The 112,095-nt window shown below is 70.5% G+C and carries 110 protein-coding genes and 2 pseudogenes (2 of these 112 cut by a window edge); 57 read left to right on the forward strand and 55 right to left on the reverse strand.

Going from position 1 to position 112,095, the window contains the following annotated elements:
- Positions 1-806: the 5' portion of a CheF family chemotaxis protein gene (locus C468_RS05700; RefSeq protein WP_008847923.1), read on the reverse strand. Its footprint begins 64 nt before the window's first position; only the first 806 of its 870 coding nucleotides appear in the window; it begins with the start codon at positions 804-806; its stop codon lies off the left edge, out of view.
- Positions 807-976: 170 nt separating this feature from the next.
- Here C468_RS05700 and fer point away from each other — a divergent pair, with 170 nt between their 5' ends.
- Positions 977-1,366 carry a ferredoxin Fer gene (gene fer / locus C468_RS05705; protein ID WP_008847924.1) on the forward strand — a complete coding sequence of 130 codons (390 nt, stop codon included), beginning with the start codon at positions 977-979 and terminating at the stop codon, positions 1,364-1,366.
- Positions 1,367-1,495: 129 nt separating this feature from the next.
- On the opposite strand, the gene C468_RS05710 is transcribed toward fer, so the two are convergent.
- On the reverse strand, positions 1,496-2,146 hold the full coding sequence (locus tag C468_RS05710) for an HVO_0476 family zinc finger protein (protein ID WP_008847925.1): 651 nt from the start codon (positions 2,144-2,146) through the stop codon (positions 1,496-1,498).
- Positions 2,147-2,291: 145 nt separating this feature from the next.
- Here C468_RS05710 and prs point away from each other — a divergent pair, with 145 nt between their 5' ends.
- Complete coding sequence (gene prs / locus C468_RS05715) at positions 2,292-3,146, forward strand: ribose-phosphate diphosphokinase (protein WP_008847926.1); 855 nt, start codon at positions 2,292-2,294, stop codon at positions 3,144-3,146.
- Positions 3,147-3,434: 288 nt separating this feature from the next.
- The gene (locus C468_RS05720; protein ID WP_161609723.1) at positions 3,435-3,929 is read left to right on the forward strand and encodes a hypothetical protein; all 495 of its coding nucleotides are present in this window, start codon (positions 3,435-3,437) and stop codon (positions 3,927-3,929) included.
- A gap of 264 nt (positions 3,930-4,193) precedes the next feature.
- Here the strand turns inward: C468_RS05720 and C468_RS05725 are convergent, their stop codons facing one another.
- The 3 genes from C468_RS05725 to glmM form a co-directional block, all read right to left on the reverse strand.
- Entirely contained in the window at positions 4,194-4,751 is a 558-nt protein-coding gene (locus tag C468_RS05725) for a sugar O-acetyltransferase (protein ID WP_008847928.1), read from the reverse strand.
- Between the two features lie 63 nt (positions 4,752-4,814).
- On the reverse strand, positions 4,815-5,213 hold the full coding sequence (locus C468_RS05730) for a hypothetical protein (RefSeq protein ID WP_008847929.1): 399 nt from the start codon (positions 5,211-5,213) through the stop codon (positions 4,815-4,817).
- Between the two features lie 118 nt (positions 5,214-5,331).
- Positions 5,332-6,675 carry a phosphoglucosamine mutase gene (gene glmM, locus C468_RS05735; RefSeq protein WP_008847930.1) on the reverse strand — a complete coding sequence of 448 codons (1,344 nt, stop codon included), beginning with the start codon at positions 6,673-6,675 and terminating at the stop codon, positions 5,332-5,334.
- A 160-nt stretch (positions 6,676-6,835) separates the two neighbouring features.
- Between glmM and C468_RS05740 the strand changes: the two genes are divergently transcribed.
- Positions 6,836-8,224, forward strand: a complete 1,389-nt coding sequence (locus tag C468_RS05740) for an FG-GAP repeat domain-containing protein (RefSeq protein ID WP_008847931.1) — start codon at positions 6,836-6,838, stop codon at positions 8,222-8,224.
- A gap of 1 nt (position 8,225) precedes the next feature.
- On the forward strand, positions 8,226-9,278 hold the full coding sequence (locus tag C468_RS05745) for a glycosyltransferase family 2 protein (RefSeq protein WP_008847932.1): 1,053 nt from the start codon (positions 8,226-8,228) through the stop codon (positions 9,276-9,278).
- Between the two features lie 246 nt (positions 9,279-9,524).
- Here C468_RS05745 and C468_RS05750 read toward each other — a convergent pair whose 3' ends face one another.
- On the reverse strand, positions 9,525-9,842 hold the full coding sequence (locus C468_RS05750; protein WP_008847933.1) for a DUF7344 domain-containing protein: 318 nt from the start codon (positions 9,840-9,842) through the stop codon (positions 9,525-9,527).
- Between the two features lie 315 nt (positions 9,843-10,157).
- Between C468_RS05750 and C468_RS05755 the strand changes: the two genes are divergently transcribed.
- From C468_RS05755 to C468_RS05785, 7 genes are all read left to right on the forward strand, one after another.
- Positions 10,158-11,336 carry an alpha-D-ribose 1-methylphosphonate 5-triphosphate diphosphatase gene (locus tag C468_RS05755; RefSeq protein ID WP_008847934.1) on the forward strand — a complete coding sequence of 393 codons (1,179 nt, stop codon included), beginning with the start codon at positions 10,158-10,160 and terminating at the stop codon, positions 11,334-11,336.
- 546 nt (positions 11,337-11,882) lie between these two features.
- The gene (locus C468_RS05760; protein WP_008847935.1) at positions 11,883-12,110 is read left to right on the forward strand and encodes a HalOD1 output domain-containing protein; all 228 of its coding nucleotides are present in this window, start codon (positions 11,883-11,885) and stop codon (positions 12,108-12,110) included.
- A gap of 304 nt (positions 12,111-12,414) precedes the next feature.
- A complete protein-coding gene (locus tag C468_RS05765; protein ID WP_049912110.1) occupies positions 12,415-13,593 on the forward strand; it encodes a sugar phosphate nucleotidyltransferase in 1,179 nt (392 codons plus the stop codon).
- Positions 13,593-15,404, forward strand: coding sequence for a glutamine--fructose-6-phosphate transaminase (isomerizing) (gene glmS / locus C468_RS05770; RefSeq protein ID WP_008847937.1), 1,812 nt, complete (start codon positions 13,593-13,595; stop codon positions 15,402-15,404). The genes C468_RS05765 and glmS overlap by 1 nt, the downstream gene beginning before the upstream one ends.
- 276 nt (positions 15,405-15,680) lie before the next feature.
- A complete protein-coding gene (locus C468_RS05775; RefSeq protein WP_008847938.1) occupies positions 15,681-16,580 on the forward strand; it encodes an NAD-dependent epimerase/dehydratase family protein in 900 nt (299 codons plus the stop codon).
- 270 nt (positions 16,581-16,850) lie between these two features.
- The gene (locus C468_RS05780; RefSeq protein ID WP_008847939.1) at positions 16,851-18,065 is read left to right on the forward strand and encodes a glycosyltransferase family 4 protein; all 1,215 of its coding nucleotides are present in this window, start codon (positions 16,851-16,853) and stop codon (positions 18,063-18,065) included.
- Entirely contained in the window at positions 18,062-20,068 is a 2,007-nt protein-coding gene (locus C468_RS05785; protein WP_008847940.1) for an alginate lyase family protein, read from the forward strand. The genes C468_RS05780 and C468_RS05785 overlap by 4 nt, the downstream gene beginning before the upstream one ends.
- Positions 20,069-20,207: 139 nt before the next feature.
- Here the strand turns inward: C468_RS05785 and C468_RS05790 are convergent, their stop codons facing one another.
- Positions 20,208-20,453: a hypothetical protein gene (locus C468_RS05790; RefSeq protein WP_008847941.1), complete on the reverse strand. Its 246-nt coding sequence runs from the start codon at positions 20,451-20,453 to the stop codon at positions 20,208-20,210.
- Positions 20,454-20,652: 199 nt separating this feature from the next.
- Between C468_RS05790 and C468_RS05795 the strand changes: the two genes are divergently transcribed.
- Positions 20,653-20,922: a HalOD1 output domain-containing protein gene (locus C468_RS05795; RefSeq protein WP_008847942.1), complete on the forward strand. Its 270-nt coding sequence runs from the start codon at positions 20,653-20,655 to the stop codon at positions 20,920-20,922.
- Between the two features lie 11 nt (positions 20,923-20,933).
- Here the strand turns inward: C468_RS05795 and C468_RS05800 are convergent, their stop codons facing one another.
- The 3 genes from C468_RS05800 to C468_RS05810 form a co-directional block, all read right to left on the reverse strand.
- Positions 20,934-21,713 (reverse strand): hypothetical protein, encoded by a 780-nt coding sequence (locus C468_RS05800; protein WP_008847943.1) that lies wholly within the window; start codon positions 21,711-21,713, stop codon positions 20,934-20,936.
- 96 nt (positions 21,714-21,809) lie between these two features.
- The gene (locus tag C468_RS05805) at positions 21,810-22,994 is read right to left on the reverse strand and encodes a glycosyltransferase family 4 protein (RefSeq protein WP_008847944.1); all 1,185 of its coding nucleotides are present in this window, start codon (positions 22,992-22,994) and stop codon (positions 21,810-21,812) included.
- Complete coding sequence (locus C468_RS05810) at positions 22,991-24,172, reverse strand: glycosyltransferase (protein ID WP_008847945.1); 1,182 nt, start codon at positions 24,170-24,172, stop codon at positions 22,991-22,993. The genes C468_RS05805 and C468_RS05810 overlap by 4 nt, the downstream gene beginning before the upstream one ends.
- 200 nt (positions 24,173-24,372) lie before the next feature.
- Between C468_RS05810 and C468_RS05815 the strand changes: the two genes are divergently transcribed.
- Positions 24,373-24,954 (forward strand): low molecular weight protein-tyrosine-phosphatase, encoded by a 582-nt coding sequence (locus tag C468_RS05815; protein WP_008847946.1) that lies wholly within the window; start codon positions 24,373-24,375, stop codon positions 24,952-24,954.
- Positions 24,951-26,153, forward strand: a complete 1,203-nt coding sequence (locus C468_RS05820; protein WP_008847947.1) for a carboxylate--amine ligase — start codon at positions 24,951-24,953, stop codon at positions 26,151-26,153. The genes C468_RS05815 and C468_RS05820 overlap by 4 nt, the downstream gene beginning before the upstream one ends.
- Before the next feature lie 35 nt (positions 26,154-26,188).
- Here C468_RS05820 and C468_RS05825 read toward each other — a convergent pair whose 3' ends face one another.
- Both C468_RS05825 and C468_RS05830 read right to left on the reverse strand, forming a co-directional pair.
- Entirely contained in the window at positions 26,189-27,268 is a 1,080-nt protein-coding gene (locus C468_RS05825) for a glucosamine inositolphosphorylceramide transferase family protein (RefSeq protein ID WP_008847948.1), read from the reverse strand.
- Positions 27,269-27,290: 22 nt separating this feature from the next.
- Complete coding sequence (locus tag C468_RS05830; protein WP_008847949.1) at positions 27,291-29,375, reverse strand: prenyltransferase/squalene oxidase repeat-containing protein; 2,085 nt, start codon at positions 29,373-29,375, stop codon at positions 27,291-27,293.
- 269 nt (positions 29,376-29,644) lie between these two features.
- Between C468_RS05830 and C468_RS05835 the strand changes: the two genes are divergently transcribed.
- Positions 29,645-30,646, forward strand: a complete 1,002-nt coding sequence (locus C468_RS05835; protein ID WP_008847950.1) for a DUF1616 domain-containing protein — start codon at positions 29,645-29,647, stop codon at positions 30,644-30,646.
- Between the two features lie 109 nt (positions 30,647-30,755).
- Here C468_RS05835 and C468_RS05840 read toward each other — a convergent pair whose 3' ends face one another.
- On the reverse strand, positions 30,756-31,058 hold the full coding sequence (locus tag C468_RS05840) for a hypothetical protein (RefSeq protein WP_152422880.1): 303 nt from the start codon (positions 31,056-31,058) through the stop codon (positions 30,756-30,758).
- A gap of 286 nt (positions 31,059-31,344) precedes the next feature.
- Here C468_RS05840 and C468_RS18355 point away from each other — a divergent pair, with 286 nt between their 5' ends.
- A complete protein-coding gene (locus C468_RS18355; RefSeq protein ID WP_008847952.1) occupies positions 31,345-33,300 on the forward strand; it encodes a hypothetical protein in 1,956 nt (651 codons plus the stop codon).
- 174 nt (positions 33,301-33,474) lie between these two features.
- Positions 33,475-35,352: an N-acetylneuraminate synthase family protein gene (locus C468_RS05850; protein WP_008847953.1), complete on the forward strand. Its 1,878-nt coding sequence runs from the start codon at positions 33,475-33,477 to the stop codon at positions 35,350-35,352.
- A gap of 67 nt (positions 35,353-35,419) precedes the next feature.
- On the opposite strand, the gene C468_RS05855 is transcribed toward C468_RS05850, so the two are convergent.
- Positions 35,420-36,295, reverse strand: a complete 876-nt coding sequence (locus C468_RS05855; protein ID WP_008847954.1) for a hypothetical protein — start codon at positions 36,293-36,295, stop codon at positions 35,420-35,422.
- A 178-nt stretch (positions 36,296-36,473) separates the two neighbouring features.
- Between C468_RS05855 and C468_RS05860 the strand changes: the two genes are divergently transcribed.
- Genes C468_RS05860 through C468_RS05870 form a run of 3 tightly spaced genes read left to right on the forward strand, consistent with a single transcriptional unit; the run spans position 36,474 to position 39,471 of the window.
- On the forward strand, positions 36,474-37,541 hold the full coding sequence (locus tag C468_RS05860) for a hypothetical protein (RefSeq protein ID WP_008847955.1): 1,068 nt from the start codon (positions 36,474-36,476) through the stop codon (positions 37,539-37,541).
- On the forward strand, positions 37,538-38,506 hold the full coding sequence (locus tag C468_RS05865) for a hypothetical protein (protein ID WP_008847956.1): 969 nt from the start codon (positions 37,538-37,540) through the stop codon (positions 38,504-38,506). The genes C468_RS05860 and C468_RS05865 overlap by 4 nt, the downstream gene beginning before the upstream one ends.
- The gene (locus tag C468_RS05870) at positions 38,503-39,471 is read left to right on the forward strand and encodes a methyltransferase FkbM (protein WP_008847957.1); all 969 of its coding nucleotides are present in this window, start codon (positions 38,503-38,505) and stop codon (positions 39,469-39,471) included. Before C468_RS05865 ends, C468_RS05870 begins: the two co-directional genes overlap by 4 nt.
- An 89-nt stretch (positions 39,472-39,560) precedes the next feature.
- Here C468_RS05870 and C468_RS05875 read toward each other — a convergent pair whose 3' ends face one another.
- The 5 genes from C468_RS05875 to C468_RS05890 form a co-directional block, all read right to left on the reverse strand.
- Entirely contained in the window at positions 39,561-40,901 is a 1,341-nt protein-coding gene (locus C468_RS05875) for a polysaccharide pyruvyl transferase family protein (RefSeq protein WP_008847958.1), read from the reverse strand.
- On the reverse strand, positions 40,894-41,049 hold the full coding sequence (locus C468_RS18030; protein WP_008847959.1) for an N-acylneuraminate cytidylyltransferase: 156 nt from the start codon (positions 41,047-41,049) through the stop codon (positions 40,894-40,896). Before C468_RS18030 ends, C468_RS05875 begins: the two co-directional genes overlap by 8 nt.
- Complete coding sequence (locus C468_RS05880) at positions 41,015-41,665, reverse strand: acylneuraminate cytidylyltransferase family protein (RefSeq protein ID WP_008847960.1); 651 nt, start codon at positions 41,663-41,665, stop codon at positions 41,015-41,017. Before C468_RS05880 ends, C468_RS18030 begins: the two co-directional genes overlap by 35 nt.
- Entirely contained in the window at positions 41,662-43,185 is a 1,524-nt protein-coding gene (locus tag C468_RS05885) for a hypothetical protein (RefSeq protein ID WP_008847961.1), read from the reverse strand. The genes C468_RS05880 and C468_RS05885 overlap by 4 nt, the downstream gene beginning before the upstream one ends.
- Positions 43,182-44,411: a glycosyltransferase family 4 protein gene (locus C468_RS05890; RefSeq protein WP_008847962.1), complete on the reverse strand. Its 1,230-nt coding sequence runs from the start codon at positions 44,409-44,411 to the stop codon at positions 43,182-43,184. The genes C468_RS05885 and C468_RS05890 overlap by 4 nt, the downstream gene beginning before the upstream one ends.
- A gap of 126 nt (positions 44,412-44,537) precedes the next feature.
- On the opposite strand from C468_RS05890, the gene C468_RS05895 reads away from it, so the two are divergent.
- Positions 44,538-45,578, forward strand: coding sequence for a glycosyltransferase family 2 protein (locus C468_RS05895; RefSeq protein WP_008847963.1), 1,041 nt, complete (start codon positions 44,538-44,540; stop codon positions 45,576-45,578).
- Positions 45,579-45,709: 131 nt separating this feature from the next.
- Positions 45,710-46,552 (forward strand): FkbM family methyltransferase, encoded by an 843-nt coding sequence (locus C468_RS05900; RefSeq protein ID WP_008847964.1) that lies wholly within the window; start codon positions 45,710-45,712, stop codon positions 46,550-46,552.
- On the opposite strand, the gene C468_RS05905 is transcribed toward C468_RS05900, so the two are convergent.
- From C468_RS05905 to C468_RS05930, 6 genes are all read right to left on the reverse strand, one after another.
- Complete coding sequence (locus C468_RS05905; protein WP_008847965.1) at positions 46,553-48,355, reverse strand: ABC transporter ATP-binding protein; 1,803 nt, start codon at positions 48,353-48,355, stop codon at positions 46,553-46,555. It abuts the gene before it with no gap.
- Between the two features lie 244 nt (positions 48,356-48,599).
- Positions 48,600-49,952 (reverse strand): glycosyl hydrolase family 28-related protein, encoded by a 1,353-nt coding sequence (locus C468_RS05910; RefSeq protein ID WP_008847966.1) that lies wholly within the window; start codon positions 49,950-49,952, stop codon positions 48,600-48,602.
- Between the two features lie 154 nt (positions 49,953-50,106).
- The gene (locus C468_RS05915; protein ID WP_008847967.1) at positions 50,107-52,551 is read right to left on the reverse strand and encodes a right-handed parallel beta-helix repeat-containing protein; all 2,445 of its coding nucleotides are present in this window, start codon (positions 52,549-52,551) and stop codon (positions 50,107-50,109) included.
- Positions 52,548-52,760 carry a hypothetical protein gene (locus C468_RS05920; protein WP_008847968.1) on the reverse strand — a complete coding sequence of 71 codons (213 nt, stop codon included), beginning with the start codon at positions 52,758-52,760 and terminating at the stop codon, positions 52,548-52,550. The genes C468_RS05915 and C468_RS05920 overlap by 4 nt, the downstream gene beginning before the upstream one ends.
- Before the next feature lie 265 nt (positions 52,761-53,025).
- Positions 53,026-53,346, reverse strand: coding sequence for a HalOD1 output domain-containing protein (locus C468_RS05925; RefSeq protein ID WP_008847969.1), 321 nt, complete (start codon positions 53,344-53,346; stop codon positions 53,026-53,028).
- A gap of 137 nt (positions 53,347-53,483) precedes the next feature.
- Positions 53,484-54,275, reverse strand: a complete 792-nt coding sequence (locus C468_RS05930) for a TrmB family transcriptional regulator (RefSeq protein WP_008847970.1) — start codon at positions 54,273-54,275, stop codon at positions 53,484-53,486.
- A 384-nt stretch (positions 54,276-54,659) separates the two neighbouring features.
- Between C468_RS05930 and C468_RS05935 the strand changes: the two genes are divergently transcribed.
- From C468_RS05935 to C468_RS05945, 3 genes are all read left to right on the forward strand, one after another.
- Entirely contained in the window at positions 54,660-55,472 is an 813-nt protein-coding gene (locus tag C468_RS05935) for a TrmB family transcriptional regulator (RefSeq protein ID WP_193788249.1), read from the forward strand.
- 108 nt (positions 55,473-55,580) lie between these two features.
- Positions 55,581-56,375 (forward strand): UTP--glucose-1-phosphate uridylyltransferase AglF, encoded by a 795-nt coding sequence (gene aglF / locus C468_RS05940; RefSeq protein WP_049912098.1) that lies wholly within the window; start codon positions 55,581-55,583, stop codon positions 56,373-56,375.
- A 62-nt stretch (positions 56,376-56,437) separates the two neighbouring features.
- Positions 56,438-56,614, forward strand: coding sequence for a DUF7511 domain-containing protein (locus tag C468_RS05945; RefSeq protein WP_241430989.1), 177 nt, complete (start codon positions 56,438-56,440; stop codon positions 56,612-56,614).
- Between the two features lie 34 nt (positions 56,615-56,648).
- Here the strand turns inward: C468_RS05945 and C468_RS05950 are convergent, their stop codons facing one another.
- Positions 56,649-57,473, reverse strand: a complete 825-nt coding sequence (locus tag C468_RS05950; protein ID WP_008847974.1) for a YihY/virulence factor BrkB family protein — start codon at positions 57,471-57,473, stop codon at positions 56,649-56,651.
- A gap of 224 nt (positions 57,474-57,697) precedes the next feature.
- Positions 57,698-57,958 (reverse strand): HalOD1 output domain-containing protein, encoded by a 261-nt coding sequence (locus tag C468_RS05955; RefSeq protein WP_008847975.1) that lies wholly within the window; start codon positions 57,956-57,958, stop codon positions 57,698-57,700.
- A gap of 411 nt (positions 57,959-58,369) precedes the next feature.
- On the opposite strand from C468_RS05955, the gene C468_RS05960 reads away from it, so the two are divergent.
- Both C468_RS05960 and C468_RS05965 read left to right on the forward strand, forming a co-directional pair.
- Entirely contained in the window at positions 58,370-59,164 is a 795-nt protein-coding gene (locus C468_RS05960; RefSeq protein WP_008847976.1) for an HpcH/HpaI aldolase family protein, read from the forward strand.
- A gap of 103 nt (positions 59,165-59,267) precedes the next feature.
- Positions 59,268-60,191 carry an NAD-dependent epimerase/dehydratase family protein gene (locus C468_RS05965; protein WP_008847977.1) on the forward strand — a complete coding sequence of 308 codons (924 nt, stop codon included), beginning with the start codon at positions 59,268-59,270 and terminating at the stop codon, positions 60,189-60,191.
- 376 nt (positions 60,192-60,567) lie between these two features.
- Here C468_RS05965 and C468_RS05970 read toward each other — a convergent pair whose 3' ends face one another.
- The 4 genes from C468_RS05970 to C468_RS05985 form a co-directional block, all read right to left on the reverse strand.
- Complete coding sequence (locus C468_RS05970) at positions 60,568-61,857, reverse strand: nucleotide sugar dehydrogenase (RefSeq protein ID WP_008847978.1); 1,290 nt, start codon at positions 61,855-61,857, stop codon at positions 60,568-60,570.
- Entirely contained in the window at positions 61,854-62,954 is a 1,101-nt protein-coding gene (gene wecB / locus C468_RS05975; protein WP_008847979.1) for a non-hydrolyzing UDP-N-acetylglucosamine 2-epimerase, read from the reverse strand. Before wecB ends, C468_RS05970 begins: the two co-directional genes overlap by 4 nt.
- Positions 62,951-64,063, reverse strand: a complete 1,113-nt coding sequence (locus C468_RS05980; RefSeq protein WP_008847980.1) for a glycosyltransferase family 2 protein — start codon at positions 64,061-64,063, stop codon at positions 62,951-62,953. Before C468_RS05980 ends, wecB begins: the two co-directional genes overlap by 4 nt.
- Before the next feature lie 238 nt (positions 64,064-64,301).
- The gene (locus C468_RS05985) at positions 64,302-64,586 is read right to left on the reverse strand and encodes a PadR family transcriptional regulator (protein ID WP_008847981.1); all 285 of its coding nucleotides are present in this window, start codon (positions 64,584-64,586) and stop codon (positions 64,302-64,304) included.
- A gap of 229 nt (positions 64,587-64,815) precedes the next feature.
- Between C468_RS05985 and C468_RS05990 the strand changes: the two genes are divergently transcribed.
- Complete coding sequence (locus C468_RS05990) at positions 64,816-65,346, forward strand: DUF7344 domain-containing protein (protein ID WP_008847982.1); 531 nt, start codon at positions 64,816-64,818, stop codon at positions 65,344-65,346.
- 38 nt (positions 65,347-65,384) lie between these two features.
- Here C468_RS05990 and C468_RS05995 read toward each other — a convergent pair whose 3' ends face one another.
- Positions 65,385-65,963 (reverse strand): DUF7344 domain-containing protein, encoded by a 579-nt coding sequence (locus C468_RS05995; RefSeq protein ID WP_008847983.1) that lies wholly within the window; start codon positions 65,961-65,963, stop codon positions 65,385-65,387.
- 287 nt (positions 65,964-66,250) lie between these two features.
- Between C468_RS05995 and C468_RS06000 the strand changes: the two genes are divergently transcribed.
- From C468_RS06000 to C468_RS06010, 3 genes are all read left to right on the forward strand, one after another.
- Positions 66,251-67,399, forward strand: coding sequence for a Gfo/Idh/MocA family protein (locus tag C468_RS06000; RefSeq protein ID WP_049912101.1), 1,149 nt, complete (start codon positions 66,251-66,253; stop codon positions 67,397-67,399).
- A 133-nt stretch (positions 67,400-67,532) separates the two neighbouring features.
- Positions 67,533-67,967, forward strand: coding sequence for a hypothetical protein (locus C468_RS06005; protein ID WP_008847985.1), 435 nt, complete (start codon positions 67,533-67,535; stop codon positions 67,965-67,967).
- Between the two features lie 100 nt (positions 67,968-68,067).
- Positions 68,068-68,658, forward strand: a complete 591-nt coding sequence (locus tag C468_RS06010; RefSeq protein ID WP_008847986.1) for a metal-dependent hydrolase — start codon at positions 68,068-68,070, stop codon at positions 68,656-68,658.
- Positions 68,659-68,727: 69 nt separating this feature from the next.
- Here C468_RS06010 and C468_RS06015 read toward each other — a convergent pair whose 3' ends face one another.
- From C468_RS06015 to C468_RS06025, 3 genes are all read right to left on the reverse strand, one after another.
- Positions 68,728-69,624, reverse strand: a complete 897-nt coding sequence (locus C468_RS06015) for a sugar phosphate isomerase/epimerase family protein (protein WP_008847987.1) — start codon at positions 69,622-69,624, stop codon at positions 68,728-68,730.
- Between the two features lie 116 nt (positions 69,625-69,740).
- The gene (locus C468_RS06020) at positions 69,741-70,817 is read right to left on the reverse strand and encodes a glucosamine inositolphosphorylceramide transferase family protein (protein ID WP_049912112.1); all 1,077 of its coding nucleotides are present in this window, start codon (positions 70,815-70,817) and stop codon (positions 69,741-69,743) included.
- 134 nt (positions 70,818-70,951) lie between these two features.
- On the reverse strand, positions 70,952-72,097 hold the full coding sequence (locus tag C468_RS06025; protein ID WP_008847989.1) for a glycosyltransferase family 4 protein: 1,146 nt from the start codon (positions 72,095-72,097) through the stop codon (positions 70,952-70,954).
- A gap of 283 nt (positions 72,098-72,380) precedes the next feature.
- Here C468_RS06025 and C468_RS06030 point away from each other — a divergent pair, with 283 nt between their 5' ends.
- A complete protein-coding gene (locus tag C468_RS06030; protein WP_008847990.1) occupies positions 72,381-73,883 on the forward strand; it encodes a lipopolysaccharide biosynthesis protein in 1,503 nt (500 codons plus the stop codon).
- Positions 73,884-73,920: 37 nt separating this feature from the next.
- Here the strand turns inward: C468_RS06030 and C468_RS06035 are convergent, their stop codons facing one another.
- The 5 genes from C468_RS06035 to C468_RS06055 form a co-directional block, all read right to left on the reverse strand.
- Entirely contained in the window at positions 73,921-75,087 is a 1,167-nt protein-coding gene (locus tag C468_RS06035; protein WP_008847991.1) for a DUF7118 family protein, read from the reverse strand.
- Positions 75,088-75,471, reverse strand: coding sequence for a phosphoribosyl-AMP cyclohydrolase (gene hisI / locus C468_RS06040; RefSeq protein WP_008847992.1), 384 nt, complete (start codon positions 75,469-75,471; stop codon positions 75,088-75,090).
- Positions 75,472-75,532: 61 nt separating this feature from the next.
- Entirely contained in the window at positions 75,533-76,009 is a 477-nt protein-coding gene (locus C468_RS06045) for a GNAT family N-acetyltransferase (RefSeq protein ID WP_008847993.1), read from the reverse strand.
- Position 76,010: 1 nt separating this feature from the next.
- Positions 76,011-77,351: a DUF92 domain-containing protein gene (locus tag C468_RS06050; RefSeq protein WP_008847994.1), complete on the reverse strand. Its 1,341-nt coding sequence runs from the start codon at positions 77,349-77,351 to the stop codon at positions 76,011-76,013.
- A 395-nt stretch (positions 77,352-77,746) separates the two neighbouring features.
- A complete protein-coding gene (locus C468_RS06055; protein ID WP_008847996.1) occupies positions 77,747-78,526 on the reverse strand; it encodes an HAD-IIA family hydrolase in 780 nt (259 codons plus the stop codon).
- Between the two features lie 154 nt (positions 78,527-78,680).
- Here C468_RS06055 and C468_RS06060 point away from each other — a divergent pair, with 154 nt between their 5' ends.
- Together C468_RS06060 and C468_RS06065 are read left to right on the forward strand one after the other, a co-directional pair.
- Entirely contained in the window at positions 78,681-79,454 is a 774-nt protein-coding gene (locus C468_RS06060; protein ID WP_049912102.1) for a GTP cyclohydrolase III, read from the forward strand.
- A 104-nt stretch (positions 79,455-79,558) separates the two neighbouring features.
- Positions 79,559-79,789: a hypothetical protein gene (locus C468_RS06065; protein ID WP_049912103.1), complete on the forward strand. Its 231-nt coding sequence runs from the start codon at positions 79,559-79,561 to the stop codon at positions 79,787-79,789.
- Between the two features lie 84 nt (positions 79,790-79,873).
- Here C468_RS06065 and C468_RS06070 read toward each other — a convergent pair whose 3' ends face one another.
- Entirely contained in the window at positions 79,874-80,080 is a 207-nt protein-coding gene (locus C468_RS06070; RefSeq protein WP_008847999.1) for a hypothetical protein, read from the reverse strand.
- Positions 80,081-80,206: 126 nt separating this feature from the next.
- Between C468_RS06070 and C468_RS06075 the strand changes: the two genes are divergently transcribed.
- Complete coding sequence (locus C468_RS06075) at positions 80,207-81,022, forward strand: SDR family NAD(P)-dependent oxidoreductase (protein ID WP_008848000.1); 816 nt, start codon at positions 80,207-80,209, stop codon at positions 81,020-81,022.
- 36 nt (positions 81,023-81,058) lie between these two features.
- On the opposite strand, the gene C468_RS06080 is transcribed toward C468_RS06075, so the two are convergent.
- Complete coding sequence (locus C468_RS06080; protein ID WP_008848001.1) at positions 81,059-81,589, reverse strand: PadR family transcriptional regulator; 531 nt, start codon at positions 81,587-81,589, stop codon at positions 81,059-81,061.
- 248 nt (positions 81,590-81,837) lie between these two features.
- On the opposite strand from C468_RS06080, the pseudogene C468_RS06085 reads away from it, so the two are divergent.
- The 6 genes and pseudogenes from C468_RS06085 (at position 81,838) to tgtA (ending at position 88,907) form a co-directional block, all read left to right on the forward strand.
- Positions 81,838-83,431 (forward strand): annotated as a pseudogene (locus tag C468_RS06085) (heme-binding protein).
- Between the two features lie 200 nt (positions 83,432-83,631).
- On the forward strand, positions 83,632-84,096 hold the full coding sequence (locus C468_RS06090; RefSeq protein WP_008848003.1) for a universal stress protein: 465 nt from the start codon (positions 83,632-83,634) through the stop codon (positions 84,094-84,096).
- A 77-nt stretch (positions 84,097-84,173) separates the two neighbouring features.
- On the forward strand, positions 84,174-85,463 hold the full coding sequence (locus C468_RS06095; protein WP_008848004.1) for a DHH family phosphoesterase: 1,290 nt from the start codon (positions 84,174-84,176) through the stop codon (positions 85,461-85,463).
- Positions 85,464-85,542: 79 nt separating this feature from the next.
- Positions 85,543-86,532, forward strand: coding sequence for a carbohydrate kinase family protein (locus C468_RS06100; RefSeq protein ID WP_008848005.1), 990 nt, complete (start codon positions 85,543-85,545; stop codon positions 86,530-86,532).
- 50 nt (positions 86,533-86,582) lie between these two features.
- Positions 86,583-87,368 (forward strand): Nif3-like dinuclear metal center hexameric protein, encoded by a 786-nt coding sequence (locus C468_RS06105; RefSeq protein WP_008848006.1) that lies wholly within the window; start codon positions 86,583-86,585, stop codon positions 87,366-87,368.
- A 63-nt stretch (positions 87,369-87,431) separates the two neighbouring features.
- Positions 87,432-88,907: a tRNA guanosine(15) transglycosylase TgtA gene (gene tgtA / locus C468_RS06110; protein WP_008848007.1), complete on the forward strand. Its 1,476-nt coding sequence runs from the start codon at positions 87,432-87,434 to the stop codon at positions 88,905-88,907.
- A gap of 13 nt (positions 88,908-88,920) precedes the next feature.
- Here tgtA and C468_RS06115 read toward each other — a convergent pair whose 3' ends face one another.
- On the reverse strand, positions 88,921-89,367 hold the full coding sequence (locus C468_RS06115; RefSeq protein WP_008848008.1) for a pyridoxamine 5'-phosphate oxidase family protein: 447 nt from the start codon (positions 89,365-89,367) through the stop codon (positions 88,921-88,923).
- A 123-nt stretch (positions 89,368-89,490) separates the two neighbouring features.
- On the opposite strand from C468_RS06115, the gene arcS reads away from it, so the two are divergent.
- The 3 genes from arcS (at position 89,491) to C468_RS18540 (ending at position 92,448) form a co-directional block, all read left to right on the forward strand.
- Positions 89,491-91,293 carry an archaeosine synthase subunit alpha gene (gene arcS, locus C468_RS06120; protein WP_008848009.1) on the forward strand — a complete coding sequence of 601 codons (1,803 nt, stop codon included), beginning with the start codon at positions 89,491-89,493 and terminating at the stop codon, positions 91,291-91,293.
- Between the two features lie 221 nt (positions 91,294-91,514).
- A complete protein-coding gene (locus C468_RS06125; protein ID WP_008848010.1) occupies positions 91,515-92,210 on the forward strand; it encodes a helix-turn-helix domain-containing protein in 696 nt (231 codons plus the stop codon).
- Positions 92,211-92,283: 73 nt separating this feature from the next.
- Positions 92,284-92,448 carry a DUF7838 family putative zinc beta-ribbon protein gene (locus C468_RS18540; protein WP_008848011.1) on the forward strand — a complete coding sequence of 55 codons (165 nt, stop codon included), beginning with the start codon at positions 92,284-92,286 and terminating at the stop codon, positions 92,446-92,448.
- Positions 92,449-92,502: 54 nt separating this feature from the next.
- Here the strand turns inward: C468_RS18540 and C468_RS06130 are convergent, their stop codons facing one another.
- The 4 genes from C468_RS06130 to C468_RS06145 all read right to left on the reverse strand — a co-directional run bounded on the left by C468_RS06130 (position 92,503) and on the right by C468_RS06145 (position 95,635).
- Positions 92,503-93,402: a fumarylacetoacetate hydrolase family protein gene (locus C468_RS06130; protein ID WP_008848012.1), complete on the reverse strand. Its 900-nt coding sequence runs from the start codon at positions 93,400-93,402 to the stop codon at positions 92,503-92,505.
- Positions 93,402-93,749, reverse strand: a complete 348-nt coding sequence (locus tag C468_RS06135; RefSeq protein ID WP_008848013.1) for a cupin domain-containing protein — start codon at positions 93,747-93,749, stop codon at positions 93,402-93,404. The genes C468_RS06130 and C468_RS06135 overlap by 1 nt, the downstream gene beginning before the upstream one ends.
- A 103-nt stretch (positions 93,750-93,852) precedes the next feature.
- Positions 93,853-94,776 carry an AEC family transporter gene (locus tag C468_RS06140; protein WP_008848014.1) on the reverse strand — a complete coding sequence of 308 codons (924 nt, stop codon included), beginning with the start codon at positions 94,774-94,776 and terminating at the stop codon, positions 93,853-93,855.
- 64 nt (positions 94,777-94,840) lie between these two features.
- On the reverse strand, positions 94,841-95,635 hold the full coding sequence (locus tag C468_RS06145; protein WP_008848015.1) for an SDR family oxidoreductase: 795 nt from the start codon (positions 95,633-95,635) through the stop codon (positions 94,841-94,843).
- Between the two features lie 174 nt (positions 95,636-95,809).
- Between C468_RS06145 and C468_RS06150 the strand changes: the two genes are divergently transcribed.
- On the forward strand, positions 95,810-97,123 hold the full coding sequence (locus tag C468_RS06150) for a CaiB/BaiF CoA transferase family protein (RefSeq protein WP_008848016.1): 1,314 nt from the start codon (positions 95,810-95,812) through the stop codon (positions 97,121-97,123).
- A gap of 60 nt (positions 97,124-97,183) precedes the next feature.
- On the opposite strand, the gene aceA is transcribed toward C468_RS06150, so the two are convergent.
- The 3 genes from aceA to C468_RS06160 all read right to left on the reverse strand — a co-directional run bounded on the left by aceA (position 97,184) and on the right by C468_RS06160 (position 98,818).
- Positions 97,184-98,227 (reverse strand): isocitrate lyase, encoded by a 1,044-nt coding sequence (gene aceA, locus C468_RS06155; protein WP_008848017.1) that lies wholly within the window; start codon positions 98,225-98,227, stop codon positions 97,184-97,186.
- A gap of 106 nt (positions 98,228-98,333) precedes the next feature.
- Positions 98,334-98,477 (reverse strand): hypothetical protein, encoded by a 144-nt coding sequence (locus tag C468_RS18545; RefSeq protein ID WP_008848019.1) that lies wholly within the window; start codon positions 98,475-98,477, stop codon positions 98,334-98,336.
- Positions 98,474-98,818, reverse strand: coding sequence for a hypothetical protein (locus tag C468_RS06160; RefSeq protein ID WP_008848020.1), 345 nt, complete (start codon positions 98,816-98,818; stop codon positions 98,474-98,476). Before C468_RS06160 ends, C468_RS18545 begins: the two co-directional genes overlap by 4 nt.
- A 213-nt stretch (positions 98,819-99,031) precedes the next feature.
- Here C468_RS06160 and thiL point away from each other — a divergent pair, with 213 nt between their 5' ends.
- Complete coding sequence (gene thiL, locus C468_RS06165; RefSeq protein WP_008848021.1) at positions 99,032-99,994, forward strand: thiamine-phosphate kinase; 963 nt, start codon at positions 99,032-99,034, stop codon at positions 99,992-99,994.
- A gap of 11 nt (positions 99,995-100,005) precedes the next feature.
- Here thiL and C468_RS06170 read toward each other — a convergent pair whose 3' ends face one another.
- Positions 100,006-100,917, reverse strand: a complete 912-nt coding sequence (locus C468_RS06170) for a 1,4-dihydroxy-2-naphthoyl-CoA synthase (protein ID WP_008848022.1) — start codon at positions 100,915-100,917, stop codon at positions 100,006-100,008.
- Positions 100,918-101,227: 310 nt separating this feature from the next.
- Between C468_RS06170 and C468_RS06175 the strand changes: the two genes are divergently transcribed.
- The 3 genes from C468_RS06175 to C468_RS06185 are packed head-to-tail and all read left to right on the forward strand — an operon-like array spanning position 101,228 to position 103,847.
- Positions 101,228-102,250 carry an ABC transporter substrate-binding protein gene (locus C468_RS06175; RefSeq protein WP_008848023.1) on the forward strand — a complete coding sequence of 341 codons (1,023 nt, stop codon included), beginning with the start codon at positions 101,228-101,230 and terminating at the stop codon, positions 102,248-102,250.
- Positions 102,250-103,053 (forward strand): ABC transporter permease, encoded by an 804-nt coding sequence (locus C468_RS06180; protein WP_008848024.1) that lies wholly within the window; start codon positions 102,250-102,252, stop codon positions 103,051-103,053. Before C468_RS06175 ends, C468_RS06180 begins: the two co-directional genes overlap by 1 nt.
- Positions 103,041-103,847 (forward strand): ABC transporter ATP-binding protein, encoded by an 807-nt coding sequence (locus tag C468_RS06185; protein ID WP_008848025.1) that lies wholly within the window; start codon positions 103,041-103,043, stop codon positions 103,845-103,847. The genes C468_RS06180 and C468_RS06185 overlap by 13 nt, the downstream gene beginning before the upstream one ends.
- 134 nt (positions 103,848-103,981) lie before the next feature.
- Here C468_RS06185 and C468_RS18550 read toward each other — a convergent pair whose 3' ends face one another.
- Positions 103,982-104,149, reverse strand: a complete 168-nt coding sequence (locus C468_RS18550) for a hypothetical protein (RefSeq protein ID WP_008848026.1) — start codon at positions 104,147-104,149, stop codon at positions 103,982-103,984.
- Positions 104,150-104,311: 162 nt separating this feature from the next.
- Between C468_RS18550 and C468_RS06190 the strand changes: the two genes are divergently transcribed.
- Both C468_RS06190 and C468_RS06195 read left to right on the forward strand, forming a co-directional pair.
- Positions 104,312-105,196, forward strand: coding sequence for a universal stress protein (locus tag C468_RS06190; protein ID WP_008848027.1), 885 nt, complete (start codon positions 104,312-104,314; stop codon positions 105,194-105,196).
- Positions 105,197-105,350: 154 nt separating this feature from the next.
- Positions 105,351-105,755 carry a helix-turn-helix domain-containing protein gene (locus C468_RS06195; RefSeq protein ID WP_008848028.1) on the forward strand — a complete coding sequence of 135 codons (405 nt, stop codon included), beginning with the start codon at positions 105,351-105,353 and terminating at the stop codon, positions 105,753-105,755.
- Positions 105,756-105,944: 189 nt separating this feature from the next.
- Here C468_RS06195 and C468_RS06200 read toward each other — a convergent pair whose 3' ends face one another.
- From C468_RS06200 to C468_RS06210, 3 genes are all read right to left on the reverse strand, one after another.
- Complete coding sequence (locus tag C468_RS06200) at positions 105,945-106,175, reverse strand: hypothetical protein (protein ID WP_008848029.1); 231 nt, start codon at positions 106,173-106,175, stop codon at positions 105,945-105,947.
- 89 nt (positions 106,176-106,264) lie between these two features.
- Positions 106,265-106,930: a deoxyribose-phosphate aldolase gene (gene deoC, locus C468_RS06205; protein WP_008848030.1), complete on the reverse strand. Its 666-nt coding sequence runs from the start codon at positions 106,928-106,930 to the stop codon at positions 106,265-106,267.
- Positions 106,931-107,023: 93 nt separating this feature from the next.
- Positions 107,024-107,392 carry an Hsp20/alpha crystallin family protein gene (locus C468_RS06210; protein ID WP_008848031.1) on the reverse strand — a complete coding sequence of 123 codons (369 nt, stop codon included), beginning with the start codon at positions 107,390-107,392 and terminating at the stop codon, positions 107,024-107,026.
- 158 nt (positions 107,393-107,550) lie between these two features.
- Between C468_RS06210 and gatD the strand changes: the two are divergent.
- The 5 genes and pseudogenes from gatD to C468_RS06235 form a co-directional block, all read left to right on the forward strand.
- Positions 107,551-108,935, forward strand: a pseudogene (gatD, locus tag C468_RS06215) (Glu-tRNA(Gln) amidotransferase subunit GatD).
- Positions 108,932-110,008 (forward strand): GNAT family N-acetyltransferase, encoded by a 1,077-nt coding sequence (locus tag C468_RS06220; RefSeq protein ID WP_008848033.1) that lies wholly within the window; start codon positions 108,932-108,934, stop codon positions 110,006-110,008. The pseudogene gatD and the gene C468_RS06220 overlap by 4 nt, the downstream one beginning before the upstream one ends.
- Positions 110,005-110,217: a hypothetical protein gene (locus C468_RS06225; RefSeq protein WP_008848034.1), complete on the forward strand. Its 213-nt coding sequence runs from the start codon at positions 110,005-110,007 to the stop codon at positions 110,215-110,217. The genes C468_RS06220 and C468_RS06225 overlap by 4 nt, the downstream gene beginning before the upstream one ends.
- Positions 110,218-110,263: 46 nt before the next feature.
- Positions 110,264-111,541 carry a DUF6498-containing protein gene (locus C468_RS06230; protein ID WP_008848035.1) on the forward strand — a complete coding sequence of 426 codons (1,278 nt, stop codon included), beginning with the start codon at positions 110,264-110,266 and terminating at the stop codon, positions 111,539-111,541.
- 114 nt (positions 111,542-111,655) lie between these two features.
- Positions 111,656-112,095, forward strand: the beginning of a protein-coding gene (locus tag C468_RS06235) for an A24 family peptidase (RefSeq protein WP_008848036.1). Its footprint extends 541 nt past the window's final position; 440 of the gene's 981 nt are visible here — the first part of the coding sequence; it begins with the start codon at positions 111,656-111,658; its stop codon lies off the right edge, out of view.

Here is a 112,095-nt window from a genome sequence, read left to right on the forward strand (position 1 = left end):
CCGGCGTCCCCGTCGACGACGAGGTCCTCGTCGCGGAGCGTTTCGAGGACCATCTCCGTCTGGGTCACGTCGCCGGTGACCACGTCGGCGATGTTCGCCTCGCCCCCGGCGGAGTAGATCGACACGAGGATCTCCAGCTGTTCCTCCGTCGGATCGAACGCCTCGACGTCCTCCATCACCTCGTCGTACTCCAGCTTGATGTACCGACCGAGCACGTTCAGGATCCGCTTGTCGGGGACGGTCGCGATCGACGTCACGGTCTGGGTGTCCGGGACGTGGCGGAACACGAGCGCCGGGCGCTTCTTGTCGGCGATCGTGCGGTTCGTCCGCTCGTAGTCGATGACGCTCGACAGTTCCACCCTGAACGGGTCGGGGCAGTCGGCGAAGCCGATCGCGCCCGGCGAGAGGGTGATCGACGCGGTGTGGTCGGACGCGTCCGTGACGCGCCCGCCGAGCTTCGCCGGGTGCCGGACCGTCACCGTCACGCCGCGCAACAGGACCTTGAACAGCAGCCGGGTGAACCGCTCCATGTCGTCCGGCTCGCCCTCCACGAGGGCCGTGCGCCTGTCCCCGCCGTCCCGGTAGGCGATGGTCACGCTGTCGCTGAAAAACGACTGGAGGTCTCCGGGGACGGTGCCGACGACGACGTCGAACACCTTCGAGAGGGGGACGGTCGTCTTCGCGCCGTCGGTGGCGAGCACGAGCCGGCGCTGGCTCAGGAGGACGCGGCCCGACACTGGTTCGTCGCGTCCGAGGTCGGAGGTGTGGACGCGGCCGACGAAGTCAGCGACGACGGACTCTTCCATCGAACTTCGCTTGCGCCTCTCCGGTATTTACTGTTACTCCTGCTGTATCAGTCGTGATAACAAACCGACGAATCGAGAACGAACGTGTTCGGACGCTCGGGCCGGTTCGATCGCGCGGTAAAAGCGAGGAACAGCAAAGCCTAATGAGGTGGGCATCAAACCGACAGGTGATGCCCACAGTAGAATACCTCAACTACGAAGTGCTCGACGACCACGGCTGGTCGATGGACGACGACGACCTGTTCGAGGAGGCGGCTGACGCCGACCTCGACGCCGAGGACTACGGCTCCCTCGAAGTGAACCAGGGCGAGTACATCCTCGAATCCGCCGAGGCCCAGGGCTACGACTGGCCCTTCTCGTGCCGTGCCGGCGCCTGCGCGAACTGCGCCGCCATCGTGAAGGAAGGCGACATCGAGATGGACATGCAGCAGATCCTCTCCGACGAGGAGGTCGAAGACAAGAACGTCCGTCTCACCTGCATCGGCAGCCCGTCGGCCGACGAGGTCAAGATCGTCTACAACGCGAAACACCTCGACTACCTGCAGAACCGCGTCATCTAACGCCGCTTCGACCACGCCGAGGCCGCACTCACAGACGGTGTTCGATGTGGGTCACCCCCATCGGTGCCACCGTTTTTTCGGACGACTCGTCCCGCCGAGCGACCGCTCGGCTCCGAACCCGACTCCCACCTACCAGGCCGACCACGCGGTCAGGCTCTCGTCGCGGGCGTACACCCGCTTGAGATCCTTGGCGTACGCGAAGTCGCCCTCGTGATCCAGCTTCTCGTGGCGGTACTCGGGGGCGTCCTCGCGGATCTGGACGCCCTCGACGACGAACTCCTCCTCGCCGAAGGTCTCGGTCTCGCCGACGGTGAACTCGTAGTCGCCGGGGACGTTCACCTGCAGCGAGCGCGTCTGGTCCGCGTTCCCGTCCTTCGGGTGGAGCGTCACCGGGACCGTGACGTTGTCGACCGCGCGGGTCCACAGGGTCTCGACGGCCTCGATGTCGGCCTCCTCGACCCGCTGCTCCGGGCCGACCTCGATCCCGGTCACCCGGACCTGCATCAGGGCGTCGGGGGAGTCGACGACGAACTCCTCGCCGGTCGCGACGTAGGTGTCCGCGGGCACGTCCATCTCGGTCGAGAACGACTCCCCGTCCTGCGAGACGATGACCGTCAGCCCGACCGTCTCCTCCTCCGGGATCTCGGTCTTGTACGTGTGGTCGCAGTCGGTACAGCGGACGGTCGCCTGCCCGCCGGGGCGCAGCACTTCGTGGACGGTCTCCTCGCCCGACGAACACGACGGACAGACGAGACCGACTCGGTCTCCGGTTTCGGTCATTACGGCGTCGTATCCGCCGCTCGCGTAAATATCCGCCCCTGTGGCCGCGGTGCGTCACACGCTCGCGTGGGCCTCGCTCCGGGGTCGGTCCCCGGGGCGGGCGAGTAAGGAAACTGGTTTATCGGAGTCTGGGGAACGGTCGCCCATGATCGTACCCGGATCCAGCTCACAGCTGCTCGCGGCGGCGCTTGCCGAGGAGACGGGCCGGCCGCTGGCGACGCCGACCTACGACCGGTTCCCGGACGGCGAGGGGCTCGCGGCGGTCCCCGACTTCGCGGGCGACGAGGCCACGATCGTCGCCTCGACAGACGCCGACGAGGCGTGGGTCGAACTGCTCCAGCTGCAGGACGCCGTCCGCGAGGCCGGCGCCGAGCGCGTGACGACCGTGATCCCCTACATGGGGTACGCCCGACAGGACCAGTCGTTTGGCGACGGCGAGCCGGTCTCGGCGCGGGCGATGGCGCGGGCCGTCTCGACCGGGACCGACCGCGTCGTGCTCGTCAACCCCCACGAGGCCGGCGTCGCCGAGTTCTACGACGTGCCGGTCGAGACGGTCGACGCCGCGGGCGTCCTCGCGGCGCCGCTCCCGGCCGACCTCGCGGAGCCGCTGTTCCTCGCGCCCGACGAGGGCGCGGTCGGCATTGCGGAGACGGTCCGGGACGCGTACGGCGCGGGCGAGACGGACTACTTCGAGAAGCACCGCGACCGCGACACCGGCGCGATCGAGGTGTCGCCCTCGGACGCCGCCGTCGCGGGCCGGGACGTGGTCGTCGTCGACGACATCGTCGCCACCGGGTCGACGATGAGCGAGTCTGTGGCCGTCCTGAACGAGCGCGGCGCGGCGCGGGTGCTCGCGGCCTGCGTCCACCCCATGCTCGCGGCCAACGCCGTGACGAAGCTCCGCGGCGCCGGCGTCGACCGGATCGTCGGCAGCGACACGCTCGAACGCGGCTGCAGCGTCGTCAGCGTCGCGCCCGTCCTCGCGGACGCGCTCGAGTAGGTCTCCTCGGTTCCGTCGGCTTCCCCCGACTGGCGATCGGCTTCGGTGTTCCGTGCTGAATACACCGCGTGTATCTCGCACAACGCAGTGATCAGCCCCAGCCAATAGGATCGTTCAGTACAGGTGACTCACGGATCGCTCAAGACAGGTAACTCACGTACCGGTAACCCCCTGACTCTCCTGATATGTGTCAGGAACGCCGTGCGAGATACAGAGGATGGATGGAGCAAACCGACACGGTTTCTTCCAAGTTATCCGTGCTGAATCATCAGGTTAGTAGAATTGCGTATGAATCGGATAGAAACCAAAATGATCAAAAAGGCTCTGATCAGAATAGCTATATGTCGTATGAATCGCCGCCCCTTCCTCCAACAATTAGCAGTTGGAGGTGCCCTCCTCACGGCCGGATGTACCGCCATTAGAGAAGAGCCGGGGCCGTTCAACTTTGGCATCGTTAACCGTCGAGAACAGTCATATCACGTCGAGTACACCCTCTGGGACGACGCCGGTGAAATCGTTATCGACGGCTCCGTTGATATCGCACCTAGACCTCCCGATGGGGGGGAGTATACCGTGCTGGATTTCCCCGATCTCATTCGAGTCACCAATGGTGACGAAATCGACGCTCGAATACAGATTGACGGCGAAACGTTTGAAGACACATACGAAGTGACGTGCAACAGAAGTGAGAACGCCGAAAACAACTGGTTCTTCCAGATCCGCCACCCCGATGGGCCTACGACGAGCGAGACAGGAATGGAGTTCAATGGAAGTGAGTGTTGATTTTCCCTATGCGAGACGCTCTATTGGATTATCGTTCACCGGGGCCCCGTAGGCTATCACCTCATGCCGCATTCGCGCCCTGTATTCAGCAGGGGCTTGGCATCAGAAACAGTATCTGATATAACTCTTAGCAGTAGATTCGCAGGCGCGTTCTATCGGCTGATTCAGAGTTCAGTTAGAGAAAATAACCCCGTCCTCCTGCTGACTACACCTTCTGTATCCACAGATCCTCTTCTCTCTTCTGGCGGATTTCGACGGAGGTCGCTACTCGATCTCCCGAATCACTCGCGCCGGGTTCCCGCCGACGACGACGCGGTCCGGCACGTCTCTCGTGACGACCGCGCCCGAGGCGATCACCGCGCCGTCGCCGACCGTCACGCCGGGATTGAGCACGGCGCGCCCCCCGATCCAGACGTCGTCGCCAACCGTCACCGACTCGGCGCGCTCGCGGCCCGTCGCGCGCTCCTCGGGGTCGATCGGGTGCGTCGGCGTGTAAACGTGGACGCCCGGGCCGAGCAGGCACCGGTCGCCGAACGATATCCGGTTGGCGTCGAGGAACACGCAGCCGAAGTTCGCGAAGAAGTCGTCGCCGACGGCGACGTTGTAGCCGTAGTCGCACCGGAACGACGGATTGACCGCGGGGTCGTCGCCGACCGCGTCGAACAGCTCTCGCAGGAGCGTCTCGCGGTGCGCCGACTCCGCCTCGCTCGTCGCGCTGTACCGCCGGGCGAGGTCGCGGGCGCGCTCCCGATCGGCGACCAGCTCGGACGCGCTCGGGTCGTAGAGCTCTCCCGCGAGCATCCGCTCCGTCTCGGTGGGCATACCTCACCGAACGCGCCCCGGCGGATAGCCGTTTCCGTCGGGCGGCGGCCGGGTGTCTCTCTTTTAAACCGCCGTCACCCACGCCCGGTAGTCGTCGTCGAGCTCGTACACCTCGCGGAACGCGCGCTCGATGAACCCCGCCACGCGGTTCGCGTCCGACCGGGCGGTGACGACGGCGTTCGTCCCCTCGGCCTCCTCCGGGCTCACCAGCTCGTCGATCCGGAACTCCGGGAACTCGCCGAGCAGGGCCTTCAGCCGGTCCAGCTCGTCGTCGGTGCAGTCGAGGACGAGCTCCGTGCCCGCGAGCTGGACCCACGGCGGCACCTCGCCGCCCTCGGTGGTGTCGCTGTCGGGGTCGGCGTCGACGGTCATCACCTCGCTCGACCGCGCGCGGTGGGCGGTCGCCGCGTCCGCGTACAGCTTCAGCCGCTCTCCCTCGGTCGCGGCGTCGAATCTGGTCATGCCCGCACGTCGTCGCCGCCGGCTCTTAAAAAGCCGCACCGCGGACCGGACCGGGGGGCCGGTCGTCGCGTCCGCGAGCCGTCCCTCGGCCGTCACGCCGGTTAGTTCGCCAACTCGACTACTTCGCCGACTCGACCGCAGTCTCGACGAGCGACCGCGCCGTCGAGAGCAGCGCCGACGCGTCCTCCGGGTCGCGGGCCTCGGCGGTCAGCCGAATCAGAGGCTGCGTCCCCGACGGGCGGACCAGGAACCAGCCGTCCGCGGTCTCGACCCGAACGCCGTCGAGCGCGGTGACGTCGTCGTAGCGCTCGCGGACCAGCCCGTCGACGGCGTCCATCGCGGCGTCTTTCGCGTCCGTCTCGACCGTCTCGCGGCGGATCGGGTACCGGTCGATCCGCGCGAGCCGGTCCGAGATCGGTTCCGCAGCGGCGAGGACCGCGAGCTTCACCGCGGCGAGCGGGCCGTCGGGACAGAGCGTCTCCCCGGGGAAGATCCAGGCCCCGGAGGGCTCACCGCCGAACGCGACGGCGGGGTCGCGGGTCCGCTCCGCGACGTACACGTCGCCGACGCGGGTGTGAACGACCTCCGCGCCGACGGCCGCGAGGGCGTCGTCGACGGCGAGGCTCGTGTTGACCGGGGCGGCGACCCGGTCCCCGGAACCCGCCTCCTCCCGCCCGAAGAGCGCGAGCAGCAGGTCGCCGGAGACGAACTCGCCGTCGTCGGCGACGGCCATCATCCGGTCCGCGTCGCCGTCGTGGGCGATCCCGAGGTCGGCGCCCACGGCGGGGACCGTCGCCGCGAGCGTCGTACACGTCTCCGCCGTCGGCTCGCTCGGGCGGGCGGGGAACCTGCCGTCCGGCCGGTCGTTGATCGTCTCCACGTCGACGCCGAGCTCGTACAGCGCCTCGGCGGTCACGCCGCCCATACCGTTCCCGACGTCGACGACGACGGACAGCGAGGAGAGCTCTGCGGTCCCCGCCGACGCGTCGCGCCGGCCCGCCTCGACCAGCGCCTCGCGGTGGCGAGCGGTCGCGTCCGCCCACGTTCGGCGCGTCCCCTGCTCGTCCCACGCCGCGAGGTCGAAGTCGGCCTCGCGTATCCGCTCGGCGACGTCTTCCTGCTGTGTCGTCGAGAACGCCTGTCCCGACGGCGTCCAGAGCTTGATCCCGTTGTCCTCCGGGGGGTTGTGCGAGGCGGTCACCACCACGCCGGCGTCGGCGTCTCGGTCGGCGATCCCCCGGGCGACCGTCGGCGTCGCCGCCAGCCCCGCGTCGACCACGTCGGTCCCGGTCTCTTGGAGGCCGGCGACGAGCGCGTCTCGGAGGGTCCGCCCCGAGTCGCGCGCGTCCCGTCCGACCAGCACTCGGTCGGCGTCCGTTCCGACGGCTCGTCCCACGTCGAGCGCGAGCGACGCGGTGATCGACTCGCCGACTCGGCCCCGGATCCCGCTCGTTCCGAACATGAGGTCGACAACCGTCCGAACGGATATGTAGGCGTCGACCGTTTCCGCCGGCGCCCCCGTCGATAACCCGCGGGTAACGCGCCCGCGGCCGACCGGCCGTCCCGCCGAGGCGGTTAGCCTGCGTATAGTAAGGCGTTGCGGGGCGGTCCTCTCCGACGAGATGCGATTCGACCATCAAACGATCGACGATTCTCCCCCGTGCGGGCGCCTCTTCGTGTGCGAGCCCGTCGACCTCGTCGGCGACGGCCTCCCGGACCTCATCGTCGGCGGGATGGGCGCCGAGGACCTCCCGGTGTTGGGCGACCGGTCGGTGCCGCTCGTGGGACGGCTGTTCCGGCGGCTGGAGAACAACCTCTTCTGGTACGAGAACCCCGGGCGAGGGAACCACGACGGCGACGCGGCGTGGACGCGTCACACGATCTCGTCGGCCTCGGACCTCCACGCGCTCGGCGCGACGCTCGGCGACGTGAACGGGAACGGGCGGCTCGACCTCATCGTCGGTCAGGGGTTCGGCGGGAGCGACGTCTACTGGTTCGAACAGCCCGCCGACCCGCGGGAGACGTGGACGCAACACCTGATCGCCGACGACTTCTCGAAGTACCACGACCTCGCGTTCGGCGACGTCGACAACGACGGGGAGCCCGAGGTCGTCGGCGCGTCACAGGAGAGCGAGACGGTCTTCTACTACGACGTCCCCGACGACCCCGCGCGCTCCCCGTGGCCGAGCGACTGTCTCACGGTCGTGAGCCGGAACACCAACGTCGAGGGGCTCGCGATCGCCGACCTCGACGGCGACGGCGACAACGAGCTCGTCGCGGGAACGGCGGTCTACCGGCAGGTCGACGGGGACGCGGCCGCCGGCGCCGGGGTCGGCGACCCCGCCCGCGACGACGCGATGGAAGCGGACGGGAGCGGGCGGGCGAACGGACAGCACGCGGTCGCCGGCGGAGACGCCGGGGGCGGCGCCTCCGTCTCCGGCTCCGAGTCGGCCGCTCCCTCCGGCCCCGCCTCCGGGGACGCGTCCGGCCCTGCCTCCGGGGACGCGTCCGACCACGCCTCCGAGGGCGCGTCCGACGTGTCGGCCGGCTGGACCCGGGAACACGTGGTCACCGGGTGGGACTGGACGCGGGTCGCCGTCGGCGACGTGGACGACGACGGCGAGCCGGAGCTGGTGTTCGCGGAGGGCGACTCGCCGCTGCTCGGCGAGCACATGGGCCGCGTCGGGTGGTTCGACCCGCCGGACTGGGACGCGCACGTCCTCCACGACGACCTGTACTGCCCGCACACGGTCCAGCTCGCCGACTTCGACGGCACCGGATCGCTCGACATCTACGTCGCGGAGATGGGCGCCGGGGAGAACGACGAGACCGCACAGCACGTCCTGTTCCGGAATCAGGGCGGCGGGGAGTTCAGGGAGACCGTCGTGGAGAGCGGGGTGCCGACCCACGAGGCGAAGGCCGTCGACGTCACCGGAAACGGGCGGCCCGACCTCCTCGGGAAGTCGTGGGAGCCGCACGCGCACGTCGACGTCTGGTACAATCGCCCGTAACATGTTCCCGAACGCGACGCTCCGCGAGCGGCTGCCGATATTTAAAAGCGGACCGGCCGCCGCGGACTCGGACGCCGGCGACCGTTCCGATGCCGACTCGGACGCCGGCGACCGCTCCGCCGCCGACGCGAGCGATCCGCTCGTCACCGTGGTCGTCACGACGTACAACCGCCCCTCGTACCTCCGCGACTGCGTCGAGAGCGTGCTCGACCAGACGTACGAGCCGATCGAGCTCGTCGTCGTCGACGACTGCTCCGACACCCCCGCGAGCGAGACGCTGGCGGGCGTCGACACCGACGCGCTGGCCGGGTACCGGTGCGTCCGACACCGGACGAACCGCGGCGTCAACGCCGCGCGGAACACGGGCATCGAGGCCGGGAACGGGGCGTACGTCGCCTTCCTCGACGACGACGACCGATGGGTCCCGGAGAAGGTCGAACGGCACGTGGAGGCGTTCGCGGCGGCCGACGACGACGTCGGCGCCGTCTACTCGGGGATGAAGGCGATCCGCGAGGACGGCGAGAGCGAGGAGCTGCCGCCGCGGATCGACGGCGACCTGACGAAGGCCCTGCTGTGTCGGAACGTGGTCGGGTCGATGTCGGTCGTGACGGTCCGGGCCGACATCGCGGAGTCGATCCCGTTCGACGAGGAGTTCGAGGCGTGGGCCGACCTGGAGTGGCTCATCCGCGTCTCCCAACGGACCGCGTTCGTCCGGCTCCCCGAACCGCTCGTCGTCTACGAGTACACGTCGCACGGTCGACTGAGCGACGACTTCGAGAAGAAGCGCCGCGGCTACGACAGCTTCCTCGAGCGGTTCGACGACGTCGCGGCGGCGTACGGCCGGCCCTTCCGCCGGAAGATGCGCGCGTGGGCCGCGTTCCGAGCCGGGTCGTCGGCGCTGTACACCGGTAACTACGGCGAGGCGCGCCGGCTCCTGTCCACCGCGGTCGCGCGGTACCCCTTCGAGCCGCGCTTTTTCACGTACCTGTTCGCGTCGCTGGGAGGCCGCCCCACGCACCTCCTGGCGCGCGGCATCTCCCGGTCGCTCGGGTGACCGCCCGCGGCGACATCGTCGACGTGTCGCAGCCGAGCCGACGGGCTCCGTCTCCCCGGGAGCGAACGGGGCTCGCGTGTGAGCCGAAGATCCGGGGACGGCGCCGCTCGGCGACGCCGCTCGCGCAGTTATAATCGATCGAACGAGTGTCGGACGGGAATCGGACGGGAACCGCATAAGATTTGAACAAGAGTCGGACGGGAACCGAACAGTGCCGAGCGTGCCTCGCCGAGGCGGGCCGACGCCTCACTCGAGCCGATCGGAGACGAACTCCAGAAGCGTTTCGACGCGGTCGTCGCCGCGGTAGGCGACGGCCCCGCGCTCCCGGTCGAATTCGATCACCTCTGCGTCCGCCAACATCGGCAGATGCGTGTGGTGCAGTTCGATGGCGGTCTGCCCGTCGTCGGTCGGTCGGTCGCGCGATTCGATCGCTTCCGCGAGGTCGTCGACGCCGACCGCGCGGCTATCGGTCGCGTGCAGGTGGCGGAGTATCGCCCGACGCTCGGGGTCGGCGACGGCTCGGAGCAGCGTTTCGGTCGAGGCGGTCTGGGTTTCTGTGTGCATTCTGTGTCCCACCATGTTCGGACGGGACAGTCGCTCGCAGGAACATGGATACCGTACTGTTCGTTCGTGACCTGATAATGGGGGGTATTCACCTCGATCATCACACCCATCCGAGAGGATAGGCCGTGCCTACCGGTTCGCGTCGCGTCGTCGGTCTCGGGTTGTCACCGCTTAACAAATATTTGGGTGGGATAACGGTGAGGTCATGCACTGCCCTTCCACCGCTGCGAACGCGACCGCCGGGGTCTCGACTGTCGGGACGCGCCCGTCGATCGAGGCGGCCGAGGCGAGCCGGCCGGCCGAGGTGACGGAGCGATGACCGGGATCACGGAGATCGGAAACGGGCGGGTCGTCACGCCCTCGGGCGTCCTCGAGGGCGGGCGCGTCGTGATCGCGGGCGACCGAATCGTCCGGGTCGATCGGCGGTCCGCGGGCGACTCCGCGAGGGCGACGACCGTCGACGCCGACGGTCGGGTCGTGATGCCCGGCATCGTCGACCTCCACGGCGACGACATCGAACACCACCGCTCTCCCCGGGCCGGCGCCAGCGTCGACACCCGGACCGCCCTCACGGCGGCCGACCGCGCCAACGTCCTCCACGGGATCACGACCAAGTTCCACGCCGTCGCGTTCGAGGAGTCGCCGGACGACGGGCGGACGCTCCGGACCGCGGAGGCGGTCGCCGCCGAGATCAGCCGGGCGGAGTACACCCTCGGCGACAACCGCCTGCACGCCAGGTGCGAGCTGGCGGGCGAGAGCGCCGACGCCGTCGAAGGCGTCATCGACCGGTTCGGGATCGACCTCCTCTCGGTGATGCACCACGCTCCCGGCGACGGGCAGTACGACGACGCCGAGTTCGAGCGCCACTACGTCGAGGACCGGAACTGGCCGGCGGAGAGCGTCGACGACGTGATCGAGACCCGGCGGTCGTTAGACCCGGCCGACCGCGACGACCGCATCCGCCGGATCGCCGGGCTCGCGCGGCGCGCCGGCGTGCCGCTGGCGTCCCACGACGACGAGTCCGCGCGCGACGTGGACCGGATGGCCGACCACGGCACCGACATCAGCGAGTACCCGCTCACGCGCGGCGCAGCGCGGCGCGCGACCGACCTCGGGCTCGCCACCGTGATGGGCGCCCCGAACCTGGTCCGCGGCGGGAGCCTCTGGGACAACCTCGGCGCGCGCGACGCGATCGACGACGGACTCGTCGACGTGCTGTGCGCCGACTACCACCCGCCCTCGCTGCTCGCGGCGCCGTTCGTCGACACCGGCGAATCGCTGTCGACGCGCGTGAACCGCGTCACTCGCAACCCGGCGGCGGCCGCCGGGCTCGACGACAGGGGCCGGATCGCCGAGGGTGCGCGAGCGGACCTCATCGTGGTCGATCCCAGCGAGACGCCGACCGTCGACCGCGCGTTCGTCGCCGGTACGGAGGCCGTCCGAACCGACCGCACCGCGACGACCGAACGGCGAACGCCGCCGGCCGGGTCGTGAGCGTGGGGTCGACCGAGTCGTGAGCATGGGGTCGACCCGGTCGCGAGCGCGCCGCCCCGCCGCCGCTACCGAGTCGGGCCGGCGCCGACGCTCTCGGTCTGCCTGCGGAACGACCGAATCGCGGACCCGAAAAGGGGAGGGGGAGCACGAAGTGCGAGGACCGGTACCACAGCGGAGGCGGGCCGCCCGGGGTCATGGACGTTCACGTCCGACTGCGGTACGACTCTCGATTAAACTCGGGAGGACTTTGCTATATAACATCTAAAACCGATATGGTATAATTATCAGACCTGACATGAATGTCGCGAGCTCCGACGGGTCGGGCGTCGCCGGCTCACGACCGGTTCTTTCACGCAGACAGGTCCGAAATTACTGGTTTGAGACGTGAAAACCGGAGGAATCCTCCGCTATCTCTCAGCCAAATCGACACTGTTTATAAAATGGAGGCGTTGACTACGGCAAGGCACACATCTCATGACCAGTTCCGATGCAGAACGTCGACAGCCGTCAGCCGCGACCCGCGGGTCGCCGGTCACTCGAGTTCCGATGGGCGACGAGACCTCTGCGACAGTCGCGGTCGTGCGCGCCGTCGCCGAGGCCGAGGGCGCGTCGCCGGGTGATCTCCCCTTGTTGAGCGACGTGATCGATCCCGAGGCGTTCGACGCGCTGTTCGACGACGACCGCGCCGGTCGGTCCGGCGTCCGCTTCTCGTTCGACTACTGCGGCTACGTCGCCACCGTCACCGACGACGTCGTTGAGCTGGACGTTCGGTAACGCCCGAAGGGGCTTCTGCGTCCGTCGTTCCGCCCGTCACTCGGCGTTCGCGTCGTGGTGGACGGGCGCCGCCGGGTAGCCGGTCGGCGCCCGCTCGGTAGGTCGCTCCTAACGAATCTCGCGAGATCCGCGGCGCGTGTCTCTCGACGGGCGTCGACCGAAAGGTTCCGCATTACAATCAGTACCGGCGCCACAGGCAGGGCATGGTCCGACCTTATTTCGGAGCCCGCCACCGGAGCCGGGCAGCCGATCGCATCGCTGCGGCCGATCGCTCGCGGACGGTTCGGGGGACCGCGACGTGTCCGTGAGCTCGTTCGATCAGGCGGTCGTCCTCGCGGCGGGCGAGGGGAGCCGCATCCGGCCGCTGACTCGGTACCAGCCGAAGCCGATGCTCCGCGTCGCGGGCCGGCCGATACTGGAGTACCCGCTCGACGCGCTGGACGCGTTCGGCGTCGAGGAGGTCGCGATGGTCGTCGGCCACGCGAAGACGCGGATCCAGAACCACTTCGGCGACGACTACCGCGGCCTCGACCTCACCTACCTGACCCAACAGAGCCAGCTGGGCAGCGGTCACGCGCTTCAGGTCGCCGCGGGCCACGTGAGCGACGAGTTCCTCGTCGTCAACGGCGACAACGTCATCGACGAGGCGATGGTGCGCGGGACCGCGGAGCGGTACGCGGAGTCCGGCGCGACCGCCGCGCTGGCCGTGACCTCCGCGTCGGACGCGACCGAGTACGGCACGGTCGGCGTCCGCGACGGCCTCGTCGACCGGATCGACGAGAGCGACGACGGCGGGTCCGGGCGGGTGAACACCGGCGTGTACGCCTTCGACGAGTCGATATTCGACGCGCTGGACCGGACCGGGTTCGAGAGCGGCGAGCGGCCCCTCACCGCCGCGATCGACGAGCTTCGGGGGCCGGTGGTCGCCGCCGCCCCGAACGGCGTCTGGTTCGACTCCTCGTACCCGTGGGACCTGCTGGAGACCAACGAGACACTGCTGTACTCGCACCCGGACCTCGTCGCCGCGGACCGGCCCGTGGACGACTCCGCGCGGGTCCACGAGTCGGCGGTCATCGGCGACCACGTCCTCGTCGGTCCCGACTGCAAGGTCTCGGCCGGCGCGGTCGTCCGGAACGGGACGTGCCTCCACGCGAGCACCACCGTCGGCGAGAACGCCGTCCTGGAGGGGTCCATCGTCGGTCCCGACGCCCGGATCGGCGCGGGCGCGGTCCTGCGGGACACGATCGTCGGCGGCGGCGCGACGATCGGCGACGGCACGGTCTCGCCCGGCCGGTCCGCGACGCTCGTGCTGGACGGCGTCGAGTACACCGACCGTCGGCTCGGCGGCATCGTCGCCGACCGCGCGACGGTCGGGTCGAACGTCACGGTCACGCCCGGCTGTCGGGTCGGCCCGCGGGCGACGGTGGGCTCCGGCGTCGCGCTCAGACACGACGTCCCCGAGGGCGCGGAGGTGATGGGCTGATGTGCGGCATCACCGCCCGCGTCGGGACGGGGGACGCGGTCGACGAACTCCTCTCGGGGCTCCGCAACCTCGAGTACCGCGGCTACGACTCCGCCGGGGTCGCCACGGTCACGCCCGACGGGCTCGACGTCATCAAGCGCTCCGGCGAGATCGACGAGCTGTGCGAGGCCGTCGAGGCGACCGCGGTGCGCGGCGCGACCGGGATCGGCCACACCCGGTGGTCGACGCACGGTCCGCCGACGGACGCGAACGCGCACCCCCACACCGACTGTCTGGGGCAGGTCGCGGTCGTCCACAACGGGATCATCGACAACTACACCGAGCTCAAAGACGAGCTCTCGACCCACGATTTCACGAGCGACACGGACACCGAGGTCGTGCCGCACCTGATCGAGGAGCTCCTCTCGGCCGGCTACCCGCCGGAAGAGGCGTTCCGGCGCGCGGTCGACAGGATCTCCGGGAGCTACGCGATCGCCGCGGTCTTCGAGGGGAGCGACGCCGTGTACGGGACCCGGTCCGGCTCGCCGCTGGTCCTCGGTCGGTCCAGCGACCGCTGTTACCTCGCGAGCGACGTGCCGGCCTTCCTGGAGTACACCGACGAGGTGGTCTACCTCCAGGACGACGACGTCGTCGTGATGGACCCGGACGGCTACGACATCACCGACACCGACGGCGTGGCCGTCCAGCGCGAGGTCGAGACTGTCGACTGGGACCCCGAGGACGCCGGAAAAGGGGGGTACGACCACTACATGCTCAAGGAGATCTACGAGCAGCCGACCGCGCTCCGGCAGGCGATCCGGGGGCGGAGCGACCCGCTCGAGGGCCGGGCCGAACTGGAGGAGCTCGCGGACGACGCCTTCGAGGGGATCGAGTCGGTCCACCTCGTCGCGATGGGCACGTCGTACCACGCGGCGCTGTACACGCAGGCGCTGCTCGCCGACCGGGGGATCCCCGCGCAGGCGTTCCTGTCGGGCGAGTACGGGTCGAACCCGCCGCCGACCGACGACCGCACGCTCGTGGTTGCGGTCACCCAGAGCGGGGAGACCGCCGACACGCTCTCCGCGATCCGGAGCGTGCAGGGGACGGGCGCGCACACGCTGGCGGTGACGAACGTCGTCGGCTCGACGGTCACCCGCGAGTGCGAGGACACCGTCTACATCCGCGCCGGCCCGGAGATCGGCGTTGCCGCGACCAAGTCGTTCTCCTCGCAGGTGGCGACGCTGGTCCTGTTGAGCGAGCGGCTGAGCCACGACATCGTCGGGGGGACCCCGCGGGCGACCGCGGACCTGCTGGAGGCGCTCTCGGTGCTGCCAGACGACGTCCAGCGCATCCTCGACGAGTCGACGGCGGAGACCGTCGCGACCGAGTACCACGACAGCGACTCGTACTTCTTCATCGGCCGGGGGGTCGGGCACCCGGTGTCGTTGGAGGGGGCGCTGAAGTTCAAGGAGATAACCTACGACCACGCGGAGGGGTTCTCGGCGGCGGAGCTCAAGCACGGGCCGCTGGCGCTCGTCACCGAGGACACGCCGGTGTTCGCCGTGTTCACCGGACGCGACGACACGAAGACGCTCCACAACGTCAAGGAGATCCGCGCCCGCGGCGCGCCCGTCGTCGCGGTGGCCGCCGAGGGGACCGACCGGATCGAGGAGTACGCCGACCACGTGCTCGATATCCCGAACACCCACCCCGACGTGGCGGGCGTCCTCGCGAACGTCCAGCTCCAGCTCGTCTCGTACCTCGCCGCGAACGAGCTCTCGCGGCCGATCGACAAGCCTCGGAACCTCGCGAAGAGCGTCACCGTCGAGTGACGCGCCCCTCGCTTCCAGCAGTTTAATACCCCTCGGCCGCGAACACGGTGTAGGGACGCCGGTCGCAACCGCAAACCAGCTTGTGTGCCAGCACCTGTGTTCTGCGACGTCCGGGGTCCCTCTCTTACCCGCCGAGCGACAGCCACGTCGCTCGACACTCCGGACCGCTCGACGCACTCGCTCTCGACTTCGCCCGTACTCCCGCCGACTTCGCCCGTACTCCCGCCCGAAAGGCACCGCCTACTAAACCGGGCGTCGGGCCAACCGGGAGCCATCATGGATGCACAGCGGGTGCTCGTTACGGGAGGCGGCGGATTCATCGGCGGGGCGCTCGTCGACTCGCTCCGCGGTGACACCGAGGTCACCGTGCTCGACACGGATCCGGGGACCGACGTGCCGACCGACGTCCGGACGATCGAGGCCGACGTCCGGGACCGAGAGGCCCTCGACGAGGCGGTCGCCGGGGTCGACGTGGTGTTCCACCAGGCCGCCCTCGTGAGCGTCGCCGACTCGGTGGCCCGACCGCTGGAGAGCCATTCCGTCAACGCGACCGGGACCCTTCGCGTGCTGGAGGCCGCCCGGGCGCACGACGCGCGCGTGGTCCTCGCGTCGAGCGCCGCGATCTACGGCGATCCCGACGGCGTTCCCGTCGCGGAGACGGCGGCGCTCGACCCCACCTCGCCGTACGGGCTCCAGAAGCTCGCGAGCGACCACTACGCCCGGCTGTACCACGAGCTGTACGGCGTGGAGACCGTCGCGCTCCGGTACTTCAACGTGTACGGCCCCGGCCAGACCGGGGGGGACTACGCCGGCGTCATCGAGGCGTTCCTCGAACAGGCGCGCGCCGGCGACCCCCTGACGGTCCACGGCGACGGCGGGCAGACCCGGGACTTCGTCCACGTCGACGACGTGGTCCGGGCGAACCGGCTCGCGGCCGAGACCGACGCCGTGGGGGCCGGCTACAACGTCGGCACGGGCGAGTCGGTGACGATCGCCGAACTCGCCGAGCGCGTGCGGGCGGCCGTCGGGAGCGACTCGCCGATCGTCCACACCGACGCGCGCGAGGGGGACGTTCGGCACAGCAGGGCGGACATCTCCCGCGCGCGGGCCGACCTCGGCTACGAGCCGACCGTCGACCTCGCCGCGGGACTCGACACGCTCACCCGAGGGGCGTAGGGCGACGACCGCCGCGGGGACTTAGCGAGTCCGTAACAATACCTCCGAGCGCGGTACGCCGGGACAGTGACACGCCGCGTCCGACCGGGACGGGCGATCGCCCCGATCATGAACCCACAGCTCGCTTCGACCCGACGACGGACGGCTCCACGGGCCGACCGGTCGACCGGTCGCCCGGCCGATGGGCCGACCGGTCGAGGAACGGCAACTGAACGACGCGCGACCCGACGGTCCTCGCCGACTCGACCGCGGGTCCCGGCGCGATAGCGCATGGCGGACGACTCCCCGCGCGTCGCCGTCGTCTCCCAGCACTACCCGCCCGACCGGTCCGGCAACGCCTCGCGGGTGAGCGACACCTGCGAGCACCTCGCCGAGGGCGACTGGGACGTCACGGTGTTGGCCCCGCCGCCGACGTTCCCGCACGGCCAGTTCTCCCGCTCCTGGACGCGCGAGACCACGGAGACGGTCGACGGCGTCACCGCGCACCGGCTCTGGGCGTGGCAGCCGGCGTCGGAGGACCCCGGCTTCCTCGCTCGGATGGCGTACTACCTCCTGTTCCCGCTGCACGCGCTCTGCTGGCTGCTCGTTCATCACCGCGAGTACGACGCGATCGTCACCTCCTCCCCGCCGATCTTCACCGGGCTGGCCGGGCTCCCCTTCGGCCTGCTGGCGGACACGCCGTGGGTCGTGGACGTCCGCGACCTCTGGATCGACGCCGCCGTCGGCCTCGGCTTCATCGACGAGGGGAGCGCGGTCGAGCGCGCGAGCAGGTGGTACGAGGCGCTCGTCCTCCGGACCGCGGACCGCGTCACCGTCACGACGAGGGTGCTCGGCGAGGACCTCGTCGACCGGTACGGGATCGACGAGGGGTCGGTCCGGCACCTGCCGAACGGGGTCGACACCGAGACGTTCCGACCGACTGAGGCGGACCGGGAGCCGACCATCGTCTACGCCGGGAACGTCGGCCACGCGCAGGACCTGGACGCCTGCGTCCGCGCCATGTCGTCGGTCGAGACGCCGGACGCGACCCTCCGGATCGTCGGCGACGGCGACACGAGGGACCGGCTGGAGCGGCTGGTCGCCGAGGAGGGGCTGGGCGACCGCGTCGAGTTCACCGGGCTCGTGCCGCGGGAGCGGATCCCGGAGGTCCTCGACGGCGCGATGATCGGTGTCGCCCCGCTGAAACGCGACGACACGCTGGCGTACGCGGTGCCGACGAAGGCGTACGAGTACATGGCCTGCGAGCTCCCGGTCGTCGCCACCGGCGTCGGGGAGGTCGAGACGCTGATCGAGGAGTCGGGCGGCGGCCTGTTCGTCGACAACGACGCGGAGCGGCTCGCGGCCGCCTTCGACGACCTGCTGTCGGACCCGGAGCGGCGGGCCGCGCTCGGCGACAGCGGGCGGACGCACATGGTCGAGCGGTACGACCGCGGGGTCGTCGCTCGCGAACTCGGCCGGGTCCTCGACGAGGTGGCCGGCCGATGAGCGACTCGTTCCGAACGCCGGCGGAGCGGCGCGAGGTCGCCGACGACGCGCCGGCACCGCCGGCGGGAGACCGCGGCGGTTCGGACCGGAACCGCGGCGGCGAGGACGACGGCCGCGGGCTGCTCCGGCGCCCCGGGGACTGGTCGGTCGCGGCTCACACGATCTCCAACATGAAGGCGGTCCAGCTCGCCGGCATCCTCGAGCGCCGCCTCCGGCACGCCGTCGTCCCGCGGCTGCCGATCGACTTCGACGAGCGGTACGACCGGCGCGTCCCCGACGATCCCTCGATCGCTCCCGCCCCGATCCGCGCCAACCTCGACCGGCTCCGGGCGAGCCTCTCCGAGGCCGAGCGCGCGGACGCCCGCGAGGCGGCGAAGGAGGCGGCAGACGGGCGGTACACGTTCCTCGACCGGACGATCGCGTTCGGCGACCGCATCGACTGGGAGCGCGAGGAGATCGACGAGCAGCCGATCTTCTGGCGGCTGAAGCTCGCCTCGTTCGAGGGGTTCGAGCGGCTCGTCCTCGGGTGGGAGTCGACGACCGGGCTCGACGAGGTCCGGTCGCGGCTCGAAGCGGAGGCGTTCGACTGGGACGCGTCGAGCCCGATCGGCGAGGCGGCGTACCTCCGGCGCTCGTGGACCCCCCACTCGGTGTCGCTCCGGATCCTCCACTGGGCCCGCTACATCGCCTGGTGCGACGGCGACGACGGGACCGAGGTCCCCGACCGGCTGGTGCGGATGACCTACCGGAACGCGCTGTTCCTCGCGAACCACGTCGAACACGAGATCGGCGGCAACCACCTGATCGAGAACGCGGCGGCGCTGATCGCGGCCGGCGTGCTCTTCCGCGACCACGACACCGGGTGGGTGCGGACGGGACGGGAGCTGCTCAAGCGCGCCGGGAACGAGCAGTTCCTCGCCGACGGCGGTCACTTCGAGCGGAGCCCGATGTACCACGTCACGGTCCTCCGGCGGTACGCGACCGCGACCGACCTCCTGTCCGCGGTCGGGCACCCGACGACCGCGGTCGGGACGGTCGCCGAACACGCCATGGGCTTCCTCTCGTCGCTCGCGGAGCCCTCGGGGGAGATCCCCCTGCTGAACGACTCGGTGCGCGGGGAGGCGATCCGCGCGCGATCCTGTCTGGCGTACTGCCGGGCGTGCTCGCTGACGCCGACGGTCCGGTCGCGCCACCACCCGGCGGGCTCCGGCTACCGGACGCTCACCGCGGGGGACGGGACCCTGCTCTTCGACGTCGGCGACGTGGGGCCGCCGCACCTCCCGGCGCACTCGCACAACGACCAGCTCGGGGTCCTGCTGTGGGTCGACGGGCGACAGGTGCTCGCGGACACCGGCGTGTACGACTACGGGGCGAACCCGCGCCGCCAGTACGCCCGCAGCGCGGCGGCCCACAACACCGCCCAGTACGACGGGATCGAACCGATCCCGACCGCCGGCAGCTACATGCTGGGCAAGCGCACGAGCGTCGCCGTCGAGGCCGACGAGGGCGACCGGATCGCCGCCAGTCACGCCCGGCGCTCGCTCGGCGGCCCCTCGTACGAACACCGGCGGTCGGTGGCGACGAGGGGGGCGTCGGGATCGTCGGCGTCAGGCGGGGCGCCGGGGTCAGGCGGGGCGACGCCGTCGGGCTGGCGGATCGTCGACCGCGTCACGGGCGACCCGGACGCGACGTACACGGTCCGCTACCACTTCCACCCGGGCGTCGAGGTGCGCGGGGAGCCCGTGGCCCGCGCCGAGGCGGCGACGGACGCCGAGCCGGACCCCGACGGCGAGCTTCGCTCCGGGACCGACGGCCTCGACATCCGCGCCGACGGCGACCGGCTCGCGTCGATCCGATTCCCCGGGACGGAGCGCGTGCGACTCGCGGAGTCGCCGTACTTCCCCCGGTACGGCCGGGAGCGGCTCCGGCCGATGATCGCGGTCACGAAGCCGGCGGGCGACGAGGTGCGGACGATCCTGTCGATCGACCCGGAAGAGGGGTAGCCCGACACCGCTCGTTCTGAGATAAGCAACCACCCCGCGACCTCGAGACACGTACTCCCGCCATCGATCACGAAGCGCTCACGCTCGATAGGGTCCGATACGGGTCCGATAAAATGGTCCCCACTCCGCGGCGTCGCGTCTAGAACTCGTCTTTGAGCCGGACCTCGTCGTCGGTCACCGTGTGCACGCGGTTCTTCTCGAGGGGATAGTCGTCCTGGTCGGCGTCGCCCCAGCCGAGCTTCGAGCGGATGGTGTCGGTGAGGCCCGGGTCAGCGTCCACGTACGCGGTGCCGGATTTGACCTCGGTGATCATCCCGACCTTCTCGCCGTGGGAGTCGACTACCGCTTTGCCTTCGTCGTCGTTAGTGATGTGATCTCGCTCCATCTCGTCCGAATATATTCCTCACGTGCATATAGTTATAAAGAGAATAGCTATTTCACAAGAAGAATCGACCCGTGTTGCGACGGCCAGCATTTATTTATATTCTCATAATCTTATACATTTTTCTGTGTTTATATTTAAAACTTAACTATCACCAAATACGATAAAATCTTTTTTTACCACTGGAGACGTCCGTATTCAGATGGGCGATACGCGAGAGTTCTACTACGAGCCGGACGAGAACGAGGAGCTAAGCACGGAGGTCGTTACGGCGATCGCGAGGGCTCACGACGAGGACGTGATCGACCAGGAGTGGATCATCAGCGACGACATCAACACGAACGCGCTCGACGGCCTCTTCCAGGAACGCAACCTCAAAATGACCCTCCGGTTCGAGGCGGACTCGACGACGGCGACGATCATCGCCGACAGGGACGGAAACCCGGTCATCAAAATCGAATCGCACCGCTGAGGCGGTGCCGTTCACCGGTCGCGGTCGTCCCCGGACGAGGTCGCCTCGCGGACCGGGTCCAGCCCCTCGGCCACCGAGTCGAGGTGGCTGATACCGACCACGGCGACGACGTCGTTCGCCTCCCGGAGCCGGGAGAGCCGATCGGCCATCTCCTCTTCCCTGGCCGCGTCTTCGAGGCGAGAGGCCCGCGAGCGGCTCGCGGTCCGAAACGCGCGCATGAACGAGTCGGCCCGGCGCACCTGCGCGCGCTCGTCGCGCGCCTGCTCGGCGGGCGCGTCAGCGCGGTCGACGTCGTGCGGGACCGGCGAGTCGACCTCCAGTCGGATCGCGGCGCGGTCGCCGATCGCCGCCGCGGCGCGACAGGTGAGCGCGTGTCTCGTCGTTTCGGCCACGCTCGATAGCACGTTCCGAACCGTCCGTCGCGAGGGGCGCTCCCGGAGCAGCGTCACCCCCAGCCGGCGGAAGAAGCCGGCGTTCGGCCGGTCGATACCGACGGTCGCGTCCGTGGCGGCGGCCCGAATCGCCGCGCTCATCTCGCCGCCGAAGACGGGCGGGGAGCGGTCGGTGTCCGCGTACTGCTCGAACAGCGGGATCGAGATCTGCGGCAGTTCCAGCGCGAGCACGTCCGGGTCGAGCGCCGTCACCACCTGTCGAACGCGGTACGCGCTCGCCGGGTGGTCGTGGACGACCCCGACGAGCGTGACCGTCCCCGCGTCGCTCGGCACCCGGTGCACGTGCTCGCCGGTGAGGCGCGGGTCCGAGTCGACGTCGACGGCCGGTGAAGAGCCCATTATGAAGGGATTACCTCCTCTTAGCGCGAGCCTATTTAAATCCGTCCACGAGCCGCGGGCCGACGTGTCAACGCCGAGTCGGGACGCCGGGCCGCCTCAGCCGAGCTCCGCCGCCAGCCGCCGGAGGAACGCCTCCAGTCGTCGTCCCACGACCTCGGGCGCGTTCTCTCGCGCGACGCGGTCGCGGCCGCGCTCCCCGTACCGGCGCCGGGTCTCGGGCTCCGCGAGGAGGGAGGAGACGGCCTCGCGGAGCGCCCCGGGGTCCTCCGGGTCGATCAGGTAGCCGCTCTCGCCGTCCTCGACCTGTTCGCGCATCCCGAACGCGTCGTTCGCGACGACCGGGAGCCCGGCCTCCTGTGCCTCCAACACGACGCGCGGGTAGCCGTCGAGGTACGAGACGTAGACGAAGGCGTCCGCCAGCGCGTAGAGGTCGGCGACGCCGTCGACGAACCCCAGCGCGTGGATCCGCCGCCGCGCGTCCGGGTCGTCCACGCGCTCGTCGAGGACCGACCGGAGCTCAGAGGCGTACTCGCCGCCGCCGGCGACGACGTACGCGAGGTCCCGGTCGGCTTCGAGCAGCGGGAGGAGCTCCTCCAAGGCCGTCTCGACTCCCCGGAGCTTCGCCCGGTACTTCAGGTTCGTCACCGTCAGCAGGACGCGGTCGGCGTCGATCCCGAACCGGTCGCCGCCGGTTGCCGGTTCCGTCTCGCCGGCTCCCGCCCCCGCGCCTCCCCCCGGCGCCGGCACGGGCACGTTTCCGATGCGCTCGGGGGGACACCCGGTCCGCCGGCGGACGACCTCCCCGAGCTGCTCCGACACGACGACGAACCCGCTCGCGCGGGAGAAGACGAACTCGTCGACCCCGAGGATCGCGCGGTAGCCCGCGGCGCGACCCCACTCGCCCTCGCGTTTCGCCTCCCGGATCCCGTTCTCGAACCGCAGCCACGTGTCGCCCACGAGCCGGTCGACCACGGGGACGCCGCGGCGGTCCGCCAGCAGCGTGACCAGCGCGCCCATCGCCTCGTAGCAGTCGAGCAGGACCGCGTCGGGCTCGTGCGCCGCGAGCGCCCGGCGCGTCCGCCGGACGGTGGTCGCGGCCCGCGAGGGGAGCGACCCCCCGTCGTCGACGCTGACGACCGCGACGTCGAGGTCCGTCTCGCGAAGCGGTTCCACGACCTCCTCGGGTCGGTGGGAGGTGAAGACGAGGAGGGAGAGGTCGGTCGGCTCGCTGTCCGAGCCGGTCGGACCGTCTGACGCCCGCCCGTCGTCCGCGTCCCTCATTCGATCGCCTCCTCGTGAAGCCGCCGGACCCGCTCGGCGTGGGCCTCCCACGTCCATCCCCGTTCGAGGAGCCTGTCGCGGCCCGCCCGGCCCATCGCTCGGGTGCGGTTCCGGTCCGCGAGCAGCGACCGGAGGCCGGCCTCCAGCCCGTCGGCGTCGGTCGGCTCGACCAGCAGGCCGGTCTCGCCGTCGACCACCTGCTCCGGAACCCCGCCGACGGACGACGCCAACACGGCGGTCTCGCTCGCCATCGCCTCGTAGATGACGGTGGGGCGCCCCTCCGTGTGGCTCGGCAGCCACAGCACGTCGGCGAGCGCGAACCACCGGCGGAGCGCGACCGGCGGGAGGCCGTCGAACACGAGCCGCGGCGACCGCCCGGTGTCGGCGAGCGCGTCGCGCACCTTGTCGGCGAGGTCGCCGCCGTTGCCGACGAAGACGAACGTCGCGTCCGGGTCGTCGACGCGCCGGACGACGTCGACCGCCTCCTCGACCCCCTTGCGCTTCAGGAACTGCCCGACGAAGAGGACGACCGTCGCGTCGGGCGCCACGCCCAGCTCGGTCCGGAGCGCCTCGCGCCGGTCGACCGGGAAGCGCTCCGGGTCGGCTCCAAGCGGGACGGTCGAGACCTTCGCCGAGTCGGTCAGCTCGCCCGCTCGCTCGGCGAGCGCGTCGCTCACGCAGAGGACGCCGGTCGCCTCGTCGAGCGTCTCGCGGACGCGCTCGCGGACCCCCCGGGCGAGGTCGTCGTAGGTGTTGAGGATCGTGCCGTGGGCGACGACGAACAGCGGGAGGTCGTGCTCGCGGACGTACGGGAGGACGCCGTACCCGTCGAGGTAGATGTGGCAGGCGTGGACCACGTCGGGGGTCTCGAACGCCCGGTCCGCGTACGGCGGGACCCGGCGGGCGAAGGAGTCGCCGGCCAGCCCGTAGAAGAACCGCTTGGGGAGTAGGTACCAGAACCGGGGGTGGTGGACCGCGTACGCCCCCCAGTCCTCGACGGTCGGGATCGACCCGTACTCGGCGTGCGGGCCGACCGGCGGGGCGAACGGCCGGGGCGACACCGCGTTCACGCCGACGCCGCTCTCCGCGAGCGAGCGGAGGATGCGGTGGTTGAACAGGCCGTTGTAGCGCTCGATCGTGTCCGGGTGGTTGACGGCGCTCGCGAGGATGGAGTACATTCGGGACGGCTCGACCGCCCCTCCGTCTGGAGCTGATAAAGGTATCCACCGGTTATCGGCGGATCGGCGGCGCTCTCGACGGCCGGCACGCCCCTCCGTCCGCGGATTAGCGTCTCGGTAACGAAGCCTCCGCGGCCGCTCTTCTCCGGTATCTACCGCCGGGGTCGGGTCGCCGCACCCGACCGACGGTCCGCTCACCAATGATCCGCTCATACCTCTCGGCCGCACGGAACCACGCCGGTATCGAAACCCAGCGCCTGCGCCTCGCGCTCGCGCGGTCGCCGTCGGTCCTCGACGCGTCGCCGCCGGACGGCGCCGCGTCCGGCGACCTGCACGTGCTGTTCCTCTGTTACGGGAACATCTGTCGGAGCCCCCTCGCGGAGCGGTACCTCGACTCGGTCGCGGAGGACCGCGGGATCGACGGGCTCTCCGTCGACTCCGCCGGGCTCCGAACGACCGCCGGGCGCGCCAGCCCGGACGACGCGGTCCGGGTCGCCGACGAGCTCGGCGTCGACCTCTCCGACCACCGGTCGAAGCCGGTCACGGCCGAACAGCTCGACCGGAGCGACCTCGTGGTGGTGATGGACCTGCTCAACTACCACGACCTCCGCCGCGGTTTTGGGGACCTCGACGACAAGACGCGGTTCCTCGGGGTCTTCGCGGGCGAGGGGTACGAGATCAGCGACCCGTACGGCGAGGGGCTCGACCGGTTCCGCACGCTGTACGCCGACGTGGTCCGCTCGGTGGACGGGCTCGCCGAGGCGCTGGAGGGCGCGCGATGACCGACGACCGGCCGGCGGCGGTCGTCCCGGCGATCGGCACTCAGAGCAGCGTCGTCGCGGTGCGGTCGCTCGCCCGCGCGGGCGTCGCGCCCGTCCTCGCGTCCGACGGCCAGCGGTCCCCGGCGCTCTCGTCGAAGCACTGCGCGGAGGTCGTCGACGTCCCCGACCCGACCGCATCGATGCGGGGGTACGCGGACGCGTTCGTCGACCTCGCCGCGCGAGACGACGTGATAACGATCCTCCCGCTGCGCGAGGCGGACGCGTACGCCCTCGCGTCGCGACGCCGGGAGCTCTCGGAACACCTCGACCCCGTGTGGCCCGGCTTCGACGCGCTCCGGAGCGCGCAGGACCGACGGACCCTCCTCTCGGTCGCCGCGGACCTCGGCGTCCCGGTCCCGCGAACGCGGCTGCTCACCGACTGGCCGGCCGACGACGACGGCCCGCTGGTCGTCAAGCCGCGGTACACCATCCTCGTGGACGAGGACGGGCGGGGCTCTCGCGAGCCGGACGTTCGGCTCCTCGACGCCGGCGAGCGCCCGCCGGTCGAGTCGGTCGTCGACGAGATGGGCCACGTGCCTGTCACACAGGAGTTCGTGCCGAGCGACGGCGAGTACGGGTTCTTCGCGCTGATGGACCGGGGCGAGCCGGTCGCGACGTTCCAGCACCACCGAATTCGGAGCTTCACCTACACCGGCGGCGCGAGCGTCTACCGCGAGGCGGTCGATATCGACGCGCTGCGCGAGCACGGCACCGCCCTCCTCTCGGCGCTCGACTGGCACGGGCCGGCGATGGTGGAGTTCCGGCGCGACGCGCGCGACGGGAGCTTCAGGCTCATGGAGATCAACCCCCGCTTCTGGGGGTCACTGGCGCTACCGGTGCACGCCGGCGTCGACTTCCCGCGCCACTACGCCGCCCTCTCCCTCGGTCAACGCCCCGACCCGGCCGCGGTCGAGTACGAGGTCGGCGTCGGCTCGCACCTGCTCAGCGGAGAGCTCGCGTACCTCTACAACGTGCTTCGGGCCGACGGCCACGGCGACCCGCCCCCGATCGGGGGCGAGGTCGCCGCGCTGGCGACCTCGCTGTACCGGAACCCGAACTTCGACCTGTTCTCGACGGACGACCCGCTGCCGTTCGCGGCCGCCGCCGCCGGGATGGCTGCGACGCTCGGGTCGCGGGTCGCCGACGCGGTTCGTCGGTGAGCGCCGGGGCCAGTCGCGGTCGGTGAGCGCCGCGATCAATCCGCTGCGTACATCCCGAGCGCCCAGTGTCTGCCGGTGAACACCGCGCTGTTGGCGACGTTGCCGTCGGCGACGCAGAGCCATCGCCCGTCGACGTACCACGGGTCGAGGTGGTGCATCCGCCCGGAGTTCCACCCGACGCGCGCACCGGTCCCCTCCAAGACCGGCGACTCCGGTCGCTCCTCGTCGGCGTAGGTCTCCGGCCCCAGCGCCGTGATCTCGAACGCGCGGACGGCCTCGCCGTACCGTCGTTCGCAGTCCTGGAAGAAGACGACGACGCCGTCGGACCCGACGACCGGACGCCCGCCCGGCCGGGACGCGGCGGGCCGACCGGTGACGACCGGGTTGTCTCGGTGGGGCTCCCAGTCGTCGGCGACGAGCGAGTCGCTGTGGTAGGCCCGCAGGCCCGCCGCGTCGCCGTCGCCGACGAGCAGCCACCAGCGGTCGCGCCACCGGAAGACGACCGTGTCGTCGGTGCGGTGGTCCGCCGACACGAGCGTCGCCCGAGGCTCCCAGCCGCCGGGGAAGTCGGTCGCCTCGTAGAGCCGGATCGCTCGCCCGTCCGACCCGCCCTCCTCGGGCACCATGTAGCGGGTTCCCTCCCACTCGAACACGTAGGGAAACGAGAGGTGTTCGCCCGTGTTCAACACGGCGCGGTCGTACTCCCAGCGGAGCCCGTCGGGGCTCGTCGCGTGGCCGATCACGGCGTCCGGGTCGCGGGCGTAGTTGCACACCTCGAAGAACAGGTGCCAGCGGTCCGCTCCGGGGAGCATGAACGGGTCGGCGACGAAGTCGACGGCGCCGAAGTCCGTCACGTCCTCCGCGGTGAACGCCGGGTTTCTCGCGGCGGCGATCTCGGTGGGGGTCAACGGGAGGTCCGCCTCGTCGCGCGTCCCGAGTCCGAGGGAGACCGCCGGCGCGGCGGTCGCGGGGTCGACCGCGGACCGGTCGACCGCGGCGGCGTCGAGGTCGGGGCGCAGCAGGTCCGGGATCGTGTGGTTGACCAGCTTCCCCGCCGACCGCGCGGCGTCGGCGACGAACGGGACCCGCCGGAGCGTCTCCAGCCGGTCGCTCATCGGGTCGCCTCCCGTCGGTCGCTCATCGGTAGCGTTTCCGCGCGTACGCCGCCAGTTCGCCGAGGTCCGGCGGGTGGTACACGGGCCCGAGGTCGTCGACGATCATCGGATCCTGTCTCTCGTCCTGGACGGCCTCGACCGCCTCGGCCAGCTGGCCGGTCGACCCCTCGTACAGCTCGCGGCGGATCTCGTCGAGGGTGTCGCAGTCGGCGATGTCGACGTCCCGGTACGACCGGACAACCCCGGCGTCGAGGTCGTCGGTCAGCGACTGGACGATCGTGCCCGCGGTCTCCTCGTCGTGCATGTACTCCCAGAACCCGGCGGGGCCGCCGCGGTAGGCTCGGGGGTCGCCGTGGTGGTAGCTCAAGACGCCGTACTCGGTGGCCGAGAGCAGCGATCCCCGCACCAGCCCGAAGCCGCGACGGAACACCACGTCCGACCGCGCCCCGATCTCCGAAACCACCTCCTCCGGGACCTCGTTCCAGAGCCCGCTGACGTTGGTCGGGTACGTCCGGATCCACTCGACGTTGTCGACCCCGGTGAGCTCCGAGATGTGGACCGAGTCGTCGTATCGCTCCGACCCGCCCCCTCGGGGTCGCAGCGCCGACGCGATCCAGTAGGCCGCGTACGCCGGGTACTTCACGCCGCGTTTCACGTTCCCGCTCCCGAGCAGCCCCGCGTCCTCGTTGATCACGACGAGGGAGATCTCGGCGTTCGTCTCCGCCAGCATCGTCTCGATCGCCTCCGCGACCCACCGCTCGGTGTGTTCGCCGTCGAACAGCAGGCAGACGCGGAAGGGGGCGTCGTCGCCGGTCGCGGTCGCTCCGGTGACCGCGCTCTCCCACGCCGTCGCGATCGCCTCGGGGCTCGCGTTCTCTCCGGTCGTCACGGGCGCTTCGCCGGTCTCGGTCTCCCCGTTGGTCTCGTCCGTCTCGACCGTCGCCTCGCCCGGCGAGACCGTCGCCAGCCCCGCGAGGAGGTCGGCGAAGAACTTCGTCGCCCAGTTCGGGTACCGCAGGTAGAGGTAGCCGCCGACGTGCGGGTACGACCCCGGGATCGCCCCGCGAACGGGGTCGGGACCGTCCAGCGACTGGTGCCGCTTGAGGAACTCGGCCGCGGTCCGGGCCGCCATCGCGTACTCCGCCTCCCCCGTCAGCTCGTAGAGCCGGAGCCACACCAGCCCCATCTGCGCGTTGCCGGTGAGACAGTGGTACCACGTCCCGTCCCAGTCGGCGTCGTACCTCCCCGTCAGGGCGCCGGTGCGCCGCTGCAGCTCCAAGAGCACGTCCGCGGATCCCCTCGCGGCGTCGATCAGCTCGTCGTCGTCCAGCCGGACGCCGCCCTCCAAGAGCCCCCGGATCGTGTACGCGATCGTGTGGAGGTCCGGGTCGTCGCCGGCGACGAAGGCCGCGTTCTCGAACCAGCCGTTCGGCCGTCGGCTCTCGAGCGCCCACTCGAGGTTCCGTCTTGCGGCGTTCCGGTACGTCTCCGCTCGGTCGTCGAGGACCGAGGCCCCCTCCAGTAGCGCCCACGCGATGCGGGTCGTGTAGGCGTGCACCTCGCCCTCGTAGTCGTACCGCCGCCACGCACCGTCGTCGTCCTGCGCGACGACGGCCCAGTCGCAGGCGGCGCGGACCGCGTCTGCGTACGCCTCATCGCCAGTCCGGCGATACGCCTCGACGAGCCCGAAGACGGCCTGCCCGGTGTTGAACACGTTGGGCTCGCCGCGCTCGCCGGTCCCCTCGGGGAAGCTCCCGTCGTCCCGCTGGACCGACAGGAGCCACTCGGCCATCGCGGTCGCGCGGTCGGTCGCCTCGCTTTCGGGGTGGTCGTCGCCGTACGCGTAGAGGGTGGGGACGACGTAGCCGCTCGTCTCCGGGTACGGCGGCTCCCACCCGAGCACGAGGTTGTACGTGGCGGCCGACCCGCCCCCGCCGGTCGCGTCCTGGCTTCGGAACAGCCAGTCGATCGCCGCGGACAGGTGCTCCTCGTCGCTTCCGGTGTCCGCGAGCGCCGGGAGCTGGCGCCGCGCCGCGTGGGCGGCGGAGCGCCCCCGAGCGACTCCGGCTGAGAGACTGCGTGAGACGCCGCTAATACCGTCGAACATGTCGGTTACGAGCTCGGACGCGGCCGGTCGTCGCGGTCCGCCGTCCGGGTTCGGTCGCCGCACAGAGGTGGTTCCATACCTGTGGCCGTCGGCCCGACCGGCTATGTATATACGTCTGCTAATCCCACCGCGCGCCGCGTCGGAGCGCGTGCGGCCGGGAAGCGTGCCGACCGCCGGTCCGACGTGATGGCCGGTCTCGGGAGTTCGCACGCCCGTTCGGGGCGTTAACCGCCGGATAGTCTTGTCCCGTCGCCGCCAACCGCCGCTCAATGTTCGATGAGTCGTCCCCCCGACACCGGGCGTGGGGGTTCTCTCTGGATCTGTGGCTCGTGATCGCGATGACGGTCGCCGTCTGGGGGTTCGTCCTGTTCGGCGCCGCGTCCAACCCGCTGCAAGTGGTCGCCGGCGCGCTCTTCGTCGTGTTTCTCCCGGGATACGCGTTCGTGGCGGTGTTGTTCCCGTCCCGTTCGACCGAGTCGAGCAACAGCCTGTCCCGGATCGCGCTTCACCGCGAGCGGCCGAACACGATCACGGCCACGGAGCGGATCGTGTTCTCGCTCGGGACGAGCGTGGTTCTCGTTCCGTTCCTCGGCGTCGTCGCTCACTTCTCGGGGTGGGGAGTCACCGCCGAGACGGTCGTCGCGCTCGTCGGCGCGCTGACGGTCGGATTGTCGCTCGCTGCGATGGCCGTTCGCCTCCGGCTTCCGCGCGATCAGCGCTTCGGGATCGCGTCCGTCGCCCCGCTTCGACGAGTGTACGCGTGGGTGTTCGGCGCGGACGACGGCCGGGAAGTGGCTCTCGGCGCCTTCGTCGTGGCGGGCCTCCTGATCGCGGCGGTCGGGATCGGCGGCGCCGCCGTCCTGACCCCAAACGGCGAGCAGTACACGGAGCTCTACCTCCTCAACGAGGGAGAGAACGGGACCGTGGCCGACGGCTACCAAACCGACCTCGGGCCGGGAGACACCGGGACGGCGGTGCTCGGTGTGACCAATCAGGAGGGGCAGGAGCGCACGTACACCGTCGTCGAACAGGTCCAACGGACGGACGGCACCGGCGCCGGGGCGTCGGTCGTCGAGACCGACGAGACGGACCGGTTTGAGCTGACGGTGGAACGGGGTGAGACCGTCGAGCGCTCTGTCACGTTCGAGCCCACGCTCCGCGGCGGCGACGTGCGAGTCGCGTACCTGCTGTACGTCGGCGATCCGCCGGCGGACCCCGACGTCGACTCGGCGTACCGAACCACGCACCTGTGGATCGACACGGACGAGTGACCCCATCGGGACTGGTCGGGTGACCCCATCGGGACTGGTCGGGTGACCCCATCGGGACTGGTCGGGTGACCCCATCGGGACCGACGGCGGGCCCCGAGCGCTCCCGCGTTCAGATCACCGAGAGGACCTGCCGGTAGACGACGTAGCCGAAGACGAGGAAGCAGACGCCGGTGAGGAGGCGGAGCCACCGCCACCACCCCGGCGACTCTCCCGTGGGGTGATACAGCTGCGTGACGGCCAGCAGGCCGACGAAGCTCAGCGTGAAGAACGCCTCAACGGAGAACAGACCGAGCAGGAGCGTCGCACCGAGGACGAAGAGCATCCAAATCGTCTGCGTCGTGGCGACCTCCTCTAAGCTGTACGCGTACACGCCCGACGCAACGGCGTCCTGGGTCGTTGTTATACTCGTCATAAGCGCCCCACGCGGGGGTCAGCCGGGCGGACAGACCGACGACGTCGACGGCTCGGACGCGACATTCCGGCGGGAGCGGCCCGCGGCTCCCGGCTTGCGGTTATCCCCAAGCGGTCCCCCGGTGGGCCGGGTCGGTTTCCCGGTGCCGTCGGCCCCGCCGCGCCCCTCGTTCGCGTATTAGCAGTGCCATTACTACGACCCGAACGGCGGTGTACTGTGACGAACCGCTCGCACGGGCCTCCCGTTCGGAGACCGGTGGTCCCGTCCGGGCATCTCCACCACTACCATGGATCAGCCATCTCGAACGACGATCAGGGCGCTCGCGGCCATCGGAACGCTGTGTCTGCTGGGGACGGTCGGGACCGTGATCCTGACGCCGCCGGCCTCCGGGTACGAGATTTCGATGTACGAGGCGTTCCCCGGGTACTTCTGGGCCCTGCTGATCGGCGTGTTCTGCTTCGGACAGCTCACGGTCCTCTCCAGCGCCGTCGCCGGCGAGGGGGACGACGGCTGGATCGCCGGCGTCGGCCTCTTGGTGATGGCCAGCGCGACTCTCGTCCTCCTCCCCGCCGTCCGCGGGTACCCGATCTACGGCCGTGCAGACGTGTTGACCCACATCGGACTGATCCGCGACCTCGAGACCATCGGCATCGCCGACAACATCTATCCGCCGGCACACATCATGACGCAGGCGTTGGCCGGTGCGACCGGGATCGACGTCGGCGAGGTGGCCAACCTCATTCCCGTGGTGTTCACCGTGCTGTTCTTCGGCGCGAACGCGCTCGTCGCCGTGCACCTGTTCGAGCGTCGACGGGCCCTGTTCTGTCTTCCGGCGGTGCTGTTGCCGATCATGGGAGCGAGCTTCCTGATGGTGATCCCGTTCCTGATGAGCGTGCTGCTGGTCCCGCTCGTCCTCTTCCTGTTCCTCAAAGAGCAGGAGACGCAGGCCGTCAAAATCCGGATTCTGCTCATCCTAGCGATGATCGGCGTCGTCGTGTACCACCCGCTGACGGCGGTGTTCCTCCTCGTCGTCGCCGCGATGTACAGCGTGCTCGGCCGGACCCCGATCCCGTCGGCCGACTGGTCGCTGATCCCGAACGTCACCTCGCTGACGATCGTGGTGTTCAGCGCGTGGTACATGCAGTACGCGGGGATCATCATCCGGTTTCGGAACATCGCCAACGACTTTCTCGGCCAGGCCCAGAGCGAATCCCAGCTCGACGCGACCGTCCAGACCGTCTCGTCGACCGGCCCCGACCTCGCCGACATCCTCCAGATCGCGATCCTCCAGCGGGGCAGTGAACTTCTCATCTACGGGTTCGCGGCGCTGTTCCTCGCCGTCGTCGGGCTGACGTGGTACCGGCACGGCGACCGCCCGGACGTGTTCCGGCTCCTGTTCCTGCTGACCGCGATGGCGTTCGGGGGGATCGCGACGGTGTTCCTGACGACGGACCTGATCGCGGGATACGGGCGGCCGCTGCTGTTCGGCAAGGTGTTCGCGGTGCTGTTCGTCGGCGCGCTCTTTCATACGCTCTGGGCGGGCGCCCGGACGTACCGCGGCCGTCTGGCCGTCTCCGGGTCGTACTCGCTCGTGTTGTTCGTGTTGGTGTTCCTGATCGTGTTCAGCATGTTCGGGTCGCCGCTGGTGTTCGAGCGCAACTCGCAGGTGACCGACATGGAGATCGAGGGCTCGGAGTGGCTGTTCGAAGAGCGGAACGAGGAGCTCCTCATCGAGGAGCGGGGGATCTACCACTACCGGTACTACCACTACCACTACGGGGTCGACGACGAGGACCCGGGGATCCGGTGGGGCGGAGCGTCGCCGCCGGCCCACTTCAACTACACCGAACACGACACGCTCGGACGGAGCTACGACGACGACCGCTACATGATCCTCACCAAACTGGCCCGCATCGAGTACCAAGAGCGGTTCCCCGACTACGAGGACCAGTGGCAGTTCACCCCGGAGGACTTCGAGCGGGTGGAAACGGACCCGACCGTCCACCGGGTGTACGACAACGGCGAGTTCAACGTCTACCGCGTGAGCGGGACGGCCGATGCGGTCGACGCGGCGGATACGACCGATGAGACCGATGAGACCGATGAGACCGATGAGACTGATACGGTCGACGAGACCGATGGGACCAATGAGACTGATACGACCACCGAGACCGATTCCGGCGGCAACGAGCCGGCCGCGACGGCGAGACGCACGGGAACGAGGGTGATCCGAGCGTCCTGACCGGTTCGGTCGCTCGAACCGTTCGTCCGGCTTCTTGAACCGTCCGCCGAGGCGCTCCGTCGTGACCGGGGCCCAGCCCCGACGACCGGGGCCCCGCGTCCGATCGACGAGGCCGCGCCGTTCCGCGGCGTTAGCCCGAGACTAGTCAAAGGAACCGTTCCCGTTGTCCGGGGTATGTCGAGAGCAATCGGGGTCGGCGGGCGGCAGATCGGCGACGACGCCCCGACGTACATCATCGCAGAGGCCGGAGTCAACCACAACGGGAGCCTGCAGCGGGCGAAGCGGCTCGTCGACGTCGCGTCGGAGGCCGGGGCGGACGCGGTGAAGTTCCAGAAGCGCAAACTCCGGGAGACGTATCTGAACGAGACCGTCGACGACCCGTCGCGCTCGGAGATGGGCGTCCAGTACACCGTCTCGAACCTCAAGGAGGTCTCGCTGACCGACGGGGAGTTCCGCGAGCTCGCGGCGTACGCGCGGGACGCCGACGTGCGGTTCCTCTGTTCGCCGTGGGACGAGGAGAGCGTCGCGTTCCTCGAGGGGCTCGACCTCTCGGCGTACAAGGTCGGTTCGCCCGACATGACGAACTTCGTCCTCCTCGAGCGGCTCATCGAGACGGGCAAGCCGCTGCTGGTGTCGACCGGGATGTCCGAGGCCGACGAGATCGACCGGACGGTGCAGTTCCTCGAGGAACACGACGCCGCCTACGCGCTGTTACACTGCCGGAGCACCTACCCGGCCCCGTACCACAACCTCAACCTCGCGTTCATCGACGAGCTCCGCGATCGCTACGACGTTCCCGTCGGGTACTCCGGGCACGAGCGCGGGATCGCCGTCACGACCGCCGCCGTGGCCACCGGCGCCGCGGTCGTCGAGCGCCACGTCACGCTCTCGCGGGACCTGGAGGGGCCGGACCACGCGGCCAGCCTCGAACCGAACGGGCTCGAAAAGCAGGTCCGCGACATCCGCAACGTCGAAGAGAGCATGGGGAAGCCGGTCCGGTACCTGACCCGCGGCGAGTACAACAACCGCCGGTCGCTGGGGAAGTGCCTCGCGACGACTCGGCCGATCGCCGCGGGCGAGACGATCCGGCGGGAGGACGTGACGGCCAAGAGCCCGTCGAAGGGGATCTCGCCGCAGGAGCTGTACACGGTCGTCGGGAGCGAGGCGCTCACCGACCTGTCCGCGGACGCTCCGATCCACTGGGACGACGTCGAGGAGGTCACCGACGAGGAGTACGACATCGACCTGGACGGGTGGGGGGTCGTCGTGCGGTTCGCCGACATCGACGAGCACGACTGGGGGGACCCGGACGTCTTCGAGTTCCGCGTCAACGGGGCGGACATGGACGCGTCGCTCGACCTCGCGGGGTACGACAAGGGGCTCGGGATCCACGCCCCGGAGCAGGTCGGTCACGACCTTGTCGACCCCAGCGCGCGCGACGAGGCGACCCGCGAGGAGGCGGTCGAGGTGATACAGCGCGTGATCGACCGCACGCGGACCGAGATCGCGCCGCACTTCGAGACGGAGGCGCCGCCGATCGTCGTCCACCCCGGCGGGGTCACGCGGGACCACATGCAGCTGGAGTCCGTCCCGGAGCTGAACGCGGCGCTCGAACGGAGCCTCGCGGAGCTTGACACCGACGGCGTGACGCTCCTCCTCGAGAACATGCCGCCGCTCCCGTGGATCTACGGCGGCCAACAGTACCACAACAACTTCATGCGGGCCGACGAGATCGCCGCGTTCTGCGAGCGTAACGACGCGAAGATCTGCTACGACACCTCGCACGCGAAGCTCTGGTGTAACTACGCCGACGTCGACCTGGCCGAACACGCCCGGACGCTCCGGCCGTACACGGCGTACCTCCACGTCGCCGACGCGGTCGGCGTCGACGGGGAGGGGATCCAGATCGGCGACGGAGAGATCGACTTCGGGCGCGCCCTCGAACCGTTCTCGGACTTCGACGGCCCGGTGATAACCGAGATCTGGCGCGGCCACGAGCGCCGCGGGAAGGGGTTCAAACTCGGCGCCGAGCGGCTCTCGTCGTACTTATAATCCCACCACGGTGACGGGGAGGGACCGGCCGGCTTCGTCACTGGCTCTGGCGCCGTGTCGATCGGACTCACCCGGTGCCCCCGGGAAGGTCCCGGAGGTCGGGGTGATCGGAGTGATCTCGGACCGTCGCGGTCCCCCGAGCGACGGCGCGCCGAGTCTCCATCCAGTCCGCGTGCCGCACCAGAAAGCAGACCGGTACCGATTCGAGGCCGAGGATCCGGGAGAGACTCAACCGGTGTTTCCCGCTCACGAGAAGCAGTTCGCCGTCCCGTCCCACGTCGACGATGATCTCCCGCTCGAGGCTCCTGAGGAATCCCACCTCGCGCTCGGCCGGCGGCGTGCGCTTCCGGTAACTGAGGCAGCCGTCTCGCCGGAGGCTTCGGTACACGTCCTCGAGGTGCGAACACCGCTCTAACACGTCCTCTGGCGACGAACAGGCGTGCCAGACGTCGCTGCGACCGGCCTCGATGTACTCGACCGCGCGGGTGACGAACGCGGTATCGCGCCACGGGACGCCGTCGACGAAGTGCGACTCCAAGGCCCGGTACAGCAGGCCGTCTTCGATCCGCTCGGCGTGAAAGAGGTCCTCAGGCGGACCGCCGTAGGTGGGTGCCGCGTCGTGGGGGCGCCGGTCCCACTCGCCGTCCATGACGGCCCCGAACAGCGCCCGGCGCTGCCGCCACGGAGGGTACCACCGCCGCGTGAACCGGCGGATTCGGTCGGGATCGACGCGCTCTATTTTAAACGGGTCGGGCGCCGCCGCGTCGACGTCGAAGTCCGTCGGGTACCGGTACCGGTACAGGCGCGGGGCGACCGTCCAGTAGAGCGGTCTCGTGAACCGGTGACCGACCGACGCGTCGAAGACGATCCGACCGACGGCCGCCTGAGCGGCTGCGGACGGGAACGCGGAGAGGGCCCGACTCCAGACGTTTGTGACGTCCACTATCCCGAGAGCGGCGGCTGCGGTATTTGTTATGGCTCAGATAACTCGCTCGACGGCCCGAGCTGACTGACGCGGAATCGCGCGAACGTGCGGTTCCCCACCCAAGAGGGCGGCCTCCCGCGCCATCTGCGCCGATTTGTAGCTGCGTAACTAAGTCGATCGTTCGAGAGGACGCGGTATGTCGAAAACGCGGCGGGCGCTCGAAGTGCTGAGAGACGAGGGGGTCGAGTCCCTGTTGCGGCGGACCGCGCTGTTCGGGAGAGACGCCGCCGGAACCGGTCTCGCGGCCGCCAGACAGCGAGTCAACCGGACGAAGTACCGCTTGTCCGGAGACGAAACGCGACTCATGGAGGAGGACTGGGACGCGTTGGTCCTCCTCGACGGCTGTCGGTACGACCAGTTCGAGCGACTCAACACCTTGCCCGGCGAGCTCGAGTCCCGCGTCTCGCTCGGGTCGACGACGAAGGAGTTCCTCAGGGAGAACTTCGTCGGCGAGACGCACTGGGACACGGTGTACGTCACCGCGAGCCCGATGCACAGAACCGTCGAGATGGACGACGCGTTCCACGACGTCGTCGACGTCTGGCGGACGGACTGGGACGAGGACCTCCAAACGGTCCCGCCGGACGCGATGGCGGCGGCGGCGATCGAGGCCCGCGAGCGGTTCCCGGAGAAGCGGCTCCTCGTGCACTTTATGCAGCCGCACTACCCGTTTATCGGCGAGACGGGTCGCGCCATCCCGCACTCCGGCTACGAACGCACCCGGCGCCTCGTCGAGACCGGAACGGGGTCTTGGGACAACCCGCGGATCTGGAGTCTGGTGTGGAGCGGCGAGGTTGACGAAGCCACCGCTCGGCAGGCCTACGACGAGAACCTGGAGCTCGCGTTCCCGCACGTCGAACGACTGCTCGACGCGTTCGACGGTCGGACCGTCGTCACGTCGGACCACGGAAACCTCCTCGGCGAGCAGGTCGCGCCGCTTGACGGCCCGCGATACGGTCACGCGTACGGGCTGTACGTCGACGTGCTCCGCAAAGTGCCGTGGCTGGTGGTCGAGGGCGGGGGGCGCATCCGGGCCCGGAGCGAAGCGCCGGCCGAGAGCACGACCCGACCGTCGGCGGCCGTCGCCGAGCGCCTCGCTGACCTCGGCTATCACCAACGCGCCTCGGACCGGGACGCGGGGGATTCAGGGGCGACTCGGCGGACCCGCGAGCCGACCGACCGCGACCCCACGGCATCCCGATGAGCGGGGAGCGATCGCTCTCCACGCCCGTCGCGCTGTTCGCGTTCAATCGGCCGGACACGACGGCGCAGGTGTTCGAGCAGATCCGCGCGGCCGAGCCGCCCGAACTGTGTCTCGTCGCCGACGGACCGCGCCCGGACCACCCCGACGACGAGGAGAACTGCGAGGCCGTCAGGACGGTCCTCGACGGCGTCGACTGGGACTGCGAGGTCCACCGCCTGTACCGAGAGACGAACGTCGGGATGCCGGAGGCGGTGTACACCGGGCTCGACTGGGTGTTCGAGCGCGTGCCGGAGGCGATAATTCTCGAGGACGACACGGTCCCGAACGCGGACTTCTTCCGCTTTTGCGAGACCATGCTCGACCGCTACCGCGGCGACGCCCGAGTGATGATGGTCAACGGGACGAACCGGCTCGAGACGTGGCGAGACGCCGACCAGACGCACCACTTCGTGACGTGGCAGGACGTCTGGGGCTGGGCGACGTGGCGCGACGCGTGGCGCGAGTACGACCCCGACATCGACGCGTGGGGCGATCCGGAGGTCCGCGCCCGCATCGCCGACCACGTCGCCGACGGCGACCGAGCCGACTACCACGCCGACCTGTTCGACTCGCTGTACGAGGGGCGGGTGACGGGGTGGAGTCGGGCGTGGCGGTTCGCGATGTTCCGGAACGGCGGCCTGTCGGTCGTCCCCGCGCGGAACCTCGTCACCAACGTCGGCTTCGACGAGCGCGGCCACTACGCGACGGACCCCGACTCGCCGCTGGCGGGACTGCCCAGACGCGACCTCCGGGGCCCCTACGAGGAGCGAGCGACGGTGATCCCGGACCGGGAGTACGAGCGGGAGTGTTTCGACCGGTTCCGCCGGACGCACCCGGCGCTCCGCGCGCTGTCGCTCGTCCCGAATCCGGCGCTCGCGCTCGTCCCGAACTCGCTCAAGCGAACGGTCGCGGACCGGATCACATGACGGACGATTCGGGGCTCGCGACGCCGGTCGCGCTGTTCGCGTACGACCGGCCGGACGCGACGAGGCGGGTCGTCGACCGGATCGCGGAGGCGGAGCCGCCCGCGGTGTACGCGATCGCCGACGGCCCCCGCGACGACCCGGCGGAGCGCGAGCGGTGCGCCGAGACCCGCCGGGCGATCCGCGACGCCGACTGGGGGTGTCCGGTCCACACGCTGTTTCGCGACTCGAACGTCGGGCTGCCGGAGGCGGTGTACACCGGGCTCGACTGGGTGTTCGAGCGGGAGCCCGAAGCGATAATCCTGGAGGACGACACCGTTCCGAGCGACTCCTTCTTCCGGTTCTGTGAGACCCTCCTCGACCGGTATCGGGACGAGCCGTCGGTGATGATGATAAACGGGACGAACCGGCTCGGATCGTGGCGGGACGACGAGCGGGACTATCACTTCGCCACGTTTCAGGACGTCTGGGGCTGGGCGACGTGGCGCGACGCGTGGAGCGAGTACGACCCCGACATGAGCGCGTGGGTCGACCCCTCGGTGCGCGAGCGGATCCGAGCGACCCTCGGCGACGACGAGCGCTACGCGTACTACGCCTACCGGTTTCAGCGGAGTTACGACGGCGTTTCCCCCGCGTGGAGCCGGATGTGGCGGTTCGCGGTGCTCGCGAACGACGGGCTCTGTGCGGTCCCCTCGCGGAACCTGATCACGAACGTCGGCTTCGGTCCGCGGGCGGTCCACACGACCGACTCGGCCTCGCCCCTCGCCGCGCTCCCCCAGCGAGAGGTCGAGTTCCCGCTCACGGGCCCGAGCGACCTCGAACGGGACCGGGAGTACGAGCGGACCTGCTTCGAGCGCTTCCGCCGACCGCCCCTCTCGGACCGCGTCACACGGCGCGTCGCGTCGCTGTCGGTGTGGAACCGGGTTCCGGAGTCGGCTCGCCGCCGGCTCCGGTCGCTCGTCGGGTGAGGCGGCTTCGGCCGTCGCCATTTATAAGGGGTCGTCGGTCTCGCCGGTCAGCTATTTATAAATGGCCGTCGGTCTCGCCCGTCAGCCATTTATAAGCGGTCGTCGGCCTCGCCGGGGAGCGCCTCGACGTTCCGGGTCGCCAGCTCCGCCAGCTCGTCCGCGCGCTCGCGGAGCCGCCGCCGGAGCGGCTCGCCCCGGTCGACGTACTCCTCGACGAGCGACGCGATCTCGGAGACGTGGCGGTGGAGGGCGAGCGCGTCGAAGGTGGGCGCGTCCAGTTCGAGGTGGTCGACGAGCCCGGCGGTCTTGTACGTGTTCGCCGTCAGCGTGACGACCGGCGTCCCGCCGGTGGCGGCGTAGATCCCGGGGTGCCACCGACCGCCGACGTACGCGTCGGCGTTGCCGAGGACGTCGATCGCCTGCGTGACCGGCGTCCGCGGTCCGATCAGGGGGAGGCCGAGCTCGTCGGCGATCGGCCGAAACAGCCTGGCGTCAGTCGGACACGAGGCGGTCAGCACGACCGGGGCGACCCGGCGCTCGAGCCTCCGACACAGGGAGGCGTACGCCGGCTCGGGGTCGTACTGCGGGCGGTCGGGGCGGTCGAATATCGAGCTGCCGCCGACGCAGACGTACGGCTCGCGGGGGTCGAACCCCGCCGCCGAGTCCGGCCAGACGCCGTAGTACTCCTCCCGCTCCGCGACGCTCGCCCACGCGTCCCGGTCCTCGATCGGCCGGCGTCTGAACGCCGCGTCCGCGCCGAGGTGATCGCCGACGGCGCCGGGAAGGAACGCTTCGCACGCCTCCGCCGACCGCGGCTCCCGGAAGACGACGTCGTCGAGCAGCGGGTAGACCGTCGCGACCGCCTCCCTGACGACGGGGTCGCTCACGTCGGCGGTGTGGTTGACCAGGGCCGTCGGCGTGTCGAGGTGCTCCGCGGCGACGTACGCGAGGAACAACAGCACCCGCCCCTTGCGTCGGCGGTCGTAGACGCTCCCCTCGCCGTTGATAACCACCGCGTCGCACGCCTCGATCGCGTCGCGCTGGGCCGCGAACAGCTCGCCGTCGACGACGCGCTCCGCCGCGCCGTCGTACTCGTCCACCGTGAGCGGCACGGCGTCCCAGCGGCTGGTCAGCGACTCGTACCGCTTCCACGCCTCGCGCCTGTCGCCGCCGGTGGTGAGCCGCAACGCGCCGAGCGTCCGCCGCCGGGCGTCCGTGACGTCGCCGGCGACGCGCGCCATCCAGTCGGTGACGCCGGGGACGCGCGTCAACAGCCGGTCCGAGTGGTGGAGGTCGTCGAGGTACGCGGTGTCGCCGATCGTCGCGCCCGTCGACTCGACGAGCGAGCGGAGCGCGCGCGTGGTCCCGCGACACCCCCAGTTGCTGCTCGTCGTCGTGTCGTTGACGAAGTACACTCGCGGGTCAGACATCGGCGACGCTCGACTGGAACTCGGTTTCGCGCCCGATCGCCTCGACCAGCGCCAGGTCCTCCGGGGTATCGATCTCGAGGCTCAGCGGCTTCGGCATCACGTGGAGCCCGACGTCACCGCCGACCCGACACGACTCGCGCTCGAGCACGGCCGTCTCGACCGCGTATATCGACCCGTTCTCGCGGTACCGCGGGTCGAGCTCCTGCCGCATCGCCCGCTCGCTCGGGTCGTAGTTGATCGGCTCGGCGCCGTCGTCGGCGTCCGGGTCGTCGCGCCAGTAGAACCCGTGGTCGCGACGAACGCTGAGCGCGCTGTCGTACCCGTCGTCGNATGTCCCCCTCGCGGCGGAGCGGCGACGTGCACTGTAACAGCACGACGACGGCCGGCTCGACGCCGTCGTCTCGCACCACGCCCAGCGCGTGGAGGAGCGCGTCCTCCGTCGGGGACCGGTCGCCGGCCAGGTCGTCGGGCCGGTCGATGACCGCCGCGCCGACGTCGCGGGCGACGGCCGCGATCTCCCCGTCGTCCGTCGAGACGTACGTCCGGTCGACGCGCTCGCTCCGGAGCGACTGGTCGATCGTGTGCGCGATGAGCGGCGCCCCGAGGAACGGGACGACGTTCTTCCGCGGGATCCCCTTGCTTCCGCCGCGAGCGGGGATGACGGCGACGACGTCGCCGCCGCTCTCGGAACGGCGGGAGTCGGCCGGTGCGCTGTCTGTCGAGAGGCTGTGCGTCCGGTCGTCGGCGGGTGTGTCGTCGGTCATGGTGTCGGGTCGCTCTCGGCGTCGTCTCGCGGGTCGTCCGGTCGGTCCGCGGTGCGGATCCGCTCAATCGCTCGCGGCACCGCTTCTAGGGCGGTCGGCTCGAAGATCCGGTCCGTGTCGAACGGCACCGTTCCCCGCGCCGAGCGCTCGGCGTCGACGAGGTCCGTCACGGACGCGACGGGCGTGGCGATGTCCTCGTCGACGAGCGCACGGAGCTTGGCCGACCCCGGCAGGTCGTAGAGGTACGTCCGGAGGCCGAATCGGAGCCCCTCGTACACGGCCGTCGAGTAGACGCCGACCTGAGCCGTCGACGCCTCGAACAGCTCGTACAGCGACCGGTCCGAGCCGTCCGCGACCGCGACGTCCGCGGCCGCGAGCCACGGGTACGATTCGGGGTACCGCGCGACCTCCGCGGGGTGGAGCTTGTACACGATGTCCGTCTCGAACGCGGGGTCGGCCGCGAGCGACGCGGCGAACCGCGACAGCTGCTCGCCGATCGCCCCCTGCGAGACGAACACGATCTGTTCCCGGTCGGCGGACCGCTCGTCGGTCGGCCGCTGCGACTCGATGTACGGGTACCCCACCGGGAGCACCCGCTCGTCCGGGATCGGGTACTCGACCGCGTCGCGCCAGAACCGGCCGTACACGAGGAGGTAGTCCGGGAACATCCGCTTCCGCCTGCCGGGGCCGGGGAACGAATACCCCACGTGGTACGGGTCTATCACGCCGTGTTGGAGCTCCGCGACGGGAACGCCCCGCCGCTTGCACGCCTCGATCTGGATGGCCCGCTCGCGCCCGTAACTCACCGTCACCACCGCGACGTCCGGGTCCATCCGGTCGAGGAGCGCCTCGTAGCTCGGGCGGAGCCGTCGTCGGGAGGAGAGCGAGTGTCCGACCATCTCGCCGACGTCGACGTCGACGCCGAACCGCTCGCGGATCGCCGCCTCGAGCCGGTCGAGCCGCTTCTCGTCGCGCGCGTCGAACGACCAGTCGCCCGCGAACCGGCGCCGCAGGTCGGCCAGCCGCTCGACCGGGTCCAGGTACCGGAGGTCGTCCGTCCGGGCCGGCCGCCGGTGGCCGTGCTCTCGGCCGCTCTCGAGAGCCGCCACGTCGCAGCCGAGCCGCTCGATGACCGGGTCACAGCGGATGTTCCACCACAGGCCGTCTTCGAGGCGCTTCCGGCGCGGGTGCGTGAAGAACGCCACGTCGGCGGCGGGCGTGAGGTACGGATTGCGCGTCGAGACGGACCGGAGCATGTCGGCGACCGCGGCGCGCGTCGACCCGCCGTCGTCGCGCTCGTGCGCCGCGCCCAACAGCCCGGTGCCTTCGAGTATCCGCTTGTTCACGTCGAACCGGACCCGCTCCCAGACCGGAACGCCGTCGATGAGCCAGTCGAACAGGTCGAGCTCCGCCTCCAGCTCCAGGAACCGCTCGTGAACCGAGCGGAAGGTCAGCTCGGTCGCCGACGAGGTACCGGCGGAGTCTGCGGCCGGACGGTCGGGGGCGGCGTTCCCGCTCATGAGCCGGCGACCCCGAGCTCGTCGTACACGCCGCGGAGGCGTTCGGCGTCCCGGTGCCACCCGTACGTCGTCTGCACCGCCTCGCGCGCGTTCTCACCGAACCGCCGCGCGGTCTCCTCGCCTTCCAGCGCCAGCGCCGCCTGCGCGAGCGAGTCCGGGTCCTCCGGCGGAACCACCACCCCCGCCTCCGCGTCGCGGACGACGCGGGCGACGGCCGTCGTCTCCGTCGCCAACACCGGGATCGCCCCGGCCATGTACTGAAACAGCTTGTGCGGCACGGTAGTGTTCGTGTGCGGCGTCGCCCGGTGCGGGACGAGCCCCACGTCGGCGGCCGCGATGTGTCCCGGGATCGTCCGCTCGTCCACCCAGCCGGTGAACTCGATCGCGTCCGAGACGCCGAGGTCCGCCGCGAGCTCCTCGAGGCGCCCTTTCACCTTCGACCGCCCGCCGACGATCCGCAGCGTCGCGTCCGGGACCGACCGCCGGAGGACCGACAGCGCCCTGATCGCCGTGTCGACGCCGCGGTGCTCGCCCGAGAGGGTGCCGGTGTACGTGAGCACGAACCCCTCCGTCTCCGGCGGGGAGAAGCGGTCGACGCAGTCGTCGAACCACTCGACGTCCACCGTGTTCGAGACGACGGACACCCGGTCGGGGGCGGCCCCGGCCTCGAGGTACCGCTCCCGCGCCTCCGGGACGACGGCGAGCGCGTGATCGGCCGCCTGCAGCGCCTCCGCGAGCCGCTCGTCCCAGTGCCGCTTGGGTCTGAGGACGCGCCGGGCGACCTTCGTGGGAGAGGTGAGCGTCTCGACGGGCGTGTCGCGGCGGCGGTACTGGACGACCGCCTCCGGGAAGTTCTCGTGGAGGTCGACCACGACCGGGACGCCTTCGGCGACGCCGAGCGCGGTCCGCGCCAGTCGGAGGTCGTGAACGTGGAGCACGTCCGCGCCCCCCGCGATCCGGTCGCGTATCCGTCTCGCCCACCGCGGGTACGTCCCGGCCGTCACCGAGCGGTAGGTGCCGCGTAGCTCCTCCATCGGCGACCTCGCGTCCGTGTGAACGACGACGTCGGCCCCGTCGACGGTCCGGCGCGAAACCACGTCGCCGTCGCTCGGCCGGGGCTCGCCCGCCCGCTCCGTGAGGACGCGGACGTCGTGTCCCGAGGCGAGGAGCGCCTTCGCCTCCTTTCGGACGCGGGCGTCCGGCGGGTACTCGCCTTCGAGGATCATACACACCTCCATCGACTCGTGGTTCCGCCCCGCCCCGCTTGAGTAATCAGTTAATAACCGATTCGCGGCCGCCGACAACCACTCGCTTACAAAGATGGCTATGTCCCCAGTTACGGGAAGAACGCCGTGAACCGACACCACTCGCGTCAGACCGCGGCCGGCGAGCCGAGAGACCCGGCCGACGAGCTTGGGGACGCGACCGATGGGTCGGCGGCGTCGGACGGGCGGGCCCCGACCGTCAGCGTCATCATCCCGACGTACGACCGCCCGGAGATGCTTCGCGAGGCCATCGAGAGCGTGCTCGCCCAGACGTACGCCCCGATAGAGCTCGTGGTCGTCGACGACGGCTCACCGACGTCCGCACGGCCCGTCGTCGAGTCGTTCGACGCGGACGCCGTGTTCCACCGGTTCGATCACAACCGCGGGGCCAACGTCGCTCGCAACGAGGGGATCCGCCGGTCGAGCGGCGAGTACGTCGCGTTCCTCGACGACGACGACCGGTGGGAGCCGCAGAAGCTAGCGCGGCAGGTCGCCGCCCTCGAGGCCGACGAGGACCTCGGCGTGAGCTACACGGGACAGCGTTACTCGGGCGATCGAACCAGCGTCAAACGGGAGACCCCCTCGATAACCGGCGACGCCACCCGCGAGCTGTTCGCCGGGCAGTACGTGATCACGTTCTCCTGCCTGCTGGTCCGTCGGGCGGCCATCCACGCTGCCGGCTACCCCGACCCCGAACTGCCGATACTCCAGGACCGCGAGTGGCTGTTGCGGCTGTCACAGCACACGAAGCTCGCCGCCATCGAGGAGCCGCTCGTCTCCAGGCGAGTCGGCGGCCACGAGCAGATCAGCGACCGCTACGAGGCGCTGCGCGACGTCGCGTACCCGCGGATATACGAGCGCCACCGGCGGGCCGCGAGCGACATCGGGCTGCGTTGCCGGCTCCAGTTCAAGGCGTCGTTGCTGGCGTGGATCGGCTCGTTCGCGCTGTACTCCGGGCGATACCGTGACGCTCGGTGGTACCTCTTCTTGGCGTACTGCCAGTGGCCGTTCTCCCTCCGCGTGCTCCTCCGACTGATCGTGGCTCTCGGCGGGCGCAGCGCCCACGAAGCCGGGCAGTCGATCCGGTACACGCTCAGTCGCGTCCGCTCCATCTGGACCCGAAGCTGAGCGGCGCGGCCCGCGGGTCCGTCGCGTTCGACCGGTTATGCAGTGCTTAGCGGCGCACCCGGCGGGCCGAGCCGATCGGCGCGGCGCGGAAGGCGGCGTAAACCTTTGTAGCCGATCGACGAGTTGCGTGTATGAACTCACTGGAATCCGTGACGCGGCTGATTCCCACGCGCGTCCGGCGCGCGATGCTCGGAACGCCTGTCGAGACCGCGTTCCGACAGGTTCAGAAACACACCGTCCCCCTGGTCACCGTCACCGCGGACTCCCCGGTAGGCCCGCTCTCGCTGCGCGCCCCGCCGGAGTCGATCCTCGTCGACCTCGTCCGGAGCAACGGCGTGTACGAGCCGGCGCTGACCGCGGCGATGGCGGAGGCGATCGACGTCGACGCCGTCGTGTACGACGTCGGGTCGCGGTACGGCTACTACTCCGCGCTCGCGGTGGCCGCGGGCGCGGTCCCGTCGAACGTCCACTGCTTCGAGGCGGAGACCATCGCCCACCACGTCCTCTCGGAGAACCACCGCGGCGAGTCGGTCGTGACCAATCGGGTGCGCGTCGGCGAGGAGAGCGGGCGCGGGCGGACGACGCTGGACGCGTACGCCGCGGCGCACGCGCCGCCGACGGTCGTGAAAGTCGACACCGAAGGCGCCGAGGGGGACATCCTCCGCGGCGCGGAGTCCGTCCTCCGGACCCACCGACCGGTGCTGTTCGTCGAGATGCACCCCCATCGCGGCGTCTCCGTGTCGCGGGTGGCGGAGCGCCTCCGCCACTTCGACTACGAGCTCTCCGCCTTCGTCGACCACCACGTCGACGAGTTCGCCGGCGGGGGCGGGGGCGCAGACGCGGAGTGGGACGCCGCCCGGGAGGGATGGCGACCCGTCGACGCGGTCGACCTGCCGTCGGACCGGACGTTCCTCCTGCGTGCGACCCCCGCCGAGGACGCGGCGGCGGCCGGCGAGCGGTCGCCGAGGCGGTAGTCAGGCCCGCTGGCTGGCGTACATCGACGCGTACGTCCCCTCGTCGGAGAGGAGCTCGTCGTGCGTGCCGCGTTCGACGATGTGGCCGTCCTCGACGGTGTAGATCCGGTCCGCGTCGGAGACCGTCGAGAGCCGGTGCGCGATCGCGACGACCGTCCTGTCGTCCGTCGCCTCTATCGACTCGTGGATGTCCGCCTCGAGATGCGAGTCGAGGTCGCTCGTCGCCTCGTCGAGCACGAGGAGGGGGGCGTCGGTCAACAGCGCCCGAGCGAGCGCGACCCGCTGGCGCTGGCCGCCGGAGAGCTGGACGCCGTCGTCGCCGAGGACGGTGTCGAGGCCGGCCGGCATCTCGCGAAGGAACTCGTCGACGCGCGCCATCTCGCACGCCTCGTCGATCTCGGCCCGAGTCGCGTCCCGCGCGCCGATGGTCAGGTTGAACTCTAGCGTCTCGTTGAAGATGAACGGGTGCTGTCGCACCATCGCGATCTCGGAGCGCCACGCGTCGAGGTCGAAGTCGCGTATCGGTCGACCGTTCGCGGTTATCCTCCCGGAGTCCGGCTCGTAGAGCCGCGCGAGGAGGGAGGCGATCGTCGACTTCCCCGCCCCGGACGGCCCGACCATCGCGACGAACTCCCCGCGCTCGGCCTCGAGGTCGACCCCCCGGAGCACCGGCTCGTCGCCGTACGTGAACGTCACGTCCTCGAAGGCGATCCGGTCGATGGGGGCGGGCGGCGCGTCCTCGCCGGACGGCTCCCGCAGGTCGTCGACGGTGTCGACGTGCTCGAACGTGCGGACCAGGTGCGGTAGGTTCCCCTCGATCGTGTACACGAGGCTGTTGATCGTACTCGCCTGTGGCGCCAGGCGGAACATCGCGAACAGGAACACCGCGAGCTCGCCGAGCGAGATGGGGAAGAACGTTAGCGCGAGGTAGATGATGCTGAACAGCGACACCGCGAGCAGAAACTGGTAGGCGTTGTCGATGAACGCCTTGTTCCGCGCGAGCCGCACGCTCGCGGAGACGTAGCCGTCGATGGCGTCGCGGAACCGGTCTTTCACCTCGCCGTCCATCCGGAAGACCTTGACGTCGCGGATCCCCTGTACGCCGCGCTGGACGGTGTTCTGGAGCCGCTCGTTCGCGTCCGCGACGCGCCCGCCGACGACGTAGCCCGGTTCGATGACGTTCCGAACGAGGTAGGTGACGAGCCCCAGGAGCGCGACCATCAGCACCGTCAGTTCCGGCGCGAGGTAGAGCCCGATAGAGAGGTACGCGAGCGCCATCACAGTCCGTTCGAGCGTCGACAGCGACTGCGTCAGCACCGCTGCCCCGTACTTGGTCTGCGTGATCACCGAGTTGATGATGTCGTCGGAGCCCATGCTGTCGAAGTACGACACCCGGGCGTCGAGCGTCCCTTCGAACGTCCGGCTCGTCAGATGGCGACGGTAGTCGTTCTGGAGGATCTTCCGCGCCCAGCTGGCGAGGAAACTCGCCGCGTACCGGACGAACATGACCACTGTGACGCCGAGGACCGCCGTCTCGAGCGTCAGCGGGGCTCCGACGAAGTCGTACGCGGTGACGAACCCCCTCATGATCCCGTCCGCGTTCTCGGTGGAGGCCGCTCCGCCCTCCGCGATCTCGACGATCGGTAAGATGAAACTCAAGCCGATCGCCTCCAACCCGGCGGCGAGGATGCTCAACACCGCGATCGCGAGCGTCCGTCTGGGGCGGTAGCGAGCCACTCTCACGAGCGCCCGCAGCTTCTGCCGCCCGGTGATGTTCGCTCGTTCGTCGTCCGAGCCTGCCATGTGGATACCGATCAACGACGGACGAGCACTATAGCAAATCAGCACCTAACGGGGCGGCTCACCGCAGTGCGCGGCGGCGCGCTCCCCGACGGTGGGCGGTCCGTCGCCGCCGAGCCGCCCGAACGACTCGGCGCTCGCGCGTCTGCCGGTAGCGCCCCGCGGAACGTCCCGTCTGCCGGAGATCGCGCCGGCGGGTCCGCCGGCGGATTCGACGCCGAGACCGACCGGTACGAATCGGTTAACGTCAGCCGCCCGTTCCCGCGCCGACGTCCGTCGCGTCCGGGACCGCGTCGAACCCGAGACCGCCGTCGGCGCGGTCCGGTTCCGTGAGATCGATGGCCCGGATGGTGAGGTTCTCGACCTTCCCGTCGAACGGCCCGTCCCGGTTCCCGAAGTTCGCGTACAGCGACACCGCGGACCGGGCCGAGCTCCAGTAGTGGATCCCGACGCCGAACTCCGCGCCGAACGAGCGGATCTCGTCGGCGGTCACGCTCGCGTTGTCCAAGATGGTGATGTTCCCCCTCGCGGTGCCGGAGCCGTTGTTTCCGAGCGCGGCGACGGCCCCGACCGCGTACTCGGTGTCGCGCCCGAAGCGGAACCCCTGAGCGCCGTTCGACTGGGCCACCACCCGGTCGAACCGCACCCGCGCGACCTCGCCGGTCTCCGTCGGCGTGTCGTTCCGCTGGTAGCCGATCCTGTCGTTGTCGGCCAGCCGCACCCGGCGGAACGTGGCCTCGAGCACCTGGCCGGTCGTCTTCGTGCCCCAGCCGTTCCCCTCGAGGACGCAGTCCTCGACGAGCGTGGTGCCTCCGGAGCAGTCGATCCCGTACAGGTCGCAGCCGGTGGCGTGAGAGGCCCGGACGACGACCGGCGGGAGGACCGGTCCGACCTTGTTGTACGTGTCTATCCCGAACCCGTGTTTCCCGGCGCCGCGGGCGGTACATCGCTCCGCGACGCAGCCGCCCTGGAGGAAGGTGAAACACTCGGTGTTGGCGTCGACGCTCCACACGTCCCGGAAGGCGACGTCGACGGTCGCGTCGTCGACGGCGGCGTGGGTCACGGCGAGGTTCAGCCCGTTGTCGTTGTTTCCGGGGTCGGCGGGCTGTTCGCCTCGGTTGCCGTCGACCGTGAGGTCGCGGACGACGTGCCCGGAGATCCCGTTTTCCGGCCGCCAGGCGAACGTCCCGTGGTTGCCCTCGTGGCCCCCGTCGAGCCGGACCACGGACGCCTCGCCCTCACCGCGGAACGTCACGTCGTCCGGGAGGTCGTCCCCGCGGATCTCGATCGCGGTCGCCCCCTCTTCGGTCCTGTCGTCCGCGGACACGAGCGTCGTCCCCGTCGGGAAGTACACCGTGCCGCCCTCGCCGACCGCGTCGATCGCGTCCCGGACCGCCCGCGTGTCGTCGGTCGTCCCGTCGACGGCGGCCCCGAAATCGCGGATGTCAACGACCCCTTCGGGGGGTTCCTCTTCCTCCGCATCCGGGTCGGGCGAGCCGGGTGGGGTCTCGTTACCGGTATCGCCGTCTCTCGCGTTGCAGCCCGCCAGCGCCGCGGCTGAGAGGGACAGGAGGGAGAGCGCGCGACGGCGAGATACCATTGGCCACCGTTCACGGCAGCGAGGCAAAGTTAGCGGGAGCCAAACGACCGGACCGCGGGTTCGCCGTCGCGGGTTCGACGCCGCGAGTCCGCCGCCGCGCGGTCGACACCGCAGGTTCGACGCCGCGAGCGGCCGGCCGATCGAACCGACCGGCTCAGACCTCGTGTTCTCGGGTCGCCGTCGCGTTCGACGTGTCGTTCACGCAGAGGCGGACGGCGTCGACCGCCCCGCGAACGCGGAGCACGTGGGTGTAACTCGCCGCGTCGCCCGACACCGCCGTGCTCTCCGCGGCGACCGTTCGGCCGTTCCGTTCGAGCGTCGAGACGACCGCGTCGAGGTCGCCGTCAGCGTCGGTCACCGCCCAGTCGACGTCGAATCGGGTCCACTTCCGCCCGCTGCTGTCGGTGACGTCGAACCGATCGACCGCCGGCCCGCCGTTCTCCACCGGCTCGGCGAGCGTCGCGAACGAGACGGGTTCCCCGGTAACGGACGCGTCGGGACCGTCGGCGAGGGCGCGGAACTCGTACGCGGTCTCCGCGTCGAGGCCCGATGCGGTGTGCGTGAACTCCGCCGGCGAGGTCAGCGCCTCGCCGCCGACCGTCGTCCAGGCCGCCGCGCCCGCGGCGCGCAGTTCGAAGCGGACGCGCACCTCGTCCGCGCCGCCGAGGTCGCGGAGGTCGCCGGCGAGCGTCGCCGCGTCCGGCGTCACCTCCCGCGCCTCCAGCGAAACCACCTCGGGGTCGGTTGTGGTGGTCGTCTCGTCGTCCGACGAGTCCTCCGTTTCGAGTCGGACCGTCTCACCGCCGGTCGCGACGCCGAGCACGTCGGTCTGGAACGCGCCCGGGTCGAAGGAGCCGAGCCCGACCCACCCGTCGGCGTGGTCCGAGTCGGTGAGGTCCACGTCCCAGGCGTCGGGCTCGGGCTCGGTCGCCTCCCACGCCTTGACCCGCAGGCGCTCCCCCTCGGCTCGGAACCGGCGGTAGAAGAACGTGTCTTCGGCGGGCGACCCGAACCGTGCCAGCGTCGCCATCCCGTCGGCGGAGTACTTCGCCAGGCGGAACGCGTCCTCGGCGTCCTCCAGCTCGATCCAGTAGCCGCGCTCCTCCCCGCCGTCGGACGACGACCGGAGGTGCACCCGGGCGTGGTACCCGAGGTCCCCGTCGGTCTCGAACGAGGGGACCCGGACTTTGTCGACCACCTCGACGTCCGACGGCGTGCCGACGGCGTCCCACGAGATCGCCCGTCGGGCCGCGTCCGTCCCGTCGTGGTCGTACCGGAGCGCGTGTCCGCCCTCGTACTCGTCGCCCGCGACGACGCCCCAGTCGTCGGCGTCGGCGTCCCAGCGCGGCGTCCACGCCTCGAACGGCGAGTCGTCGGCGCCGTCGTCGGTCGTCTCGTCGCCGTCGCTGGTGTCGGTTTCGGTGTCGGTCCACGCGCCGACCTGATCGGCGGTCGGGACGTCGTCGATGTCGGTCTTCAGGTCGTTCGCCACCGTCCCGAACGAGATGTTCCGGTCGCTCGAGAGCGCGCCGTCCTCGTTGTCGGCGTGGTAGTACGTCCCGACGCGGCTCGCGGGCCCGTCGGAACTCGGGCGGACCCCAGGGCCATCGGTCTGTCCGTTGACCCAGAGCGTCGCGTCCTCGGCCTCCAGCACCGACTCGTCGGTGAGGAACAGGCCGCCGCGGACGTCCGGTCCGTTGTCGGCGACCACGAGCTCGGAGTCGGCCGGGATCCGGTAGACGCCGTTCTCCGTCAGCCGCATGCAGCCGCCGTTGCCCGCGGCGACGATCCGGTCGAAGACGACGGTCGCGTCTCGCCCGGACGTGTTCTGGAAGCTGAGGCCCGCGTTGTTCTCCAGCCGGCAGCGGCGGTACACGATCCTCTCGGCGCCGTCGGAGCATTTGGTCGCGCCCGCGCCCTCGTTGTCGCGGATCACGCAGTCCTCGGCCACGGCCTTCCCGGCCGACAGGTCGATGCCGTAGTACCCGCCGCCGAACCCGTTCCCGTACGCGAGGCACCGCTCGAACCGGACCGGCGGGTCCTGGAAGGGGTCGCCGGCTGTGTGCATCCCGAACCCGTGCTGCCGGTTGTCGTCGGCCGTGCAGTCGGTGACGGTCGTCCCCGCGGACCGGACGTCGATGCCGTTCCCGTAGCAGTTCGTCCCTCGCACGTTCCGGATCGAGATGTCGACGGCGCCCTCCGCCTCCGCGTCGGGGCTCCGCACCTGGACCGCCGCGGCGACGTTCGGGTCGCCCTCGACGTGCTCCCGGCCGCCGTCGAGCGTCAGGTGCTCCATCACGAAGCCGTCGAGGCCGTCGCCGCGGGGGTCGACGCTGACCAGGAACACGTTTCGCCCCCCGTTGCCGCCGCCGTACTTGATCCGGCTCCCTTCGCCGTCGCCGTAGAGCCTGACGTTGTCCATCGACGGCCCCACGCTGACGATCGCGGCCGAACCCGTGACGAGGTAGGCGTCCTCGGTCGCGGGGACGTACACCTCGTCGCCGTCGCCCGCCGCGTCGAGCGCGTCTTGGATCGCGGCGGTGTCGTCGGTCGAGCCGTCTCCGACCGCGCCGAAGTCCCGGACGTTCAGGACCGTCACATTCCCTCGCTGAAGTCGGTCCAGAAGCTGTCGCCGGCGTCCGTCGTCGCGCCCGTCGAGCCGACGGACGCCCCGCCGATCAGGAGGCTCGCCGCCGTCGCGGTGCCGAGCTTGACGTACTGTCGACGATTAAGTTGACGTTTCCCGTCAGTATCAGAATCCGCCGCGGAGCGGTCGCTACCGCCGTTGTGTGCCAGCTTGTGTGCCATTGCAAGTGGTAATCGAACACTAACCGCAATAAGTGTATCGTTACTTATATGTTCATCATCTGATGACTGTTCAGATCGCTAACCGGACGGGCGACCGTCGACTCCGGTCGAGAGGGGGCCGTTGCGAGGGGTTAGCGTCTCTAGCGAAGCGGTTTCGATGCGGTTAACATGCGATTATCGGCCGTTTCAGGGGCTCGACATCGTTCGCGAGCCGGGCGATGGTCCCGGCGTCCCTCGCGTTTCGTGACCGGAGGCCCCTCCGCACTCACCCGGACGTCGCCGCGTCCGGATCGACTTCCACCGTGCCGGCGCTGTCGACCCAGACGTACGTCTCGCCGTACGTGAACGAGACGGAGACGGTTCCGAGCGCCCGGGTCCGGTCCGCGGTCAGCATCCGGTCCAGCGCGTCGACGTCGAGGACGTCGTACAGGCAGGGCATCTCCAACGGGTCCCGTCCGGTCGCCCTCGCGACCGCTTCGACGACCGCCGTGCTCGGGGCCGTCGAGCCGTCCCACGTGGCCCGAACGGGCCCCGCCGATCCCCCGGTCTCCTCGTTTTCCATCGAGGTCGCGTCGTCGGACGTCATGATCGCTCCGCGCGCCGAGCCGAGGCGACGCCTCGGTCGACCGGTTTCCGTATGAGGGCACTGCCTGTCATCATGGCCGGACTATATCCCCGAGGGTCAAGAACGTTTGTGAGGATCCGGGTAACAGATCGTGACCGTCAGCCGAGGTCGCCGTTGAGCCACGAAAACATCGCCTTCAGGACGACCACGAGGCTGTTGGTCTCGCCGGCGCCCCAGATGGCGGTCTCGTCGCGCGCGCTCGGCGGATGTTCGCCGTTCCCGTCGACCAGCACGCTCGCGAGGGTCCGACGCCGGTCGACCATCAGGAGGCGACCGGCGGGGACGCCGCTCCACGCCCGGGGGGACTCGAACCCGCACCCGTCCGGCAGGCGACCGCCCTCCTCGTCGCCCGCCGAGAAGTCCATCCCGGACACCCTGACGGCGACGCCGCGGTCGGCCGCGGTCCCGAGGGCGTCGACGACGTCGTCGGTCAGGAGGGCCTCGAGCGTCACGAGGACGACCTCCTCGCTCGCGTCGTCGACGAACTCCACGACCCGGTCCGACACCATCTCCCGACCCGTGACCGTCCAGACGCCGCGCTGTTCCGTGTTCGGTGTCACCGGCTCGATCTCGTCGAGCGCCTCCGCCAGCAGGTCCGCCCGCCGCGTGTACTCCCGACGGAACCGCCGGCCGGTGGTCTCCGCCGACACCGCGGTGAACCGCTTCGGCGAGGACTGCTGGACGTCGACGAGGCCGTGCTCTCGGAGCTCGGCGGTCGCGTCGTACACGCGCGTGCGAGGGACCTCCGCCAGCGCGCTCACGTCCTTCGCGGTCCCCTCGCCGAGGCCGGTCAGCGCGACGAACGTCCTGGCCGCGTAGGCGCTCAGACCGAACGCTTCGAGCTGTTCGACGGCGGTCGACCGCGGGTCGTCCGAATCGTTGAAACTCATCTGAGGTGGTGACGTACCGGTCGGAAACTACCCGCGAGGGTAGTTCGGCGCGCGAGCACAGAGTGGTTGGGACCCGATCCGTTCACGCGCGCCATCGCGTCCTTTGTGACCCCGGGATATATTCTTATTGTGATTATCTGAGTGAACAGCTGTCGACTCGCGGCTCGTCGATCTCGGTGAACCGAGCGCGGGTGCGACCGGTCGCCGACGCCGCACCCGCCGCGGCCCCGCTTCGCGGCCCGAAGCGACGAGAGACGGCGGTTCGTCGTTCCCGTCCGGTGCGGACCGCCGGCGGCGAGGGTGGTAGAAGGGGAAGCCATTTTCACCTGGGGGCTCAAACCCGGAGTAGCTACCGAATTGTCAGTAGCGGAATGGTTGGGACCCATGGATGATCTATCGAGTCACGAATTGGCGATCGAGTTGCTTCAGAAGCTCGGGCTCAAGGAGTACGAGGCCAAGGCGTTCGTCGCCCTCTCTCGGCTTCCCGAAGGGACCGCGAAGGAGATCAGCGAGATCTCCGAGGTCCCCCGCACGCGCGTCTACGACGCGGTCCGAGTCTTGGAAACGAAGGGGTTAGTCGAGATCCAGCACGCGAACCCGCAGCGGTTCCGCGCCGTCTCCGTCGACGAGGCGGCCGAGACGCTCAGGCGGGAGTACGAGGAGCGCACCGACTCGCTCCGCGCGACGCTCCGGCAGATCGAGCCGGCGGCCCCGACCGAGGAGACGGAGATCACCCACGAGGTGTGGGCGCTGTCCGGGGCCTCGGCGATAACGAGTCGGACCCGACAGCTGGTCGACGAGTCGGACCGCGAGGTCATCCTCGTGATCGGCGACGAGTCGGCGTACACGACGGAGCTGCGGGACCGCCTGCGGGCCGCCGCGGAGCGGGGCGTCAGCGTCGTGATCGGGATCGCGGAGGAGTCGCTGCGGGAGCGCGTCGAGCGCGAGCTCCCCGAGGCGAAGGTGTTCGTCTCCGAGCTGGAGTGGCTGAGCAGCTCGGCCGAGACCGGCGACGAGACGGTGATCGGTCGGCTCCTCCTCGTCGACCGCAACACGATCCTCGTGAGCTCGTTCCACGAGTCGACGGGGAGCGGTCACGACCACGAGCAGGCGGTGTTCGGCCGGGGGTTCGACAACGGGCTCGTCGCGATCGTCCGCCGGCTGATGTCCACCGGGCTCCTGTCGAAGGTGGAGTAGCGCCGGGGGACTCGCCGCCGCGCGACACCTCGGCGAGCCGAGTTCGCGATCGCCTCGACGCGCGTTAGGCAGCGTATACCCTTGGCTCGGGGATCCGACCGGTGAGCCATGCAAGCAGTGGTACTCGCGGCGGGGAAGGGAACGCGGCTCCGCCCGCTGACGGACGACAAGCCGAAGGTGTTGGTCGAGGTGAACGGGACGCCGCTGATCGAGGACGTGTTCGACAACCTGATCGGCGCGGGCGCGACCGAGCTCGTCGTCGTGGTCGGCTACAAGGCCGAGCAGATCATCGACCGGTACGGCGACGAGTACCGTGACACGCCTATCACGTACGCGCACCAGCGCGAGCAGTTGGGGCTGGCTCACGCCATCCTCCAAGCGGAGCCGCACATCGACGGCGAGTTCATGCTGATGCTCGGCGACAACGTGTTCCGGGGGAACCTCGGCGACGTCACGAACCGCCAGCGGGAGGAGCGCGCCGACGCGGCGTTCCTCGTCGAGGAGGTGCCCTACGAGGAGGCGTCCCGCTACGGCGTCTTGGATACCAACGAGTACGGCGAAGTGGTCGAGGTGGTGGAGAAGCCGGAGGACCCGCCGAGCAACCTCGTGATGACGGGGTTCTACACGTTCACGCCCGCGATCTTCCACGCGTGTCACCTCGTGCAGCCCTCCGACCGGGGCGAGTACGAGCTCCCCGACGCGATCGACCTGCTCATCCAGTCCGGCCGCACCATCGACGCCGTCCAGCTCGACGGCTGGCGCATCGACGTCGGCTACCCCGAGGACCGCGACCGCGCCGAGGAGCGACTCGACGAGGGGGTCGCGGTCGACGCGCCCGACGCGGTCGACACCGCCGACACCGCGGACGCCGCCGACGAGGCCGAGGAACCGGCCGACGGCTGACTCGGCCCCCGTTACGAGTCGCATTACGATGCCCACCCGAGTCCCACTCGGGGACACAGATGATGCCGACTGGGGAACCCGACCACCACGAACCGCCGATCCGGGCGACGATCGTTCGGTACGACGATCACCCCGACGAGTGCACGCTTCACCCGGCGGACCCCGACGAGGACAGCCGACTGACGGAGTGGATCACGGCCGAGTCCGGGTACTACTTCGCGATATCGTCCTGCCGCTGAGGGCGGACGCCTCGCGGCGGTTTCCGACGCGTGACTACTCGGCCACCACGTTGACGACCGCACCGAACAGGAGCGCGAGCGCGCCGAAGTAGAGCCACAGCAGGAACAGCAGCACGATCCCGAGGAAGCCGTACGCCCGGTACTGGCCGGCGAACGCCGAGTAGAGGTGGAACAGCGTTTCCAGGACGACCAGCCCGACCACGGCCGCGACGGTCCCGGGCAGGACCTCCCGAAGCGACACGCGCCGAGGCGGTAAGACGTAGTACACCGGTAGCAGCGCGACCAGAAGCCCGCCGAACAGCACCGCGATCCCGGCCGCCCTCGACGGGAGCACCCGCTCGACGGCCGGGATCCCGAGGATCAACTGCGCGCTCACGAGCAGGGCGATTCCGACCCCGATCGTCGTCATCACCGCCGTCGCGTTGAGCAGCTGTCTCCCCAGCGGGGTCACCGTCTCCGAGCCGTATATCCGGTCGAACGCGAGGTCGATCGCCCGGAACACCTTGAGCGCGCTCCACGCGAGCGCGAGGGTCCCGACCGCCGTGGCGCCCGCGATCCCAGACTGGTCGGTGAGCGCCGCGCTGACGACCGCCGACCCCTCCGCGGAGAGGTACGCCTCGAACAGCGCGAGCACGGCCGCCGCGAACCGCTCGCCCCCGACCGCGGACCCGACCGCGACCGCCAAGACGAGGGCCGGCACGACGGAGAAGAAGGCGAAGAAGGCGATGCTCCCGGCCAGGAACGACAGCTCGCTCTCACGCCCGAGCACGAACGCCGAACGACCGAACGCCGCGATCGACCGACCGAGCCGGACGAGCGATCGAACGGCCTCGGCGACGCGCGGTTGGTCGCGTCTCACGCTCGGCGAAGGCGCGCGGCGGGTATCGTTAGGCGGGGCGTAGCCGAGCGGCCGCGGCGACGGCCCCCGGCGGGCGAGGTATCCCGTCATAACGAACACCGTCGCGGAACGCGGTCACACGCGCCCGTCGTCCCGCGGCGGTCCTCCCCCTGTTCACCGTCCGGCTCGCGGGTCGACCGGCGCTCCCTCTTCCGCCGCCACGGTCGCGAACGCGCCGGTCTCCGTCACGCGGAGTCGACCGCGACGCTCCCGTCGCTGCGAACGGTCACGTCGTAGCCCGCGTGGACGAACGAGACCGTGACCGGGCGCGCCGTCGACGCGTTCGTACAGAGGTCGTTGAGCGACTCCGGGGGGACCGTCTCGGCGAGGGTCGGAATCGCGTTCGGGTCGCTGTCGTCGGCGTCGCTCAGTGCCTCGACGACGCCGACCACCGGTGAAACGTCGCTCCAGTCGTATTCCCTGTTGACGAGGTGATCGCCGGTCATAGCGACGACCACCCGATCCGGTTGGAGGGACTTTTTCTCCGCGAGTAGCGTCTCACTATGCCTGCGGTTCGGTGTGGATAAAAATAGCTCTGTTGGAATCCGCTGGATCGAACGCTCAACTGAGCCGGTCCGAAGGGACCGGGAGATCGGCGTTCGGGCTCGGAATCGGCGGACGCGGTGGTCCGCGCCGGTCTCGGGAGAACGTCGGCTTCGCGCCGGGATACGCCATTCATAACAAATCGTCTCAACCCCCTGGGGACACGGGATGGATCGACCGAACTCATCCGAAGAGGCGACCGAAAGACGGACCGCCGGGGAGCCGGGCGAGGCCGGTCGCGGACCGCCGCGATCGGAACACCCGCCGACGGGACGCGACGCCGCCAACCGGACCCCGGCTCCGCCCCTCCGAGCATGACCGATTCACGGCCCGCTAACGACCTCTCCGCGACCCTCGGAGACGGCGACGTCGCTCTCGGCGTGCTCGACAACGCGTACAGCCCGACGCTCGTGGAGCTCTACGGCGAACTGGGCGTCGATTTCGTCTGGTTGGACTTCGAGCACGGCGGCCCGGACCCGTGGGACGCGACCCAGTTGGAGAACCTGCTCCGCGCGGCCGAGCGGACCGGCGTGGAACTGCTCGTCCGGCTCCCCGACACCGACCCGACGCTCGTCCGGAAGGCGCTGGACCTCGGCGCGAGAAACGTGTTCCTCCCCCGAGTGGACACCGCCGAGGAGGTCCGAGACGCCGTCCGGTCCGCTCGGTTTCGCTACGACGGCGGGCCCGGCGATCGGGGACTGGCGTCGCCGCGGGCGGCTCGCTGGGGGCTCGCCGACGACTACGTCGCCGCCGAAGACCGTGAGACCCTCGTCGGCGTGACCGTCGAGACCGCGGCGTCCGTCGAGAACATCGACGACATCCTCGCCGTCCCGGAGTTGGGGTTCGTCTTCATCGGCCCGTTCGACCTCTCGGTCTCGCTCGGCCGCCCCGGAGAGATCGACCATCCGGAGGTACGGGAGGCGGTCGAGGCGGTCCGATCGAAGGCCGTCGAAGCGGACGTCCCCGTCGGGGGCCTCGGGTTCGGGATGGACGACGTCAACGAGAAAGCGGAGAACGGGTACCAGATACTGAACCTCGGGAGCACGACCGGAGCGATCGAAGGGGCGGTCACCGGGTGGCTCGACGCCGCCGACCGGGACGACGCCTGAATCGGCCCCGATCCGCCGCCCCTCACCCCGCATCGTCCCCGGAATCCGGGGACGGGGAGTTAACCGCCGTATAGCATAGTGCCGGTCCGGCGAACGCACCCGCATGCGGAACAAACGCGTGTTAGTGACGGGCGGCACCGGCTTTATCGGGTCGAACCTGGCGAACCGGCTCGCGGCGGCCAACGAGGTGACCGTCATCGACAACGGGTACCTCGGCACCGAGGAGAATATCGACCCCGGCGTTCGCTGTCTCCAGCGGGACGTCTTGGAGCAGGACCTCCCGACAGACGTCGACGTCGTGTTCCACCTCGCGGCGCGTTCCTCGTACGCGATGCACGAGGAGGACCCGGTGGCCGGCGCGCGCGTCAACGTCGACGGGTTCGTGAACACCGTCGAACAGGCGCGCGAGCAGGGGTGTGACACCGTCGTCTACGCGTCGACCTCCTCGATCTACGGGAGCCAGACGGAGCCGTGCCCCGAGGACATGCCGGTGACGGTGAACACGGGCTACGAGGCCTCCAAGCTCTCGCGGGAGCGCTACGCGGAGTACTTCTCGAACCACTACGACATGGCGATGGCCGGCATGCGGTTCTTCTCGGTGTACCAGGGGTACGGCGGCGCCGAGGCGCACAAGGGCGAGTACGCCAACGTGATCGCGCAGTTCGCCGACGACGTGGCGCACGGGCGCTCCCCGACGCTGTACGGCGACGGCACCCAGACGCGGGACTTCACGCACGTCGACGACGTCGCCGACGCCCTCGTCGCCGCGGCCGACCACGAGCTCGACGGGGTCTACAACGTCGGGACCGGGGAGGCGCACTCGTTCAACACCGTCGTCGACCTGTTGAACCGCGCGCTCGACGCCGACGTCGAGCCGGAGTACGTCGAGAACCCGATCCCGGAGCGCGTGTACGTCTCGGACACCTGCGCGGACCCCTCCAAGCTGCGCGCCGCGACGGGGTGGGAGGCCGACGTCGACTTCGAGTCGGGGATCGAGTGGGTTTGCGAGCCGTATCTGGCCGCTTGAGGGACCGTCGCAAAGCGATCGCCGTCGTAGAAGAACGCCGGCGAGCGATTCCGGGAGTGAGTGTCGCAGTTCGGCAGCAGCGGAACGGTATTTAAATAGAACCGAGCGACAGCGACGATCACGTATAAAGGAAGATGCGGTGGCGCGCCCCGGTGCGACGAGGCTGGGGCTCTGGCGGTCGTCATCGCAGCGTCGTCGATCGCGCGTACGCAGCCGACAGCAACACGTGAACCGATTTATAAACAATACCCAGACCGATCTGCTCCGGTGCTCCCGCTGTCGATCAAGGGTTGGCTTCGGTGAACGACTGTCGTATGCGAAGGTCCGTTCCCAAAGCGAGTATCCCAGAGCCGGAAAGGCGAGCGTCGAACCTCGCTTACACTCGCCGGACCGAGAACCCGGCGTCCCGCCACCGGTCCGGATCCAGCATGCCCGTGGCGTCAACGACGTTCGGCTCCGCCATCCGCCCCGCCAGTTCGGCGGGGTCGAGGTCGGCGAACTCGTCGTGGTCGGTGACGACGACGACCGCGTCGGCGTCCCGCGTCGCCTCGTCGAGGGACTGTAAGTCGAGCGTCGCGTCCTCGACGTGCGGGTCGTGGACGGCGACGCTCGCCGCGTCGGACACGCCGCCGTCGGTGGCGGGCGCCAACGCCTCCGGCCCGTGCTGGAGCTCCCGAGCGAGCGCGAGCCCCGGGCTCATCCGGGTGTCGTCGACGTTTCCTTTATAAGCCGCGCCGAGGACGGCGATCCGCTTCCCGCGGAGGTCGGGCACGAGCTCGCGGAGGAGCTCGACGACGAACCCGATCATCCCGTCGTTCACCCGCCGCGCAGCCGCGATCAGGTCCAGCTCGTCGGAGCCGTCGCCGAGGAACCACGGGTCGATCGGGAGGCAGTGGCCGCCGACGCCCGGGCCGGGCCGGAGGAGGTCCACCCGCGGGTGGGCGTTCGCCATCTCGATCGACTCCCGGGAGTCGATCCCGTAGTCGTGGGCGAGCCGTGCGACCTCGTTGGCCAACCCGATGTTCACGTCTCGGAACGTGTTCTGGACGAGCTTGACGAACTCGGCGGTCGTCGGCCCGGCGGTCGTCCGGATCTCACCCTCCACGAACGACTCGTACAGCGCGACCGACGCCGCCGTGGCCTCGGGGGTCAGCCCGCCGACGATGCGGTCGTTCGCCCGCAGCTCCGCGAGGATGTCGCCGGGGAGGACCGTCTCCGGGCAGTGCGCCAGCCCGAACTCGCCGTCCGCGCTCAGCCCCGACTCTTCCAGGATCGGTCGCATCTGCGAGTGAGTCGCTCCGGGCGGCACCGTCGATTCGAGGATGACCGTGTCCCCCTCGCGGAGGACGGGGCGGACGGCCTCCGCCGCCGCCCGCACGTACGTCAGGTCCGCCCGGCGCTCGGCCTCGTCGAACGGCGTCGGGACGCAGACGAGGTGGTACTCCGCGGGCGCCACCTCGTCGACCACCGTCAGCCCGCCGTCGTCGAGCGCGCGCTCGACGAACTCGGAGAGCCCCGGTTCCCCGAGGCCGACGTCGCCCTCGCGGAGGGCCGCGAGGAGGTCCTCGTCGACGTCGTAGCCGCGGACGTCGTGGCCCGAGTTGGCGAGCATCGCGGCCGTCGGCAGCCCGATGTACCCCAGCCCGTGGACGCAGACGGTGCTCATTGCGGCACCTCCGTCGACGGGGCCTCGACCGGAAGCGCCTCCAGGATCCGCTCGGCGGCGTCGCCGTCGCCGAACGGGTTCTCCCAGTCGCTCGCGCCGAGCATCGCCGCGACGCTCCGCTCGATCCGCCCCGGGTCACACGAGCTGAGCCGGTTCGCGCCGGCGTCGACGGTCTCGGGCCGCTCGGTGTTGTCCCGCATCGTCACGCAGGGGACGCCGAGGACGCACGCCTCCTCCTGGACCCCGCCGGAGTCGGTCAGGATGAGGTCGGCCGACGCGGCCGCCTGCAGGAAGTCGAGGTACTCAAGCGGCTCCACCGCCCGGACGCGCGGCGGGAGGTCGATGCCGAACTCCTCGACGCGGCTCCGGGACCGGGGGTGCATCGGATACACCACGTCGGCGTCGTGGGCGTCGCCGGCCCGCTGCGCGCCCTCGAGGAGGCCGCGGAACCGCTCCTCGTCGTCGACGTTCTCCGCTCTGTGGGCCGTTAACAGGAAGAACCGGGAGTCGTCGAGGTCGAGGTCCGCGACGACCGTGCTCTTCTCGCGGGCGATGTCGAGGTTCCGTTCGACCGCGTCGACCACGGTGTTCCCCGTGACGGTGATCCGGAACGCAGAGATCCCCTCGCGGAGGAGGTAGCCCTTGCTCCGGTCGGTCGGCGGGAAGTGGTAGTCCGCGACGTGATCGGCGAGCACCCGGTTCGTCTCCTCCGGCATCTCCCGGTCGAAGCTCCGGAGCCCCGCCTCGACGTGGCCAAGCTCGGTGTCCATCTTGCTGGCGGCGAGCGCGCCGGCGAGCACGCTGTTGGTGTCCCCCTGCACCAGCACGACCTCGGGCGCGGTCTCCTCCAGGGCGCGCTCGACCCCGACGAGCATCTCCGCGGTCTGCTCCCCGTGGGACCCGGAGCCGACGGCCAGGTCGTAGTCGGGGTCCGGCAGGTCGAGCTGGTCGAAGAACACCGAGTCGAGGCTGTCGGAGTAGTGCTGTCCGGTGTGGACGATGACGTACTCGATCCCCCGCCGCTCGCACGCCTGGATGACGGGCGCGAGCTTGATGATCTCGGGACGCGTCCCGAGGACGAAGGCGATGTCGGTCATTCGGACTCCCCCTCCGTCGGCCGGGCCACTTCACCGCCGTCTTGGAAGACGGGGAACCGCTGGCCGCTCCCGACCTCCCGGTCGGCGTCGACCTCCGGCCTCGGCTCCGGCGCCGGAGGCTCGGGGACGGACCGGACGAGGCCGTCGTTCTCCGAGACGTCGAACCACATCCCGAGGATCAACAGCAGCCCGCCGATCGCGCCCACGGAAACCGACAGCATGCCGCCGAGGAACGCGTCGACGCTCGCCGACGAGAGGGCGTATATCCCCCCGAAGATCCCGGTGAGCGTGACCGTCGCCCCCAGCGCGTAGCTGACGACCAGCGGGTGGAACTGCCGGAGGACGTACGACCGCCCGATGCGCTCGACGAAGTTCCGGGCCAGCAGCGCGGAGACCCGCGGCACGAACGTCGAGTACCGGATTGTGCTCGTCTCGTCGCCGTACACCGACGGGTGGGCGACGTCGGCGATCTGCTCCCGGTCGAGGTTGAGCGCGAACAGGAGGTGGTTGAGGAAGCCGTACTCGTCGTAGAGGCGCTCGAACCGGACCCGCCGGAGCCCGTCGTTCGAGATCGCGGTGAAGCCGTTCTGCGGGTCGGAGACCTCCCAGTACCCGCTGGAGACGCGAGTCAGGACCGTCAAGAGGACGTTGCCGAACAGCCGCCAGCGCGACATCCGCTCGTAGTCCCGCCGGGAGCTGAGCCGGTTCCCCTTCGCGTAGGTCACCTCGCCCGCGGCGACGGGGGCGATGATCCGTTCGAGGTGGTCCGGGTCCATCTGTCCGTCGCCGTCCATCACGGCGATGACGTCGACGTCGTCGTCGAGCGCGCGCGAGTAGCCGGTCTTGACCGCCGCGCCGGCGCCGCGGTTCCGGTCGTGCTGGATCGTGACGACGCGCGTGTCGGCGCCGCGATCGGGCGACGACTCGGCGGCCCGACCGTTGACCCGCCGGGCGCAGTCGCGGACCTCCGCCCACGTCCCGTCGGTCGACGCGTCGTCGACGGCGTATATCCGGTCGACGTAGTCGGGCATCGTCTCGATCACCTCGCCGACGTGTCCCGACTCGTTGTACGCGGGGACGACGACCCCGACGCTCCGTCCGTCGTACATCGTCAGCTCCTCCTCCCGTTCCCGGTCTCGCTCCCCCCGGCCGCGGTCGCCCCGGTCCGTCGGGCCCGGAGCTGTCGGCGGCGTCCGTCGGCGGTTCTGACGTTACGTGAGATCATGAGTTGCGTGTGAGTGCCCCCGCGTGCGAGGCCGGACGCAGCACGGGTCGGCTGACTGTACATCCGACGGAAGCGGGCTTCGTTATACACCGCATCACCCGGCCGTCCGGCGGATCGACGGCTCATAGATCCACGTACCGGTCCTCCCAGTTCCGCCGCGCCTGCAGCGCCTCGAACCCTTTCTCCGTCACCTGGTAGAAGTTGGTTCGCCTGTCGATCTCCCCCTTTTCGACGTAGCCCTTCTTCACCAGCGTATCGAGGTTCGGATACAGCCGTCCGTGGGTGATCTCGTCCATCACCGTCTCGAGCTCAGTCTTGATCTCCTGGCCAGACGGGTCCGATTCGCCGACGACCACGTAGAGGAGGTCTCGCTGAAAGCTGGTCAGCTCGAAAAGGGGGTCTGTCATGAGGTGTCTGTGGGCCCCCCAAGAGTTTCGTTATGGACGGGTGAACGGGAACGCCCGGGGACGAAGGGCGACCATAGTCAGAGACCAACGCCCCACGCGCGCCCCGCCGTCCGGGTCGGGCGCCGATATGGACGTGATAACAATTTAAGTGAGGCGTCACGTGTCTGCTATCCGCCCGTCCCCGTCGAGAGAGGGGGCGAAAGCCGCTGTCCGATCACGACACAACCCTATGAACTCGACGGAGGAACTCACCAAAGACGAAGTGTTCGAGGTACTGAGCAGTTCACGACGACGGCAGATCCTGTATCACCTGCACCGCCGCGGGGGGAGCGCCGACCTCCGGGCCCTGGCCCGTGACACGGCGACGGAAGAGACCGGCGGGACGGACGAACCCGTCGACAGCGACGTCGTGAAGCGGTTCTACATCTCGCTGTACCAGACGCACATCCCGAAGCTGGAGCAGGTCGGGCTCGTGCAGTACGACGGCGACGAGAAGACCGTCACCCTCACCGACCGAGTCGAGGACGTCGCTCGCGTGCTGAACGAGGACGTCGAGCCGGACCGCCAGTGGGCGGTGTACTACGGCGCGCTCGCCTTGATGGGCGTGGCGATCGGCGTCGCGCAGCTCCTGAGCACGGTGTCGGCGCTCCCGAGCCTCGTGTTCGCCGGCTCCGTCATGTCCCTGGCGGCGTTCCAGTACTACGAGACGGCCGTCAAACGCGGGGAGTACACGTTTCTCGAACGGCTGGTAAGCGACTGATTCTTCGGTAGCTGGGGCGGGACGGAGGGACCGCGCGGCTACTCGAGGTACTGAACGCCGACGATGGCGACGATTCCGAGGACGCACAGCAGCGTCCAGCCTGCCGCCGGAACGGCCGCGAAGGCGCCGACCCCGAGCGTCCCGAGCCCGACGACGGCGACGACGACGGCGGCGATCGCGGGCGCGAGCCAGTCACGGTCGGGGGCCGGTTCCTCGTCGTCGTCTGTGTCGACGGGGTCCATGTACGCTAACAGCTGCGATACCGAGTCCTGCAGTTCGATCGTTCCGCGGTTCTTGTCGTACTCGACGACTCCCAGCGTGTCCATCTTCGGGAGGTGGCACTGGTAGAGGCCGATGTACACCCGCTTCCGCTGGTCGGACGAGAGCTCCCGGACGGTGATGTCGTTCTCCTCGGCAGCGATGTGCTCGGCCACGTCGTTCAGCTCTGCATACCCGTCGTTCGCTCGGAGGTATTGGATGATGCTGCGCCGGCGGCTGTTCTTGAGGAGATCGAAGATCTCGCCCTTCTCGAGCTCCGACCCGTTCGACCGGGATGACTTCCCGATCTCATCCAGGTTCGACACGTCGTCGGCCGATTCCCCGGGACTGGTCCCCATCTGTTCCCCGCTAAGTGACCCCGAATTTCCCGCACTCATGGAACCACCGACACGGCACACAACCTTAGATATAATGAAGTTAAGGCGTTCTAACAATTTGGGAATGAATCGAATCGGGGGACGCGGCGGTCCGCCGTCGACCGTCGACGCGATCGGGGTCGACACCTCGGTTTCGCGACTAATCACCCCGTTTGCCGGCCGATTTGCGCACTCGATCGCGCGGTCCGGCGACCGGCGATTCCGTTAGCAGACGTATACTCTTCCTCCGGCCTCGCCTGATGGCTACAATGACATACCGTGTCGCCATAATCGGGACTGGGCAGGACCCAGAAACACGCGATAGAGACGGGTTCGCGATGGCCTACCGCCACGCGGCCGGGTACCAGCGGCTCGACTCGTGTTCGCTCGTCGCCTGCGCGGACATTATCCCGGAGAACGCGGAGGCGTTCGCCGAGCACCACGGCCTCGACGCCGTCTATGAAGACCACGAGGCCATGCTCGAGGAGGTCGAGCCCGACATCGTGAGCGTCTGCGTGCCGCCCGCGGTCCACGCCGGCCTCGTCGTCGACTGCGCGGGCGCGCCGTCCGTCGACGCGGTCCACTGCGAGAAGCCCATGGCGACGTCGTGGGGCGACTGCCGACGCATGGTCGAGGTCTGCGACCGAGAGGGCGTCCAGCTGACGATCGACCACCAGCGCCGGCTGGCCGAGCCGGTCGTGCGGGCGAAGGAGCTGCTCGACGACGGAGAGATCGGCGAGCTCGAACGGCTCGAGTGGTCCGAGGTGAACCTCTTCGACGCCGGCTCTCACCTGTTCGACCTCTGTGACCTCTTCGTGGACGGCGCGCGTGCGGAGTGGGCGCTCGCGGCGATCGACTGTTCGCACGAGAACCGGTGGTTCGGCGCCCTCAACGAGACGCGGTCGATCGCCCAGTGGCGGTACGCTGACGGCACCATGGGCGTCGCGTCGACGGCGGAGGAGGGAGCGACCAGCGTCGACGCCTACCTCCGGCTCGTCGGCGAGGACGGCGCCATCGAGATCCAGGCGGACGACGGGACGGCGCTCCGGATCCGGACCGACGGGAAGTGGCGGACCGTCGACACGGACGAGAACGTGTACGGGCCCACGCCGGGGCTCGCCCGCGCGGCCCTCAGCAAAGTCACCGGGGCCCTCCCCGGCGTGACGTGGCCCGCGGACCCGCCGACCCACTACGAGAAGGCGATCGAGCACCTCGTCGACGCGCTGTCGACCGACACGGAGCCGGCGTTCTCCGGGCGGCGCGTCCTCCGCGGCACCGAACTGGTGTTCGCGAGCTGGGAGTCCGCGCGGCGACGGGGACGCGTCCATCTCCCGCTGGACATCACGGGGAATCCGCTCGAAGAGATGTACGAAGCCGAACAGCTCGGCGGGATGGACGACTGGCCGGACGAGCCGTAGCTCGGCGCTGTCTGTCGGTTCGTCGCGGCAGCGATGTGCCGCCGACACGTGTCTGGAACCGGGACAGTCATCGCAGATCGAATATATCACAAACCAAATACTTATTGCCGGTAATGGGTGATTAACGGCCGCAATGGCACACAAGCTGGCACACAGGCTGCAGTCGGCGGGGGACGGATCCCCTGACACGGGTCGCAACGACTCCGGATCCACCGGCCTCACGCGCCGGGGGTACACGCGTCTCAGCGGGGCGGCGCTCGCGTCGCTCGCGGCGCTCGCCGGTCGGACGAACGGGGTCGTCGCGGCGTCGACGGACGACGCCGACGGCTCGGAGCGTCGGATCCGGATCCGCGGGTCGGGCACCCCGTCCACGTACGAGGTGACCGTCGGCGGGGAGCTGGTCGCCGACGAGGAAACGAGCGGAGTCGCCGGTCACGTCTCCGGGTCCACGGCCGAGGGCGCGGTCACGGGCGACGACCGCGGATACCGGTTTCGCGGCGAGCTCCACGACGTCACCGTCGACGGCGACGCCGAGGTCTCGCTCGACGGAGAGCCGTTCGGGCGGTAGCCGGGCGGCGTGAGAGCGGGGCGAGTCCGCCCCGTCGGTAGGGGCCGGCTCGCCCGATACCCCATCCATTACTACCCCCGACCGACTGGTCCCTGAACACATGTGGCCTTGGGAGCACGTGCTGTTCGCTTACGTGTGTTACTCGACGTACGTCCACGGCAGGTATCGGTCGCGACCGGGGGAGCTCCCCACGGCCGCGCTCGCGTTCGGCGCCGTGCTCCCGGACCTGATCGACAAGCCGCTGGCGTGGGAGTTCAACGTGTTCGCGACGGGGTACGCGGCGGCCCACTCGGTGTTTCTCGGCGTTCCGGCGGCGTTCGCGGTGTACGCGCTCGCCGAGCGCCGACACGCGGGAGCGGTCGGGGGCGCCTTCCTGACGGGGTACGTGCTCCACCTCGTCGGCGACGTGCTGCCGGCGTCGCTGTCTCGCGGGGAGCTGGTGCTGTTTCCGGTCCTGTGGCCGATCGCCGACTACGTGCCGCTGCCCGACCGCGGCTCCTTCGTCGACGGCGTCTACGGGCTGTTGACCGAGTACGTCGCGCGGCTGCTCACGCTGGAACTCAGCCCGGTCATCGCGCTCCAACTCGGCTCGGTGCTGTTCGGGACCGCGCTGTGGCTGGCCGACGGCCGCCCCGGCCTCTCGCTGGTCACCGGGACGGTCCGGCGCGCGTTCAGGCGGATTCGGACCTGAGACTGATTCGGACCTGAGGCGGTCGTCCCGCCCGCGTCGGCGGCGGGGCGGTCGGACGACCCCTCGCGGTCAGTCGATCCGGTCGAGCGTCGCCCGACCGCGGTAGACCGCCGCCTCGGGGTCGGACGGGTCGTCGTCCTCGAACACGAGCCAGTCGACGCCGGTCTCCCGGGCGGCCCGGAGCACTCGGTCGAGGTCGAGGAGCCCCTCGCCGGGCGTGACCGACCGGAACGCCGGCGGGAAGCGACGCGTTCGCTCCACGTCGGCGACGTGGATCAGCGACAGGCGGTCGCCGAGCAGCTCGAACACGTCGACCGGGTCGTACCCGCCGGCGGCGGCCCACCCCACGTCGACCTCGAACGTGAGGTCGTCGGTCTGGGACGCGAGCCGCGCGAGCCCGGTCGTCTCCACGGTCCGGTCCGGCCCGCGGACCGTCAGGTCGGCCGCCTCGGCCACCCGTTCCCAGAGGAACCCCGGAGACGGGAGGCCGGCGGGGAAGCCGAGCCCGAACCGGTCGAGCAGCGGGAGGAACGGGTGCCTGGAGGTGTGATACGACAGCCGGAGCCCGTGGCTGCCGAGCCGGCCCGCGAGGCCGTCGAGCCGGCGCGCGAGCGCGTCGACGTGCGTCGTCGTCCGGAAGTAGCCGGCGCCGAGGTGCGGGATGACGACGTGGTCGCAGCCGACGCGGCGACAGCGGTCGGCGATGGACTCCAGGTCGCCCTCCAGCGCGAGCAGGTCGGCGTGCGCGGCCACGGGCTCGACGCCCGTCTCGTCGAGGGCCTCCCGGACCGCGTACGGGTCCGCTTCGAGGAACGCGCCGGCGAACTCCACCCCCTCGAAGCCGGCGGTGGCCACCCGCCGGATCGTCTCCGGGAGGGGCTCGTCGATGTCTCGGAGGGTGTGCAGCTGTATCGCCGATCGCGGACGCGACTCCGTCGCCCGTTCGGCCGCTTCCGACTGGCTCATTGTCCGGTGTCCGCTCCGTCCCCCTGAAGTAATGCGTACCGTAGAGGCCGATCCGATTTCCTACCTCGTGCTCTCGCACCTCTCCTCTCCGCGACGGCTCCGTTCCGGCCGGCCCCTCAGTCCGAGTCGGCGACAACCACGCCGATGGACCAGTGGTCGTTCGTGAACAGTTCGGGATGGCTCACGTTGCCGTCGACCATGCAGAGCCAGCGCCCGTCGACGCACCACGGGTCGACGTGGTGCATCCGCCCGGAGTTCCACCCGACCCGCGCGCCGGTCCCCTCCAGGACCGGCGACTCCGTGAGTTCCTCGTCCGCGTAGGTCTCCGGCCCCAGCGCCGTGATCTCGAACGCGCGGACGGCCTCGCCGTACCGCCCTTCGCAGTCCTGGAAGAAGACGACGACGCCGTCGGACCCGACGACCGGACGCCCGCCCGGCCGGAACGCGGTGGGACGCCCCGTGACGACGGGATTCCCCTCGTGCGGTTCCCAGTCGTCGGCGACGAGCGAGTCGCTGTGGTAGACTCGGAACCCTGCCACCTCGTCGTCGCCGACGAGCAGCCACCAGCGGTCGCGCCACCGGAAGACGACCGTGTCGTCCGTGTGGTGATCCGCCGACACGAGCGTCGCCCGAGGCTCCCAGCCGCCGGGGAAGTCGGTCGCCTCGTAGAGCCGGATCGCTCGCCCGTCCGACCCGCCCTCCTCGGGCACCATGTAGCGGGTTCCCTCCCACTCGAACACGTAGGGGAACGAGAGGTGCTCGTCGGACCGGAGCACGACCCGATCGTACTCCCAGCGGAGCCCGTCGGGGCTCGTCGCGTGGGCGATCACGGCGTCCGGGTCTCGGGAGGTGTTGCACACCTCGAAAAACAGGTGCCAGCAGTCCGCTCCGGGGAAGAGAAACGGGTCGGCGACGAAGTCGACGGCGCCGAAGTCAGTCACGTCCTCCGCGACCAACACCGGGTTCTCTCCCGTTCCCGTGTACGCCGTCGGCTCGGGGAGCTCCCGCCGGCCGCCGTCCGGAACGGTGTGGTTGTCGCGAACCGGCGGGTGCACCTCGGTCCTCGCCGGTTCCGCGCCGTTCAGCGCCCGAGAGAGCAGCCTCGGAACTCGGTGGTTGACGATCTTGCCGGCCCACCACGCGGTCCGGACGACAACCGGCCGGCGTTTGATCGCGGAGAGTATGCGAGACATCGCCATACGCCAAAACATGTCGTTGAGATGTATAGTTAGTTCCGCGGTTAACTCATCAAGCGACCTCTGTAAAACTCATCGAGCAACCCCTGAAACGACGGAAAAAGCGGCCTATTACTCCCTTATCGCCGAATTCAACGACTATCGGTCGCCCGGGTCGAACGGTCGCGGCGCCGCCGGCCGTCGGCGGCATTCCGATAGATGTCGGTCAGCGCCGCCGCCGCTCGCGCCCAGCGCTGCGACCGCGCGTGCCGGTGGTTCGCTCGCCCGATCGACTCGAGGTCCGGATGATCGTACGCCCGCCGGAGGGTCTCCGCGAGGCCGTCGGCGTCGCTCGGGTCGTAGAGGAGCTCGTTCTCCGGCGGGACCGTTTCCGGGAGACAGCCGATCGCGGGCGCCATCACCGGGCGGCCGTACGAGAGCCCGAGGTGCGCCGTCCCCGAGTTGAGTATCCTGCGGTACGGTAACGCGAGGACGTCGGCGGCGTTCAGGAAGTACTGGATCCGCTCGTCCGGGACGAATTCGAGTCGGGTCTCGACCCGCGGGTCGCCCCGTGCGAGCGCCGCGACCTGGGCCTCGGTCCGGTCGTCGTGCGGGTTCCCGACCAGCCACAGCTCCGCGTCCGGCGCGTCGAGGGCGGCGAACGCCTCGACGAGGTCCGGGACTCCCTTGTACTCGCGGATCAGCCCGAAGAAGAGGACCACGAAGGCGTCGTCGTCGATCCCGAGGTCGCGCCGCGCCGCCTCGCGGGACACGTCGTTCTCGTACGCGGCGACGAAGCTCCCGTCGGGGACCACGTCCATCTCGTCGGCCTCCGGGACGCGATACGCCGCGGCGACCGCGTCGGCAGCGGCGCCGCACTTGACCGTGACCGCGTCGGCGACGGCGAACACGGACTCGTTGACGACCCGCTCTGTGCGGGGGTACAGCCCCTCGTGGTGGCGCTCGTTGTGGACGGTCCGGACGACGCCGACGTCGAGCAGCGAGACGAGCGCGAGGTCGACGAGGAACGCGGCCGCCCGCAGGAACGAGACCAGGGCGTTCGCGGGACCGAACCCCGTTCCGGTCGTCACGTAGTAGTCGTAGATCCAGTCGAGCTGCATCGCGTCGGCGTCCCGGTTCGCGAGGACCGCGCGCGTGAGCGGGAAGAACAGCGGGAGGGGCGGCGTCCGGACGTCGACGCCGGCCTCGCGGAGGGCGTCCGCGAGCAGCGTCATGTACGCGTTCTCCGGGTACCAGCTCCCGCTCATCAACAGCAGCGTGAGGTCGTCGTCGGTCATCGGCTCCGGGACCGACCGCGTGGTTCCTCGACAGACGCCCCGCCGGTGCTGAACTGCGACGCGCGTCGGTCGCTCCGTGGGTGTGTCACGACGTGTCGGCGCAGGACGCGCGCCCGGATAAGTAAACGTGGGATACCGCATTCCGTCCCGAAACGGTCGTCGCGGTCCGGTCGCGTCCGGGCGTTACAAGCGGCATAACAATCCCCTCGTCGCCCGGCATTTGGGGCATGAACCGTTCTAGGAAAGGCGCCGCACGCCCCGGGCCGTCCGGGCGTGGCAGTCCATGAAGGACCGCCTTCGAGAACTCGTCGAGCGTGCCATCCCAACGGGCTCCGTCGTCCAGCGAACCGTCAAAAGCGGGATCTGGGTGACGGCGACGAAGATGGCGATCCGACTTTCGCAGATCCTGATGCTGATCATCCTCGCGCGGCTGCTCGATCCGCGCGACTTCGGGTTGATGGGCATCGCCCTGCTCGTGCTCGCCGCAACGAAGAGTTTCACCGAAATCGGGATCAACGCCGCCCTCATTCAGGACAAAAAGGAGAACGTCGACGAGTACCTCAACACGACGTGGTCGCTGGAGGCCGCGCGCGGCGCCCTCCTCTTCGGCGTGCTGATCGTCGCGGCGCCGTACATCGCCGGCGTCTTCGACGAGCCCGGCGCGACGAACCTCATCCGAGTGCTCGGCCTGAGCCCGCTGCTGTACGGGATTCGCAACCCCGGCGTGGTCTACTTCAAAAAGGAGCTCTCCTTCCACAAGCAGTTCGTCTTCGAGTCGGTCGGATCGCTCGTGCAGTTCGCGGTCGGCGTCGGCTACGCGCTGTACTCGCCGACCGTCTGGGCGCTCGTGTTCGCGACCGTCAGCAGGTCGGCGTTCAAGTCCGTCTTCTCGTACGTCCTCCACGACTACCGGCCGCGGCCGAGCTTCGAGCTGGCTGTCGCGCGGCGCCTCATCAGCTACGGGAAGTGGATCACCGGCGCGTCGATCATCAGCTTCGTGTACGGCCAGGGGGACGACGCGTTCGTCGGGTGGTTCCTCTCCGCGACCGCCCTCGGGTTCTACCAGTACGCGTACCGGATCGGGGACATGCCCGCGTCCGAGGTCTCCGGGGTCATCTCGGAGATCACGTTCCCGGCGTACTCCAAGCTTCAGGACGACCTCGACGAACTCCGCGGGGCGCTGCTTCAGACGACCCGCCTGACCGCGTTCGTCGCGTTTCCGCTGTCGTTCGGTATCGCCGCCGTGGCACCGAGTTTCGTTCCCGCTATCCTCGGCGACGAGTGGCGCCCGATGATCACGGCGATGCAGCTGCTCGCGATGTACGGGTTGTTGCACGCGATCACCCGGAACTTCGGCGCCATCTGGAAGGCGCTCAACCGTCCGGACCTCGTCGTCAAGACCGGGCTGCTCCGGGTGGGGTGTATCGCCGTCCTCATCTGGCCCGCGACGGCGCGGTGGGGGATCGAGGGGACCGCGCTGGTCGTCGTCGGGGTGTACGTCTTCCCGATGCTCCCGGTGGACGTGTACCTCTCGTCGCGGATGGTCAAGGCCCGACAGAGGCAGCTGTACGCCGAGTACCTCTACCCGTTCATCGCCGCCTCGATCATGTTCCTCAGCCTGTCGTACGCGGCGTTCGTAACGGACCTGACTCCGCTCGTCGAGTTCCTCGTGCTGGTTCCGTCGGGCGCGGTAGTGTACTTCGCCGTCGCGTATCTGCTCGAACGGCAGTTCGACTGGGGGATCGAGCGGAACCTGCGGATGATAAGCGACGGGCTCCGGGGCTGACGCGGTCGCGGTGCGTGCGGGAGTCGACCCGCTCCCGCTACGCGCCGTCTTCCGTCTCCGCCAACACGTCTTCGACGACCGACAGGGTCCGCTCCGCCTCGCGCACTCGGTCCTCGATGACGCCGCGCTCCAGCAGGTCCAGCTCCGCGTCGTCGAGCGCGTCGCGCACCGCGGCCGCGCGCCGGAGCCGCTCGTACTCCTCGCCGCGGGCGAGCTCGCGGACCGACCGGAGCGTCGCCACCGTCTCGTCGTCGGCGACCCGCGAGACGAGGGGGATCAGCTCGTCGATCTCGTAGGCCAGCTCGTCGCCCCCCGCCGGCGGCCAGTCGAGCGTCAGCGGCTCGGGGTCGAGCCGTTCGACGTAGGTGCGGTGGACCGCGACCGCGGTCCGGAGGGCGCCGGGATCGTCGACGTAGTGCTCCAGCTTCGAGTTCGAGTAGTCGGCGTACTCCAAGAGGGTCGGTAGCGGCTCCTCGCCCGCCTCGTACTCGTCGACGTACTCGCGCAGGTCGGTCGGTGGCACGTCCGCGTCGACGAACGGGGTGCCGTCGGCGCGGTCGAGGAAGGCGAAGACCTCCCGGGCCGACGCCGACTTGTAGAACTCGCGGAACGCCCCGCGAACCGCGTCGTTGTACGACTCGATCGGCCCGCGGAGCCGGTCCACGTCGGCGTCGAGGTCCGCGTCGGCCATGTCGGCGACCTCGCGCAGCCCCTCGAGGCGGGCGTCGAGCGCCTTGCGCGCGTCCCGCGCGGCCTTGCGCGCGGCCCGGTAGTCGTCGACCGCCTCGTCGCGGTCGGCGAGCAGGTCGACGTACTCGCCGGCCGGCTCCAGCGCCTCGCGGGCGGCGGCGAAGTCCGACTCCGAGAGCCGGCGCTTGTCGACCGCCGCGTCGGCGGCGGCGAAGGCGTCGGCCGCGAGCGCGTCGTCGCCGACGTCGACGGCCTCGCCGAACTGCCCCCGGAACTGGACGTAGGAGCCGAAGTCGCCGGTGCCGACCGCGTCCTCCTCGTACTGGTCGAGCACTCGGTGCGCCCGGCGGTACGCGTCGGCGGCGGCCTCGATCCGGTCCCGTCCGAGGTCGGCGATCCGCCCCTCGATGCGGGCGAGCTCGTCGTAGCGCTCGCGCAGCGTCGCGGCCGCCTCGCCCGCCTCGCGGACGGGATCGCCCTCGTCAGCGCCGGCCGTCGCTCCCGCGCCGCTCATTCAGTACACCTCGTCCGGGTCGAAGACGCGTTCGCCGACGTGCTCGCCGTCGATCGTGCGGTGGAAACACGAGCGGTGGCCGGTGTGACACGCCCCCACGTTCTGGTCGACGAGGTACAGCAGGGTGTCGGCGTCGCAGTCGACGCGCACCTCGCGGACCTCCTGGGTGTGCCCCGAGGAGCCGCCCTTGTGCCACAGCTCGTCGCGTGACCGCGAGTAGTAGTGCGCCTCGCCGGTCTCGCGAGTCCGTTCGAGCGCCGCCGGCGAGACGTACGCGAGCATCAGCACCTCGCCCGAGTCGGCGTCCTGCGCGACCGCCGGGACGAGCCCGTCCTCGCCGAAGTCGACCTCGATCGCTCCCTCTCCCGCGTCGGCGTCGGTCATGTCTCGCCGGACGCGTGGGGCTCGAATAGGCCTTTTGTCTGTCCCCACTCGTCACCGGCTCCTACCCGCGCCGCAACACCAGCGCGTCGCCGTCGGCGTACGCGTCGGCGCGGCGGTCGACGACCTCGAACCCCAGCCCCTCGTACAGCGACAGCGCGGCGTCGTTGTCGGGGTGCGCCTGCAGCGTCACAGGGCCCGTCGCGTCGCCGACGGCGGCCGAGAGCAGCCCGCGGGCGCGACCCTCTCGGCGGTAGTCGGGGTCGACAACGAGTTCGGCGAGGTGGACGCCGGGGCGGTTCGGCGCGTCGACCGGGAGCAGGTAGCCGACCGGTCGCCCGTCGGCGACGCTGACGAGCGCGGAGCCGACCGCGAGCCCGTACTCCAACAGGTCCGGGTTGGGCTGTCGGAGGTGGTCCTGTAGCTCCCGGATCCGGTCGGCGTCGGCCGGCCGGGCGGCGCGGACTCGGGGATCGGCGGCGGGGCGGTCCCCGGTGGGTCCGCCGTCGCCGCCACGGTCCCCGGGCGACCCCCCCGTCATCTCACGCCCCCACCCCGAGCGCGGTGGCGGCGACGGCGACGGAGACGGCGACGGTCGCGCCCGACAGCGTCGCGAGGAAGTTCACCGCCTGATTCCCGATCCGCTCGCCCTCGATCAGCGCGCCGAGGATGCTGTCGACGGTCATCCCCACGACGCCGGCGAGGACGACGATTCCCCCGCCGACGACCGGGTCCCCGATCGGCATCCCGAACGCGGCGAGCCCGGCGACGAGGAGCGCCCCCGCGAGCCCCGCCAGCTCGCCCTGCCAGGTCACCGCGCCGTCGGTCCCGGGCTCGACGCGGCGCAGGGTCGTCACCAGCCGGGGGCCGTCGTAGAGGCCGCCGATCTCCGAGGAGAGGGTGTCCGCCATCGCGGTGGCGGTCGCCCCCGCGAAGGCGAACCCGAACAGCGCGCCCGGCACGCCGACGCGGGCGGTCGCCGCGTAGCCGACGACGGCGACGAGCGCGACCGCGGAGTTCGCCAGCACGTTCCCGGTGCCGCGGGCGCCCTCGTTCTCCTGTGCGACGCCCCGGTTCGCCTTCTCGTCGAAGCGGTACTTCGAGGCCAGCCCGCCGATCGCGTAAAAGGAGATGAGCGTGGCGAACCAGCCGACGCCGCCGAGGACGACGGCCAGCAGCGCGGACAACACCCCGGTCAGCATGCCGGGGACGGAGGCCGTGCCGATCGCGAACGAGACGTAGCCCAGCGCGCCGGTCACCGCCAGCCCGAACGCGACGAGCGGGACGGTGACGGACGGCTCCACCGCGACGAACCCCCAGACGGCGAACGCGACGAGGACCATCGTGATGTGCGCGTCCCGGTCGAACACGAGCGACCTGACGAGCGCCGCCGCGAGCGCCGCCACGGCCGCGAGGAAGACGACTCCGGGGAGGGCGTCGACGAGGCCCGACCCGCCGGTCTGGAGCAGCACGCCGACCTGACCGGCGACGGCGCCGAGCGTCCCGCCGGCGACGTAGCCCGCCACGAGGGGGAACTCGTCGGTGGCGCGTCCCGCGACGACCGCGCGGCCGAGGCGACCGCAGCCGACCGCGAGCGCCGCCGCGGCGAACGCCTCGTACGGGAGCGGGGCGCGGGGGAGGGAGGCGAACAGCGCGAGGCCGGCGGCCGCGAGCGCGAACGCGACGAACCCGTAGAGGCGCTCCTCCTCCCGATCGCCGGGCAGCGCGAGCGTCTCGAACCACTCGCCGTCGCGGACCCCGAAGAAGGCGAGGCCGGCAGCGGCGAGAAACGGCACCGCGGCGGCGTCGCCGAGCGCCGGCGCGAGGACGGCGACCGCGGCCGTCACGGCGAAGACGCTCGCCCGTCGAAGCCTCCGTTTCACACCCTCGGCTACCCGGGACGCGCACTTAACGGTCCCGACAGCGGCCCGTCGCCGTCGGCGGACCCTCGCCGCTGGCGCGCGGCCGCTCGGCGTCTCAGTAGCGGTACTCGTTGAACTGCACTGCGTGCCCCTCGATCACGCGGACGGCCCGCTCAGGGTCCTCCTCGTCGTCGCCAGTCCGGCCCTCGTGTGAGGTAGCCTCTCCCATACGCCGACGGAAGCAACTCTCCAATATAATTGTTCGCCACGCGGCGGAAGTGGTCTCCCGGCGGTCGGCGTTCCCGCCGATCGACCATCCTGACGTGTTCCCGCCGTTCGACTGCGCTGACGTGTTCCCACCGTTCGACGGCGCTGACGCGTCCGCGTCGATCGACCACCCTGACTCGTCCGCGCCCTCAGTCGACGAGACGGTCGACGTCGCCGAGGTCGTCGAACACGTAGTCCGGCGAGACGCTCGCGTCCGCGACGGCCGCCTCGTCGGTGACGCCCGACAGCACGAGGGCGGTGGTCATGCCGGCGCGCTCGCCGAGCGCGATGTCGGTGTTGAGCCGGTCGCCGACGACGAGACACTCCTCCGGGGGATACGGCAGCCGCTCGCGGACCATCTCGATCGCCGTGTCCGAGGGTTTCCCGAGGACCGCGTCCGGCTCGCGCTCGGCGACGCCGGCGATCGCGTTGATCACGGCCCCGGAGCCCGGCACGTCGCGCTCGGGGGCGGGGATGACCACGTCGGGGTCGGTGCCGATGAAGGGGATGTCGCGCTCCAGCGCCCACAGCGCCGTACAGAGGTCGTCGTAGTCGAACCCTCGATCGATCGAGGCCACGAGCGCGTCCGCGGCCTCGACGTCGTCGGTCGTCGAGAGCCCGGCCGCCTCGAACTGGTCGAGCAGCCCCGAGTCGCCGATACACAGCAGGTCGTCGTCCGCGTGGCGCTCGCGCAGGTACCGCGTCGTCACGGCGCCGGCGGTGAACACCTGGTCCGCGTCGACCTCGTAGCCCGCGGCGCCGAGCCGGTCGACGTACGCCGGCGGCGCCTTCGTCGGGTTGTTCGAAACGAACAGCGTCTCGATCCCGGCGTCGCGGAGCCGGCGGTAGCCCGCCGGCGCGCCGGGAATCGGCTCGTCGCCTCGCACGACCGTGCCGTCCACGTCGAGAACGGCGCCGCTGAACTCCATGGTTTCCTTCGGGGCGCCACGGTCCTAGGAGTTGCGCCCCGCCGCCCGCCGCTCCGTCCTCGCGATTCGACCGCCGGTGTTTCATATTCGGTACGGGTTCCAGCTTCGGGATAACGGAAGCGTAAAGCGGGGCCGTTCCCAAATCACGCTCACTGTGACGACGACTCAGGTGACGCTGGTCCAGATCGACAACTACGGGCCGTGGACGGTGACCCCGGAGCCCCGGCGGGAGATGGACCTCCAGACGCTTCAGTCGCGGCTTTTCGCAGACGTGGCCCAGTTCATGGGTCCGCGGGACGCCTACGTCTTCTCCACCCGCTACGACAACATGATCGCCGTGACGAACGGGCTCGACGGCGCGGCCCACGCGGCGCTGCAGGAGTCGGTCGGGAACCGCTACCCCGTGAGCGTCAGCCTCGGGACCGGGGTCGCCGAGCGGCCGATCGACGCCTTGGAGTCGGCGAACCGCCTGCTTCAGACCGAGGGGAGCGCGCAGGACGAGGGCCGGACCGAGGTGCTCGCCGGCGACTACCTCACCGAGACCGACCCGTCCGACCTCCAGATCGCCCACTTCGACGTGGTGGACGTGACGGGGAAGTACACCGACCGGCTCAACGAGTTCGACACGTTCCTGAACGTCGAGCGCGCCTACGGCTCGCTGACGCGGTACCTCCGCGATACCCACGGCGCCCTCTCGTTTTTCGTCGGCGGCGACAACGTGGTCGCCGTCTGTCCGGACCTCCCCGAGCGGGCGTTCGTCGATGCGGTCGCGCACGTCGCTGCGGACGCCGACATCGAACTGCAGGTCGGCGTCGGCCGCGGCGCCTCGGCCCACGAGGCGGGCTTCGCGGCCAAACACGCGCTCGAAGCCTGCCGTGACGACGGAACGAACGTCGAACTGTCCGGCGCGCCGGTCCTCGGCGACTGACTCCCGAGTCCGGAGCGGTCGTCCGCTCCGCGCTCGCCACCGTTATCGATCCCGATAATTTGGCTGTGACGTTTTTATAACCCCGGTCGCTACGCTCGGATAACATGTCCGATGAAATAGTGTTCGTGTGCACGGCAGAGGGTTGCGACGAGGGGCCGTGGGAGGGGTCTCACGACGCGATGGCGCACTGCGCCGAACACCCGGACCACGGCTACACCGGGCGTCCGCGAGCCGAGGTCAACGAGGTCATTCCCGCGACGGCGACGCGGAAGCGGGACAACCGGAACCTCCAGCACAAGGGGCACCCGAAGGGCGCGCTTGCGCAGGACGACTGACCGCGTCTCCGCGACCACGTCACCGCGGCGGCCCCGCTCGCGGATCCGCGCGCGGTTCCCGCCGACACCCTGGCCGGAGCGCCGCTAGGCTTCGTCGAAGAGTCCCAAGTCCTCGGCGACGAGGTCGGCGAGCCGGTCTTTCAGCGCGGGGTCGACCTCCGCGATCTCCTCCCCGTCGTGTTTCCCGTCGTTGTGTCTGGTGAGCGCGTCCGCCACGTCGGACAGCGGAACGTCGGTCTCCGTCTCGCACTCGGTACACACGATCGGGACGGACGGTTCGTCGGTGGACATCGTCCGGGTAGTCGCGGGTCGGCGGTATATGCCTTCGGGCACGCGGTCCCCGCGGACCGACCGGTCCGAACCTCGGGTCCGACTCGAACCGCCAGCGTCACCCGTTCCCGGGTGGTACCCCTCCGCATGCGTGTCCTCGTAACCGGGGCGGCCGGCGGGATCGGCGGCGGCGTCGCGCGGACGCTCGCGGCCGCCGGCCACGACGTGATGGGGATCGACCGCGACGCCGCCGGGCTGGCCGCGCTCTCCGAGAGCGTGTCGACGCACACCCTCGACCTGCGCGACGGCGACGCGGTCGAGGCGCTGCTCGCCGACCGCGAGTTCGACTGCGTCGTCTCCTGCGTCGGCGGGTACGAGATCGCGTCGGTCGAGGACACCACCGTCGACTCGTTCCGCCGCCAGCTCGACACGAACCTGACCGCGGTCCACACCGTCGTCGGGGCCGCCCTCCCGACGATCCGCGCGCGCGGCGGCCGGATCGTCGTCGTCGGGTCGATGGTCGGATCGACCGCGCTCCCCTACCACGGCGCCTACAGCGCCGCGAAGGCCGGGCTGCGCGGATACGTCGACGCCCTCCGCCGCGAGGTCGAGCCCCGCGGCGCGACGGTCGCGTTCGTCGAACCCGGGCCGGTCCCGACCGGGTTCAACGAGCGCGCGGCGGCCGGGGTCACGGAGCGGAACGCGGACGCGGACCCCGACGGCCCCTACGCCGACGCGTACCGGGCGTTCGAGGGGTACGCGCCCGCCGCCACCGACCTCGAGACCGTGGTCGAGCGCGTCGTCGTCGCGGCCACGACGGACCGCCCCCGGGCGGTGTACCGAGTGAGCCGCCGCGCGCGCTGGCTCCCGCGGGTCGCCGCGGTGCTCCCGGACCGGCTGTTCGACCGGCTGATCCGCGCCGGGCTCCCGGGCGGCGTACTCGGACGGCTCATCGACCGCTAGCGCCGGGTCAAGCCGACCTCGCCGCGCTCCGTCGCCTCACTGCTCCGAGTCGCCATCGGTCTCGGCCGCCTCCGCGTAGAACTCCTCCGGCGTGGCGTCGATCCGGTCGAACTCCCCGAAGTCGCGCTCGTGGTGGCGGATCGTCTGCTCGACGATCCACGCGCTGTACCGCTCCGAGTACTCCCACTCCCCTTCGCCGTCGTCGACCTCGAAGCGGTCGTCGGTGGCGAGCGCGGCGTACAGGTGGTAGAAGCCGAGCACCACGTCGCCGAACTCCTTCGCCTCGGCGCCGATCTCGCGGCGCTTCTCCGCGAGCTCCTCGCGGCCCGCGTCGGTGAGCGCGAAGTACTTGCGGTCGGGCTCGTCGTCGCGCTCGACGCGCTCGGCGACGCCCTCCTCCTCGAACTTGTAGAGAATCGGGTAGACGGAGCCGTACGAGGGCTCCCAGTGGCCGCCGCTGATCGCCGTGATCTCGCCCAGCAGCTCGTATCCGTATCGGGGGCGCTCGTCGAGCAGCTCCAACACGAGATACGAGATCAGCCCTTTCGGCGGCCCGCTTTTCCGCATCGTCTCTACGTATCTGAGTCGTCGTGAAAGGGTTTCGGTCGTGACACGGGTCGGGAACGGCGCACTCCGACGTCGACGGGGCGGTCGGATCGGGATCGACGGGGCGGTGGGGCCGGCGTCGACGGGGCGGTCGGACCGTCGCTGCTGGACCGGCCGGCGCTCCGGATCGGGCCGGGCCGCGGTGTCGACGACTCCCAGCGACTGAGGCGACTCGCAAACCCCTAAGTCCCGGCGACCCAAGCCGGTGTATGGTCGAGGCACCACAGACCGAAGAGGGGTGGTTCGCGCTGCACGACTTCCGGTCCATCGACTGGGACGCGTGGCGCGACGCCCCCGAACGAGAGCGAGAACGCGCGATCGAGGAGGGCGAGGCCTTCCTGAAACACCGGGAGCTGGTCGCCGACGCCGAGGAGGGCGACTCCGGCCTGTTCTCCGTGCTCGGACACAAGGCCGACCTGCTGTTCGTCCACTTCCGCCCCTCGCTCGACGACCTGTCGTCGATCGAGCGCCGGTTCGAGGACACGGCGCTCGCGGAGTTCACGGAGCGGACGACCTCCTACGTCTCCGTCACCGAGGTCTCCGGCTACGTCTCCGACGAGTACTTCAAGGACCCCGAATCGGTCGACGCGGGCCTCAAAAGCTACATCGAGGGGAAGCTGACGCCCGAGATCCCGGACGACGAGTACGTCTGCTTCTACCCGATGAGCAAGCGCCGCGGCGAGGAGCACAACTGGTACGACCTCTCGTTCGAGGACCGCGCCGACCTCATGGCCGGTCACGGCGAGGTCGGCAAGGAGTACGCCGGGAAGATCAAGCAGGTGATCGCCTCCTCGGTCGGCTTCGACAGCCACGAGTGGGGCGTCACGCTGTTCGGGTCGGACCCGACGGACATCAAGGACATCGTCTACGAGATGCGGTTCGACCCCGCCTCCTCGCGGTACGGCGAGTTCGGCGAGTTCTACATCGGCCGCCGGTTCCCGCCCGCGGACCTCGGCGCGTACCTCGCCGGGGAGACGGTGCCGACCCCGGAGGGCGACGCCGGCCCCACCGGCGACGCCGGGGGCGACCACGGTCACGCCCACGGTGAGGGCGCCCACCACGGTGACGACGACGGGCACGGCCACGGCGGAGACCGCGACCACGGCGGCTCCGGCGGCGGCTCCGCGCACGGCGACCACCCCCACGGCGACGGGGAGACGAGCGGCGAGGGCGACCNACCACCCGCACGGCGAGGAAGCGGGCGGCGACGGTGTCGACGACGCCGACATCCGCGGCGAGCTCGCCGACCTCGACATCTACGCCGGCAAGCCCAACGGCGAGGACGTGTACGCGACCGTCCTCTACAGCGAGGCCGACGTGGACGAGCTGTTCGACGAGGTCGAGGGGCTCCGCGGGAACTTCGACCACTACGGCACCCACGTGAAGACGGCCGTCTACGAGGGGCGCGCCACCGACCGCGCCGCGGTCGTCTCCATCTGGGACACGGCCTCCGCCGCCGAGACCGCGGCCGGCTTCCTCTCGGAGCTGCCGGAGGTCGTCGCCCGCGCCGGCGAGGAGTCCGGTTTCGGTACGATGGGGATGTTCTACACCGTCAAGCCGGAGCACCAGGAGGACTTCACCGAGACGTTCGACGACGTCGGCGACGTCCTCGCGGAGATGGACGGCCACGTCGAGACCGACCTGATGCTGAACGTCGAAGACGAGAACGACATGTTCATCGCGAGCCAGTGGCACGCGAAGGAGGACGCGATGGCGTTCTTCGGCTCCGACGAGTTCCGCGAGACGGTCCAGTGGGGCCGCGAGGTGCTCGCCGACCGGCCGCGGCACGTGTTCCTGGCGTAGGCGGGGCGGTACGCGGACCGGTTTTTTAAGCATCTTTCGAGGCGACCGGTCGTTTATAACCGGCTGCCGCTGACAGAACGGCGACCACCTCCGAAGCCCAAGCCGCGACGACCTCCCAACGTCCCAGCCCGCGCTGTCGATCGGTGTGTTGTCGGACCCGACCGCCTGTTTTTAACTACCGCCTCGGCGAACGGGTGTACATGTTCGACACGATCGTGATCGCGACCGACGGTTCCGACAGCGTCCGGCGGGCCGTCGACGTCGCGGTCGACGTCGCCGTTCGGTTCGACGCGGAGGTCCACGCCCTCTACGTCGTCGACAGCGGCGAGGTCGAGTCCACGCCCGACGAGGTCCGCGACGACCTCCGCGATGCGCTCGACGACCACGGAGAGGCGGCGATCGATCAGGTGACCGACGCCGCGGCCGCGCGCGACGCGAGCCTCGAGATCACGACCGACGTGCGCGAGGGGCGCCCGGCCCCGGAGATCTCGGGGTACGCCCGAGAGGTCGGCGCCGACGTCGTCGCGATGGGCACCCGGGGACGGCACGGGGAGAACCGCTTCCTCATCGGCTCGGTGGCCGAGCGCGTCGTCCGGACGTGCCCGATCCCCGTGCTCACCGTCCGCCAGCTCACCGACGAGAGCCCGCGCCGGACGACGATCTGAGGGGCCGGGCGGCCCGGTCGCGGCCTCCGACCGCCCGAGAACGGCGGAGTTTTCCCGCTCCCGCCCGGCCCGACGGTATGGACGACGAACTCATCGACGAGGGGGATATCCCCCGCTCGCGGTACACGCGGCTGCCCGGCAAGGGCTTCTTCTACCCGGACTCGCTGGACGAGGAGCGCGCCGAGCGGCGCGCGAAGGAGGCGATCGAGGGGAGCGAGGCGGTCGTGATCGCCGACGGCGACGCCGACGGGCTCGCCTGCGCGGCGATGATCCGGGAGGCGTACGACGCCGCGCTCGACGCCGCCGACTTCGAGGCCGCCATCGCGGCCCGGCTCGGTGACGGGGACGAGGGAGCGGGCGACGGGGAGGGCGGCGACGGGGAGGACGCCGACGGAGAGAGGGACGGCGAGGCGGACGAGTCGGACGCCGACGACCCAACCGAGGACGCCCACGCCGAGTCGCCGGTGGGGCTGGTCGCCGCGGGACCGTACTCGATCGACACGTCGCTCGAGCGCGTGCTCGCGTACGCCGACGACGACGTCGATCTCTTCGTCTGTGACCTCTGTCCCGACGACTACGAGTGGATCGCCGAGCCGCTGGAGGCGCTCGCGGAGTCGACCGCCTCGATCCGGTGGTTCGACCACCACCAGTGGGACGAGTCGACCGCCGCGGCCGTCCGCGATCTCGGCGTCGACCTCGTGGTCGGCGAGTCCGACGAGGAGTGTACCGCGGACGTGGCGCTCCGCTCGCTCGACCACGAGTTCGACGAGCGCTGGGCCGAGCTGGCGGTCGTGACGCGGGACCACGACCTCTGGATCAAGGAGGACCCGCGCTCCGACGACCTGGCCGACTACTCCTACTGGGCCGGCAGCGAGGAGTACGCGGCGATCGTGGGCGCGCACGGCGCCGACCTCCCCGAGACCGTCCGGGAGTTCGTCGCCGAGCGGCGCGTCGAGAAGGAGGCCCGGATCGACGCCGCCGTCGACCGCGCGGTCACCCACGAGGTCGGCGAGTGGGCCGTCGCGGTGACGTACGGCCGCTGCTCGCAGAACGAGGTCGCCGAGAACCTCCGCGAGCGGGGCGCCGACGCCGCGGTGATCGTCAAGCCCGCGGGCTCCGCGTCGATCCGCGGCTCGGATGACTTCCGACACGCTCACGAGGTCGCCGGGAAGGTGAACGGCGGCGGCCACCCGCAGGCGGCCGGCTGCAAGCCCGACATCTACGACGACATGCTCGACTACGCGCAGCACTGGACCACCGAGGGACAGGCCTGCAAGCGGGTCATCCTCGCGGCGTTCGAGGCGGTCGCGGCGGAGGTCGCGGAAGCGGAGGCGGCCAACGAGTCGGACTCGGACGCCGACGAATAGACGATCGCCCGCCTGCGAGCCGCCGCTCCCGCCGGCGAACCGCGAACTTTCATACCGGGCGGCGTCCCTCCCTCTACTCATGACGGACATCCTCGTGGCCGGAGAGACGCTCGTCGACCTGCTCCCCGGAGCGGGCGAGACGCTTCGCGACGTGGACGGCTTCACGCACCGACCGGGGGGCGCGCCGGCCAACGTCGCGGTCGGGCTCTCGCGGCTCGGCGCCTCCCCGTCGTTCTGGACCCGACTCGGCGACGACCCTTTCGGCGACTTCCTCCGCGAGACGCTCGACGAGGAGGGCGTCCCCGACGCGCTGACTCGGCGGGTCGACGGCAACACCACCCTCGCCGTGGTCTCGCCGCCCGGCGTCGACGGCCGGCGGTTCCGCTTTTACGGCTCGCGGGACGTGACGTTCGGGTTCGAGCCCGACATGGTCCCGACCGACGCGCTGGCGTCCGCCTCGTGGGTCCACATCGGCGGCGTCGCCCTGACGCACCCGACGGGCCGGACGGCGATGCGCCGGCTGGCGGCCGCGGCCGACGAGCGCGGCTGCACGGTCTCGTTCGACGTGAACTACCGCCCGGACCTGGTTCCGGAGGGGGAGCGCGACGCGGTGGTCGAGGCGATCCGCGACGTCCTCGGAGACACCGGCGTGGCGTTCGCCAGCGACGAGGACGTGGCGGCGACCGGCATCTCATCGCGCGAGGGCGCGGCCCTGGCCGGCGACCTGCTCGAGTTCGGGCCGCACACGGCGGTCGTCACCCTCGGCTCCGCGGGCGCGGTCGCGGCGAGCACGGACGCGGCGCCGTGGGGCGAGACGACCGCGCGCCGCGGCGGGTTCACGGTCGAGGCCGTCGACGCCACCGGCGCCGGCGACGCGTTCACGTCCGGGCTGATCGCGCGGCTGGCGGCGGGGACCGACGACGCCGCCGGTCCCGGCGACCCGACCGACCTCGGCGACGCGCTCGCGTTCGCCAACGCGACGGCCGCGCTCTCGGTGCGGGACCGCGGCGGGATGACGGCGCTCCCCGACCGCGAGGCCGTCGAGGCCTTCGTCGCGGAGAGAGCGTAACCGCCGCTCGGAGCCGCGCGCTTTATCTCCCGCCCGGCACACGCGTCGGTATGGATCGCTCCGAGTACGTGCGGCGGCTCGACGACCGGCTGGACACGGCCGCGTACGCCGACGTCGACGCTAGCGCGAACGGCTTACAGGTTGGGTCGGACGACGGGGAGGTCGAGCGCGTCGCGTTCGCGGTCGACGCGGCGGACGCGACGATTGAGGCCGCGGCGGACGCGGGCGCCGACGTCCTCGTCGTCCACCACGGGATCTCGTGGGGCGGGATCGACCGCGTCACGGGCCGGACCTACGACCGGGTCGCGACGCTCGCAGAGCACGACATCGCCCTCTACGTCTCGCACCTCCCGCTCGACGGCCACCCCGACCTCGGCAACGCCGCGGGCGTCGCGGCGGCGCTCGGCCTCGGCGACCGGGAGCCGTTCGGCGAGATCGGCCCGGTCACGATCGGGACGGTCGGCGAGACGGACGCGCCGCGGTCGGCCGCGTCGATCCGAGAGACGCTGGACGGGTTCGAGGGGCAGCCGGGCGGCGAGGGCGAGGAAGGGTCCCCGACGCGGGTCATCGACTTCGGTCCCGACGAGATCGAGCGCGTCGCGGTCGTCACCGGCTCCGGCACCGACTGGCTCGACGAGGCGGTCGAGGCGGGCGCCGACGCGCTGGTCACGGGCGAGGGGAAGGGGCAGGCCTATCACGACGCGCGCGAGGCCGGGATCACCCTGTTCCTCGGGGGGCACTACGCGACCGAGACGTTCGGCGTTCGTTCGCTGCAGGCGCTGACGGAGGAGTGGGGACTGGAGACGACGTACGTGAGCCACCCGACCGGGCTCTGAGAAGCAGCTCCTCCTGTCGCCCCCGAACGCAACCCTTACCGCCCGCGTCCCCGGACTCCGGGTATGCGCGACCACTTCGAGATCCGGGACCACGACGCCGCCGGGCGGATCGGGCGGCTCGAGGTCCCCCGCGCCGGGGTGACGGTCGAGACGCCGGCGCTTTTGCCGGTCGTCAACCCCAACGTCCTCACGATCGAGCCGCGGCGGCTCGCCGAGGAGTTCGGCGCGGAGATGCTGATCACCAACTCCTACATCATCCGGAGCACCGACCGCGTCCGCGACCGGGTCCTCGATCGGGGGCTCCACGACTTCCTCGGGTTCGACGGCGCGATCATGACCGACTCCGGCTCCTTCCAACTGGCCGAGTACGGCGACATCGACGTGACCACCGAGGAGATCATCGAGTTCCAGCGCCGGATCGGGAGCGACGTGGCCACCCCGGTCGACGTGCCCACGCCCCCGGACGTCGACCGCGAGCGCGCCGAGCGGGAGCTGGAGACGACGAAGCGGGCCCTCGCCGACGCGGAGGCGGCGGAGACGGGCGACATGCTCGTCAACGGCCCGGTTCAGGGGTCGACGTTCCCGGACCTCCGCGAGGAGGCGGGGCGGCACGCGAGCGCGACCGACCTCGACGTGTTTCCGGTCGGCGCGATGGTCCCCCTCCTGAACTCCTACCGCTACGCCGAGGTCGTCGAGGCGGTGCGCGCGGCCAAGCGCGGACTCGACCCCGACGCGCCGGTCCACCTGTTCGGCGCCGGCCACCCGATGATGCTCGCGCTGGCGGTCGCGGCCGGCTGCGACCTGTTCGACTCGGCCGCCTACGCGCTGATGGCGCGCGACGGGCGCTACCTCACCGTCTCGGGGACCGAACACCTCGAGGAGATGGAGTACTTCCCCTGCTCGTGTCCCGTCTGCGCCGAGCACACGCCCGCGGAGCTCCGGGAGACGGACGCGACGGAGGAGCTCCTCGCCGAGCACAACCTCCACGTCACGTTCGAGGAGCTGCGGCGCGTGAAGGCCGCGATCCGATCCGGGAACCTCCTCCAGCTCGTCGACCGCCGCGCCCGCGGCCACCCCGCGATGCTCGACGGGCTCCGGACCCTCCTCGACCACGCCGACGAGCTGGAGCGGACGGACCCGGCCTCGAAGGACGCGTTCTTCTACACCTCCCACGAGTCGGCCCGGCGCCCCGAGGTCCGCCGGCACCACGACCGGCTCTCGCGGCTCGCGGTCCCCGACCGCCTGCTGCTCACCGAGTCGGACGCGCCGTCGAACCACGACTACGGCGCGGTGTGGCGCGTGAAACCCCCGTTCGGTCCCTTCCCCCGCGCGCTCTCGGAGACGTACCCGCTCACCGCGGAGGTCCCGGAGCGGGTCGACGGCGCGGCGCAGGTCGCCGCCGCGGAGGGCGTCGCGAGCCTCGCCGCCGCCAACCCCGACACCGCGATCACCCTCGGCCACGACGACTGGGTGCCGCGCGCCCTCGATGCGGTGCCGGACGACGTGGAGACGGAGAACCTGCGGCACCTCGGTCGGTGAGGAGAGAGCAGACTCAGCGCTCGGGCTCCGCCATCCGCTCGCTGTAGTCCCACGAGTGCAGCCGCTCCGGCTCGATCCGGATCCGGATCTCCTCGCGCTCCGGGCGGAGGAGCCGGTCGGCAGTCGGGTTGTCGACGCCGCCGAGATACCGCTCAAGCAGGGCGCGGAGCAGTTCCTTCTCCTCGTCCGGCGACACCGTCGCGCGCCCCCGCCCCCTCACCCCTTTATAAGGCGGATCGTTGGTCGACACCTCGAAGGAGACGTGGTCGTCGTGCGCGAGGAAGGCGGCGAGGTCGGCGCTCGCGCTCGTCGCGCAGCTGATCGCCCCGTCCCACGAGAACCACAGCGAGACGATCCACGGGGCGTCCCTCGGGGTCCGACAGCCGATACGGACCGGGATCCGCGCACCGTCGAGGAACTCGTCGACGCGCTCGCGGTCCCACGGGCCGGTTATCTCCATGTCCGTCCTACGAGCGCGGGGACCTAAACAGTAGGTGCCGCGCGACCGACGCCGGGGCGACGAGGGGCTTCCCCTGCGGCCGCGGAACACAAGAGAATTGACCGTCCCCACGCGAGAGTGGGTATGACCGAGTACTTCGAGGTCCACGAGCGCGACGGCGCCGCCCGGCTCGGCGAGCTTCGGCTCGCCGACTCGGTGACGACGCCGGCGCTCGCGGACCCGTTCTTAGCGGACGCCGGCAGCCTCTGGGCCGGCGACCGCGAGGTCCCCGACGGCGACGAGGCGTCGCTCACCGTCCTGCCGCACCGCGCGTTCCCCGCGGGCACCCGCGAGGAGGTCCGCGACTCGTTCGCGGTCGATCACCCTGAGGTCGAGTTCCCCGCCGCGGCGGTCGTCGACAGCGAGAGCCCCCGCGACGTGGGCGCCGACGCGTACGCACTCGCGGACGCGTCCGGATTCGTCGGGCACGGCGAGGCGTTCCGCGACGCGATCGTGGCCGCGAAAGCGGCCCTCCCGGCCGACACCGCCCTGCTGCTGTCGGGCGTCGCGACGCCGCTGAACGTCGCGCTCCTCGCGTACGCCGGGGTCGACCTCGTGGACGCGACGCTCGCCCGGACGAAGGGGACGGAAGGGATGTACTGCACCGCCGACGCCGAGCACTTCCTCGAGGACCTCGACGAGCTCCCGTGCGCCTGCCCGGCCTGCGCGGGGCCCCGCGAGGAGTTCACCCGCGCCGACTGCGCCGAGCACAACGTCAACGCGCTCCGCGCCGAGCTCCGCCGCGTCCGCGAGCGAATTCGTGCGGGTCGCCTGCGGGATTACATCGAGGGACAGACCCGCCACGAACAGTGGCTCACGGCCGCGTTCCGCGAGTTCGACGACCAGTGGGGCTACCTCGAGGAGCGGACCCCCCTCATGCGCGACGCCGAGGTGACGGCGGCGACCGCGGAGACGCTGGACCGCGTCGAGATCCGGCGGTTCGCCGACCGCGTGACGAGCCGGTACCGAAATCGGTTCACGGACCAGCCGCTCGTCCTCGTCCCCTGCTCGGCGACCAAGCCGTACAGCGACTCGCAGAGCCACGGCCAGTTCCACGACGCGATCCAGTGGCGCGGCCACACCGTCTCGATGACGTCGCCGATCGGCGTGGTGCCCCAGGAGCTCGAGACGACCTACCCGGCTCAGCACTACGACGCGGTCGTCACCGGCGACTGGAGCGAGGACGAGATCGGCTTCGTCGCCGAGGTGCTCCGGCGGTACCTGACGCGGAACGACTACTCCCGCGTCGTCGCGCACGTTCCCGAAGACGGCTATCGCGAGATCTGCGAGCGCGTCGAGCGTGACCCCGCGATCGACGTGCCCTTCGAGTACACCTGCGTCGGCCACCCGACGAGCGACGAGTCGCTCGGGGAGCTGAACGCGGCGCTGCAGGGCGAGCCCGCCTACAGCAAGCGCGAGCGCGAGCACAACACGGTCCGGGCGCTCGCCGACTACCTGCTCGGCGGCGGGGCCGGCGACGACCTGTTCGGCGGGCCGGGCGAGGCCGACATCCGGACCACCGGGCGCTATCCCAAGCTGCAGGTGTGGGGCGACGACCCCGACGCCGGCCGCGAGGGCGAGCCGGGCGAACAGCTCGCGACGATGGTGCCGCAGTACGGGACGCTCTCGTTCACCCTCGCCGGCGCGCGCCGCTGGACCGAGAGCGACGCACCCACCAAGCGCGTTCAGATCGACCCGTTCGTCCCGCACGGCTCCGTCTTGGCGCCCGGCGTCGTCGACGCGGACGACGACATCCGCGTCGGTGACGAGGTCGTCATCGAAGGCCCGAAAGCGTTCGCGGTCGGGCGCGCCGAGATGTCCGGCCCGGAGATGGTCGACTCGACGCGCGGCGTCGCCAGCGAGGTCCGGCACGTCGACGAGAAGTGAACCGCCCGCTGTCGACGGGCCGATACCTAATCCGTTAGGGAGTGCGATTATGCTGACACGGCCACACAGTTTCATCGTCAGAGGCACACATCTGACACCCCTCCGTTCCTCCCCGGCCGCCGGGTCGGACCGGCCGTGTTCGACGCCGCGCCCGGGCGGTCGCTCGACGCGGTCCCTGCGGGGCGAAAAGTAAAGTCCCGAAGAGATAGAACTGCTACCACATGTCGTCCCAGAACCCCCGTCGGACGGAAGCGCGGGTGACGTACGTCGAATTCTCCCTTTCGAGTCACGACCACCCGTTCGTCGCGGTGTCCGCCACGGACGGCGCGGTGGTCGAACTAACGGAGTTCATTCCGCGGGGCGAGGGGAGCTACGCCGAGTTCTTCTCGATCAGCGGCGTCGAGACGGAGACCGTCCTCGCGCTCGCGTCCGACCACCCGTCGGCAGACGCGCGCCTCGTCGAGCGGTTCGACGACGAGGGGTTGTTCGAGTTCGTCGTGGACGACCACTGTCCCGCGGTGTTTCTCGGTGAGGAGGGCGCGCTCCCCCGCACCGTCGAAGGGCGGGACGGAAGCGGAACCGTCGGCGCGGAGGTGCCGCCGTCCGAGGACGCCGAGGCGATAGCCGAGCGGTTTCTCGACGCCTACCCGGACGCCGAGCTGACGCTCAAACGGGAGCGATCTCACGGGACGCCGATCTTCGGACGCCGGAGCCTCCAAGCAGCCCTCCACGACGATCTGACCGAGCGACAGCGGGACGTCATCGAGACCGCTCACGACGCCGGATACTACGACTGGCCGCGGGAGGTCACCGCCGAGAGGCTCGCCGAGCGGTTCGACATCTCCCCGGCGACGCTCCATCAGCATCTCCGGGCCGCCGAACAGAAGCTCATCGCGATGACCCTCAGACAGGCGTGACTGAGCGGGCTCACGAGAGGCGAGGAACAGCCGGATCAGTACCTTCAAAACCGCGCCGGACAGATCCGCGCACATGGCGCTCGAAAAGGACGTCGACTGTCCCTCGTGCGGAGAGACGCAGCTGTTCTACCGGACCGCGGCGATGACGCTCCACCTCGGCGAGAAGACGAAGTGGCGGTGCCCCGAGTGCGGGTACGGGTACGTCGAGATCAACGGTATCAGTACGCTGGCGGCCTGACGACCGGATACCGCTTCGCCCTGTCCCCGATTTTTCCGTGACCTGCCCTCCAAGTCACTCGCCGCCGACCACGTCGGCCGCCAGCACCCCCACCCCGTCGACCTCCGCGCGGACCGTGTCGCCGGCCTCGATCACGCCCGCGCCGGGCGTCCCCGTCGAGATGAGGTCTCCGCGCTCCAGCGTCATCACGCGCGAGTGGACGCCGACGAGCTCCGCTGGCGGGAACAGCATCCGGTCGACGGTGTTCTCCGCGACGGTCTCGCCGTTGATCACGGTCCGGACGGTCGTCCCCGCGAGGCGGTCGACGCCGACCGGGGCCGACACCCACGGGCCGACGACGAGGAACGTGTCGTAGCTCTTCGCGCGGGTGAGAAACCGCGGGTTGCGCTGCAGCACGTCCTCGGCGGTCACGTCGATGACGGGAACGACCCCGGCGACCACGTCGCCGAACGCGGCCTCGTCGACGTCGGTGCAGGTCCGACCGATCACGAGCCCCAGCTCCGCCTCCGCCGTGACCCGAGACGCTTCCTCGGTCGGCGGCAGCCGGATCGGACCGCCGGGCGCGGTCAGCGCCGTCGCCGGCTGCATGAAGCTCGCGGGCTCCGCGGGCCGGACCGCGTCGAGGTCGGCCGCGTGGTCGGCGTAGTTGAGCCCGATCCCCCAGAGCTTCCCGGGGTCGAACGGGACGCCGAACGAGAGCCGGTCCGCCGGCGTCCGCGTCGCGGGCAGGTCGTCGATCGACGGGAGCGGCGACGCTTCGGAGGCCCTCACTCCGGACGCCGCCGCCCCGGTCGCCGCCCCGAGCGCGTCGTCGACCCCGTCGAACCCCGCCGCTCCGAGCGGGACGAAGCCGTCCCCGTCACCGAGCAGGGGTCGCCCCTCGACGGTCCGCGCGATCCGGATCGGCCCCTTGTCGTCTCCGCCCGCCCCCGACCGCGACGCGTCGCCCGCCATCACTCCTCTCGGTCCGTCCAGAAGTCGAAGCCGCGGCCCGGCGCGAACACGTCGAGGCCCACCGCGCGCTCGTCGGTCGCGTTCTCGACCCGGTGCGACTCCCACGCGTCGAGGTGGACCGAGTCGTACCGCGCCAGCGCGACGGACTCCTCCTCGGTGTGGACGACGAGCTCGCCCTCCAGACAGACGCACACCTGCTCGTTCTCGTGGTCGTGCATCGGCGAGGAGTGGCCGGCCGGCTTCTCGAACCACTCGAAAGTGAACCGGTCGCTGCCCGCCAGCGCGGCGCGCGCCCACCCGTCGTCCGGCTCGTACGTCTCCGCGTCGTCGAACGCGACGTGTTCCATGGGTCGTCCGTGAGCGCCCCGGTGCAAATCGGTTCGGGTCGCGGCGGGACGCGCGCCCGCGTCCGGGTCGCTCCCGGATCTGCCGGACACCGCCGGCTCCGGCCTACACCGCGATCCCGACCAGCTCGATCAGCAGGGTCAGCGACGCGACCGACGCGACCGTCGTGACGAACACGTTCAGCGACGCGAACGTGGCGTCCCCGCCGAGTTCGGTCGCGAACACGTAGGTCGACACCGCGGTCGGCGTCCCGAGCATCACGACCCCGGCGGTGAGCGTCGCGGCGTTGACGCCGAGTAGCGCGAGGGCGCCCCACGCGATAGCGGGCATACACGCCACCTTGAGCCCGACGACCGAGGCGGTCGCCCCGCGGTCGATCGTCGCGGGGTCGACCTGCAGCGTGGCGCCGACACAGAGCAGCGCGAGCGGGAGCGCCAGCGACCCGACCCAGTCGAGGGCGGTCGCGGCCGCGGTCGGCACGCCGAGCTCGAACCAGCCGATCGCCATGCCGGCGACGAGCGCGATGAGCACGGGGTTGCTCGCGAGCGATCGGAGGTGTCGTCCCAGCGCGCCCTCGGCGTTCGCGCCGTTCATCGACACCAACAGGACCACCGTCAGCGGCACCTGCACCAGCGAGCCGATACCGAGGACGACGCTCGCGATCGCGGTCACCTCGGCGTCGAACGTCGCCGCGACCAGCGGGACGCCGAGGTACCCCAGGTTCGAGTGGTACGACTGGACGACCGCGACGCTGCGGCGCCCGCTCGGCGACCGGTTCCGGTGGACGAGCGACGCCGCGATCACGGTTCCGAGGAACGCGGCGAGGACGGCGACGAACAGCTCCCACGAGACGATCTCGCCGATCGCCTGATCGTAGGTCGCCACGAACACCAGCGCCGGGAGCGCGACGTAGTACGCGACCTGGTTGAGCAGCTCCGTGCGGCCCGCGTCGAGGACGCTGACGCGCCGGAGCCCCGTCCCCGCGATAAGCAGCGCGAGCAGCCCCGACAGCCGGACGAGGACCTCCATCTACGCGGAGCGAAGCGATCCCGCCGGTTGACGGTTGCGGTAGCGGGCGGACAAGGGGATTCAGCTAGAGGTTCGAACTCCCGCCGCCGCCGTCGATGACGATCGCCTGTCCGTTCACGTAGCCGGAGCGCGGCGAGGAGAGGAACGCGACGGTGTTCCCGAGCTCGATCGGGTCGCCGATGCGGTCGAGCGGGTTGTCGACCCAGTCGGCGAGCCCCTCCTCGTAGGAGTCGTACTCGCCGCGCTCGATCGCTTGATCGACCAGCTCTCGGATCCGGCTCGTCTCGTGGGAGCCGGGCAACACCGCGTTCGCGCGCACGTCCGGGCCGAGCTCCTTCGAGAGGGTCTTCTCCAGCCCGACGACGCTCATCCGCACGGAGTTCGAGAGCACCAGCCCGTCGATCGCCTCCTTCACCGACCGGGAGGCGACGGTGACGATGGTCCCGCCGTCGCCGTCGGCCAGCGGCTCGGCGCACTTCCGGGCGAGCCGGACGACGCTCATCACGAGCAGCTCGTAGGCCTCCTCCCAGTCCTCGTCGTCGGTGTCGAGGAACGCGCCCGACGGCGGTCCCCCAGCCGACGTGACGAGGTGGTCGAGCCGACCGAACTCGTCGAGCGTCGTCTCGACGAGCCGGTCGAGGTCGTCCGGGTTCGTGATGTCGCCCTCGACGGCGACGACGCGGGCGTCGCCGGCCGCCTCCGCTTCCAGGTCCGCCTTCGCGTCCGCGAGGCGGTCGGCGTCGCGGCCGTTGACGACCACGTTCGCTCCCTCGCGGACGAGCGCTTTGGCGGACGCGAAGCCGAGCCCGCTGCTCGATGCCGTCGTCAGCGCGACGTTCCCCTCGATGTCGAGATCCATACGGGCCCGATCGGCGCGGCGGGGTTTAACCGTTCGCGACGCGGCGGGCGTCGCCGGCGGGGGCGTCCGCCCCTCGGCCGGAGCCGTCGACCCGCGCCGGGAGGCTCATAACCCGTCCGTGCGAGTCGGGGGGCATGGACGCGACACGGCGGCAGGTCTCGGGGGTGCTCCCGGATGGTCGGTGAGGCGCGCGACCCCGACGGCGACGCGGGACCGCTCGACGGGATCACCGTGCTCGACGCCTCGCGCGTGTTGGTGGGGCCGTTCTGCACCATGCAGCTCGGCGATCTCGGCGCCGAGGTGATCAAGATCGAGCGGCCGGGCGAGGGCGATCAGACGCGGACGTGGCGACCGCCGGCCTTCGGCGAAAGCGACGGAAGCATCGAAGGCGACGGAGGCGGTGAGGGCGACGGAGGCGGTGAGGATGACGGAGCCGACGAAAACGACGGCTCGCAGAGCGCCTACTACGCCAGCGTCAACCGCAACAAGCGCTCCGTCGAGCTGAACCTCGCGAGCGACGCCGGGCGGGCGGTGTTCCGCGACCTCGCCCGCGAGGCCGACGTGCTGGTCGAGAACTTCCGGGTCGGCAAGATGGCCGAGTGGGGCCTCGACTACCCGGATCTCGCAGAGGAGAACCCCGAGCTGATCTACTGCGGTATCTCCGGGTACGGCGAGTGGGGGCCGGACCGCGACGAGCCCGCGTACGACATCGTGATGCAGGCCCGCGGCGGCTTCATGTCGATCACGGGCGTCGAGGGCGGTGCGCCGGTCAGGATCGGCGTCGCGCTCGCCGACATCGGGGCCGGGATGTACGCGACGCAGGCGATCCTCGCGGCCCTCCTGGAGCGCGAGCTCGGCGACGGAACGGGCCAGAAGATCGACGTGAGCCTGCTCGACGGCCAGGCCGCGTGGACCAGCTACATGGCCGCGAACTACTTCGCGAGCGGCGAGCCGCCGGGGCGGATGGGGAGCAAACACCCGAACATCGCCCCGTATCAGGCGTTCGAGACGGGTGACGGCTACGTCGTCGTCGCCTGCGCCTCCGACGCGTTCTGGCCGCGGCTCTGCGAGGCGCTCGACCGCCCCGACCTGCTGGCCGACGAGCGGTTCGAGACCAACGAGAAGCGCGTGCGCAACCGGGACGCGCTCGACCCCGAGCTCGACGCCGCGTTCGCGGAGCTCACGACCCGAGAGGCCCTCGACCGGCTCGACGAGGGTGGCGTCCCCGCGAGCGCCGTCCGCGACATGGCCGAGGTGTTCGACGACCCGCAGCTGGCCGCGCGGGACATGGTCGCCGAGTTCGACCACCCGACCGCCGGGCCGATGCGGGTGCCGGGCTCGCCGATGCACTTCTCGCGGACGCCGACGACGGTCCGCCGGCACCCACCGTCGCTCGGCGAGCACACGGAGGCGGTCCTCGGCGAGCACGGGTACGGCGACGGCGACATCGCCGAGCTGAAAAAACGGGGTGCGATTCCGGACCGGTGACCGGAGCCCGACGCGGTCAGCCGTCGGTCGGTCGACGCGGTCAGTCGTCGATCGCTCTGATCAGTCGTCGTCGTTGGGCTCCGCGGTGATCGGGTCGCTCTCCTCGTCGGTGAAGCCCGCCGACTCCTCCTGCCGCTGTCTCGCCTCGGGGTCGAACTCGGCCTCGATGTCCTGGTACCGCGGGACGAAGGAGAGCTCGTGGTGGCTCTCGGTCTCGTGGCCGATGTAGCGCTCTTCGAGGTCGAACTGCGCCTCCTCGTCGTTCTCGGCGATGTTCGAGAGGTCCTCGTAGACGGCGTGCGCGCCCGAGTGGAGCCCGTACAGCGTGATGAAGATGTACTGGTACCCCAGATCACCCAGCTCCTCGAAGGTGAGCGGGTCCTCCTGTGCGCCCCACTCGAACGAGGAGGAGTAGTTGAAGGCGAGATCCAGGTCGGGGTGGGTCTCGTGGATCGTCTCGGCGTACTCGACCGCGTCCTCGCGGGACGGGTCGGGCATCTCGGGCCAGACGAGGTCGACGCCGGCGTCGGCGTAGATCCGGCCGCGTTCGAGGTGCTCCTCCCAGTCGCCGTTGGCGGAGCCGTACGCGTCGGTGCGGGCGATGATGACCGTGTCCTCGCTCTGCTTGGCGTCGACGGCCGCCTCGAAGCGCGAGCGCGCCTGCTCGCGGGAGACGATCTGCTTGCCGGCGATGTGGCCGCAGCGCTTCGGCGAGGTCTGGTCCTCGATGTGGATCGCCGCGACGCCGGCCTTCTCGTACTCGCGGACCGCGCGCCGGACGTTGTGGACGCCGCCGTAGCCGGTGTCGCAGTCGGCGATGACGGGGAGGTTCGTCGCTTCGACCATGCGCTTCGCGTTCTCGACCATCTCGCTCATCGTGACCATCTCGAGGTCCGGGAAGCCGAACTGGCCGAGGACGGTCGAGTAGCCGCTCATGTAGGCCGCGTCGAGCCCGGCCATCTCGGCGAGGCGGGCGTCGAGCGCGTGGTAGATCCCGGGCGCGAACGTGTAGTCCTGCTCCTCGAACAGCTCGCGGAGCCGGCGGCCGGCCGGGTTGTCGATATCTCTCGTGAAGACGTCGTCGTCGAGTTCGTTGGGATGCATTGATGTCACTCCNGCTCCTCGAACAGCTCGCGGAGCCGGCGGCCGGCCGGGTTGTCGATATCTCTCGTGAAGACGTCGTCGTCGAGTTCGTTGGGATGCATTGATGTCACTCCGTGGTCGCGTCGTCGAACTGGTCGGTCGCGTCGTCGAACTGGTCGGTCCGCTCGGTGAGATCGGTCGCGCGCCGGACGAAGGTCGTCGGGTCGGGCCGCGGGCCGCGCCCGGACCCCGCCATGGGGACGGCGCTCATCGCGACCCTCCGTCGATGCGCGGGCGGCGCGTCGGTCGCAGGTCGGGGACCAGCGGGGCCTCCCGCTCCGCGTCCGTCGGCGGCGGGGTCGGGCGGCGCGGGGCGTCTGTCGATGTCGGCCCCGCGCTCGTCGGACGGGTCGTCGGGACGATCGGGGCGCCCGCCTCTTCGGTGATCGGCGTGCGCCCGGGGATCGTCCGGGGAGAAGCGTCGGCGGCGCGTCGGTCGGTCGCGGATCGATCGGTCGCGGATCGATCGGTCGGGGTTCGGTCCGTCGTCGTTCGGTCTGTCGTCCGGTTCGTCGGGTCGGCCGTGGGTGTGGTGTCGTCAGGTGTCGTCATCGGGTCGTGTTGGGGGTTGCGGCGGTCGTATAGTGATCGCGCTGTCGTCGAGTCGGGCTGCTGCGTGTCCGCGTACGGATACTGTCATTGCACTCGGTACGACCGGAGGGTTGGTAATAAACATAATGATTGATAATGATAATATTCGTTAATGTGTATTACCCCTTTAAATGTTTCTTGGTAACACTCCTCACTCAGGCGGGCGATCGAGACGTGACCCCGCGCCTCCCGGATCGATCGCTTATAAATCGCTCCGACACGATCCGCCGTATCGTGAACGAGCGAGACGCGCTTCGGGCGCTGGCGGTCGACCTCCCGCACGCGGGCGACGACGCCGCCGTCGTGGACGGCACCGTGATCACGACAGACATGCTCCACGAGCGGACCGACTTCCCGGCCGGGACGACGCGGTACACTGCCGGCTGGCGTGCGGTCGGCGCGTCGCTCTCGGACGTGGCGGCGATGGGGGCGGCGGCGACCGCGGCGGTCGCGGTCTACGCCGACGTGACCTTCGAGGAGGGGGACCTCGACCGCTTCGTCGCCGGCGCGGTCGACGTCTGCGAGGCGGTCGACGCCGAGTACGTCGGGGGCGACCTCGACACCCACGAGGAGTTCACCACGGCCTCGACCGCGGTCGGCGACGCGGCCGACGCGGGCGTCGTGACGCGGTCGGGCGCGCGCCCCGGCGACGCGCTCTGCGTCACCGGCGAGTGGGGTCGCTCCGCGGCCGCGCTCCGCCTATTTAAAAGAGAGACCGACGAGGCGGTCGAGCGCGCCAACGACCTGTTCCGGTTCACGCCCCGCGTCGCCGACGGGCTGGCGCTCGCGGGCCGGGCGACCGCGATGATGGACTCCTCAGACGGGCTCGCGCGCTCGCTCCACCAGCTCGCGGAGGCGAGCGAGGTCGGGTTCGAGCTCGACCGCGACCGCCTCCCCGTTCACCCGGCCGTCGACGCGGTCGCCGAGGGCGACGAGGCCGAGCGCTTCGAGCTCGCCGCGCACTTCGGCGAGGACTTCGAGCTCGTCTGCGCGCTCCCCGAGGAGGCGGTCGAACCCGCCCGCGAGGCGTGTCCGGGCGGGCTGACCCGCGTTGGGAGCGTCGTCGACGCCGCGGACGGGGTGACCGCCGACGGCGACGCGCTCCCCGACCGCGGGTACACGCACGGGGAAGCGTGACCTCCGACCGCTCAGTAGTGCCACGGGTAGTCGCGGAATTCGGGGTCGCGCTTCTCTAAGAACGCGTCGCGGCCCTCCTGCGCCTCGTCGGTCATGTACGCCAAGCGGGTCGCCTCGCCCGCGAACACCTGCTGACCGACCATCCCGTCGTCGGTCATGTTGAACGCGTACTTTAACATCCGCATCGCGGTCGGCGACTTCTCCGTCATCTCGTCGGCCCACTCGATCGCCACGGCTTCGAGATCCTCGTGGGGGATCGCCTCGTTGACCATCCCCATGTCCGCGGCCTCCTCGGCCGAGTAGGTCTTCCCGCGGAAGAACACCTCGCGGGCCTTCTTCTGGCCGACCTGCTTCGCGAGGTAGGCGGAGCCGAACCCGCCGTCGAAGGAGCCCACGTCGGGGTCGGTCTGGAGGAACTTCGCGTGCTCCTCGCTGGCGAGGGTGAGGTCGCAGACCACGTGCAGCGAGTGGCCGCCGCCGACCGCCCAGCCGGGGACGACCGCGACGACGGGCTTGGGCATGAAGCGGATCAGCCGTTGGACCTCTAAGATGTGCAGTCGACCTGCCCGGGCCTCCTTCACGAGCGGGTCGTCCTCGTCGCCCGCCTCGTCGTCGTCGCGGTACTCGTAGCCGGAGCCGCCGCGCACCGACTGGTCGCCGCCCGAGCAGAACGCCCAGCCGCCGTCGTCAGGTGAGGGCCCGTTGCCGGTGAGGAGCACGCACCCCACGTCGGCCTGTTTGCGCGCGTGATCGAGCGCGGCGTACAGCTCGTCGACGGTGCCCGGGCGGAACGCGTTCCGGACCTCGGGGCGGTCGAACGCGATCCGGACGACCGGCACGTCGACGCCGCGGTGATAGGTGACGTCGTCGAACTCGTCGGTGACCGGCTCCCACGCGTCGGGGTCGAGGATCTCCGAGACCATACGCGCGTTTCGGCGGGCCGCCTCATAAACGACGGCGGGTCAGCGGCGATGGACGAGAGCCGAGTGGGGACCGAGAGGGAGGCGTCGAGAACGAGAGGGAGGCGTCGAGAACGAGAGGGCGAACGCGAACCGTCGTCCCGCCCGCTCGCAAGTATTGCGCTAAGCGAGGACGCCGATCTGACCGGGGATTACGCCATACGACGACAGATAGGCCGCATGTCGGACGCTCGGGCCCATACGTGGTGTCATCGGTATGCGATCCGGTTGCTGGTGACGCGGGTGTATTGCACGCCCGACTCCTCCGGGAGGTATGTACGAGCGAAACGCAGGAGCCTCGCGGCGGTCCTTCCTCGCGGCCGCGGGCGGGACGGCGACGGCGGGACTCGCCGGCTGTCTCGGCGGCGGCGGCGGGCTCGACGAGCTGACCGTCGCGCACATGCCGATCTACCCGGACCTCCAGTGGTACGTGATGGAGGGCGAGGGGTACTTCGCCGAGATCGACGCGGAGGTCACCGGACAGGAGTTCACCGACGGCACGGCGATCGTCCAGGCGATCGGCGGCGGCGACATCGACGTCGCCATGTTCGGGATCGTGCCGGCGATGATCGTCATCGACCGCGACATCCCCGCGCAGGTGACGGCGGCGAACATCCGCGAGCCGATGGGGATCATGGCCGAGGAGTCGTTCCACGAGACGTTCGAGGCCGAGGGCGCCGACGCGTTCGCGACGTGGGCCGAAGCGAACGGCGGGCCCTTCCGCTTCGGCACCTTCCCGCAGGGGAGCGTACCCGACGTGCTGCTCCGCTACTGGCTCCAGGAGATCGGGGTCGACCCCGAATCGAGCGACGCCGTCGAGATTATCGAGATCAGCGGCGCCAGCGCCGTCTGGCAGGCGATCGCCAACGACGAGATCGACGGGACCTCGATCATGGAGCCGGTCCCGACGATCGCCTCCGAGGAGGACTCGTCCGTCACGATGCTCCGGACGGCCGCCGACATCCTCCCCGGCCAGCCCGCGGCGGTCACTCTGATGAGCGACCAGGTCCGCGGGTCCCCGATCGCCGCGCAGTTCGTCGAGCAGCACGGCCGTGCCACCGACTTCATCGTCGAGAGTCCGGACGCGACCGCCCAACACGTCGAATCGGGGATCGGGATGCCCGCGGACCGCGCGCGCCGCGCGCTCGACTCGACGCTGTCGAACTTCGTCACCGACCCCCGCGAGATCGCCGAGGCGACCCCGGTGTTCTCTGAGTTCGCGGCGAACAACGGGCAGATCGACGAACAGCTCTCGAACGAAGCGATCTTCGACTTCGAGATTTACGACTCGCTCTGATGGCTACTGACACCGGCAGCCGGTTCGACGGGGACGACCTGCGCATCGGCCTCGGTCTCGACGACCCGCGGCGCCTCGGCCGCGGCGCCCTCGGAGTCGTCGGGTTCGTGCTCCTCTGGTACGCGGCCTCGCTCACGCAGCCGGCGTACGTCCTGCCGTCGCCGGTGGCGGTCGCGGACGCGTTCGCCGAGGAGCTCGCCTCCGGCACGATGACGACGGCCCTGTGGTCGAGCGTCCGCCACTGGATCCCCGGGACGTTCGTGGGGACGACGCTCGGCGTGGCGGCCGGGGTCGCGTTCTCGTGGAGCGGCCTCCTTGACGATGTGACCGCCCCGCTCGTCCGAACGCTCCGGCCGGTCCCGCCGCTCGCACTGATCGGCTTCGCGATCGCCTGGTTCGGGATCAACGACGCCGGCGCGGCGTTCATCATCGCCGTCGGCGCGTTCTGGATCAACTACTACGCGTCGTACGGCGCCGTCGAGGGCGTCTCCGAGGACCTGCTCGACGTGGGCCGGACGCTCGGGGTGCGCGGCGGTCTGGACATGGTCCGGTCGATCGTCCTCCCGGCGTCGCTCCCGGGGATCCTGACGGGCGTCCGGACCGGGCTCGGGCGGTGCTGGATGCTCGTGGTCGCCTCGGAGATCTTCGGCGTACCGGGCGTCGGCCGCGAGATCCTGCGGGCGAGCAACAACCTCCTCGTCGACACGGTGATCGCGTACATCCTCGTGTTGAGCCTGATGTACCTCCTCGTCGACGTGGCGTTCCGCGCGGTCCAACAGCGGGTGTTAGCATGGCAGGCGTGAACCGAAGCCCCGGGTCGGAGAGTGAATCCGGTGACGGCCCCGACGACGCCGGCGTCGCCGTCGACCGGGTGGGGAAGACGTACGACGACGGCGGGAGTCCAGTCCGGGCGCTCGACGACGTGTCCTTCGACGTCGAGCCGGGTGAGTTCGTCTGCGTCGTCGGGCCGTCCGGCTGCGGGAAGACCACCCTGTTCCGGATCATCGCCGGGCTCACCGACGCCACGGACGGGGAGATCCGACTCGCCGGCGCGCCCGTCACCGGCCCCACCACGGACATGGGCGTCGTCTTTCAGGAGTACCACCTGTTCCCGTGGCTCACGGTCGCGGAGAACGTCGGGTTCGGGCTGGAGCGGAGCGACCGGAGCGAGGCCGAGCGCGAGCGTCGGGTCGAGGAGATGCTCGACCTCGTCGGGCTCACCGAGTTCCGCGACTCCTACCCCAAGTCGCTCTCGGGCGGCATGAAACAGCGCGTCGCCATCGCCCGGTCGCTCGCGGTCGACCCCGAACTACTCCTCATGGACGAGCCGTTCGGCGCAGTCGACGCGCAGACGCGAGAGATGCTGCAGCGCGAGCTGCTCGACGTGTGGGCCTCGACCGGCAAGACCGTCCTGTTCGTCACCCACGACGTGGCCGAGGCGGTGACGCTCGCCGACCGGATCGTCGTGATGGCGGCCGACCCCGGCCGCGTCGCCGAGATCGTCGACGTCGACGTGTCCCGCCCGCGAGAGCGCGGCGACCCCGCCTTCGGCGAGCACGTCGCCCGCGTGCGCGAGCTGATCGGCGCGATGCCCTGAAAGTCGGTGCGGGACCCTGAACGCGGTGCGGGACCCTGAACGCGGTGCGGGACCCTGAACGCGGTGCGGGACCCTGAGCGCGGTGCGAGACTCTGAGCGCAGTCCGGCCCCCGAGCGCCGCTCCCGCTCCGCGGTCACTCCGCCTCGCCGTCGTCGACGGCGGCGGCCAGCTCGTCGATGTGCGTCCGGATCACCGCGATCGTCGCGTCGGCGTCCGCGTATCCCTGATCGTAGCTGTCCAGCGAGGACTCGGTTTCGTCGAGGAACCGTTTGACGGCGGCCTCGATCGACTCGTCGCTCATGGCCGGCGGTTCGACTGCCGGCGTGTTATACCCCTCGCCGGTCCGGCCCCGTCTCCACCCGACCGGGGGTTTTATCGCCCGCGAGTGAATATTGTGCAGTATGGAAAATACCGGTTGGGAGAACGGACGCGCGCGGCGACCGAACGCTGACGGGGGGCGGTAATGGCCGGTAGTGCGGGCCCCGGCTCGTCGGCCCCGGGCGGGAAGTCCGCGGTGATAGCCACCGACCTGTCCGCGGCGAGCGAGACGATGGTGGAGTCCGAGACGGGGCTCTCCTGTCTCGGCCGCATCGGCGTCGACCGGATCCACCTCGTGACGGTCGTCCCCTCGAACGTCCACTCGGGGATGCCGGGGATGAACTTCCAGAAGCGCCGGAGGGAGACGCTTCGGACCTACCGGTCGACGATCGAAAGCGCCGGCTTCGAGGTCGAGACCCACGTCGTCCGCGGGACGCCGCACCGTCGGATCAACGGGATCGCCGAGTCGGTCGCGGCCGACCTGATCCTGGTCGGCTCGCGCGGGAAGAGCCCGCTCGAGAACCGCGTGATAGGGTCGACCGCCCGCAACCTCGCCCGCACGACCGTCGTCCCGCTGCTCGTCGACCGCATCGAGCGCGGCGTCGACGACCCGGACCCGATCCGACGGCACCTGTTTCAACGGACGCTGTTCGCGACCGACTTCTCGGAGAACGCCGAGCGGGCCTTCCGGGCGTTCGAGTACCTGCGGCACGCGACGGAGGAGGTGACGCTCGTCCACGTCGAGTCGCCGAAGGACGACGCGAGCGCCGGCGACGACCCCGAAGAGCGTCTCGCCGACCTCGCCGACCGGCTCGACGGCTGGGGCCTCGACGCCCGGACCGACGTGCGTCGCGGCGACCCCGCCGAAGAGATCCTCGCGGCCGAGGCGGAGTACGATCCGAGCACCCTGCTCGTCGGCTCTCGCGGGCGCAGCCGGCTCCGCCGGCTCCTGTTGGGAAGCGTCTCCGAGGAGGTCGTCGCCCGCGCGACCGGGAACGTCTTCCTGGTGCCCCCGCCGCGCACCGCGTAGCGAGCGGGCCCGTTCCGCGACGGCCGGCGGCCTCGCGCCGGCGTCACCGCTCCGCGCCCGACTCGGCCTCCGCTCTCGTTAGCAGGACATCGCAAGATTGTATCATCCACACACAAGCCTTTTACCGGTACGCGTCGTACCAATTAGTCATACAATGCCGGATTCCTTGTCCGAACAGCTCCAGAGCGATATGAAATGCGAGGGGCTACTCGAGTGTTTCCACGGCCTCAAGCCGCTCGACCGAGAGTGCTTCAGGGTGCTCGTCGACAGCGACGAGCCCATGACCATCGACGCGGTCGCCGAGGCGGTCGACCGCGAGCGCTCGACCGCGTACCGGTCGGTCCAGCGGCTCCTCCAAACGGGGTTCATCACCAAAGAGCAGATCAACTACGACCAGGGCGGCTACTACCACGTGTACTCGCCGACCGACCCCGAGAAGATCACCGACGAGATGCAGCGCATGCTCAACGACTGGTACGCGAAGATGGGGCAGCTCATCCAGGAGTTCGAGGAGAAGTACGACCGGTCGGAGACCGAGTCCGCGACCGCGCCGAGCTGATCGGACGGCCGGCCGTCGATCGCCTACCGCTTCCGCGTCGGCTTCAGTTTCTGCCGCCTGCTTCCTCACGCCGCTCAGGACCTCTTCCCACGTCGCCGCTGTTCTCACCTCGCCGCTGTTCTCACGCCGCTGCTGTTCCCCGTGTTCCCGCTTTCCGCCGGTCGTCCGAGTTGAACGACGCCGATCCCGTCAGCGGCGCCGCAGCGCGTACGCCGCGTAGCCGACCGCGACGAGTAGCACCGCCGACAGCAGGCTCCCGAACACCGCCGGCGAGGTCGTGACGTAGTCTCCGAACGGGTCCGTCAGCGCGAGTACGCCGACGATGAGCACGACGGAGATGAGGATTCCCACCGCGCCGAACGCCTTGAACGCCGCGTCGAGGTCCAGTCCTCCCGATTCCGGTCCGGTCGAGTGACTCATACCCCTGTGTAGGGGTTCCGTATATAAATGGATACACGTCGTTCCCACGGCGAGAGAACGCGATCTGCGGGCCCACCGTCTCCCGGACGCTAGTTTCGGGCTCCGCCCTCGGACCCGTTTCCAGGGTGCCCCTCGACGATCGCGACGCCGGAGGAGGCGCCGATCCTGACCGCGCCCGCGTCGAGCATGGCGGTCGCCGCCTCGTAGGAGCCGACGCCGCCGGAGGCCTTCACCGGGAGGTACTCGCTCATGAGCTCCACGTCCGGGACGGTCGCGCCACCGTCGGCGAAGCCGGTGGAGGTCTTCACCATGTCGGCGTCGGCGTCGACGGCGGCCTCGCAGGCGCGGCGCTTCTCGTCGTCGCTCAGGAGCGCGGTCTCGATGATGACCTTCACCGGGACCGGCACCGCGGCGACCACGTCAGAGATCTCGGCGGCGACGGCGTCGTCCTCGCCCGCTTTGAGCCGGCCGACGTTGATCACGAGGTCGATCTCGTCGGCGCCGGCGTCCCACGCCGCGACCGCCTCGTCGCGCTTCGCCGCGGGCGCGTGCTGGCCGTGCGGGAAGCCGACCACGGTCGCGATCGTCGTCGGAGTGGCCTCGTGGTCGGCCGCCTCGGGGAGGTAACAGGGGGGGACGCAGGCGTTCATCCCGTGGTCGGCGGCCTCCCGGAGTACGGTCTCGACGTTGTCCCACGTCGTCTCCGGGCCGAGCGCGGTGTGGTCGATGCTGGCGGCGAACGCGTCGCGGTCCATGCGCTCATGGTCGGTGGCGCGGGTAAAAAGGCGTACTGGGTCGGTCTCGCCGGGACTCCGCCGTCGCTTCTAGAGGCGACGCGGGGCCGGCGATCAGCTCTCGATCTCGATCTCGGTGCCGGTCACCGCGGCGTCGACGACCACGGGGAGGCGCACGGTGAGGATGCCGTTCTGGTAGGTCGCCTCGATACCGTCCTCGTCGATCGTCTTCGGGAACCGGAACCGGCGGTGGTAGGTCCGGCGCGCCCCACGCGCCTCGTCCTCGTGCTCGCCGGCGACGTTGAGGACGCCGCTGTCCCACGAGGCGGTGATCTCCTCGGGGTCGAACCCGGGGAGCTCCACCGTGAGGACGAACGCGTCGTCCTCCTCGTACAGTTCGTAGTCGTTGCTACCGGATTCGAACAGTCGGCTCGGGAAGTCGAGCCCTTGCGTCCACGAACTGGCTGGTCGCGGTAAGGCCATTGCTGACCACCTCGTATGCAGTTAGTCATAGGGTTGCGATTCTAAATAAATCTTTTGAACCATGCGCGTTGTTTACAAGCATATCACGCGCCGCGGCCGCGCCCGGTTCGGACCGCCGAACGGTTGGATTCAAGTCCGCCGGAGGGGAACCCGGTGGTATGCAACCGGGAGATCGCGTCCGCGTCGACCGCGGGGACGTCACGAACGAGGGCGTACTGCTCCCCTCGACGACTCGCGACCACCTCGTCGTCAAGCTCGACGGGGGGTACAACGTCGGTATCGACCGCGACGAGTCGGAGGTTGAGGTGCTCGAATCCGGCGCCCGCGACGTCGACGAGGGGGCCGACGCGGGCGGCGGCGAGGCATCCGAGATCACCTTCGACGGCGACCTCCCAACGGTCTCGCTCATCTCCACCGGCGGGACGATCGCCTCCACGGTCGACTACCGGACCGGCGCGGTCACCANGAGATCACCTTCGACGGCGACCTCCCAACGGTCTCGCTCATCTCCACCGGCGGGACGATCGCCTCCACGGTCGACTACCGGACCGGCGCGGTCACCGCCCAGTTCGACGCCGAGGACGTGCTTCGAGCGGTCCCCGATCTGGCGGGGCGGGCGAACTACCGCGGGCGCGTCGTCGCCAACATCCTCTCCGAGAACATGGAGCCGCCGATCTGGCGCGAGCTCGCCGAGGCCGTCCGCGAGGAGATCGAGGCCGGTGCCGACGGCGTCGTCGTGATGCACGGCACCGACACGATGCAGTACTCCGCCTCCGCGCTCTCCTTCATGCTCGACTCGCCGGTGCCGATCGTGTTCACCGGGAGCCAGCGCTCCGCGGACCGACCCTCCTCCGACAACGTGATGAACGCGGTGTGCGCCGTCGAGGCCGCGAAGGCCGACCACGCCGAGACGCTCGTCTGCATGCACGCGAGCCAGTCCGACGACGCCTGCGCGCTCCACCGCGGCACCCGCGTCCGGAAGAACCACACCTCCCGCCGCGACGCCTTCGAGACGGTCGGCGGCGAACCCCTCGGCCGCATCGACTACGAGGCCGCGGCCGAGGCGGGCGCTGACGGCGACGCCGCCGACGCCGCCATCGAGTGGAACCGCGAGCCGCTCCCGCGCGGCGAGACCGACCTCTCGACCGCGACCGACCTCGACGCCGACGTGGAGCTGGTGAAGTTCACGCCCGGCATGGACCCGGCCGCGTGGGAGTACCTCGACGACAAGGACGGCGTCGTTATCGAGGGGACCGGCCTCGGTCACGTCCACACCGACCTCATCCCGCGGATCGAGGAGCTAGTCGAGAGCGGGACGGTCGTCGCGATGACGAGCCAGTGTCTCTCCGGCCGCGTCTGCGACCGCGTGTACGACACCGGCCGCGACCTCCTCGACGCCGGCGTCGTCGAGGCGGGCGACACCCTCCCCGGCACCGCGAAGGTGAAGCTGCTGTGGGCGCTGGCGAACCTCTCCGACCCCGCCGAGGCGATGGGCCGCGACCTCGCCGGCGAGCTCACCGAGGAGTCGCAGCCCTGGCGATGACGGGGGACGCGGCGGGGGAGTCGGCGCGCACCGCCGACTCGGCACCCGCTCCCGTCGTCCGCGGGGCCCGCCCCGCCGACGCCGACGCGGTCGCCGCGTTCGCACGGGACACGTGGGGCGAGCGCCACGACGACTACATCCCGCGCGTGTTCCCCGAGTGGGCCGCGTCCGACGACCCCGACCGCGCCACCTTCGTCGCGACGCTGCCCCCGGACGCGGTGGCAGAGAGCGACGCGGTCGGGACCACCGACGACCGCGAGGCGGGGGACACCCTCGTCGAGGGCGACGGCGCGGGCGCGGCCGCCCCGGGAGAGCCCGAGGCGGTCGTCGGCTGCATCCAAGGCGTCCTGCTCTCCGAGTGGGAGGCGTGGGGGCAGGGGATCCGCGTCGACCCCGCCGCGCGGGGGCACGGCGTCGGGACCGCGCTCTCGGAGGCCGCGCTCGACTGGGCGCGGGAGCGCGGCGCGCGAGCGTGCCGCAACATGGTGTTCTCGTGGAACGTCATGGGCCTCGGACAGTCGCGCGCGGTCGGGTTCGAGCCCACCACGGAGTTCCGGTTCGCCGAGCCGGAGCCCGACGCGTCCGGGGTAGACCCGACCGATTTCGACGCCCTCGCCGACCCCGACCCGAACGCCGCGTGGGCGTTCTGGGGCGACAGCGACGCCCGCGACCACCTCCGCGGGCTCGCGCTCGACCCCGACGAGTCGTGGGCCTGCTCGGAACTCACCCGCGAGCGGCTCCGGGACGCCGCGGACGAGGGCCGACTGCTCGCCGTCGCCGACGCGGACGCGCTTGCCGGGTTCGCGGTCCGGACGCGCGTGGCGGAGCGCGAGGCGGACGGCGAGACGACCCGGATCGCGACCTACGGCGCCGCCGCCTGGCGCGACGTGGGGGCGGCCGGCGCCCTGTACGACGCGATCGCCGCGGACGCCGCCTCGGTCGACGCCGACGCCACCCGGGTGCTGATCCCGGAGACCGTCGAGCACGTGAGCGACACGGGCGCGAATCGGGTTTCGGTGGCGGCTGAACCCGACTTCGTGATGAGCGCGGACCTCACCGGCGGGGAACCGTGAGCCTCTTCGGCGTCGCCCTGCCGTGGTCGCTCCCGCTCACGCTCGTGATCTACGGCACCGTCGTCGCCGCCGCGGTGTGGATCTACCGCGACGCGAGGGCGCGCGGGAGCCGCTACGCGATCGTCTGGGCGCTCGCGACGCTTGTGTTCACGATCGTTCCGGTGCTGGCGTACCTGTACCTCCACCGCGACGCGGGACCGGCGCGGTGACGCGCACCGACCGCTTATAAATCCCGAACTCGGATCGCTCGAACGCATGCCCTCCACCGACCGCGCTCCGCGTCTGGGCGCCCTCGCTCGGGGGCGCCGTCCCCGGGCGCTCGCGTTCCTCGTCTCCAACGTCCTCCCGCTCGTCGGCGTCGTCGCGCTCGGCTGGAACGCGGCCGCGCTGGTGTCCCTCTACTGGTTCGAACTCGGGATCGCGTCCTTCTGGGCGGTCGTCCGCGCGCTCTCCGCCGGACGCCCCTCCGAGATCGAGCGCGACGGGCTGATCGTCGGACCGCTCGCGGCGAGGCGCGCCGCGCTCCCCGTCCCGGGAACCGACCTCCGGGTCCGGCTCTCGACGCTCCTCGTGCTCCCGGTCGTCGTCCCGGTCCTCGCGGGCGTGTGGCTCGTCGCCGGCACGGTCACCGTCGGCGTCGCCGTCGACGGCGGGCTCGCCCCCGACGCGCTCGACTCGGTGACGCTCGCGGTGCTCGCGATCTTCGCGACCGAGGGCGCGGCGACACTCGTCGGCTACATTTATAAAGGGGCGTACCGCGACCACAGCGCGCAGACCGCGGTCCGGAGCGTCTTTTTCAGGGCCGGCGCTGTGGCGGTCGGCGGGATCGCCGCCGTCACGCTGATCGGCGCGGCGACGCTGGAAACCGACGCCGCGCTGTCGGCGGTCGACCCCGGCGCGGTGGGCCTCCCGCTGCTCGTCGGGATCGTCGGGGTCAAGGCGGCCTTCGACCTCGCCGGACTGTACAGCGACCGACTCGCGGCCGTCGACGAGTCGGCGGCCTTGGAGATCGGCTGGGCGTACGACCCGCCCGCCGACGACCCCGTCGAGGACCCGCTCTCGGACGCGCCGCGGCGGGTGCGGCCGACCCTCCGCAGCCGGCTGCTCGGGTGGCTCGCGACCGCCCCGCGACACCCGGGCGTCGGGTACATCGGCCTTCTGTGTCTGCTCGGGGGCCTCCTGTTCGCGACCGGTCAGGTGTGGCCGGTCGCCTCGCTCCTGCTCGCGGCCGGCGTCGCGCTCCCCGCGCTGCTCCTCGGGATCGACCACTGGCTCCGGTACGGCACCGTCGAGTACCGCGCCGGCGACGGCGCGCTCGTCGCCTACGACCGGCTGTTCGAGACGACGCTGTGGCGCGTCGAGCCCTGGGACGAGACCGACCTGCGGGTGAGACGGGGGAAGCTCGACCGGCGGCTCGGGACTGAGACGGTCGTGATCGAACTCCGCGACGGGGAGCGCCGGATTCCGGGGCTTGCGGACCCCGAGCCGGTCCTCGACGTCTTCGACCGACGCGCGGAGCGGCCGGACGGCTGATCGGGCCGCGCCCGGCCAGGCCCCCGACAGCGGCCGGCGCAGTCGCGGGCCCGCGCTATCGATCGCGATACGCGAACCCGAACGCCTAATTACGCCCGCGCCGCCCGTGGAGACATGTTCGCGACGCTCCCGGACGCCCTCCGCCTGTTCGTCGTCCCCGTCTTCGCGTGGGCGGCCCTGCGGGACGTTCGGACTCGACGCCTCCCGAACCGACTGTGGCCGCCGCTGTACGCGTTCGGGGCGCTGCTGTTGATCTGGGAGGCCGGACGGCTGTGGCCTTTCTCGGGGCTCGACGGGCGACTGTTCCTCGTTCAGGCCGCGATCAGTCTGCTGTTCGTCGTCCCGCTGGGCTACGCGTTCTGGTACTTCGGGGCGTTCGGCGGCGCCGACGCGAAGGCGCTGATCGCGATCGCGGTCCTCTTTCCGACGTTCCCCGCCTACGAGGTCGGCGGGCTGATCCTCCCGGTCGTCGACACCCAGCTCGGCGTGTTCTCGCTGACGGTCCTCACGAACACGGTCCTGCTCGCCCTCGCGTACCCGCTCGGGCTCGCGGG

It is taken from the genome of Halorubrum kocurii JCM 14978 (assembly GCF_000337355.1).
In the GTDB taxonomy this organism is placed as follows: domain Archaea; phylum Halobacteriota; class Halobacteria; order Halobacteriales; family Haloferacaceae; genus Halorubrum; species Halorubrum kocurii.

Coding starts and splice junctions, on each gene's coding strand:
- C468_RS05825 (WP_008847948.1), bottom strand. CDS start 27,268: ATGAGCGACCGGCTGGAGACGCTCCGGCGGGTCCCGTTCGTCGCCGAC.
- C468_RS06070 (WP_008847999.1), bottom strand. CDS start 80,080: ATGTCCACCGACGAACCGTCCGTCCCGATCGTGTGTACCGAGTGCGAG.
- C468_RS05960 (WP_008847976.1), top strand. CDS start 58,370: ATGACCGATTCACGGCCCGCTAACGACCTCTCCGCGACCCTCGGAGAC.
- C468_RS05935 (WP_193788249.1), top strand. CDS start 54,660: ATGGATGATCTATCGAGTCACGAATTGGCGATCGAGTTGCTTCAGAAG.
- C468_RS06100 (WP_008848005.1), top strand. CDS start 85,543: ATGACGGACATCCTCGTGGCCGGAGAGACGCTCGTCGACCTGCTCCCC.
- C468_RS05740 (WP_008847931.1), top strand. CDS start 6,836: ATGCGATTCGACCATCAAACGATCGACGATTCTCCCCCGTGCGGGCGC.
- C468_RS05875 (WP_008847958.1), bottom strand. CDS start 40,901: ATGTCTGACCCGCGAGTGTACTTCGTCAACGACACGACGACGAGCAGC.
- C468_RS06095 (WP_008848004.1), top strand. CDS start 84,174: ATGGACGACGAACTCATCGACGAGGGGGATATCCCCCGCTCGCGGTAC.
- C468_RS06170 (WP_008848022.1), bottom strand. CDS start 100,917: ATGGTCTCGGAGATCCTCGACCCCGACGCGTGGGAGCCGGTCACCGAC.
- C468_RS06210 (WP_008848031.1), bottom strand. CDS start 107,392: ATGGCCTTACCGCGACCAGCCAGTTCGTGGACGCAAGGGCTCGACTTC.
- C468_RS06200 (WP_008848029.1), bottom strand. CDS start 106,175: ATGAGTCACTCGACCGGACCGGAATCGGGAGGACTGGACCTCGACGCG.
- C468_RS06195 (WP_008848028.1), top strand. CDS start 105,351: ATGCCGGATTCCTTGTCCGAACAGCTCCAGAGCGATATGAAATGCGAG.
- C468_RS05730 (WP_008847929.1), bottom strand. CDS start 5,213: ATGACCAGATTCGACGCCGCGACCGAGGGAGAGCGGCTGAAGCTGTAC.
- C468_RS06000 (WP_049912101.1), top strand. CDS start 66,251: ATGACATACCGTGTCGCCATAATCGGGACTGGGCAGGACCCAGAAACA.
- C468_RS06090 (WP_008848003.1), top strand. CDS start 83,632: ATGTTCGACACGATCGTGATCGCGACCGACGGTTCCGACAGCGTCCGG.
- fer (WP_008847924.1), top strand. CDS start 977: ATGCCCACAGTAGAATACCTCAACTACGAAGTGCTCGACGACCACGGC.
- C468_RS18545 (WP_008848019.1), bottom strand. CDS start 98,477: ATGAGCGCCGTCCCCATGGCGGGGTCCGGGCGCGGCCCGCGGCCCGAC.
- C468_RS05840 (WP_152422880.1), bottom strand. CDS start 31,058: ATGACGAGTATAACAACGACCCAGGACGCCGTTGCGTCGGGCGTGTAC.
- C468_RS05995 (WP_008847983.1), bottom strand. CDS start 65,963: ATGGGGACCAGTCCCGGGGAATCGGCCGACGACGTGTCGAACCTGGAT.
- C468_RS06045 (WP_008847993.1), bottom strand. CDS start 76,009: ATGACGGGGGGGTCGCCCGGGGACCGTGGCGGCGACGGCGGACCCACC.
- C468_RS05710 (WP_008847925.1), bottom strand. CDS start 2,146: ATGACCGAAACCGGAGACCGAGTCGGTCTCGTCTGTCCGTCGTGTTCG.
- glmM (WP_008847930.1), bottom strand. CDS start 6,675: ATGTTCGGAACGAGCGGGATCCGGGGCCGAGTCGGCGAGTCGATCACC.
- C468_RS05725 (WP_008847928.1), bottom strand. CDS start 4,751: ATGCCCACCGAGACGGAGCGGATGCTCGCGGGAGAGCTCTACGACCCG.
- C468_RS05990 (WP_008847982.1), top strand. CDS start 64,816: ATGAACTCGACGGAGGAACTCACCAAAGACGAAGTGTTCGAGGTACTG.
- C468_RS05760 (WP_008847935.1), top strand. CDS start 11,883: ATGGGCGACGAGACCTCTGCGACAGTCGCGGTCGTGCGCGCCGTCGCC.
- C468_RS05890 (WP_008847962.1), bottom strand. CDS start 44,411: ATGATCCTCGAAGGCGAGTACCCGCCGGACGCCCGCGTCCGAAAGGAG.
- C468_RS06175 (WP_008848023.1), top strand. CDS start 101,228: ATGTACGAGCGAAACGCAGGAGCCTCGCGGCGGTCCTTCCTCGCGGCC.
- C468_RS05720 (WP_161609723.1), top strand. CDS start 3,435: ATGAATCGGATAGAAACCAAAATGATCAAAAAGGCTCTGATCAGAATA.
- aglF (WP_049912098.1), top strand. CDS start 55,581: ATGCAAGCAGTGGTACTCGCGGCGGGGAAGGGAACGCGGCTCCGCCCG.
- C468_RS06125 (WP_008848010.1), top strand. CDS start 91,515: ATGTCGTCCCAGAACCCCCGTCGGACGGAAGCGCGGGTGACGTACGTC.
- tgtA (WP_008848007.1), top strand. CDS start 87,432: ATGCGCGACCACTTCGAGATCCGGGACCACGACGCCGCCGGGCGGATC.
- C468_RS05800 (WP_008847943.1), bottom strand. CDS start 21,713: ATGGGCTCTTCACCGGCCGTCGACGTCGACTCGGACCCGCGCCTCACC.
- C468_RS05905 (WP_008847965.1), bottom strand. CDS start 48,355: ATGGCAGGCTCGGACGACGAACGAGCGAACATCACCGGGCGGCAGAAG.
- C468_RS05930 (WP_008847970.1), bottom strand. CDS start 54,275: ATGAGTTTCAACGATTCGGACGACCCGCGGTCGACCGCCGTCGAACAG.
- C468_RS18540 (WP_008848011.1), top strand. CDS start 92,284: ATGGCGCTCGAAAAGGACGTCGACTGTCCCTCGTGCGGAGAGACGCAG.
- C468_RS05780 (WP_008847939.1), top strand. CDS start 16,851: ATGGCGGACGACTCCCCGCGCGTCGCCGTCGTCTCCCAGCACTACCCG.
- C468_RS05970 (WP_008847978.1), bottom strand. CDS start 61,857: ATGAGCACCGTCTGCGTCCACGGGCTGGGGTACATCGGGCTGCCGACG.
- C468_RS06230 (WP_008848035.1), top strand. CDS start 110,264: ATGCCCTCCACCGACCGCGCTCCGCGTCTGGGCGCCCTCGCTCGGGGG.
- C468_RS06005 (WP_008847985.1), top strand. CDS start 67,533: ATGGCACACAAGCTGGCACACAGGCTGCAGTCGGCGGGGGACGGATCC.
- C468_RS05850 (WP_008847953.1), top strand. CDS start 33,475: ATGTCGAGAGCAATCGGGGTCGGCGGGCGGCAGATCGGCGACGACGCC.
- C468_RS05790 (WP_008847941.1), bottom strand. CDS start 20,453: ATGGAGCGAGATCACATCACTAACGACGACGAAGGCAAAGCGGTAGTC.
- C468_RS05755 (WP_008847934.1), top strand. CDS start 10,158: ATGACCGGGATCACGGAGATCGGAAACGGGCGGGTCGTCACGCCCTCG.
- C468_RS05955 (WP_008847975.1), bottom strand. CDS start 57,958: ATGACCGGCGATCACCTCGTCAACAGGGAATACGACTGGAGCGACGTT.
- C468_RS06135 (WP_008848013.1), bottom strand. CDS start 93,749: ATGGAACACGTCGCGTTCGACGACGCGGAGACGTACGAGCCGGACGAC.
- C468_RS18550 (WP_008848026.1), bottom strand. CDS start 104,149: ATGAGCGACGAGTCGATCGAGGCCGCCGTCAAACGGTTCCTCGACGAA.
- C468_RS06105 (WP_008848006.1), top strand. CDS start 86,583: ATGGATCGCTCCGAGTACGTGCGGCGGCTCGACGACCGGCTGGACACG.
- C468_RS05750 (WP_008847933.1), bottom strand. CDS start 9,842: ATGCACACAGAAACCCAGACCGCCTCGACCGAAACGCTGCTCCGAGCC.
- arcS (WP_008848009.1), top strand. CDS start 89,491: ATGACCGAGTACTTCGAGGTCCACGAGCGCGACGGCGCCGCCCGGCTC.
- C468_RS05885 (WP_008847961.1), bottom strand. CDS start 43,185: ATGAGCGGGAACGCCGCCCCCGACCGTCCGGCCGCAGACTCCGCCGGT.
- aceA (WP_008848017.1), bottom strand. CDS start 98,227: ATGCATCCCAACGAACTCGACGACGACGTCTTCACGAGAGATATCGAC.
- C468_RS05830 (WP_008847949.1), bottom strand. CDS start 29,375: ATGTTCGACGGTATTAGCGGCGTCTCACGCAGTCTCTCAGCCGGAGTC.
- C468_RS05985 (WP_008847981.1), bottom strand. CDS start 64,586: ATGACAGACCCCCTTTTCGAGCTGACCAGCTTTCAGCGAGACCTCCTC.
- C468_RS06075 (WP_008848000.1), top strand. CDS start 80,207: ATGCGTGTCCTCGTAACCGGGGCGGCCGGCGGGATCGGCGGCGGCGTC.
- C468_RS06150 (WP_008848016.1), top strand. CDS start 95,810: ATGGTCGGTGAGGCGCGCGACCCCGACGGCGACGCGGGACCGCTCGAC.
- C468_RS06180 (WP_008848024.1), top strand. CDS start 102,250: ATGGCTACTGACACCGGCAGCCGGTTCGACGGGGACGACCTGCGCATC.
- C468_RS05900 (WP_008847964.1), top strand. CDS start 45,710: ATGAACTCACTGGAATCCGTGACGCGGCTGATTCCCACGCGCGTCCGG.
- C468_RS06190 (WP_008848027.1), top strand. CDS start 104,312: ATGGCCGGTAGTGCGGGCCCCGGCTCGTCGGCCCCGGGCGGGAAGTCC.
- C468_RS06115 (WP_008848008.1), bottom strand. CDS start 89,367: ATGGAGATAACCGGCCCGTGGGACCGCGAGCGCGTCGACGAGTTCCTC.
- C468_RS06010 (WP_008847986.1), top strand. CDS start 68,068: ATGTGGCCTTGGGAGCACGTGCTGTTCGCTTACGTGTGTTACTCGACG.
- C468_RS05815 (WP_008847946.1), top strand. CDS start 24,373: ATGATCCGCTCATACCTCTCGGCCGCACGGAACCACGCCGGTATCGAA.
- C468_RS05810 (WP_008847945.1), bottom strand. CDS start 24,172: ATGTACTCCATCCTCGCGAGCGCCGTCAACCACCCGGACACGATCGAG.
- hisI (WP_008847992.1), bottom strand. CDS start 75,471: ATGACCGACGCCGACGCGGGAGAGGGAGCGATCGAGGTCGACTTCGGC.
- C468_RS06160 (WP_008848020.1), bottom strand. CDS start 98,818: ATGACGACACCTGACGACACCACACCCACGGCCGACCCGACGAACCGG.
- C468_RS05945 (WP_241430989.1), top strand. CDS start 56,438: ATGCCGACTGGGGAACCCGACCACCACGAACCGCCGATCCGGGCGACG.
- C468_RS05980 (WP_008847980.1), bottom strand. CDS start 64,063: ATGTACGACGGACGGAGCGTCGGGGTCGTCGTCCCCGCGTACAACGAG.
- C468_RS06185 (WP_008848025.1), top strand. CDS start 103,041: ATGGCAGGCGTGAACCGAAGCCCCGGGTCGGAGAGTGAATCCGGTGAC.
- C468_RS05865 (WP_008847956.1), top strand. CDS start 37,538: ATGAGCGGGGAGCGATCGCTCTCCACGCCCGTCGCGCTGTTCGCGTTC.
- C468_RS06015 (WP_008847987.1), bottom strand. CDS start 69,624: ATGAGCCAGTCGGAAGCGGCCGAACGGGCGACGGAGTCGCGTCCGCGA.
- C468_RS05805 (WP_008847944.1), bottom strand. CDS start 22,994: ATGAGGGACGCGGACGACGGGCGGGCGTCAGACGGTCCGACCGGCTCG.
- C468_RS05775 (WP_008847938.1), top strand. CDS start 15,681: ATGGATGCACAGCGGGTGCTCGTTACGGGAGGCGGCGGATTCATCGGC.
- C468_RS06065 (WP_049912103.1), top strand. CDS start 79,559: ATGTCCGATGAAATAGTGTTCGTGTGCACGGCAGAGGGTTGCGACGAG.
- C468_RS18355 (WP_008847952.1), top strand. CDS start 31,345: ATGGATCAGCCATCTCGAACGACGATCAGGGCGCTCGCGGCCATCGGA.
- C468_RS05785 (WP_008847940.1), top strand. CDS start 18,062: ATGAGCGACTCGTTCCGAACGCCGGCGGAGCGGCGCGAGGTCGCCGAC.
- C468_RS06025 (WP_008847989.1), bottom strand. CDS start 72,097: ATGACCGACGACGACCTCACGCTGCTGTTGATGAGCGGGAGCTGGTAC.
- C468_RS05870 (WP_008847957.1), top strand. CDS start 38,503: ATGACGGACGATTCGGGGCTCGCGACGCCGGTCGCGCTGTTCGCGTAC.
- C468_RS06035 (WP_008847991.1), bottom strand. CDS start 75,087: ATGAGCGGCGCGGGAGCGACGGCCGGCGCTGACGAGGGCGATCCCGTC.
- wecB (WP_008847979.1), bottom strand. CDS start 62,954: ATGACCGACATCGCCTTCGTCCTCGGGACGCGTCCCGAGATCATCAAG.
- C468_RS05965 (WP_008847977.1), top strand. CDS start 59,268: ATGCGGAACAAACGCGTGTTAGTGACGGGCGGCACCGGCTTTATCGGG.
- C468_RS06080 (WP_008848001.1), bottom strand. CDS start 81,589: ATGCGGAAAAGCGGGCCGCCGAAAGGGCTGATCTCGTATCTCGTGTTG.
- deoC (WP_008848030.1), bottom strand. CDS start 106,930: ATGGACCGCGACGCGTTCGCCGCCAGCATCGACCACACCGCGCTCGGC.
- C468_RS05795 (WP_008847942.1), top strand. CDS start 20,653: ATGGGCGATACGCGAGAGTTCTACTACGAGCCGGACGAGAACGAGGAG.
- glmS (WP_008847937.1), top strand. CDS start 13,593: ATGTGCGGCATCACCGCCCGCGTCGGGACGGGGGACGCGGTCGACGAA.
- C468_RS06130 (WP_008848012.1), bottom strand. CDS start 93,402: ATGGCGGGCGACGCGTCGCGGTCGGGGGCGGGCGGAGACGACAAGGGG.
- C468_RS05820 (WP_008847947.1), top strand. CDS start 24,951: ATGACCGACGACCGGCCGGCGGCGGTCGTCCCGGCGATCGGCACTCAG.
- C468_RS05860 (WP_008847955.1), top strand. CDS start 36,474: ATGTCGAAAACGCGGCGGGCGCTCGAAGTGCTGAGAGACGAGGGGGTC.
- C468_RS06055 (WP_008847996.1), bottom strand. CDS start 78,526: ATGGAGTTCAGCGGCGCCGTTCTCGACGTGGACGGCACGGTCGTGCGA.
- C468_RS06220 (WP_008848033.1), top strand. CDS start 108,932: ATGACGGGGGACGCGGCGGGGGAGTCGGCGCGCACCGCCGACTCGGCA.
- C468_RS06140 (WP_008848014.1), bottom strand. CDS start 94,776: ATGGAGGTCCTCGTCCGGCTGTCGGGGCTGCTCGCGCTGCTTATCGCG.
- C468_RS06020 (WP_049912112.1), bottom strand. CDS start 70,817: ATGTCTCGCATACTCTCCGCGATCAAACGCCGGCCGGTTGTCGTCCGG.
- C468_RS05835 (WP_008847950.1), top strand. CDS start 29,645: ATGTTCGATGAGTCGTCCCCCCGACACCGGGCGTGGGGGTTCTCTCTG.
- C468_RS05925 (WP_008847969.1), bottom strand. CDS start 53,346: ATGACGTCCGACGACGCGACCTCGATGGAAAACGAGGAGACCGGGGGA.
- C468_RS05745 (WP_008847932.1), top strand. CDS start 8,226: ATGTTCCCGAACGCGACGCTCCGCGAGCGGCTGCCGATATTTAAAAGC.
- C468_RS05920 (WP_008847968.1), bottom strand. CDS start 52,760: ATGGCACACAAGCTGGCACACAACGGCGGTAGCGACCGCTCCGCGGCG.
- C468_RS06145 (WP_008848015.1), bottom strand. CDS start 95,635: ATGGATCTCGACATCGAGGGGAACGTCGCGCTGACGACGGCATCGAGC.
- prs (WP_008847926.1), top strand. CDS start 2,292: ATGATCGTACCCGGATCCAGCTCACAGCTGCTCGCGGCGGCGCTTGCC.
- C468_RS05910 (WP_008847966.1), bottom strand. CDS start 49,952: ATGGTATCTCGCCGTCGCGCGCTCTCCCTCCTGTCCCTCTCAGCCGCG.
- C468_RS06030 (WP_008847990.1), top strand. CDS start 72,381: ATGAAGGACCGCCTTCGAGAACTCGTCGAGCGTGCCATCCCAACGGGC.